Source organism: Rhodovulum marinum (assembly GCF_004343075.1).
GTDB classification, from domain to species: Bacteria; Pseudomonadota; Alphaproteobacteria; order Rhodobacterales; family Rhodobacteraceae; genus Rhodovulum; species Rhodovulum marinum.
The window spans coordinates 1-110,755 of the sequence record NZ_SLXP01000009.1; the positions used below are offsets into that span (position 1 = coordinate 1).

The window sequence follows — 110,755 nt, forward strand, 5'->3', positions numbered from 1 at the left end:
TAGGCTTTACCCGCGGGGGCCGTGCGTGACGCAAGAAGCACCTGACTCTTCCGCGGGGTCCTCGACCTTGCTGCATCTGGGCCGCCCCGGAATCGGGATCGGCCCAGAGCGGTCATCCATGGGGGCCGCACCGCAGCTTCACCGGAACGGCCATGAGCCGCGCGCGCAAGATCCGTTTTCTCATTTTGAGCCGCTGCGCAGGTCTCCTTGATGGATCTGCCCGATCTCTCCAGGGCATTCGTCACGTCGCGGCAAGGATGCCGGAAGGGTCGTGCCGTTTCACGCCGGCTCAAGCCCGTCCCGTTTCGGACTTGCGCCGCTCCGGAAATATGTAAGGCGCGCTCATGAAGCTTGGTCCTATCGCGCCTCCGCGTGCGGGTTGCCGGAGATGCAAGCCTGACAGCCCCAGAGCGGTGCCGTCCTTTTTTCGCCATCGCCGAGATCGTGCAGCAGGAAATCGCTGAGCGGCATGTAGGTCACGCCGTCGACCTCGTAGGTGCGGGTGACGTGGCAGTCCGCGCAGCCATCGGCCTCGAACTTCGTGAGTTCTTCCGGCGTTTCGAATGGCGAGACCGGATCTGGCGACAAGGCCGCGAAGGCTGCTTCGACCTCGGCAATCTGCGCGACGTCGTCAATCCGAATGCCATGCGCCGCGCCCGCGATCAGCGCGAAATCGCGAAACCGCGCGGCGGCAAGGTTCTCGCCCCATTTCGCGATCAGGGGTTGGCCTTCGCCGCTGACATATTGTGCGCGCCCCGCGATCCCGTTGCCGTCCAGGTCGTAGGCGTCCTCGAATAGCAGGGGCCATTCCTCGGGCAGCGCCTGAAGCGCCCGGAACCCCACGATATCGAACTGGCCCTTGTCGTCGATATGACAGGATATGCAGCGCTCGACCAGCGGCGCAACCTCCTGCGATTGCGCCGGGCCAGCGGCCAGCAGGGCCGCGGCGATCAGGATCGTCCGGGTCACCTAGCCCCGGAACAGGTCTGCGGCGCGGTACAGCTCCGCCGCCAGCGCCTCTGTGGAGGACCGCAGCGCGGCGATCTCGGCGCTGTCGGCGGCCAGCACCGGCTTGTTCCGCGTGTTGCGGCGCAGGTCGCGCAGGAGCGTATCGATTGCGGCATTGACGGCATCGTCGACCTCGGCGCTGGTCAGGCCGACATAGGGTTCCACATTGCGCCAGATCGCCAGGGCACCGACGATCCGGGCCGAGACCTCTTCGCCGTCGCGGCCCACGTCGGTGAGGCTCAGGTCACTATACCAGCCCGGCCCGGCAAGGTAATCGGCCATGGCTTCGAGGATACCGATCATCAAATCGCGGTCGCTTTTCGGTTCCTGCGCCCTCGCAGCCTGGGCGGCGGCATCTCCCGTGCGTACGAAGGCGGCCGATGCATTGGCGAAGGCCTCGGCAAGGGCGGCGCGCTCGACCCCGCAACCCTCGCTGGCGCAGTCCGCGGCGGCGGCCTGCACCGCGGCGAGGATCACGGCGCCGTCGATCGGGGCGACGCCGCTATCTGCGGCGAACAGCCAGTTGGCGGAGTTGTAGCGCAGGACCATGGTCTTGAGGGCGAACTGTGCCTGGGTCGTCAGATCGTCGTAGGGCGTGTCGGTTGCCGCCGCAGCGACCACCGTGTCGCTGACGATCTTGCCCGCGCGGATTCCCGAAACGGCGAGGGTCCAGTTGGCAAGCGCCGCCTCCTTGGCGGTCAGTTGGGGGTCATAGCTGCCCGCCTCGGCCGGCGGCGGCATGGGAATGCTGCCCGACTCCTGGGCTGGCGCGGCCGCTGCGACCCCGAGAAGGGCCAGAACTGGAAATGCAATGAATCTGGATGTCATGGTCGGCCTCCGCGCGTCTTCAGAACCCGCCGGATAGCGTCAGAGCGTAACAGAACCGTAACAAACGCGATATCCGACAAAAAAACTCTGCTATTGCGGCGGGGAAGAAGTTGAGTAATTTAGTCTGCGATAAAGCGACGCAACTTCACGCGAACAGGAGCCTTCCCCATGACGTCTTTCACGCTGTCCCTGCGCATAAGCCTCATTGCCGGTTCTCTTGCGGCTGCGGGCGCCGCCCAGGCGCAATCGGCGCGCGAGGTGATCGACGGCTATGCCGATCTGGCACTGGCCAAGTATTCGGACAGCCTGGCCGCCGCCAAGGCGCTGGATGCCGCCATCGACGCCTTCATTGCCGCCCCCAGCGCCGAAACCCACAAGGCCGGCAAGGACGCCTGGCTGGCCGCGCGGGTGCCCTATCAGCAGACCGAGGTCTACCGCTTCGGCAACGCGGTGGTGGACGACTGGGAAGGCAAGGTGAACGCCTGGCCGCTGGACGAAGGGCTGATCGACTATGTCGATACCGGCTATTACGGCGAGATGAGCGAGGAGAACGGGTTCTTCCGCGCGAATGTCATCGCCAACCCGGACCTGACCGTCGGTGGCCAAAGCGTCGATGCGCGCGAGATCACGCCCGCGCTGTTGCAGGAGTTGCACGAGATCGACGGGATCGAGGCGAACGTTGCCACCGGCTATCACGCCATCGAATTCCTGCTTTGGGGGCAGGACACGAACGGCACCGGTCCCGGCGCCGGTTCGCGCTCCTACACCGATTTCGTGCAAGGGGATGGCTGCACCAACGCGCCCTGTGATCGCCGGGCGGATTACCTGGCTGCGGTCTCGGACCTGCTGGTTGCGGACCTGAAGGACATCGTTACAGCCTGGGAGGATGGCGGCGCTGCGCGCACGGACCTCGCCGCGCAGTCGGACGCCGAGGGGCTGGCCACGATCCTGACCGGCATGGGCTCCCTTAGCTATGGCGAACTGGCGGGCGAGCGCATGAAGCTGGGCCTGATCCTGCACGACCCCGAGGAAGAGCATGACTGCTTTGCCGACAACACCCACAATTCGCATTACTATGACGCCAAGGGCATCCAGAACGTCTATCTCGGCCGCTACGAACGCCCCGACGGGACCGTGATGGAGGTGCCTTCGCTCGCGGGCCTTGCTCAGTCGGTCAATTCCGAGGTTGACGCCGTCGTGACAGCCAGGCTTGAGGCGACCATGGCTGCGATGGGGGCGATGAAGGACCGCGCCGACAGCGGCGTAGAGGCCTACGATCAGATGATCGGCTATGGCAATGACACGGGCAACGCCATCGTGCAGGCCGCCATCGACGCGCTCGTCGACCAGACCCGCGCCTTCGAGGATCTGGTCGCCGCGCTGGATGCCTCCGAGATTTCGGTCGAAGGCTCCGACAGCCTGGACAACCCCGGCGCGGTGTTCGAGTGACCGCCGCCCCGTCGCCAAACGCCTGAAACAATGAGGGGCCAGCCTTGGGTGGCCCCTCTGCCATTGAAGAGCCCCGCCTTGAATACCCGCGCCTCCCTTCTGTTGCTTTGCGGCCTGGCCCTTCTGCCGGGGCACCCCCTTGCCGCCGCCGAAACACAAGCCGACCGCAAGGCCCGCCTGCTTGCTCTCACGCAGGACTTCACCAAGCCCGAACCCTATGAAGCGCTGCAAGGCGGCAGCGGCACCAACCGCAGCCGTTTCGATCGGAACACCTTTTCCCTGCCCTCGGCTGCGCTGAGCTTCGAGGAGCGCGGCGACTTCTTCCTGGGCAACGGGGTGTTCGACCGCGCCTGGGTGGTCGCGCCGTCCTCGACTTTGGCCTCGGACGGGCTGGGGCCGCTGTTCAACGCACGTTCCTGCCAGGGCTGCCACGTCAAGGACGGGCGCGGCCACCCGCCGGCGCCGGGTGACGGCAACATGGTGTCGATGCTGTTTTCGCTGAGCGATGCGCACGGCAACCCGGACCCGGTCTACGGGCACCAGTTCCAGGACCAGGCCGTGCCCGGCATGGCAGCCGAGGGCAAGGTCCGCGTCAGGTACCGGCCCGTGCCATTCACCTATCCCGATGGCACAACCGTCATGCTGCGCAAGCCGGTCTACAGCACCGATGCTGCGCTTTCGGACGGCGTTGCCCTGAACCCGAGGATCGCGCCCCCGATGATCGGGCTGGGCCTGTTCGAGGCGATCCCGGAGGCAGCCATCCTGGCCCATGCAGACCCGGGTGATGCCGATGGCGACGGCATCTCGGGGCGCGCCCACTGGCTGGCGGGCGCCGGGGGCCGCGTGCTGGGCCGCTTCGGCTGGAAGGCCACGGAAGCCACGATCCGTGATCAGTCGGCCGTTGCCTTTCACAACGACATGGGCCTGTCGACCAGCCTGTTCCCCGCCCCGCACGGCGATTGCACCGCGGCCCAGACCGCGTGTCGCGGCGCGATCCACGGGGACGAGAATGGCGGGCCGGAAGTGACCGACGATCTGCTGGAACTGGTGACCTTCTATGCTGCCAACCTGGCGGTTCCGGCGCGTCGCGACATCGGCGACAAAGATGTTCTGGCGGGCAAGGAGCTGTTCTACAAGGCCCGCTGCACCGCCTGCCACGTGCCGAAATTCGCCACCGCCGCCGACGCGCCCCGCGAACGGCGCAACCAGTTGATCTGGCCCTACAGCGACTTCCTGCTGCATGACATGGGGCCGGGCCTGGCCGACGCCACCCCGACCGGCGGGGCAGAGGCCGCCGAATGGCGCACGCCGCCGCTCTGGGGAATTGGCTTGACCGAGGTGGTGAACGGTCACAGCTTCTTCCTCCACGACGGTCGCGCACGCTCGCTGGAGGAGGCGATCCTCTGGCACGGGGGCGAGGCCCAAGCCGCCCGCGACACCTATGCCGCCTTCACAGCCGAAGAGCGCGCGAAAATCCTGCGTTTCCTGGAGAGCTTATGAGCCCAAGACATTTCATCATCGCCGTATCCATGGCGACCCTTGCCGCCGCGCCGCTGGCCGCCGAATCCAGGTTCGACACCGAGGACGCGGCCCTGCTGCAACAGGGGCTGATCACGACCGCGGACGCGTTCATCCTGCCCGGTTATCGCGACTATGCCGAAGCGGCGACGGAGATGACCGAGGCGCTCGACGCCTATTGCAGCGGCACCGGACCGATTGCCCCGGTCCACGCGGCATTCGAGGACAGCTTCCTGGCCTGGCAGCGGATCAGCATCATCCAGGTCGGCCCGGCCATGGCCGAAGACGGGCCGATGCGGGTTCAGCTCTGGCCCGACCCCAAAGGCTTTGCCCGCCGCGCCGTACGGATGGCGGTACGCGCGCAAGACCCGGATCTTCTGGCCGAGGGCGCGCTTGATGGCCGCTCGATCGCGCTTGTGAACCTGACCGCGCTCGAGGACCTGCTGTACCACGACCTCTCGCCCGGCACCTACGAATGCGATCTCGCTGGGGCCATCGGCGCGTATCAGGCCGATCTGGCCGCTGGCTTCGTCGCGGCATGGTCCCCCGGCGCCGGGTTCCGCACCGCCTTTGACACGGCAATCGAGGGAAATGCCCGCTACGCCTCGGTCGACGATCTGATCCGAGAGCTTCTTGCCGGGGTCGTCGTCTATGCCGACCGGCTGCGCAAGTTCAAGATCCAGCGCGGCCTTGGGCAAGCGCCCGGCGAGGCCCACCCCGAACGGACCGAGGCCGTGGACAGCGGCTTGGGACTTGCCAGCATCCAAGCGAGTTTCCGAGCGCTGGCCGACCTTTACGAACTGCCCTACGGGTTCTTCGACATGACGCCCGAGCTCAGCGGCACGATGGAGTACTACATGCTAGGCGAGACGGCCGGCAGCATCGCGGATACGCTTGCGCTTGAGACGCGCAGCCTTGCCGAGATCGCCGCCGAAGACGGCGCCATGGCGGAAGAGTTGCGCGGCTTTGGCGAATTGACGCTTTATCACGAAACCTATCTCAAGACCGGTCTGCCGCAATCCATCGGTCTCACAACGGGGTTCACCTCTGCCGATGGCGATTGAGACACGAAGACAGGTTCTACGCGGCCTCGCCATGGGGCTGGGCGTGTCCTGGTGCCGGGGCGCGCTTGGCCAACCGGCCGAGCGGGCGGCCTATGTTGGCGTCGAGACCTCGGCCGAAACGGGCCTGAGCCGCGCCAGCTTCTTTTCCACAAGCGGCGCGCGGCTGGGGCAGGCGCCGCTCGATTTCCGGGCACACGGCATGGCCGAGCATGGGCGCCGACTCGCGGTCTTCCCGCGCCAGCCGGGCGATCGTTTCGCACTGGTCGATACCGAAACGCTGGAGATCCGGTCGGTCGTGACGGCGCCGGCCGACCGGCATTTCTTCGGCCACGGAGCGTTTACCCGCGACGGCCAGCACCTGCTGGTGACGGAAAACGACCTGGAAACCCTGCAAGGCGGGATCGGGGTCTATGACACCGCCGGCCCGATGCGGCGGATCGGGCAGATCGCCCTGCCGGGGCCGGGCCCGCACGAGATCGCCCGCCAGCCGGACCGGGATATCTTTCACATCGCGCTAGGCGGACTGGAGACCCATCCCGCCTATGGCCGCACGCCGCTGAACCTGCACGCGTTCCGCAGCCAGATCGTGACGCTGGATTTCGACCGGGGCGCGTTGAACCAACTGGGCCATTGGGCCGGGACCGAAGGCATCTCACTGCGCCACCTCGCGATGGATCACCGCGGCCGCCTCTATATCGGCGGCCAGATCAAGAGCGCGGAGCGCGCCGCGGGCGAGGCGGTTCTGTGGCTGGTCGAGAACGACCGGGTGGAGCGGCTCGAACCCGACGCCTCTCTCGGCGGCTACGTGTCCTCCGTCTCTGCCCATGGGGCGCAGGCCCTCGTGTCGTCCAAGGAAACCGGCCTGGCCCTTCGCCTTGACGGGCCGCGCACCGTCGAGGTGCAGCGACTGGACGGGGCCGGCGCGGTGGCGCTCGGCCCCGGGCTGTGTGCCGCGTCCGGCTTCCGCCTGCTCGATCTCAATGGCGCGCGTGTCGAGGCCCTGCCGCGGCACGAGTTCGACAATCACGGGCTGGCGATGGGCTAGAGCATGCTGTGCACAGGCGCGCCCAGCCTGCGTTGCGGACGCGGTGGGCGCTGCAAGCGCAGCCTCGCGAAACGTGCAGCGCTGTTGCCTCCGACTGGTCGCACCACGCGCTAGTCCAACAAATGCTCGTACCTGGCGTCGGTCAGCGTTTTCAGGAAGGCCACAAGCGCGTCGATGCGCTGATCGTCCAGCGCGGGTCCGATCTCCAGCTCTTCCAGCGACACAGTCTCGGGCACCGGCGGCGGGCCGAAGGTTTCACCGGTTTCGGGGTTGATCTTCCGCGCCTCGACCTGCGTGTTGTAGGTGTTGTAGAACAGCACGACGGTGCGCAGGTCCTGAAACACCCCGTTATGCATGTAAGGCGCGGTCACCGCGACATTGCGCAGCGTCGGCGTGCGGAACTTGCCACGCTGGGCCGGGTCATCGACGCCCGGGTTGTCCAGCAGCGCGGGGTCGATCGTGCCGAGGGGGACGCCATTCATCTTGCGCAAGGCGCGGTTCTCGGGCGTTCCGATATTGTGATAGCTGTGATCGGTAAAGGTCTCGGCCGGGTCCATCTCGGTTTCGGACAGCTTGTGGCACTCGGCGCAATTGGTGAATTGCTGCGAGAAGAACAGCAGGCGGCCCAGATCCTCTTGCTGGGTCAACTCCACCTCGCCGCGCAACCATCGGTCGTATCTCGAATCGAACGGCGCGAAGGTTTCAGACCGCTCGAAGGCGGCGATGGCGCGGGTCATGGCGGCATAGCCGGCCTCGGCATCCTCCAGCACGCCTGCGCCGTAAAGCGCGGAGAAGGCCGCAACATAGGCCGGATCCTCGCGCAGGCGGGCCACCACAGAGGCCTTGTCCGGCATGCCCATCTCGATCGGATTGAGCGGCGGGCCGCCGGCCTGGTCCTCCAGTGTGGCCGCGCGACCGTCCAGGAATTGCCCACCGATCCACCCGCCATCTTCGCCGCGGTGGAAGGTCGGGATCAGCGCCGCGTAGCTGGCCGTGGGCGCGTTGCGGTCGCCCAGCGACACCCCGTCATCGCCGGGCGAGGCCATGCCGCGCGGATCGGCAAACCCGTAATCGGGATTGTGACAGCTTGCGCAGGCCTGGGTCCGGTTGGCCGACAGGTTGGTATCGAAGAACAACCGCTCGCCCAGGGCCTCGGGCGTTCGGGGCACCTGTTCAGGCATGTTACCTGCCGATGGCCCGCCAAGAACCAGCGCGACAGGAAGGGCCGCGAGAACAGACCTGTTGGGGATCGACATGGGCAGAGTCCTTTTCCGACAGGGATGGTCAGGTATATGCCCGCGCGCATGATTCGAAGCAAGGCAAGCTGATTACAGGGATGCCATGTATCGCCTAATGGCGCGCATGCGCTTCGCCGGCCATGATCAAGCAGGTTTCGCCAGCTGCCACGTACGGTACCTGCTGCATGCATGGCACGCACGCGTCAAATCGGACACGGATGCTGCACCCTGCAGGCCGGATATCGGGCTTCCTTGAGGTGAAGCCGCCACACTCGTGAGGCGTAATAGGCGGGAGCGAATGCTACCTGCGAATGGCTGCTCTCATGATCGCAAACGGAAACGGTGCGGTCGCGGCGAACGGCCGCTTCCCTGAAGAACTGTCCCGAAACAGGACTGCGCCCGGTTCGTGGTTTCCAAGGTCCGCTTTCGCGGTAGTTGAAAATCCTCGCTGCGGAGCAGCGAACTCACGCTTTCCGCCCTTCGGCCCGAAGAATTCCACATCGTCAATCTTGCGCCCACGCTATGGACGACGATAGACCCACGTGTATTCCCGATCTGGACTGCCTCCCGGCCTCCGTTCGGCCCTGTAGATGATCCATCACGCCGGGGCTCGGACGCCGCCCATCCCGTTGCCCCCTATTCACATGGAGAAGCCGGTTCCGGTCAATGATAGACTGGCCGGTTTTCCAACACCTCCGCCCTGTCCAGCATGCGCGTGACCATCCGCAGGTTGGGCTCGAGGCCCGAACGGTGAACCCGATCCAGGGTTTCGGCGATGGCATCGATCGCGGGCGCCGTCAGCCCGCGCCGCGCGCCCTCACGCCGAGCGAAGGCCTGCAGGTCCGCGATCCCCATGCCTGGCAGGGTCATTGGCGGGCACCGGCTGAGCAGGGGTGCGGGCAAGCCGGACAGGCTGTTCGCCGTCATTACCCAGCTGATCCACGACATGTCGAACCGCAGCTGGAAATACGGGCAGTCCCAGGCCCGTGCGGTCAGCGGCTCCAGCAAGGGCAGCAGCGCGTTGCCCATGTCGTAGGACCGGCCCCTGTCCGAGGTCACGGCCCCGGCCTTCTCGACTTCGTCCAGCACGATCACCGGGTTGCCGACAAGCTGTGCGAGGATCGTGGTCAGGGGCCTGCCGGGCGCGGCCGAGGACCAACCACGCTGCATCCCGATCAGGGCAAAGCTGGCCGGTTCGCCGGTCGCGTCGATCGTGGTGGCGGGCAGCCCCACGACCTGGGCCAGGCGCCGGGCCCAATGGCTCTTGCCGATGCCGGGCGGGCCCACCAGCAGAAGGGGCGGCATGCGAAAGCCGGCCGCGCCCTGGCGCACGGACCGGCGCATCGCGTGCCAGGCGGCCTCGGTCGCGGGCGCCATCCAGGGCATTTCCGCCTGCAGGGTGGCGGCCAGCTCGTCGGCGCGCGCCTCGCTGCCGATCTCCACCAGCGTGACCCCGTCGCGCAGCGGGGCGAGGCGCTCGCGATCCTCCTGCCGAAGGTGCCCCAGCTTGGTCGCGGCCGTCAGCCTTTCGACATAGCGCGCGGCCCGGCGGTCGATGCGTGCCTCGTCCTTGGCTGGCAGTTGGGAGGCAAGGAATGTGTCCTGCTCTTTCGGGTCATCGACCCAACCCCGGGCCCTGCCCCGGTAGCCCAGCAGGAAGCGGCGCAGGCGGCCACGCACCTCGCGGGCGGTTGGAATCTCTCTGCCCGGGCGGGCGTCTACGAAGGGAATTCGGGCCATGGGATGTCCTTTCCAGCAGGGCGGTGCCGCCGCCAGCGCGACGGCACCGCGCGACCGCCCTGGGGGCGGCCGGTGGTTTCGTGAAAGGACCCGGGTCTTGGGCAGAGAGGAAGCAGGAGCGGGGCGGCCCGTCAATGCCCCGACCCGGCCGAAGGGCGCCCGAAGGCGCCCCGAAGCCATGATTCGGCAAAGCCTTGTTTTTAAATCATATTCTCGGAATCGCGCGCGCCGGTGGCAAGCAATCGCGTGTCAAAATGGCAGATAACCCCCGAAATGGCAGATTTTCGGTGGGTGGGACAACAACCTTCTTCCAGCGCCCGGCTCAACTGCACTTGGAATGCCCGCAACTCATGCAGGTCATGCAGCCTTCGACCATGCGCATCTCGTAGGCGCCGCAGGCCGGGCAGGCCGGACCGCGCGGCGCCTCGCCCACCGCCATCGCCTCGTGCTGGGGGTCGGATTTCAATCCCATGCCCTCGGCCTCGATGAACCCGATCGAGACAAGGTGCCGCTCGATCACGCCGCCGATCGCGGCCAGGATCGAGGGAATGTATTTCCCCTGCATCCACGCCCCGCCACGCGGGTCGAACACCGCCTTCAGTTCCTCGACCACGAAACTGACGTCCCCACCCCGCCGGAACACCGCCGAGATCATGCGGGTCAGCGCCACGGTCCAGGCGAAATGTTCCATGTTCTTGGAGTTGATGAACACCTCGAACGGGCGCCGGCGCCCGCCCATCACGATGTCGTTGATCGTGATATAGATCGCGTGCTCGCTGTCGGGCCATTTCAGCTTGTAGGTGTTGCCTTCCAGCGCCTGCGGCCGGTCCAGCGGGTCGGACAGGTAGACGACGTCGGCCCCGGTTTCGGCCTCGGGCGTCTTCTCCGAGCTTTCGGAAACCGCCAGCACGCTGCCCGTCACTTCGTTCGGCCGGTAGGTGGTGCACCCTTTGCAGCCGGTTTCATAGGCCTGCATGTAGACATCCTTGAACGCGTCGAAGGAAATGTCCTCGGGGCAGTTGATCGTCTTGGAAATGGACGAATCCACCCATTTCTGCGCGGCGGCCTGCATACGGACATGCTCGGCAGGCGCAAGCGTCTGGGCGTTCACAAAAAAGTCGGGTAGATCGGCGTCGCCGAACTTCTCGCGCCACAGCCGCACGGCGTAATCCACGACCTCTTCCTCGGTGCGCGAACCGTCGCGCTGCAGCACCTTGCGGGTATAGGCATAGGCGAAGACGGGTTCGATTCCCGAGGACACGTTGCCGGCATACAGGCTGATCGTGCCGGTCGGCGCGATCGAGGTCAGCAGGGCATTGCGAATGCCGTGTTCGGCGATGGCCGCGCGCACGTCCTCGTCCATATGCGCCAAGGCCCCGCTGGCGAGGTATTTCTCGGCATCGAACAGGGGAAACGCTCCCTTCTCCTTCGCCAATTGCACCGAGGCCAGGTAGGCGGCGCGGGCGATCCGGTGCAACCAGCGCTCGGTCTGACGCGCCGCCTCGTCCGAACCGTAGCGCAGGCCGACCATCAACAACGCGTCGGCAAGGCCCGTCACACCCAGCCCGATCCGGCGCTTGGCCTTGGCTTCGTGCTCCTGCTGGGGCAGCGCAAAGCGCGACACGTCCACCACGTTGTCCATCATCCGCACGGCGGTCGCGACCAGATCGTCCAGGTCGGCCTCGTCCAGTTCGGCGATGCTTTCGAACGGGTCACGCACCAGCCGGGCAAGGTTGATCGAGCCCAGCAGGCACGCGCCATAGGGCGGCAGGGGCTGCTCGCCGCACGGGTTGGTGGCCGCGATCGTTTCGCAATAGGCCAGGTTGTTCATCTGGTTGATGCGGTCGATGAAGATCACGCCCGGTTCGGCAAAATCATAGGTCGCGCGCATGATCCGGTTCCACAGGTCGCGCGCCTCGACCGTGTGATAGACCTTGTCGCCGAATTTAAGCTGCCACGGACCGTCCGCCTTGACCGCCTCCATGAAGGCATCGGTGACCAGCACGGACAGGTTGAAATTGCGCAACCGCGCCGGATCCTGCTTGGCGGTGATGAAATCCTCGATATCGGGGTGGTCACAGCGCATCGTCGCCATCATCGCGCCGCGGCGTGACCCCGCGGACATGATCGTGCGGCACATCGCGTCCCAGACATCCATGAACGACAGCGGCCCCGAGGCGTCGGCGGCCACGCCCAGAACATCCGCGCCGCGCGGCCGGATCGTCGAGAAATCATAGCCGATCCCGCCGCCCTGCTGCATGGTCAGCGCGGCCTCTTTCAGCATGTCGAAGATGCCGGCCATCGAATCGGGGATCGTGCCCATGACGAAGCAGTTGAACAGCGTCACCGCCCGCCCTGTGCCCGCGCCCGCGGTGATCCGGCCCGCGGGCAGAAAGCGGAAATCCTCGAGCGCGGTATAGAATTTCTCCTCCCAGGCGGCCTTGTCCTGTTCGGCTTCGGCCAAGGCCCGCGCGATGCGCCGCCAGGTGTCCTCGACCGTCAGATCGACGGGCGCACCGTCGGCCTTTTTCAGGCGGTATTTCATATCCCAGATCTGTTCGGCGATGGGGGCGGAGAAACGGCTCATCTCGGGTATCCTCGGGCGCGCGGGAAAGGCCCTCTAGGATAGGGCTTCGGCTTGAACTCCGCAACAACTAGACTAGGGTTGCGGCTCATCAACAGAATCTGGGGGGCAGGATGGCGGGGGGCCATGTGAATCTGGTCAAGCTCTGCGTTGGCGCAGAGCGGGTCGAGGACCTGCTGCACTGGCAGCGCCAGCCGCGCGCCAAGGGACCCGACGGGCTGCCGCGCCATGTCACCCGGATGTGGCCCAAGCGCGAGGCCGAATTGCTGGCCGGCGGCTCGCTTTACTGGGTGTTCAAGGGCGTGATTCTGGCCCGCCAGCGCATCCTGCGGCTGGACGAGGTGACGGGCGCGGACGGAATCGCCCGGTGCGGGATCGTGCTGGAGCCGCGGGTGATCCGCACCGAGGCGATGCCGAAACGCCCGTTCCAGGGCTGGCGCTACCTGGGCGCGGACGACGCGCCCCGCGACCTGCCCGAGGGGCGGGCGGGGGAGGAGGATTTGCCGCCCCGCCTGATGGCGGCACTGGCCGAAATCGGGGTGCGCTAGGCGGCTAAGCGCGCCGCTCAGCTATCCAGCCCAAGGCGGCGCGACAGCGCGCGAAAGCTGGCGCGCGCGGCGTCGTCCCAGTCGGCCGTGCGCGACTTGAACAGGGTCGCCTGGCTGCGGTGGATCAACCCGTCGGACAGGATCTTCAGGTGGTTGGCGCGCAGCGTGTCGCCGGTCGAGGTGATGTCCGCGATCGCCTCGGCGGTCAGGTTCTTCACCGTGCCCTCGGTCGCGCCCTGGCTGTCGACCAGCTGGTAATCGGCCACGCCCGCCTCGCGCAGGAACTCGCGCACCAGGCGGTGATACTTGGTCGCGATCCGCAGCCGATGCCCATGTGCCGCCCGGAACGCCGCCGCCGCCGCATCCAGGTCGTCCAGCGTGTCGACATCGACCCAGCACCGCGGCACCGCGATCACCAGGTCCGCCTCGCCGAACCCCATCGGTTCCAGTGCCGCGACGCGGTTTTCCCAATCGGCGATCCGTTCCTGCACCAGGTCGGACCCCGTCACGCCCAGGTGAATCCGCCCCGCCACCAGTTCGCGCGGGATCTCTCCCGCCGACAACAGCACAAGGTCGACCCCCTCGATCCCGTCGACCGCGCCGGCATATTCCCGGTCGGACCCGGTGCGGCGGATGTTCACGCCGTGCCCCGCGAACCAGTCGAAGGTCTTTTCCATCAGCCGCCCCTTGGACGGCACGCCCAGTTTCAGCGTCATCGCGCGGCCTCCGCGGTCAGCGTCAGCACCAGTTCGGGTCGGACCACGCCGCCCACCGCGGGCACCGCGCGGCCCTGGCCCAGGATCCGCGTCAGCGCGTCATAGCGCCCGCCGGTGGCAACCGGGGGCAGGTCGGGCCGCCCCTCGGCATAGAAACCGAAGACGAAACCGTCGTAATATTCCATCGTCGTGCGGCCATAACTGGCCTCGAAATCCAGCAGGTCGACGTCGATTCCCTGCCCGGCCAGGGCATCCATCCGCGCCTCCATCCGGTCCAGCGCCGGGGTGATGGCGGGCAGGTCGACCGCGACATCGCGCAGATGGGCCAGCGCGTTCGCGCAGGTTTCGCGGATCAGCAGGATATCGTCCAGCAACTCGGCCTCGGTGGCCGAAAGCGGCGGCTCGGCGGCATCCTCGGCCAGGGTCCGCAGCCGCGCGGCTACATCGGCGCGGCTGCGCAGACCGATCTCGGGACCGCCCGCCTCCAGCAACGCCTCGGCGCCCTGCCCCTTCAGCGCGGCCAGCAGGCGTTTGCGCGCCTCGGGCAGCGGCGTGCGCCCGGCGAACCGGTCCAGCAGGGCGCGGAACCGGCGCGGGCGCCACACATGGCGGCGCAGCGCCGCCTTGCGCTTTTCGGTGGTCGACAGCCCGCCGATCGCGGCCAGCAACAGCCCGATATCGCCGGTCGCGGCCCTCAGGCCCAGCGGCGACAGCATCTCGGAAAACAGCGCGAAGACCTCGGCATCGGCCTCGACCGGGCTGTCGCCGCCGAACAGTTCATAGCCCACCTGGATGTATTCGCTGGGGCGCCCGGGGTCGCGTTCCTGGCGGCGGAACACCTCGCCCAGATAGGTATAGCGTGCCGGGTCGGCGCCGCTTTCCATGTGCATCTGGACGACCGGCACAGTGAAATCGGGGCGCAGCATCTGTTCGCCCCGGATCGCGTCCGACGTCACATAGGCGCGCGCGCGGATGTCCTCGCCATACAGGTCAAGCAGCGTTTCGGCCGGCTGCAGCACCGCGGCCTGCACCGGCTGGGCGCCCGCGTTGCGGAAAAAGGCGTGCAAACGCTCGGCCTGCGCCAGAACCTCGGCCTTGGATGCCACCGCCCTACTCCCCGCCCTGCGCCAGCAGCCGCCGGACCTCGGCCACCAGGTCGGTGCGCGCCGCCTCGAACTGGGCGGGCTGGGATTTCCATTCCTCCAGGCTGGCGCTTTGGGCGATCTTGGCCCCCAGCACCAGGTCCTTGATCTGCACCACGCCGCGCGCGGCCTCGTCCGAACCCTGGATGATGGCGACGGGCGATTGCCGCTTGTCGGCGTATTTCAACTGGTTGCCGAAATTCTTGGGGTTGCCCAGGTAGACCTCGGCGCGGATGCCCGCCGCGCGCAACTCGCCCACCATCGCCTGGTAATCGGCCATCCGGTCGCGGTCCATCACGGTGACGATCACGGGGCCCTGCACGGTTCCGCCCGCCCGCCCCTTCTCGCGCAGCGCGGCAAGCAGGCGGTCGACGCCGATGGAAACCCCCGTCGCTGGCACCTTCTGCCCGGTGAAGCGTTGCACCAGGTCGTCATAGCGCCCGCCGCCGGCGACCGAGCCGAACTGCCGCGGGCGGCCCTTTTCGTCGGTGATCTCGAAGGTCAGTTCCGCCTCGTAGACCGGACCGGTGTAATAGCCGAGACCGCGCACGACCGAGGGGTCCAGAACGATGCGGTCGGGGCCATAGCCCTGGGCGGCCAGCAGGTCCGAGATGGTCTCCAGCTCGGCCACGCCCTCGGCCCCCATGGCCGATCCGCCAACCAGTTCGGACAGCCGTGCGCAAGTTTCGGCCTTGGTGGCGCGCCGGGCTGCCATGAAGCCCATCACCACGTCGGCCTGCGCCTTCGTCAGCTTGGCGCCTTCGGTGAAATCGCCCGACTCGTCCTCGCGTCCCTCGCCCAAAAGTGCACGCACGCCCGTTTCGCCCAGCCGGTCCAGCTTGTCGATGGCGCGCAGGACGATGCCGCGCTCGTGCTCGAATTTCGACGGGTCGTTCGGGTCCAGAACGCCCGCGACCTCCATCACGCCGTTCAGAACCTTTCGGTTGTTCACCCGCACGATGTAGTCGCCGCGCGGGATGCCCACCGCCTCCAGCGCATCGGCCAGCATGGCGCAGATCTCGGCGTCGGCAGCCACCGAGGCCGCCCCCACCGTGTCGGCATCGCATTGATAGAACTGGCGGAACCGGCCCGGCCCCGGTTTCTCGTTGCGCCAGACCGGCCCCATGGCATAGCGGCGGTACGGCGTCGGCAGGTCGTTACGATACTGCGCCGCCACCCGTGCCAGCGGCGCGGTCAGGTCATAGCGCAGCGCCACCCAGTCGCCGTCCTCCTCCTCGGTCCAGGCAAAGACGCCGGCATGCGGGCGATCGACATCGGGCAGGTATTTGCCCAGCGCCTCCAGCGTTTCGACCGCGGATGTCTCAAGGGGATCGAAACCATAGCGGTGATAGACCTCGGCGATGGTGTCGAGCATCGCCTTGCGTTCGGTGACGTCCGCGCCGAAATAGTCACGAAAGCCCCGGGGCGTCTCGGCCCTGGGGCGCCGGGGTTTCTTGTCCTTGGCCATGCGCCTCGCCGCCTGTCTCTCGCGTTCCGCGCGGGGTCTAGCGGAAGGGGGGCGGCGGGGCAAGGTGGCGTGGGAGTGCGGGATGGCGATGAAAGACGAGTTGACGGCGCTGGAAGAGCGGATCGCGCGCCTGATGAAGGAAACCGACGAGCTCTCGGACGAGATCGCCCGCCAGGGGCGCGAAATCGACCGGCTGCGCCGCCAGGTCGACCTGCTGCTGGGCCGCGAGGCCGAACGGGAATATGACGGCGGCGGGTCGGTGCCGCTGGTCGACCAGAAACCGCCGCACTGGTAACGCCGTTTCAGCGCGCGGCGGAGTCCTCTTCTTTCACGATGCCATGGGGCGTGTAGGCCTCGCCCGACTTGCGCGCGGCGCGGATCATCGCCTTGTGGCGCCGCATCCGCTCGGGGTCGGCATAGCCGCGCGGGTGGTCCAGGTGTACCAGCGGCGCCGAAAACCGCAGGTGCCGCCCGCGCACGCCGGCATTGTTCAGCCGGATGCCCAGATGCTTGTCCCCGCCGCCATACTTGATCGTCTCGTCATAACCGTTGATCGCCAGCAGGTCGCTGCGCCAGACCGAGGCATTCGCCCCGCACAGCGCGCGCCGCACCGGCGACAGGATCTCGAACAGCGCCATCACCGGCACCGGGAAGGGCCGCGTCTTGAGCCAGGTCGACAGCTTGCCCAGCGCCCGGTTCCGCCTCAGCCAGCCACGGTCGAAGACCTGCCCGCTGCGCACCATCTCGGGGGTGACGCTGGCGGTCGCATCGGCATCCAGCCGGATCAGGCTGCCGGTGGAAAACCGGCCCGGCCGCGTCAGGGCCAGGTGGCGGGCCACGAAATCGGGATGGATCATCACGTCGCCGTCGATGAACACCAGCACCTGGGCCGTGGAACTGGCGATCGCCTTGTTCAGGATCGCGTTTTTCTCGAATCCCCGATCCTCGTGCCAGACATGGCGCACTGGCCGCCCGTGCGCGGCCATCCGCGCGGCGAAGGCATCGACCACGGCCCTGGTCTCGGGGCCCGACCCGTCATCGGCGATGCAGATGCCATCGGGCATGACCCGCTGCGCCGCCACCGATTCCAGGCACAACCCCAGCGCCGCGGGGCTGTTATAGGTCGAGATGATCAGTTCCGAATGCATCGGTTCAGGGTCCAGAATGGTCGCGCGCCGTCATAGCCCACCCGCCCGGACAAGACCACCGCGCAACGCGGGCGCCCCGCTCAGAAATCCGCGACCATCGCCACGCCGGGCAACGATTTCAGCGCTCCCTTGACCTCCGGCGTCACAAGGTAGGTTTCGCGCAGTCCCAGGTAACAGTCACGCCGCTGCCGTGCCCCGTCGATTTCCAGGTCCAGGTTCAGCACCCGCAGCCGGATCGGCCCGCCCTTGCGGCCCCGGCCCGCGCGGCCAACCTGTTCCAGCAGCTTCTGCACGCTTTCGGCGGCCTCGGCGGTCTCGATGGTGATCTCGACCCCGGCCGGCCCCGCATCGGCGATGGATGCATCCATCGGCATCACGCCGCGGATCGTCGGGTCGAACTGGCCCTCGTTGAACCGGCCCTCCAGCGTCGCCACCACCTTGTCGGTCGTCTCGAACACATTCCGCGCGGCGGTCAGGTCGGCCTCTTCGCGGGGAAACATCGCCACGCCCGACAGTTGCAGGGTCGGGTCCGATACGTCCATGCGGAAATACCGCGTGCCCCGCGCGCTTTTCATCTCGCGCAACCCCGACACCAGGACGCCCACCTTCATCACCGCCGCGCCGCTGCGTTCGGCGCTTTCGCGCGCCGCGGCCAGGCTGAGCACGCCCTTGCGTTTCAGCGCGCCCATGTAATCGTCCAGCGGGTGGCCCGACAGGTAGAACCCGATCGCCTTGTGTTCTTCGGCCAGACGCTCGCCCGGCAGCCAGTCGCCGACCGGTGACAGCCGCGGTTCCGGCAGGTCGTCGCCCGCCTCGCCGAACAGCGACACCTGCGCCGAGCCGCGCTGGTCGTGCACCGCCGCCGAATAGGCCGCCAGCGCGTCCAGGCTGTCGAAGACCCGCCGCCGGTTCGGGTCCAGCTGGTCGAACGCCCCGGCGCGCGCCAGCATTTCCAGGGGCCGCTTGCCGATCCGCTTCAGGTCGACGCGCCGGGCGAAATCGAACAGCGTGGCGAAAGGTTTCTCTGCCCGCCCCTCGACGATCAGCTTCATCGCCTCGACGCCCACGTTCTTGAGCGCGCCGAGACCGTAGACCAGCTTGCCGTCCTTCACGTCGAACGTCGCCTGCGAACGGTTCACGCAAGGCGGCACGATCTCGATCTTCAGCCCGCGCCGCACCTCCTCGGCATAGATCGACAGCTTGTCGGTCAGGTGCAGGTCGCAGTTCATCACGCCGGCCATGAACTCGACCGGATGGTTCGCCTTCAGCCAGGCGGTCTGGTAGCTGACCACCGCATAGGCCGCCGCGTGCGACTTGTTGAAGCCGTAATTGGCGAACTTCTCCAGCAGGTTCCAGACTTCCAGCGCCTTGTCGTCGTCGACGCCGCTCTTCTTGGCCCCGGCGATGAACTTGGGCCGCTCCTCGTCCATCGCCTCCTTGATCTTCTTGCCCATGGCGCGGCGCAACAGGTCGGCGCCGCCAAGGCTGTAGCCCGCCATTTCCTGCGCGATCTGCATCACCTGTTCCTGGTAGACGATGATGCCCTGGGTTTCGTCCAGGATATGGTCGATCGAGGGGTGCAGCCGGTCGCGTTCGGAAATCCCGTTCTTCACCTCGCAATATTTCGGGATATTCTCCATCGGGCCGGGCCGATACAGCGCCACCAGCGCCACGATATCCTCGATGCAGGTCGGCTTCATGCGCCTGAGCGCATCCATCATCCCCGAACTTTCCACCTGGAACACCGCCACGGTCCTGGCGCTGGCATAAAGCTCGTAGGTCTTTTCGTCATCCAGCGGGATCTGCCCGATATCGTTCTCGGTGCCCTCGGTCGGTTCGTACAGCCGCGTGCCGTCCGCGCCCACATGCAGGGGCCGCCCGCCCTTGCGGATCAGGTCGATGGCGTTCTGGATCACGGTCAGCGTCTTCAGACCGAGAAAGTCGAATTTCACCAGCCCCGCCTGTTCCACCCATTTCATGTTGAACTGGGTCGCGGGCATGTCCGACCGCGGATCCTGATACAACGGCACAAGCTCGTCCAGCGGCCGGTCGCCGATCACCACCCCCGCGGCGTGGGTAGAGGCGTTCCGCAAAAGCCCCTCGACCTGCTGCCCATAGGTCAACAGCCGGTCGACGACCTCCTCGGCGCGGGCGGCTTCGCGCAGGCGTTCCTCCTCCTTCAGCGCCTTTTCGATGGAAACGGGCTTGACCCCCTCGACCGGGATCAGTTTCGACAGCTTGTCGACCTGGCCATAGGGCATCTGCAACACGCGCCCCACGTCGCGCACTGCCGCCTTGGACAGAAGCGCACCAAAGGTGATGATCTGCGCCACCTTCTCGCGGCCATACTTGCGCTGGACGTATTCGATCACCTCTTCGCGGCGATCCATGCAGAAGTCGATGTCGAAGTCGGGCATCGACACCCGCTCGGGGTTCAGGAACCGTTCGAACAGCAGCGAATAGCGCAGCGGGTCGAGATCGGTGATCGTCAGCGCATAGGCCACCAGGCTGCCCGCCCCAGACCCCCGCCCCGGCCCCACCGGGATGTCATGCTCCTTGGCCCACTTGATGAAATCGGCAACGATCAGGAAATAGCCGGGGAAGCCCATCCCCTCGATGATCCCCAGCTCGAAATCCAGCCGCTTTTCATACTCTTCCACCGGCGCGGCGTGCGGGATCACCGCAAGGCGCGCGGCCAGTCCCTCCTTGGCCTGGCGGCGCAGCTCCTCCACCTCGTCCTCGGCGAATCGCGGCAGGATCGGCTTGCGCTTCTCGGATTTGACCGCGCAGCGCCGGGCGATCTCGACGGTGTTCTCGATCGCCTCGGGCAGGTCGGCGAACAGCGCGGCCATTTCCTCCGCGCTCTTGAAATAATGCTGCGGTGTCAGGCGGCGGCGCGGGGCGGTCTGGTCGACATAGGCGCCCTCGGCAATGCAGATCAGCGCATCATGCGCCTCGTACATCTCGGGCCTGGGGAAATAGACGTCGTTGGTGGCCACCAGCGGCAGGTCCATCGCATAGGCCATCTCGACATGGCCGCGCTCGGTCGTCGCTTCGGCCGCGGTCAGCTGCCCCCCCTCGCCCGGGTGGCGCTGCAACTCGACATAAAGCCGGGTCGGAAAGGCCGCCGCCAGCCGCGCGACCAACGCCTCGGCCTTGGCGTGCTGCCCCGCCTGCAACAGCCGCCCCACCGCCCCCTCGGGCCCGCCGGTCAAACAGATCAGCCCCGCGGCATGCGCCTCCAGCTGCTCCGGCGTCACCTGCGGAAGCTCGCCCTGCTTGCCCAGGTACAGGCAGGAATTCAGCTTCATCAGGTTGCCGTAACCGGTCTCGTCCTGCGCCAGCAGAACCACCGGCGCGGGCGGCCGCGGCCGCTCGCCCGGGGCGGGCGGATCATACGCCAGGTCGACCTGGCAGCCGATGATCGGCTGGATGCCCGCGCCGCTGGCCAGAACCGAAAACTCCAGCGCGCAGAACATGTTGTTGGCGTCGGTCACCGCCACCGCGGGCATTCCGGCGGCCTGGCACAGGTCGGCCAGCTTCTTCACCCGCACCGCCCCTTCCAGCAGCGAGTATTCGGTATGCAGGCGAAGGTGAATGAATCGCGGCGCGGCCATGACGCGACTCTAGCCAGAGCCGCCGCCGGCGAAAAGCCCGCGTCCCGGTCTTTTCCTTTTGATGTCTTTTCCTTGTGAAAGTACTCCCGCCGGAGGCGCGCCCGGCACAGCCGGGCGCCCGGCCCAACGCCGGGCAAACGGGGCGCAGCCCCGTGCGGCCCGGGGGCGGGAGCCCCCCGGCTTCGGGACATCTCTGCCCGATTTCGCGGCATCTGCCCGGGGCCTGTGCGAAATGCCCGCCCGATCCGCCCCGAGACCGTTGCAGCGCCCTGCGCGTGCGGGCTAGTAAGCGACAGAACACGCAAGGGCCGCGGGGGACACCGCCGGGTGACATCGCTTCTGACAGTCGAGGGCCTGACCAAGGCCTATCCCGGGGTCGTCGCAAACGATCGCGTCAGCTTCGATATCGCCGAGGGCGAGGTTCACGCGCTTCTGGGCGAGAACGGCGCGGGCAAGTCCACCCTCGTCAAGATGATCTACGGCTTGGTTCAACCCGACGCCGGCCGCATGACGCTGCGCGGCGCGCCCTATGCGCCGCCCGAACCCAGCGCGGCGCGCGCCGCGGGCGTGGCCATGGTGTTCCAGCATTTCTCGCTGTTCGACGCGCTCGACGTGGCCGAGAACATCGCCCTGGGCATGGAAACCCCGCCGCCCATGCGCCGTCTGGCCGCCCGCATCCGCGAGGTCAGTGAAACCTACGGCCTGCCGCTGAACCCCGACCGGCTGGTGGGCGACCTGTCGGCCGGCGAGCGCCAGCGGGTCGAGATCATCCGCTGCCTGTTGCAGGATCCGCGCCTTCTGATCATGGACGAGCCGACCAGCGTCCTGACCCCGCAAGAGGTGGACATCCTCTTTGCCACGCTGCGCAAGCTCGCCGCCGAAGGCACGGCGATCCTCTATATCTCGCACAAGCTGGAAGAAATCCGCACGCTTTGCGACCGCGCCACGATCCTGCGGCTTGGAAAGGTCGTCGACAGCTGCAACCCGCGCGAAAAGACCGCCGCGGAACTGGCCGAGATGATGGTCGGCGCCAAGCTGACCGCCCCCGCGCGCGGGGGTGGCACCCCCGGCGACGTGGTGCTGGAGGTTTCTGGGCTGTCGCTGCCGTCTTCCACCCCCTTCGGTACGTCCCTACGCGACATCTCGTTTACCGTGCGGGCGGGCGAGATTCTCGGGATCGGCGGCGTGGCCGGCAACGGCCAGGACGAGCTTTTGGCCGCTCTCTCGGGCGAGGCGCAGGTCGCGCCCGATGCGGTGAACCTCAAGGGCCAGCCCATCGGCGCGCTCGGCCCCAGCCCGCGCCGCCGGATCGCCGTTCTCGCCGCGCCCGAGGAACGGCTGGGCCATGCCGCGGCCCCCGACATGAGCCTGACCGAAAACGCCCTTCTGACGGCGGCGATACGCGAGGGGCTGGCCGCGCGCGGCTTCCTGAAATGGCCCGCCGCCCGCGCCTTCGCCGAGAAGGTGATCGAGGCCTTCGACGTGCGCACGCCCGGCCCCGGCAATGCCGCGCGGTCGCTCTCAGGCGGCAACCTGCAGAAATTCGTGATCGGTCGCGAGGTGCTTCAGCGCCCAGAGGTTCTGGTCGTCAACCAGCCCACCTGGGGCGTCGATGCCTCGGCCGCCGCGTCGATCCGGCAGGCATTGCTCGACCTTGCGCAGTCGGGCACCGCGGTCATCGTCATCAGCCAGGATCTCGACGAGCTGATGGAAATCTCGGACCGCTTCGCGGCCCTGAACGAGGGCCGCCTGTCGCCGCCAAGGCCCGCGCAGGGCCTGACGCTGGAAGAGATCGGCCTGATGATGGGCGGCGCCCATGACATGGAGGTGGCCCATGTCGCCGAATAGGGGGCACGCATGATCCGGCTTGAAAAACGCCCGCAGCCCTCGCGTGCCTGGACGGTGGCAACCCCCATCCTCGCCGTGGCGCTGACCATGGTGGCGGGCGGTCTGATGTTCGCCGCCCTCGGCAAGGACCCGGTCGAGGCAATCCGCACGATCTTCTGGGACCCGCTCTTCAACGAACAGTTCGCCAGCTATTCCCGCCCGCAATTGCTGGTCAAGGCGGGGCCGCTGGTCCTGATCGCGATCGGCCTGAGCCTCGGCTTTCGCGCGGGCATCTGGAATATCGGCGCCGAGGGACAATACATCATGGGTGCGCTCGCGGGCGCGGGCGTGGCGCTGGCGCTCTATCCGCTGGAGGCTTGGTTCCTGTTTCCGCTGATGGTGATCGCGGGGGCGCTTGGCGGCTGGGCCTGGGCGATGATCCCGGCGCTGCTCAAGACACGGTTCCGAACGAACGAGATCCTCGTATCCCTGCTGCTGGTCTACGTAGCCGAGCAGATCCTCGCCTCGATGTCGCTGGGGTTGATGCGCAACCCCGAGGGCGGCGGCTTCCCGGGGAGCCGCAACCTTCAGCAATACCCCGCCGCGGCGAACCCCGAACTGATCGCGGGCACCGGCATGCATTGGGGCGTGGTCGCGGGCTTCATCGCGGTGATCACGGCCTATATCCTGCTCAACCGCCACATGCTGGGCTTCCAGATCCGGCTGACCGGGCAAAGCCCCCGCGCGGCCCGGTTCGCGGGCGTGAATCCGAACGCGCTGGTGCTGTTCTGCCTCGGAACTTCGGGGGCGCTGGCAGGGTTGGCGGGGCTGTTCGAGGTGGCGGGGCCGGCGGGCCAGATCAGCATCGACTTCAACCAGGGTTATGGCTTCACCGCGATCATCGTGGCCTTCCTCGGGCGGCTGCACCCGGTCGGAATCCTGCTGGCGGGGCTGTTGATGGCGCTGACCTATATCGGCGGCGAACTTGCACAATTCATGCTTGGGATCCCGGCCGCCGCGATCCAGGCCTTTCAGGGCATGCTGCTTTTCTTCCTGCTGGGGGTCGACGTCTTGTCCAATTACAACATTCGGCTGGGCCGGCGGGAGGTCGCCTGATGGATTTCGGCGCGATCAACCCGGTCGTTCTCATCGCCTCGCTGATGGTGGCCTCCACACCGATCCTCCTGGCCGCGATCGGCGAGCTGGTGGTCGAGAAATCGGGCGTTCTGAACCTCGGTGTCGAGGGGATGATGATCACCGGCGCGATCTGCGGTTTCGCCATCGCGGTGGAAACCGGCAGCCCGGCGCTGGGCTTTCTGGCCGCCATGCTGGGCGGCGCGGTGCTGTCGCTGGTGTTCGGGGTGCTGACCCAGGTGCTGATGTCGAACCAGGTGGCAACAGGGCTCGCTCTCACGCTCTTCGGGCTGGGCCTGTCGGCGCTGATCGGCCAGGGCTATGTCGGGATCAAGCCACCCGCGACCGACCGGCTCGACCTCGGGCCGCTGTCCGAGATCCCGGTGCTGGGACGCATCCTGTTTTCCCATGACCTGATCGTCTATCTCAGCCTCGCGCTGGTGGCCGGGGTATGGGCTTTCCTGCGCTATACCCGCGCGGGCCTGATCCTGCGGGCGGTGGGTGAAAACCACGACGCGGCGCATGCGCTGGGCTATCATGTCGTGCGCATCCGGCTGGCGGCCATCGCCTTTGGCGGGGCCTGCGCCGGGCTGGGGGGCGCTTATCTCAGCCTGGTGCGCGTGCCGCAATGGACGGAAGGCATGACCGCGGGGGCGGGCTGGATCGCGCTGGCCATCGTGGTTTTCGCCAGCTGGCGCGCGGGCCGGGTTCTGCTGGGCGCCTATCTGTTCGGCGGGGTGGCGGTGCTGCAGCTGAACCTGCAGGCCGCGGGGCTGGCCGTGCCGGTCGAACTCTTGTCGGCCTCGCCCTATCTGGTAACGATCCTGGTGCTCGTCATCATGTCGGCCGACCGGGGCCGCGCGGCGGTGGCCGCGCCCGCCTCTCTCGGCCGGGTGTTTCATGCCTCGACCTGAGGCGCTGCCAACCGGGGGCCTTCGGGCCTGCCATCAACAGGGGATAGAACCATGAACCGCAGAACGCTTCTTGCCTCCGCCGCGCTGGCGCTGGGCCTTGCCGGGACCGCGCTGGCCCAGGACAAGACCAAGGTGGGCTTCGTCTTCGTCGGCCCGATCGGCGATGGCGGCTGGACCTATGAGCACAACGAGGGGCGCCTCGCTGTCGAGGAGCATTTCGGCGACGCGGTCGAAACCGTCTACCAGGAAAGCGTGCCCGAAGGCGCAGATGCCGAACGCGTGCTGACCCAGATGGCCCTTTCCGGCGCCGACCTGATCTTCACCACGTCCTTCGGCTACATGGATCCGACGATCAACGTCGCGGCCAAGTTTCCGGACGTGAAATTCGAACACGCCACCGGCTACAAGCGCGCGGACAACGTGGGCACCTATTCCGCCCGCTTCTACGAGGGCCGCGCGGTGCAGGGCCACATCGCCGGCAAGATGACGGAATCGAACATCATCGGCTATATCGCGTCCTTCCCGATCCCCGAGGTCATCCGCGGCATCAACTCGGCCTATATCCATGCGAAAAAGGTGAACCCTGACGTCCAGTTCAAGGTGATCTGGGCCTATACCTGGTTCGACCCGGCGAAAGAGGCCGACGCGGCAACAGCACTTATCGAACAAGGCGCCGACGTCATCCTGCAGCATACCGATTCCACCGCACCGCAGGCCGCCGCCGAAAAGGCCGGTAATGTCTATACCTTCGGGCAGGCCTCCGACATGGCGGAATACGCGCCCAAGCCTCGGATTTCGTCCATCATCGACAACTGGTCGCCCTATTACATCGACCGCGTACAGGCGGTGATCGACGGCACCTGGGAAAGCGACGACACCTGGGACGGGATCGGCGCGGGCATGGTCAAGATCGGCGAGATTTCCGACGCGGTGCCGGCGGACGTCAAGGCCGAGGCCGAGGCGATGATCGAGGCCATCGCCAGCGGCGCGTATCACCCCTTCACCGGCCCGCTGAACAAGCAGGACGGCACGCCCTGGCTGGCCGAGGGCGAGGTGGCCGATGACGGCACGCTTCTGGGCATGAATTTCTATGTCGAGGGACTGACCGGCGAGATCCCGCAGTAACGCGGGCCGCTGAACCCAGCGGGCGCGCAGCCGGGGTTGTCCCGGGCCGCGCGCCCTGATCAGGTCGGACACATGGAAACGGATTTCATCGTCATCGGCGGCGGGATCGGCGGGGTGTCGGTTGGGGCGCGGCTGTCGCATCTGGGCCGCGTAACGCTGCTCGAGGGCGAGCGCGGGCTGGGCTATCATGCCTCGGGACGGTCGGCGGCGCTGTTCGACGAATGCCTTGGTGCGGCGCCCGTCGTGGAACTCAACCGGGCAAGCCATGCCTACCACGCCACGGCGAACGGCGGCGTTCTGTCGGACCGGGGGCTGATGGTGGTGGGCCGCGCCGAGGACGCCGAGTTATTCGAGGCAGACGTCGCCCATATGCACCTGCACCGGCTGAGCGTGGACGAGGCCCGCGCCCGGATGCCGATCCTGAACCCCGACCGCGTCGCCTTTGCCGGGCTGCACGAGGGGGCCTGGGATCTGGACACCGACCGGCTGATCCAGAACTTCGCCCGCGAGATCCGCGCCAACGGGGGCACCGTGACCACCGGCGCACGGGTCACGACGATAGCGCGCACCGCGACGGGCTGGCGAGTCGAGGCGGGACAGGATGTCCACGCGGCCCGCGTGCTGGTCAATGCCGCCGGCGCCTGGGTCGACGAAGTGGCCCGGATGGCCGGTGTGGCGCCGCTGGGCTTTACCCCGATGCGCCGGTCCATGGCACGACTGCCCGCGCCGGGCGACCACGATTTGCGAAACTGGCCGATGGTGGTCGGCGCGGGCGAGCGATGGTATTGCAAGCCCGATGCCGGCAAGCTTCTGGTCTCGCCGGCCGAGGAACACCCGATGGACCCGCACGATGCCTTTGCCGACGACATGGTGCTGGCCGAGGGGCTGGCCCGGTATGAAGAGATGGTGACAGAACCGGTGACACGGGTCGAAACGAACTGGGCGGGGTTGCGCACCTTTTCGCCCGACCGGCTGCTGGTCATCGGCTTCGACCCGGGCGAACCGGCCTTCTTCTGGCATGCGGGCCAGGGCGGCGTGGGCTTTCAGACCGCGCCCGCGGCCAGTCAGTTGGCCGCCGATATCGTCGCCGGCCGCCCGCCCGAAATCGGCGCGGGCCTCGCCGCGGCCTTCAGCCCCGCACGGTTCGCACCATGTCCCGCCGCCTGACCCTGCCCGACAGCGCGTCCGTGGCGACCCCGGGGACCGACGGGCGGATGCATGCCCCCTCGGCGGCCCGCAACGCCGAAGCGATCTGCGCGGTCATCGCCGCGCGCGGCCCGGCAACCGGCCGGGCGCTGGAAATCGCCAGCGGCACGGGCGAGCACGCGGTTCGGATCGCCGCCTGCCAACCGCAGCTGGCCTGGCAGCCTTCGGATATCGACCCGGAGCGCCGCGCCAGCATCGATGCCTGGGCGTCGCATTCGGGGCTGGCCAATATCCGCCCCGTGATCGCGCTGGATGCCTGCACCCCCGGCTGGGCCACGGCGCATTCGGGCTTTGACCTGATCTTTGCCAGCAACATCCTGCACCTGATCGGCCGGGCCGAGGCCGAAACGCTGATCCGCGAGGCTGCGGCCGCGCTGACCCCGGGGGGCGTTCTGATGATCTATGGCCCCTTTCGCCGCGCCGACGGGTTCGCCAGCGAGGGCGACGCGGCTTTCCACGCCAGCCTGACCGCGCAGGATCCCGCGATCGGCTACAAGTCGTCCGACGAGGTGGCAGAATGGATGCGAACTGCCGGGCTTGCGGTCGAACCGCCCGCGGAAATGCCCGCGAACAACTTGACACAGATCGCCAGAAAGCCCCGCTGACTTGACGCGGGTCAAGGCAGATGGCAGCCGAAGCTGATGTGAGCGACTCGAACTCGGACTTCTAGGAGACCACGATGGACTGGACCACCAAACGCGACGCCACCAAGGATCAGCTGCGGCGTCTGAACAAGGCGATCCCCGACGCGAGCCGCGCGTTCAGCGGGCTGGGCAAGGCGGTCAAGGAGGGCGGCGAGCTCGACTTCAAGACCAAGGAACTGATCGCCATGGGCATGGCCATCACCCTGCGCTGCGAGGCCTGCATCGTGCTGCACATGGAGGCGCTGGTGCGTATCGGCGCGACCCGCGAAGAGGTCGGCGACGTTCTGGCGATGGCGATCCAGATGGGTGGCGGCCCCGCCATGATGTATGCCGCCGCCGCGATGGAATGCTATGACCAGCTGACCGAGGAAAAGGCGCAGGCGGCGCAATAGGTCAGGGCGAGGTCACGCGCAGGTCGACACCCGTCACGGACCGGTACTCGGTCGGCGGATAGGCGGTCGGGTCGCGGGTCAACTGCGGAAAGCGGCGCAACAGCGCCTCTCGCTCGGCCAGTGCCAACGTTGCGATGACCCCGGCATCGGGGCTCAGGCTTTCGACCGGCAGACCGTTCGCGTTCAGCACCTGCGGGCTGTCGAACACGAACTGGTACAAGGTGAGGTCGTCGCGGGCGCGGTCGACATAGGCCGCGTCCGAACGGCCCGCGATCTCGGCCGCGGGGACCAGAAGCTGTGCCTCGTCCGGCCAGCCCGCCACGCGCCAGCCGGGGATCAGCACCCGGTGATCGGGCGCCACGACAAGGTCGTTCCGGGGCATCATCGGGCCCAGCGCGCGCGGCTTCAGCCGGATCGGGGCCAGCGCGGGGTTCGCCCGCAACGCCTCGGCCGACAGGCGGCGGCGCCAGACCAGCCGCACGGCCTGCAAGCCGTTCGTGCGCGTCACGATCATGTCGCCCGGGCGCACGTTCTCGACCCGGCGGGGGCCGCAGGGGGTGCGCAGGTTCGCCCCCTCTGCCAGCCCCCCGGGAAAGGCCGACGCCCCCGCGATCATCGGTTCGATCTGCTCGACGAAACTCATTTCGCGGTTCCTTCTGCCGTCCCCACAAGGCTGGCCCGGCTTTGTGGCGGGAATGGGGAATGCCCGTGAAATTCCCGGACAATTCGACCGTTCACGGGCGACTGTTGCCGCACCTTCGCCGTGCGACGATCCGCCACGCCCAGTTGCGCCCCCCCCCCTTTGCGGCCTAACTGATTCCCAAAGCCGCCCCGTCAAAGGAGCCCCCATGCCCCGCCTGCCTGCCATTGCCTTCGTGCTTGCCGCTATCGCCGGCCCGGCCTCTGCCCAGGACACGGCCGGTGCGTTCTTCATGCAGGTCTGGGACCTGGACCATGACGGTACCGTGACCCTGGCCGAACTGGAACGCATGCGCGGCAACGTCTTCGGGCGGTTTGACGTGAACGAGGACGGCGCCCTGGATGCCGCGGAATACGCCCCCTTCGACGCGGCGCGGATCGACGAGGCCGAGGGGTTCGAAAGCGCCGAAATCGCTCGCATGACCCGGATCGCCGACGGGCTGTCGCTGGCGCGCAACGACGCCGATGGCGACGGCCGCGTCACGGCCGAGGAATTCCGCGCAGGCGCCGCCGACTGGCTGGCCGCGCTGGATGCCGATGGCAGCGGCGATATCGGCCCCGCCGATTTCGCCACCGACTAGCCGCCCGCCCGCGCAGTTGCCTGAACGCCCCGCGCGGCCTATTCCTTGTGGGACAGACGCCCAGCAAGGAGCCGTTGCCATGCCCCGCCTCGTTCCCACCGCGCTTGCCCTTGCGCTGCTTGCGACCGCTGCCCAGGCCGGCGGCTATTCCGGCGCGACAGGCGGCGCTTTCCAGGATCGCTTCGTCGCCGAATGGGACCGCAACGGCGATGGCGCCGTCACCATGGCCGAGATCCAGCGTTTTCCGCCGCGGGTCTTCGCCCGCTTCGACAGCGATGGCGACGGCCTGCTGGACCCACGCGAAACCGCGCGCTTCGACGCCCAGCGCCAGGGCGACCTGCGCGCGGTCGGGGGCCGCTACCGGGCCGAGGTCGCGCGCATGGCCGGTGGCGTCACGCTGAAACGCAACGATATCGACGGCAACGGCCGGATCAGCCCGTCCGAGTTCCGCTTGGGCGGCGCCGACTGGCTGGCGCTGCTGGACCGCGACGGGAACGGCGAAATCACCGCGGTGGATTTCGCCGCCCGCTGACGCGTCAGCCGTCCGCCCGGATGCGGGCGTTCGTGGGGTCGTGGGGGCTGTCCTCGACGATTTCGCAGGGCCACAGCTTGTCCAGCATCCGAACCATCAGCCGGGTCCCCGGCACCGCAAGGTCGGGGCAGACATATCCCATGCCGATCGATTTGCCGAAGGCCACCGAATACCCGCCCGAGGTCAGCCGGCCGACCCGCGTTTCGCCGTAATACAGCGCCTCGCGGCCCCAGGGGTCGGCATCCGCGGGCCCGTCGATCAGGAAGGTCACGCATTTCGACCGGACCCCGGTCTTTTCCATCGCCGCGCGCCCGTGAAACTCCTTCGACAGGTCCACGAACCGGTCCAGCCCCGCCTCCAACGGCGTCGCGTCGCGCCCCAGTTCCGTGCCGAAGGCGCGATAGCTTTTCTCCTGGCGCAGCCAGTTCTGCGCCCGCGCGCCGACCAGCGCCATGTCGTGCCTGGCGCCCGCCTCGATCAGCAGGTCCCACAGGTAATTCTGCATCTCTACGGGGTGGTGCAACTCCCATCCCAACTCGCCCGTATAGGCCACCCGCAGCGCCCGCACCGGGCACATGCCCAGCTCGATATTCCGCGCCGAAAGCCACGGGAACCGCTTGTTCGACAGCACCGTGGCGGGGTCGGCATCCTTGACCACCTCGTTCAGGATCGCCCGCGCGTTCGGCCCGGCCAGCGCGAACACCCCCCATTGCGTGGACACGTCGTGGATGTCGATCCAGCCGAGTTCCCCGCGCTTGTCCTCGGCGGCCTTGACCAGGAAATCATGGTCGTAGGCGGCCCAGGCCCCGGCCGAGACAAGGTAGTATTCATGCTCGGCCAGCCGGACGATCGTGTATTCCGTGCGCACCGTTCCCGCCGAGCTCAGAGCATAGGTCAGGTTCACCCGGCCCACCTTGGGCAGCGCGTTGCAGGTGAACCAGTCAAGGAAGGCCGTCGCCCCGGGGCCGCGCACCAGGTGTTTCGTAAAGGCGGTGGCGTCGATCAGCCCGGCGCGTTCGCGGATCGCGCGGGCCTCGGCCTCGGCGTATTGCCACCAGCCGCCCCGGCGAAAGCTGCGCGCGTCGTGGTCGAAACTGTCGGGCGCATCGACCGGGCCGTAATAGTTCGGCCGCTCCCAGCCATTCACCTGCCCGAACTGCGCGCCCCTGGCCTTCTGCCGGTCATAGGCGGGCGAGGTGCGCAATGGGCGGCAGGCCGGGCGTTCCTCGTCGGGGTGGTGCAGGATGTAGACGTGTTCATACGCCTCTTCGTTCTTGCGCGCGGCATATTCGGTGGTCATCCAGTCGCCGTAGCGCTTGGGGTCGAGGCTCCCCATGTCGATCTCGGCCTCGCCGTCCACCATCAGCTGGGCAAGGTAATGCCCCGCACCACCGGCGGCGGTGATGCCGAAGCTGAAGCCTTCGGCCAGCCACATGTTGCGCAAACCCGGCGCGGGGCCGAGCAGCGGGTTGCCGTCCGGTGTATAACAGATCGGGCCGTTGTAATCGTCCTTCAGCCCCACCTCTTCCGAGGAGGGGATCCGGTGGATCATGCTCATGTATTCCTCTTCGATCCGCTCCAGGTCCAGCGGGAAGAGGTCGGCGCGGAAGCTGTCGGGGCAGCCATATTCGAACCGCGCGGGCGCATTGCGTTCATAAGGCCCGAGAATCCAGCCGCCGCGTTCCTCGCGCACATACCACTTGGCGTCCGCATCGCGCAGGACCGGGTGTTCGGGGTTGCCATTCTTGCGCCATTCGACAAGCGCAGGGTCGGGTTCGGTGACGATATACTGATGCTCGACCGGGATCGCGGGCATCTTGATCCCCAGCATCCGCGCGGTGCGCTGGGCGTGGTTGCCGGTGGCGGTCACGACATGTTCGGCGGTGATGACCACGGTCTCGTCGGTCGGCACCAGGTTGCCGCCCTTCTCGGCCATCTTGGTGACCGTGACCTTCCACTCGGATCCGGTCCACTCATAGCCATCCACCTGCCACTTGCGTTCGATCGCCGCGCCGAACTGGCGCGCGCCCTTGGCCATGGCCTGCGTAACGTCTGCGGGGTTTATATAGCCATCGGTCGGGTGATAGATCGCGCCCTTCAGATCGTCGGTGCGCACCAGCGGCCAGCGCTCCTTGATCTGGGCCGGGCTTAGCCATTCGAAGGGCACGCCAACGGTTTCCGCGGTGGTGGCGTAAAGCCGGTATTCGTCCATCCGCGCGTCGGTCTGCGCCATGCGCAGATTGCCGACCACGTAGAAACCGGGGTTTAGCCCCGTCTCCTCCTCCAGCGTCTTGTAGAACTTGATCGAGTAGTCGTGGATATGCGTCGTGGCATAGGACATGTTGAAATAGGGCAAAAGGCCCGCCGCATGCCACGTGCTGCCGCTGGTCAACTCGTCGCGTTCCAGCAGCATCGTGTCCCAGCCGCGCTTGGCCAGGTGATAGGCGATCGAGGTGCCGACGGCGCCGCCACCGACCACCAGGGCTTTGACATGGGTCTTCATGGGCCTTCACTCCCGCATTCGGTTTCTTGCCCCCACTTATGCAGGAAAACCGGGGCGCGGCGGAGGCCATCCGACTCCCCATCGTGCGAAACCGACGCCGGGCGGATCAGCCCGGGGGCCGGCCGAAATCGAACAGCAGAAAACCGACCGCGCGGGTTTCGTCATCGGTGAACCGGTAGGGCAGCACCGCCTCGCCCGTCAGCACGGGCGCGGGCAGCGCATCGCCGGGAAAGCCGTGTTCCTGCAACTGGCGCAGCAACACCCCCGGTCCGCGGCCATCGTCGATCAGCAGAACGCGGCCCGAAGGCGGGTCCAGCCGCCGGGTCGGAAAGGGCGGGAACGCCTCCCAGCCGGGCCGGTGCAACAACAGGTTGCCGGTGAAGTAATGCGGACCCAGCAGGGGCGGCGTATCAGGCACCGCGGCCTCGATCGCTTCGGCCAGCACATCCACCCGAAGCGAATCGCTGCCCGCCCCGCGCAAACGGGTGTCTGCGATCGCGGCCAGCAGCAACAGCGCCAACCCCACCATCCCGCGCAGGAAATTGCGATAGCTGCGGGCGCTGGCGGCGCGGAAGATGACGATCATCAGCGGCGGCAGGCCCAGCATGAACAGCGGCAGCAGCCAGCGCGCCCGCACGAAGGCGATATTGCCCGCCACCACGCCCAGCGCGACCAGAACCAGCCCGATCAGCGCCGCGCGCATCAGCAGCGTTTCGGCCGGGGCCGGGCGCGACAGGCGCCAGGCCGCGCGCCCGCCGAGGCCAAGGGCCAGCAGGATCGCGATGCCGGCGGACAGCATCTCGACCAGCGCGCCCTGCACCAGGTGGCGTAGCCCGGCGCCCCAAACGGCCGCGGCCTCTGCATCCCCGCCGCGCCGGAATTCCCAGACATCCGAGAAGGTCGCGCGCGGATCGCCCAGCATCAACCCATAGGGCACCGCCACCACCAGCAACGCGGCAAGCGCGGACAGCCACAGCCTCCGGTCACGCAATACGGGTCGATAGGCCGCCATGCTGGCCGCCGCCAGCAGCAGCGCGGGCGGCACCAGCCAGTAGTTCGGCTTGGCCAGCCCCCCCAGCCCCACGACCAGCCCGAACAGCAGGAACGCCCCCGTCCCCGGACGCCGCAGCAGGTAAAGAAAGGCCGCGACCGTCGCCGAGGTCATCGCGGCGAGCGCAATGCTGTGCGACCCTGTGCGCTGCGCCCACCATGCCAGGTTCGGGATCAACGCCAGCGCCAGCGCTCCGACGACCGCCAGCCGCGCGCCCGAAACGGCCCTGAGCGCGGCAAACATAAGCGCATAGGCGACGAACAGCATCAGGTTCTTCGCCAGGATCAGGCCCAGCGTGTTGACCCCGAACAGATCGAAGAACGCGCTTTGGTACCAGTTGTAAAGCGGCGGCTGCGACCCGAAGGCAAGGTGCCAGTCGCGCGACAGGACCACCATCTCGGCCTCATCGGCCTCGAAACTGCCGCCAAGCGCAAGCCGCAGCGCCACCTGTGCCACGAAATAGACAGCGAGCGCCAACAGGAACGGCGCCGCGACCGGGCGCGCATGGGCCGGGGCGGTCCGGGACGCGCCGTTCATTCGACCGCCGGCATCTCGGCCAGCACGTAGCGCAGCGCAAGCCGCGCGTCCGAGTGGCCGTGCGGCAGTTCCAGCGCACCCTCGGCCAGCACCGCAAGCGGTGCGGCATTGCCCCAGCCCGCCTGGGCGATCCCGGCCCCGAGATTGGGCGGTACCTCTTCGCGCAGCACGAACAGCACCGGCCCGCCCCCGAAGGCGCGCGCGGCAAAGGGCAGATACGGGGCGATCCGCCAGTCCGGCCGCAGCCGCGCGATGTTCCCGGCGGTATAGAACTCGGCCACGACCGGCGTGTCCGGCATCGGCGCCACGGCCTGCAGCGCCGCAGGCAGCGTCGCGAAATCGACGTCGCGCCGGGCCCCGGGCTTGTAGCGGTCATAGGTCAGCCCGGCCATGACCAGCACGGCCAGCAGCGCCACACCGATCACAATGCCCCGCCCCGCCCGCGCACCCAGCCGCGGTGCCAGCCAGACGAACAGCCCCGGCACCAGCAGGAACGCGATGGGCAACAGCCAGCGTTGCGTCATCTGCCCCATGCCCGAAAGCCACACTCCGGCCGCCACCGCCAGCACCAGCAGCAACGCCCCCCGCAGCAAGAGCGCCGCGCCCCCCGGGGCGGGCAGGTCCCGCGGCCCGCGCGCCCGGCCGACCAGCCAGAGCAGCGCCCAGACCAGAAGGGGCAGCGCCACCAGCGCCAGCCCCGCCTCGGCGCTGCGCGCCAAGCCTTCCGCGGATGCACCGGCCGCGGGCCCCGCGGCGGTACCCAGGTCGAGCTTGCCCACCGACGCGAAGGCCAGGTCGCGGTTGCCGATCATCCAGGCATAGGGCCCCGCCACGATGGCCAGCGCCAAGAGCGGCGCGACCAGCGCCCGCGCCGACAGCAGGCGGCGGCGCATCGGCGCGATCGTCAGCCCGGCCAGCAGCAGGGCCACCGGCACCAGCCAGAAATTGTATTTCGCCAGCCCGCCCAGCCCGACCGCCAGGCCCAGCGCGATCCAGGCCGCCCAGGCCCCGCCCCGCACCGCCCACAGGAACGCCGCCAGTGTCGCCGCCGAGGTGGCGAACAACATGTTGGAATGCGTTGTCGCCCGCTGCGCCTCCCAGGCGATGTCGGGCACCAGGAACAGCGACAGCGCCCCCAGCGCCGCCACCCCCGCCGGCAACCACAGCCGGAGGCCGAGGAAAACGCAAAGATAGCTGAGCCACAACAGCCCGTTCTTCAGCAGCGACAGGGCCAGCAGCGAACGGCCGAAAACCTCGAAGGCCCCGAGTTGCAGCCAATTGTACAGCGGCAATTGCGGCCCATAGCCCCACCGCAGGCCCGGCGTCATGACCATCATCTCGGCCTCGTCGGTTTCCAGCGCGCCGCCAAGCCCCAGGCGCAGCACGGCCTGCGCCGCGAAGTAGGCGGTGATGGCCAGCAGGAAGATCAGCGCCACGCGCCGGTCGCCGCGGGCGGGCATGTCGTTACCGGTCATCGTGCTAAAGCATGCTCGGCACGACAAGGTCCGGCGGGCGGTGCCCGTCGGCAAAGGTCTTGATATTGATGATGACCTTTTCGCCCATCTCGATCCGCCCCTCGACGGTCGCGGATCCCATATGCGGCAACAGCACCACGTTCGGCAATTCGCGCAGGCGCGGGTTGATCTCGTGACCATGCTCGAACACGTCCAGCCCCGCGCCCCCCAGTTCACCGGCCCGCAGCATCCGGGTCAGGGCGTTCTCGTCGATCACCTCGCCGCGCGAGGTGTTCACGATCACCGCGTCGGGCTTCATCAGTTTCAGCCGCCGCGCGTTCATCAAATGGAAGGTGGACGGCGTGTGCGGGCAGTTGATCGACAGCACGTCCATCCGGCTGACCATCTGGTCGAGGCTGTCCCAATAGGTCGCTTCCAGCTCGTCCTCGATCTCGGGGCGCAGCCGCTTGCGGTTGTGATAATGGACCTGCATCCCGAAGACGCGCGCACGCCGTGCCACCGCCTGCCCGATCCGGCCCATCCCCAGGATACCCAGCCGCCGCCCGCCGATGCGCCCGCCCATGAAAGCGGTGGGCGCCCAGCCATGCCAGGCCCCCGACTGCATCACGTGCAGGCCCTCGGGAATGCGGCGCGTGACCGCCAGCATCAGCGCAATGGTCATGTCCGCGGTGTCCTCGGTCACCACGCCCGGCGTGTTCGACACGAGAATCCCGCGCTGCCGCGCGGTCTGAACGTCCAGGTGGTCGATTCCCGCGCCGTAATTGGCGATCAGCTTCAGCCGGTCGCCCGCCGCGGCCAGCATCGCCTGGTCGATCTGGTCGGTCACGCAGGGCACCAGAACATCGGCCCGCCGCATCGCCTCGACCAGGTCCTCGCGGCTCATCTTGCGGTCGGGGGCGTTCAACTCGACGTCGAACAGCTCCTTCATCCGGGTCTCGACCGGCTCCGGCAGGCGTCGCGTCACGACAACACTCAGGCGTTGAGCGGGCATCCCGGGGTCTCCTCCAGCTTTCCAATCGCGGGTGTCAGTGGCAAACTGTCCGAGATCGGGGCGCGGCACAAGACCCCGGGCAGGAACGGGCAGAACACGAATGGCAAATCGGGTCGCCGGACGGGCCGCAGGCGCGGTGCTGGCATGGCTTATCATCCTGTCGGGCCTGGCGGCGCCGGGGCTTGCGGCCGAACGCGGGCAGGTCACCAACCTGCCGCTGCCGCGCTATGTCTCGCTCAAGGCGGCCGAGGGCAACGTGCGCCGCGGCCCCAGCCTCAGCCACCGCATCGACTGGGTCTACAAGCGCCGCGGCGTGCCGCTGCAGATCACCGCCGAATACGGCCACTGGCGCCGCGTCCGTGACAAGGACGGCGCGGGCGGCTGGATGCATTACTCACTGCTCTCGGGCGTGCGTACGGTGATCGTCGAGGACGACATGCTGCCGCTGCTGCGCCTGCCGCAACCCGACGCGCAGGTGCTGGCCCGGGCCGAACTGGGCGTGATCGCGCGGCTGGGCGAATGCCGGCCCGCCTGGTGCCGGATCACCGCGGACGGGCGGTCGGGCTGGGTGCCGAAATCCGCGCTTTGGGGCGTTGGGCCCGACGAGATCCGCGAGTAGGCTTGCGGCCTCGGCGCCTCGCTTGCTACTCCGGGGTCACCTTCGCGCCCAAAGGCCCCGCCCATGCCCCATGCCACCCGCCTGAACCTGTCCGCCGGGATCGCCTCGGTCATCACCGCGCTGGCGCTGGTGGGGCTCAAACTGTGGGCACTCGGCGAAACGCAATCGCTGTCGGTCGCGGCCTCGCTGGCCGACAGCGCGCTCGACCTGATGATGTCGCTGGGTGCGCTGGCGGCGATCTTCTACGCCGCGCGGCCGCCCGACGACGATCACGCCTTCGGCCATTCCTCGGCCGAGGATCTCGCCGCGCTGGGACAGGCGGTGTTCATCCTCGCCTCGGCCGGCGTGATCGCGTTCGCCGCGATCGGGCGGCTGACCGCGGACGCCCCGGTTCCGCTGACCGCCGAGGGGCGCGGGATCGTGGCCATGACACTGTCGATCCTGCTGACACTCGCGCTGGTCCTGTGGCAGCGCCGCGTCGCGGCACGCACCGGCAACCGGGTGGTGCGTGCCGATTCGCTGCACTATCTCGGCGATCTTCTGCCCAATCTCGGCGCGATCCTCGCGCTCTGGGCCTCGGCGCAGTTCGGCCTGGTGCGGCTGGACGCGGCCATCGCGCTGGCCGCGGCGGCCATGCTGGCGGTGGGCGCGCTGGGCATCGGCAAGGGCGCCTGGGACGCGCTGATGGACCGCGCCGCCGACCCCGACGTGATCGCCCGGATCGAGTCGCTCGCCCGCAGCCAGCCGGGCGTCCACGGCTTTCACGACCTCAAGACCCGGCGCGCGGGCAGCCGGCTGTTCGTGAACCTGCACGTGGAACTGGACGGGCAGCAAAGCCTGAACGCCGCGCACGCCATCGGCGCCGCCCTGAAACACGCGATTCTCGCCGAATTCCCGGGCACCGACGTGATCATCCATTTCGATCCGGTCCGGGACGGTGACTGACGGCGTCTTTTTCTTGGTGGAAATACTCCCTGCGCGGCGCGCATCCGCCGTCAGGCGGATTTGACGCCATCACAGACCGGGCAGTCCGCCCGCCGTTTCAGCGCGATCCCCCGCGTCTCGCCATACAGCGCGTCATAGATCAGCATCCGGCCACCCAGCCCCGCGCCCGCCCCGGTCAGCGCCTTGACCGCCTCGACCGCCATCATCGCCCCCATCACGCCGGGCAGCGGGCCGACAACGCCCGCCTCGGCGCAGGACGGCGCCAGCCCCGGCGCCGGGGCCTGCGGAAAGACGCAGGCGTAACACGGCGTGCCGCGAGCAGGGTCATACAGGCTGATCTGGCCTTCCCACTGGCTGATCGCGGCGGCGATCAGCGGCTTGCCCAAGGCGACCGCCACCCGGTTGGCCAACTCGCGCGTCTCGAAATTGTCCGAGCCGTCCAGGATCAGGTCGTATTCCGCGAACAGCGCCCGCGCGGTTTCCTCGTCCAGCCGCCGGTTATAGGGCCGGACCTCGACAAAGGGGTTCTGCGCCTCGACCGCCGCCTTGGCCGAGAACACCTTGGGCATCCCGATCCGCCCGTCGATGTGGATCACCTGCCGCTGCAGGTTGGAATTCGCCACGTTGTCGTCGTCGATCACCCCCAACGTGCCGACCCCGGCCGCGCCCAGGTACAACAGCGCGGGCGAACCAAGCCCCCCCGCCCCGATCACCAGGACCTTGGCCTGTTTCAGCGCCTTCTGCCCCGGCCCGCCGATCTCGCGCAGGACGATATGGCGGGCGTAGCGGTCCAGTTCCGCCGGCCGGAAGGTGCCGGGCTGGGGGGCCGAGGCGGCCTCGGGTTTCTGCGCCCGGCGCTTCAGGGCGCGCAACCCCGCGCGATAGGCCAGCACCGCCGCCACCGCCAGCCCCAGCGCGAACCACCCCTCGGGCGTGCCGCCAAGGGCGCGTTTCAGCGGGTGGGTCGCGGGCATCAGCACCTGCACTCCCAACACGCCCAGGTACAGCGCACCGATCATCGCCCAGCGCGCGCGCCGGGAAACCTTCATCAGCGCGCACAGCCCCCAAAGCGCCAGCGCCAACCCCAGCACAAGCCCCATCAGCCGCGCCCCGTCGACCCGAAGCCGCCCTCGCCGCGTGCCGTCGCCTCCAGCGCGTCGACCACCGCGAACTCGGCCTGCACCACGGGGGCCACGATCATCTGCGCAATCCTGTCACCATGGTGAATGGTGTAGGGCGCCCCCCCGAGGTTGACCAGCAGCACGCCCAAGGGTCCGCGATAATCGCTGTCGATGGTGCCGGGCGTATTGGGCAACGTGATCCCGTGTTTCAGCGCCAATCCCGACCGTGGCCGGACCTGCACCTCGAACCCGGGCGGAAAGGCCATGCGGAACCCGGTCGGCACGATTCGGCGCTCCATCGGGGCCAGGGTGAAGCCCGCCGCGCGGATATCGGCGGGCAGGTTGGCGCGGATATCCGCCCCCGCCGCCCCCGCGGTCTGATAGGACGGCAGCGGCAGGTCGCGATCGGCCCAGTCCTCCCACACGATCCTCAGCGTGGGTCTCATGCCAACGCCTCGGCGATCCGCTGGGCCAGGCGCCCCGCGACCTCGTCCTTGCTCAGGCGCGGCCAGGTCTCGGCGCCCTCGGCGGTGATCAGCGTCACCTCGTTCTCGGCGCCGCCCATGATGCCGGTCGCGGGCGACACGTCATTCGCCACGATCCAGTCACAGGCCTTGCGGTCGCGCTTGGCGCGGGCATGGGCCTCGACGTCATGGGTTTCGGCGGCAAAGCCCACCACAAGGCGGGGCCGCCCCTCGGACATGCCGGCCACGGTCGCCAGGATGTCCGGGTTTTCCGCGAATTCCAGCGCGGGCGCGAGGCCGGTTCCATCCTTCTTCATCTTCTGGCCAGCCGCGTTTGCCACGCGCCAGTCCGCCACGGCGGCGGCGAACACGGCGGCATCGGCGGGAAGTGCTGCCTGAACCGCCTCCAGCATCTCGCGCGCGGTTTCCACGCGCACCACCTCGACGCCTGCGGGCGGCGGTACGGTCGCGGGGCCCGTCACGAACACGACCTCGGCCCCCAGCCCCGCCAAGGCCCGCGCGATCGACGTGCCCTGCGCCCCCGACGAGCGGTTGGCGATATAGCGCACCGGGTCGATGGGCTCATGCGTGGGCCCCGACGTCACCACGACCCGCCGCCCCCGCAAGGGACCGCCCGCCAGCGCCGCCTCGATCGCGGCCAGGATCTCGGGCACCTCGGCCATGCGCCCCGGCCCGTATTCGCCGCAGGCCATGTCCCCCTCGTTCGGGCCGACGAAGGCCACGCCGTCACCACGCAAGGTCGCCACGTTCCGCTGCGTCGCCGGGTGCTGCCACATGCGCACGTTCATCGCGGGGGCGACCAGAACCGCCTTGTCAGTCGCCAAAAGCAGGGTCGAGGCCAGGTCGTCGGCCTGCCCCCCGGCCATCTTCGCCAGCAGGTTGGCCGTGGCCGGTGCCACCACCACCAGGTCGGCCGCGCGCGACAGCTGGATATGGCCCATCTCGGCCTCGTCGGTCAGATCGAACAGGTCGCGATAGACCTTTTCGCCCGCCAAGGCCGACAGCGACAGCGGCGTGACGAACTGTTCGGCCGCGCGCGTCATCACCGGGATCACCCCCGCGCCGCGTTCGCGCAACCGGCGGATCAGGTCCAGCACCTTGTAGGCGGCGATCCCGCCCGAGACGATCAGCAGAATGCGTTTGCCCGCCAGCATGGGTCCGCCCCCCTGGAAACCGCAATGGCCCTGTCTAGGCCGCGCCCCGGGCCGAGACAAGTTCAGTTGGCCCGGAATGCCTCGCACGGGTCGGGGCGTTCGGCCGGATCGGTCACCAGCCACAGGTCGAAGGGCGGCGCCGCGTCGGGGCTGGACTCGAGCTGGCCGATGGCGATCACCCGGGCCTCGGGCGCCACCCGGGCCAGCGGCCGGGCCAGCCCCCAATCGGTGCGCGCATGCCCGTTGCCGGTGATCACCGCCACCGGGCCGCCGGTCTCGTCCAGCGCCACGCGCACCGCGCGGGCAAGGGCCGCATCGCGCAGCCGCTGCGCCTCGACCATGCCGCCCATCATCTCGGCGGGCATGGCGTTGCAATGGGCCTCCATCTGGCCGGCTTCGCGGGCGGCCTGTTCATCCGCGGGCAGATCTTCGGTCAGCCCATAGGCCGCGGCCTCGTCGCCGAAGACCGCCGCCGCCCCCTCGCCCACCGACCGGCGCACGTCGCCGCGGGGCAGGGCCGCGCCATAGATGGCCGCCCCGGGGGCGGCGGTGAAGATCGGGTGATACATCGCGAAATCGGGCCAGCCCGACTCGGCCCAGCCCAGCGCCGCACCCAGCGCGCCGGCATCGCCGCGCAAGTCCGGCGTTACCCGCGCGGCCTGCTCGGGTGTCAGCATCTCGAACACCAGCGCCCGGGGGGTCAGCGCAGCCACCGCGGCGGCCTGGTGGTCGTGATGGATCGGGTTGTCGTGGATTTCGCCCAGGATCACCACATCGGCATCGGGCAGATTGGACATGGCCGCCGGGGCGATCTGCTCGGCCCCGGCGGCGGTCGCAACATTCAGCGCGGCAAGCGCGCCCAGAACGAACAGGTGTCTCACGAGAGGAAGTGATGCACCTCACTCGACGTCGCTTCAAGGCTCTTGCGCATCTTTCCGAATGCCGCAGCTTCCAGCTGGCGCACGCGCTCCTTGGACAGGCCCAGCTCGTTGCCCAGGCTTTCAAGGGTTCGCGGCTCGTCGCGCAGCTTGCGTTCGCGCACGATGAAACGTTCGCGTTCGTTCAATTCGGACAGCGCGCCCACCAGCCACTCGCGCAGCTGGGCCCGGTCGCGGCCGGTTTCGACGATATCGGCGGCCTGCTCGGCGTCGTCCTCGATGGTTTCGATCCACTCGCGGCCTTCCTCGTCGGTGGACTGCGTCGCGTTCAGCGAGAAATCGGACCCGGCCAGTCGGCCCTCCATCATCTCGACATCGGCCAGCGGCACGCCCACCTCGGTCGCGATCATCTGGCGCAACTGGTGCCGGTCGAGGATCTCGCCCCGCGCTGTCGCCTCGCGCTCCAGTCGGGCCTGCACGCGGCGCATGTTGAAGAACAGCGATTTCTGGCTGGAGGTGGACCCGGTGCGCACCATCGACCAGTTGCGCATCACGTAATCCTGGATGCTGGCCTTGATCCACCACACCGCGTAGGTCGAAAACCGAACGCCCCGGTCGGGGTCGAACTTGTCCGCCGCCTTCATCAGGCCAAGCGACGCCTCCTGGATCAGGTCGCTCATCGGCGCGCCATAGCGTTTGAACTTGGCCGCCATCGAGATAGCCAGGCGCATGTAGGCGGTGATCAGCCGGTGCAGCGCCGCCTCGTCACGCTCGTCCCGCCAGGCATAGGCAAGCCGCAGTTCCGTTTCGGCATCCAACAATTCGGCCTTCATGGCCGTGCGCGACAAGGTGTTCGCGTCGTAGTCGAGAGCCATCCTAACCCCCCGGTTATGTTTCGCGGTTCTTCCGGTTCCCAGTGTTTGCCTGTGTCTACGTGCGCCGGATGGAAACGGATCACTCTTGCCGCGAATATTTGCATCGAATGCTTCGCACGGAAGCTGTGCGTAAATGCGCGGATAACCTTCGGCCCGCATGCCCGGCCAATTCGCTGCATCACGCGCACGGCGCCGCCTGCTGCAGCCGGCCCGGCGCATCGCGCATGCAGGGGACGTCGGAGCGCCATCTCTTCGGCATGTGCGACCCCCGCTGCCGCGACAAAACGGCAAAAGACCCAGAAGCCTTGCCCACCGTCATGGAAATTTACCATTCGGTAACCAAGCCGGCGTAGCCGTTAACCATTCCTGACGCGGGAGCGAAGAATGGTGGCGCGGGCCTACACGGTGGCCTTCGAAGGGGTCGAGGCCAAGCTGGTCGAGGTGCAATGTTCGGTCTCGGCCGGGTTGCCGGCCTTTTCCATCGTGGGCCTGCCCGACAAGGCGGTCAGCGAGGCGCGTGACCGGCTGCGCGCGGCGCTGGTGGCGATGGGCGTGGCGCTGCCGTCCAAGCGGATCACGGTGAACCTGTCGCCTGCCGACCTGCCCAAGGAAGGCTCGCATTTCGATCTGCCGATCGCGGTGGCGCTGCTCGCCGCGCTCGACGTGATCCCACGCGACGCGGCCGAGGGCTGCGTCGCGCTGGGGGAACTCTCGCTCGACGGGCGGCTGGTGCCGGTGGTGGGGGCGCTGCCCGCCGCGATGGCCGCCGCCGAGGAGGACCGCGCGCTTTTGTGCCCGCGCGCCTGCGGCGCCGAGGCCGCCTGGGTCGGCGGCACCCAGGTGCTGGCCGCCCCCGACCTGACATCGGTGGTGCGCCACTTCACCGGCCAGGCGCCGCTGGCCCCCGCCGAACCGGGCGAGATGACGACCGGCCCCACACTGCGCGACCTGTCCGACGTCAAGGGCCAGGAACGCGCCAAGCGCGCGCTGGAAATCGCCGCAGCCGGGCGGCATCACATGCTGATGGTGGGCGCGCCCGGGTCGGGCAAGTCGATGCTGGCCGCGCGCATGCCCGGCATCCTGCCGCCGCTTTCGCCGGTCGAGGCGCTGGAAACCTCGATGATCCATTCGCTTGCGGGACTTCTGGACGAGGGCGGCATCTCGCGCCACCGCCCGTTTCGCGAACCGCACCACACCGCGTCCATGGCCGCCATCGTCGGCGGCGGGCGCGGCGCGAAACCGGGCGAGATCAGCCTGGCCCATAACGGCGTGCTGTTCATGGACGAATTCCCCGAATTCCCCCGCGCCGTGCTGGAAACACTCCGCCAACCCATCGAAACGGGCGAGGTCGTGGTGGCCCGCGCCAATGCCCACATGCGCTACCCCTGCCGCTTCCTGCTGGTCGCCGCCGCGAACCCCTGCAAATGCGGCTACCTCGCCGACCCCGCCCGCGCCTGCGCCCGCGTGCCCCAATGCGGCGAGGATTACCTTGGCCGCATCTCGGGGCCCCTGATGGACAGGTTCGACCTGCGGGTCGAGGTGCCGCCCGTGGCCTATGCCGATCTCGACCTGCCCGCGACAGGCGAGCCCTCGGCCGCGGTCGCCGAACGCGTGGCCACCGCCCGCGCCCGGCAGACCGCGCGCTTTGACGGGCACGACGGCGTGCGCGTCAACGCCGAGGCCGAGGGCGCGCTGCTGGAACAGATCGCCACCCCCGACGCCGAGGGCAAGGCCCTGCTGGCGAAGGTTGCCGAACGCTTCGGGCTGTCGGCGCGGGGCTATCACCGGGTGCTGCGCGTGGCCCGCACCATCGCCGATCTCGACGGCGCCGATACCGTCGCCCGCCCGCACGTCGCCGAGGCGGTCAGCTTCCGGCTGTCGGTGGGCGAGCATTGAGCCCGCGGGCCAGCTTCAGCCCCGCCTGGTCTCGATCCGTTCCCAAAGATGGGCGGCCAGGTTCTTCTCGTCGAAGCGTTCCAGTTCCTGCAAGCCGGTAGGCGAGGTGACGTTGATCTCGGTCAGGTAGTCGCCGATCACGTCGATGCCGACGAACATCTGGCCATGGTCGCGCAACGTCGGGCCGATGGCCTTGCAGATCTCGATATCGCGCGCCGTCAGCGCCGCGCGCTCGGCCCGCCCGCCCACATGCAGGTTCGACCGCGTCTCGCCCTTGGCGGGCACGCGATTGATCGCACCGATCGGTTCGCCATCGACCAGGATCACCCGCTTGTCGCCCCTCTCGACCGCGGGCAGGAATTTCTGCGCGATCAGCGGCTCGCGGCTGATCCCGAGGAACAGCTCGTGCAGCGAGGCGAGGTTTCGGTCGCCATGTTCCAGCCGGAACACCCCCGCGCCCCCGTTGCCGTAAAGCGGCTTCAGGATGATATCGCCATGTTCGGCCTTGAAGGCGCGCAACGTGGCCAGGTCGCGGGCGATGATCGTGGGCGGGATCAGCTCGGGGAACTTCAGCACCAACAGCTTTTCGGGAAAGTTCCGCACCCAGAACGGATCGTTCAGCACCAGCGTGCCGGGCGCCAGGTGCTCCAGCAGGTGCGTGGTGGTGATATAGCCCATGTCGAAGGGCGGGTCCTGGCGCAGCCAGACGACGTCATACGCGCCCAGGTCCACGTCCTGTTCCGCGCCCAGCGTGTAATGGTCACCGACGACCCGGCGCAGCTCCAGCGGCCAGCCCCGCGCCATCACCCGCCCGTCGTTCCAGTACAGCCGGTCGGGCGTGTAATAGAAAAGACTGTGACCCCGCGCCTGCGCCTCTTCGCCAATGCGGAACGTGGTATCGGCGGTGATGTCGATGGGCCCGATCGGGTCCATCTGGATGGCGACCTTCAGCGGCATGGGCAACCTCCCCTGTTCGGCCCCTACATGGCCGAGGGCGGGGGGCTTTGCAACGGCGCTCAGCCCGCGAAGGCGTTTTCGACGATCTCGACCCGCCCCACCCCGTCGACCAGCGCCACGTCGAAGCGGATATCGGTCAGCTGCCCCCCGGGTTCGCCCTCCAGGAATTCCTGCGCGGCGGTCATGATGCGCGCGGCCTGGCGGGGCGTGATCCGTTCCGCCGCGCGGGCAAAGCTGCGGCTGGCCTTGACCTCGACGAAGATCACCGTTTCGCCCGCGCGCAGGATAAGGTCGATCTCGCCGCCCTGCCCGCGCCAGCGCCGCGCGATCACCGCCGCGCCCCGGCTTTCATAGTCGCGCGCAACGCTGTCCTCGGCCGCCGCGCCCGCGTGATACCGCGTACTGCCGGTCATTCGTCGGCCTCCAGCTTCAGCGCCGCCTGGTAGACCTGGCGCCGCGGCAGACCCAGCGCCGAGGCAACCTCGGCCACCGCATCCTTGACCGAGGCCCGCGCCAGCGCGGCGCGCAGCGCGGCCTCCATCTCGTCGGCACCGGCGGCCTCGGCCATGCCGCGGCCCACCAGCACCACGATCTCGCCCTTGACCTCGCGCCCCTCGAACGCCGCGGCCAATTCGCCCAGCGTCCCGCGCGTGACCTCTTCGAAGCGCTTGGTCAACTCGCGGCAGACGGCGGCCGGGCGGTCGGGGCCCAATGCACCCGCGAGATCGGCAAGGAATCGCGCCACTCGCTTGGGCGATTCGTAGATTACCAGCGTCGCGGCCAGCCCGCCCACCTCGTCGAACATCGCCTTGCGCGCCGCACCCTGCTGCGGCGGAAACCCCGCGAACAGCACCCGGTCGCTGGGCAGCCCGGCAACCGTCAGCGCGGCCAGCATCGCCGACGGCCCCGGCGCGGCGTGAACCGGCACCCCCGCCGCGATCGCATCGCGGGCCAGCGGAAAGCCGGGATCGGCGACCATCGGCGTGCCCGCCTCGCTGACGCAGGCGACCGACTTTCCACCGGTGGCCATGGCAATCAGCTTGTCGCGCACGCCCGGCCCGGAATGGTCGTGATAGGCGATCAGCGGCCGATCGCCCAGCGCGATGCCGTGGATCTGCATCAGGTGGCGCGCGGTGCGGGTATCCTCGGCCGCGATCACGTCGGCCGACGCCAGGATATCCAGCGCCCGCAGCGTGATGTCGCGTGCCGCCCCGATGGGCGTGGCGACGAAATGGATGCCGGGCGAAAGCGGGGTGTGCAGGATATCCAGGGCAGGCCTCTCGGGGATTGTCTGACGTTTACTTGGGCGGCCGATCCGCATAGGCTCGCCCCGACGAAAGAGACGTCGCGAGGGAGAGTCCATGATCGCCGTTTTCCGCGCCGCCCGCAAGCGCTTGGCCCTTGTCGTGGCCGCCCTCGCCCTTGTCGCCGCCTGCCAGCCCGTGAACCTGGGCGGCGGGCCCAGCATCAATGCCGGGCGGCCGGTGCCGGTGGCACTTCTGGTGCCCGGCGGTTCGGCCGAGGCGGGCGACCAGGTGGTCGCGCGCAGCCTGGAAAACGCCGCACGTCTGGCGATCTCGGACCTGCAGGGCGTGCAGATCGACCTGCGGGTCTACAACACCGCGGGCCGCCCCGACCAGGCGGCGGCGGTCGCCAAACAGGCCGCCGCAGACGGGGCCAAGATCATCCTCGGCCCGCTTTACGCGCAGAACGCCAATGCCGCGGGCGTGGCGGTGGCCTCGCGCGGGATCAACGTTCTCAGCTTTTCCAACAACACCCAGATCGCGGGCGGCAATGTCTTCGTGCTGGGCCCCACCTTCGACAATACCGCGAACCGGCTGGCCAGCTATGCCGTGGCACAGGGCCGGCGCGATTTCATGGTGATCCACGATCCCGACCTGGCCGGCCAGGCGGGACGGTCCGCCATCGAGCGCGCGGTCGCCCGCTCGGGGGGGCGGGTCGCGGCCACCGGCACCTATGAACTGTCGCAGAACGGCGTCGTGCAGGCCATTCCCGAACTGGCCGCCAAGGCGCGCAGCTCGGGCAGCAGCGCGGTGTTCCTGACCGCCGCCCCGGCCGGCGCGCTGCCGCTTCTGGCACAGCTTCTGCCCGAAAACCGCGTCGATCCCGAAACCGTGCAGTTCCTCGGCCTGACCCGCTGGGATATCCCCCCCTCGACGCTGGCGCTGCCGGGGCTGCAGGGCGGCTGGTTCGCGCTGCCCGACCCGAACCTGACGGCCCAGTTCGAGTCGCGCTACTTCGCCGCTTATGGCGAACCCGCGCACCCGGCGGCCGGGCTGGCCTATGACGGCATCGCCGCGATCGGCGCGCTTGCCGGCCAGGGCAAGTCCGACGCGCTGACCGTGGGGGCGTTGACCCAGCCTTCGGGCTTTGCCGGCGTGAATGGCGTGTTCCGGCTGCGTGCCGACGGCACCAACGAACGCGCGCTGGCCGTCGCTGAAATCCAGAACAACCAAGTGATCGTAATTGACCCTGCCCCAAGAAGTTTCGGTGCCGCGGGCTTCTAGCCCGTCCGCTCACCCCGACGATGACCCGGCGCCGGACAGCCTGATCTGTCCGGCGTCCCATATTTTCGACCGCGACGCCTTCGCCGCCGAACTCGCGCGCCACATGGCCGCGGGCGACGAACCGCGGGCGCTGCGCGATGCCATGGTGGGTTATCTGCGCGATGCGCGCACGCGCGGGCGCGCGGCCATCGCCGCGGCCTTCGCCGAACGCCCGTTCGACGCGGGCGCCACGGTGCGCGCCTATACCTGGCTGACCGATTGCCTGGTGCGCGGCCCGCTGGAGATCGCGGCGCAGCACCTTCACCCCAGGCCCAACCCGACCGAGGGCGAACGCCTGGCCGTCTTCGCGGTGGGCGGCTATGGCCGGGGCGAGATGGCGGCCCATTCCGATGTCGACCTGTTGTTCCTGACGCCCTGGAAGATCACCCCCTGGGCCGAAAGCGTCATCGAATCGATGCTCTACATGCTGTGGGACCTGCGGCTGAAGGTCGGCCATTCCTCGCGCACGGTAAAGGACTGCATCCGCCTGGGCCGCGAGGATTACACGATCCGCACGGCACTTCTGGAAAACCGTTTCCTCGCCGGCCACGCGCCGCTGGACCCGGAACTGAACGACGCGCTGTGGAACGACCTGTTCGACGGCACCGAGGCCGATTTCATCGAGGCCAAGCTGGCCGAACGGTCGGAACGCCACCGCAAGCAGGGCGGCCAGCGCTACGTGCTGGAACCCAACGTCAAGGAGGGCAAGGGCGGCCTGCGGGACATGCAGTCGCTCTACTGGATCTCGAAATACATCTACCGCGTCGACCGCGCCTCGCAGCTGGTCAAGCTGGGGCTGTTCACCGAGGAGGAGTTCAAGGGCTTCCTGAATGCCGAACGCTTCCTCTGGGCGGTGCGCTGTCACCTGCACATCATCACCGACCGGGCGATGGACCAGTTGACCTTCGATCTGCAGGTCGAGGTGGCGGCGGCCATGGGCTATGCCGACCATGGCGGGCGCCGCGCGGTGGAACATTTCATGCAGGACTATTTCCGGCATGCGACCACCGTGGGCGATCTGACGCGCATCTTCCTGACCAAGCTGGAGGCGGCCCACGTCAAGAAGGAGCCGATGCTGCTGGGCCTGTTCCGACGCAAGCGCAAGATGCCCGAGGGCTACGAGATCGCGCAGAACCGGATGACCGTGGCCGATCCCGACGCGTTCCTCGCCGACAAGGTCAACCTGCTGCGCATCTTCGAAGAGGCGCTCAAGGCCGGCACGCTCTTGCACCCCGACGCGATGCGGCTGATCGCCAGCAACCTGCGGCTTTTCGACGACGAATTGCGCAACGACCCCGAGGCGCAGCGCATCTTCCTGGACCTGATGCTGAAACACGGCAACCCGGAACGGGCGCTGAGGCGGATGAACGAGCTGGGCGCGCTGGCGGCCTTCATCCCCGAATTCGAACCGGTCGTCGCGATGATGCAGTTCAACGTCTACCACCACTACACGGTGGACGAACACACCATCCAGTGCATCTCGACGCTGGCGCAGATCGAACGCGGCGAACTGGTCGAGGAATTGCCCATCGCCTCGCGCATCCTCAAGGAAGGCGTGAACCGGCGCGTCCTTTACGTCGCGCTGCTGCTCCATGACATCGGCAAGGGCCGGCCCGAGGACCACTCGGTCCTCGGCGCCCAGATCGCCCGCAAGGTGGCGCCCCGGCTTGGCCTGAAACCGGACGAGTGCGAAACCGTGGAATGGCTGGTGCGCTATCACCTCCTGATGTCCGACATGGCGCAGAAACGCGACCTGTCCGACCCGCGCACCGTGCGCGATTTTGCCAAGGCGGTGCAGACCAGGAAACGGCTGGACCTGCTGACCGTGCTGACGGTCTGCGACATCATCGGGGTGGGGCCCGGCACCTGGAACAACTGGAAGGCCCAGCTGATCCGCCAGCTGTATCGCGAAACCGCGACCGCGCTGGAACAGGGGCTGGAGGCCGTGAACCGGCCCAACCGCGAGGCCGCCGCCAAGCGCGCGCTGCGCGAGGCACTGGCCGACTGGGACAAGAAGGACCTGCGCACCGAAACCGCGCGCCACTACCCGCCCTATTGGGCCGGCCTGCCTACCGATACCCAGGTCGTGTTCGCCAACCTGCTGCGCGGGATCGCCGATGACGAGATCCGCATCGACCTGGACGAGGATATCGACCACGACGCCACCCGCGCCTGTTTCGCGCTGGCCGACCATCCCGGCATCTTCTCCCGGCTGGCGGGCGCGCTGGCGCTGGTCGGCGCCAACGTGGTGGACGCGCGGACCTATACCACCAAGGACGGCTATGCGACCGCGGTGTTCTGGATCCAGGATTCCGACGGCACGCCCTATGAACGCGCCCGCCTGACGCGGCTCAGCCAGATGATCGAAAAGACCCTGATGGGCGAGGTGCGCCCGCGCGAAAGACTGGCCGACCGCGACAAGCTGAAAAAGCGCGAGCGCAGCTTCCGCTTCCCCACCTCGATCACTTTCGACAACGACGGGTCCGAGATCTACACGATCATCGAGGTCGACACCCGCGACCGGCCGGGCCTGCTGTATGACCTGACGCGCGTGCTGGCCGACAGCAACGTCTATATCGCGTCCGCCGTGATCGCGACCTACGGCGCGCAGGTGGTCGACAGCTTCTATGTCAAGGACAGCTTCGGGCTGAAACTGCATTCCCGCTCGCGCCAGGACTCGCTGGAACGAAAGCTGCGCGCCGCGATCGAGCAGGGCGCCGAAAGGGCCAACGCGTGACGCAACCCATCCGGCTGGTCTCGGGCTTTCTGACGGTGGGCGTCTGGACGCTGGCCAGCCGCATCCTGGGCTTTGCGCGCGACATCCTGATCGCGGCCTACCTGGGCGCAGGACCCGTGGCCGAGGCGTTCCTGATCGCCTTTTCCCTGCCCAACATGTTCCGCCGCTTCTTCGCCGAGGGCGCGTTCAACATGGCCTTCGTGCCGATGTTCTCGAAAAAGGTCGAGGGCGGCGACGATGCGCTGGGCTTCGCGCGCGATGCCTTCACCGGACTGGCGTCGATCCTGATCGCCTTCACCGTGGTCGCGCAGGTGGCGATGCCGTTCCTGGTTCTGGCCATGGCCAGCGGGTTCGCCGCGGACGAGCGTTTCGACATGGCGGTGATCTATGGGCGGATCGCGTTCCCCTATATCCTGTTCATCTCGCTCGCCGCGCTTTTGTCCGGCGTGCTTAATTCCACGGGCCGTTTCGTGGCCGCCGCCGCCGCGCCGGTGGTTCTGAACGTGCTGTTCGTTGCCACGATGGTGCTGGCCGATACGCTGGGCTGGCCCATCGGCGACACGCTGGCCTGGACGGTGCCCGTGGCGGGCATCGCGCAACTGGCGCTGGTCTGGACGGCGGCCGCGCGCGCCGGGTTTCGCCTGACCCTGCGCCGTCCGCGGATGACCCCTGAACTGAAGCGGCTGGCGATCATCGCCGGCCCCGCCGCGCTGGCGGGCGGCGTGGTGCAGGTGAACCTGCTGATCGGCCGCCAGGTGGCCAGTTTCTTCGACGGCGCGGTGGCGTGGCTGTCTTACGCCGACCGGCTTTACCAGCTGCCGCTTGGCGTCGTCGGCATCGCCATCGGCGTGGTGCTCTTGCCGGATCTCTCGCGCCGGCTGCGCGCCGAGGACACCAATGGCGGGCGCGACGCGTTCAACCGCGCGGGCGAGTTCGCGCTTGCCCTGACCGTGCCGGCCGCCGTGGCGCTGGCCGTCATCCCCGGCCCCATCGTGAACGTCCTGTTCCAGCGCGGCGCCTTCGACGCGGCCGATGCGGCCGCCACCGCGCTGGCCGTGGCGGTCTATGGCGCGGGACTGCCCGCCTTCGTGATGCAAAAGGTGCTGCAACCCCTGTTCTTCGCGCGCGAGGACACGCGGCGCCCGTTCTACTACGCGCTCGGCGCGCTGGCGGTGAATGCGGGGCTGGCCATCGGGCTGGCGCCGGTCATCGGCTATATCGCGGCGGCCTGGGGCACGACGCTGGCGGGCTGGGCCATGGTCCTTCTGCTCTGGCGCGGCTCGCGCCGCTATGGCACGGCGGCGGAACTGGACGCGCGGTTCACCCGGCGGCTGGGCCGGATCGTGCTGGCCTCGGGGTTGATGGGGGTCATCCTGTGGGCCGTCGCCTGGGCGCTGGCGCCATGGCTGTCGGGCGGGGCTCTGCGCTATGCGGCCCTCGCCGCGCTGATCGCCCTCGGGATCGTCGCTTATTTCGGCCTCGGTCACCTTCTGGGCGCGTTCCGCCTGTCGGAATTCCGGCGCGCGATGCGCCGTCAGCGGTGACGCAGCTTCGCACGCACCCGGCCCCAGCCGCCCGGGCTGACCACGAAGGACAACCCGAACCCGGTGGCGAACCCCGCCACGTCGGCCACCCAATCGTTGCTGCCCCCGAACAGCAGGCCAAAGACCAGCTGGATGCCCAGCAGGAACCCGATCAGCGTGAAGGCGCGGTACTGGTTCGCGCCGGTCCCCGCCAGCCGCACCCAAAGCAGGAAGGTGAACGCCCCGATCAGCCCGTAGACCGCAGGATAGCCGCCGACCAGCGGCATCGGGTCGTCCAGCAACAGCCCATAGGCAGCCGCCCCCACGATGGCCGAGCCGAAGAACACCACCAGCACCGCCCAGGCGCGGAAGATCTCGCCCACCATCTTGCCCAGCGCCAGGATGAACACCACCACGAACACCGCGTGCGTCACGCCGCCATGGACGAACGGGTAGGTGACGAACCGCATCATCTGCGACGGCGGAAACCTGCCGTTCGACAGCATCCAGTCGAAGACCTGCCCCGAAAACGCATAGTCCTGGAATGCCGCCAGCCGCCAGCCCACCGCCTCGGGGCCGCCGATGATGCCCCGCGCGCCCAGGTTCAGCACCACCTCCATCGCGATCACCGGCAGCACCAGCAGCCAGACCACCGGGGGCAACGGGTTGATCGGGTGGGCATCGGGATCGGGGGACATGCGGCACGGGCCTTTGGTTGACGGTGTTCCCCCGCATGGGTAAGCGAGCGGAGCAACGAATTCCAGACGGAGATGATCCCATGGCCGAGGTGGTCCACACACCGCGCGTCTTTTCCGGCATCCAGCCCTCGGGCGGGCTGACGCTGGGCAACTATCTCGGCGCGCTCAAGCGTTTCGTCGAGACGCAGGATCAGGGCGGGCTCGAAACGGTCTATTGCATCGTCGACCTGCACGCGATCACCGTCTGGCAGGACCCCGCCAAGCTGACCCATGCGACGCGCGAACTGGCGGCGGGTTTCATCGCCTCTGGCATCGACCCGGCGAAATCCATCCTGTTCAACCAAAGCGCCGTGCCCGCGCACGCGCAACTGGGCTGGATCTTCAACTGCGTGGCGCGCCTTGGCTGGATGCAGCGGATGACCCAGTTCAAGGACAAGGCCGGCAAGAATTCCGAGAACGTTTCGCTGGGCCTGTTCGCCTATCCCGCGCTGATGGCCGCCGACATCCTGGTCTATCATGCGACCCACGTCCCCGTGGGCGAGGACCAGAAACAGCACGTGGAACTGACCCGCGACATCGCGGCCAAGTTCAACAACGATTTCGGCGTCGATTTCTTCCCGCTGGCCGAACCGGTGATCGAGGGTGCGGCGACCCGCGTTATGTCCTTGCGCGACGGGTCCAAGAAGATGTCGAAATCCGATCCCTCCGACATGAGCCGGATCAACCTGACCGATGACGCGGACACCATCGCCAAGAAGATCCGCAAGGCCAAGACCGACCCCGAACCGCTGCCCGAAACGCTGGACGGGCTGGAGGGCCGGCCCGAGGCCCGCAACCTGGTGAACATCTACGCCGCGCTGGCCGAGATGACCCCCGAACAGGTGATCGCCGAACATGGCGGCCAGCAATTCGGCACGTTCAAGCCCTCGCTCGCCGATCTCGCGGTGGCCCGGCTGGAACCGATCACCACCGAGATGGGCCGGCTGATGCAGGACCCCGCCGAGATCGACCGCATCCTCGCGGGCGGGGCCGAACGCGCCAACGCGATCGCCGCACCGATCCTGAAACGCACCTATGAAATCGTCGGCATGGTCGGCGCGTAACCCAAGGACCCCGACAATGCCCGATAGCCTGCCCCCCTGCCCCGACTGCGGCTCCGCCTTCACCTACCAGGTCGACGCGCTGCTGATGTGCCCCGAATGCGGCCATGAATGGTCGCCAGATGCCGCTGCCGACACGGACGCGGACGCGGACGCGCAGGTACGCGATGCCGTGGGCAACATCCTCAAGGACGGCGACACCGTGACGGTCATCAAGAGCCTCAAGGTCAAGGGGGCGTCCTCGATGCTGAAGGTCGGCACCAAGGTGCAGAATATCCGGCTGGTCGACGGCGATCACGACATCGACTGCAAGATCCCCGGCTTCGGGCAGATGGGCCTGAAGTCGGAATTCGTGAAAAAGGTCTCGGACTAGCCGCGGGCGCAGGTTCCACGCGACAGGTGACGCCGTCCATGGCAGGCTTTCCCGACCAAATGGGAAGAAGGCTTGCCATGAAGTTCCGCTATACCATCCTTTACGTCGACGACGTGCCCGCCACGCTGGACTTCTATACGCGCGCCTTCGGGCTGGAACCGGGATTCCTGCATGAGTCGAACGCCTATGGCGAGCTGGCGACCGGCAACACGAGACTGGCCTTCTCGTCCAGGGACCTGATGACACAGCTGGGCAAGACGCCGGGGCGGCCCGATCCGAACGGCCCGGTTTTCGAGATCGCGCTTGAAACCGACGACGTGGCCGCGGCGGTGGACCGGGCGCAGGCGGCCGGCGCCACGATCATCCAGGCCCCACGCGCCGAACCCTGGGGCCAGACCACCGCCTATGTGACCGATCCGAACGGCTACCTCGTGGAACTTTGCAGCCCGGTCGGGGGGTAGGCCTGCGCGAACCGGCCGCGCGATGCGCATGTTTCACAAAATCGATTCCCGCGTGACACGATTCCGAATCCGGTTGCGCACAGGATGACGCCACCCGGCCCTGTCCGGCCGGCCCCGGGGCACGCGCCGAATCCCCAAGTCCGGCGCGCGGATGTCCGCCCGCGCCTGTCCCCGGGTCCCGGGCGTGCGGCCCTGCCCCGGTCCGCTCTGCCCAGGCGCCCCCGGCCGCCCCGCCGGGGGCGCCCCCATTGGCGTCTGGACGCCCCCCGCGCCCGGGTCTAGGGTGCGCGGGTTTTCACGAGAGGGGGTGACTCATGGCCACCGGCAACAACATCCGAACCTATTTCGAGGGCACCTGGCACCGCAGCGACATCCCCGTGATGCGGGCCGCCGACCATGGCAGCTGGCTGGGCACCACGGTGTTCGACGGCGCGCGTTATTTCGAGGGAATCGCCCCCGACCTGATGGCCCATTGCGAACGGGTGAACCGGTCCGCCGAGGCGCTGATGATCACGCCCACGCTCGGCGCGCAGGAGATGCACGACATCGTCTGGGACGGGCTGCGGACCTATCCCGAGGACACCGCGGTCTATATCCGGCCGATGTACTGGGCGCTCGAGGGCGATTTCCTGGGCGTGGTGCCGAAGCTGGGGGCGACGGGCTTTGCGATCAGCCTGGAGGAAATCCCGATGGCCGCGCCCGGCAGTGCGACGACCCTGACGACGACCCGGTTCCGCCGGCCCACGCTGGATTGCGCGGTGGTCAACGCCAAGGCGGGCTGCCTGTACCCCAACAACGCGCGGATGCTGGCCGAGGCGCGCGCCAAGGGATTCGGCAACGCGCTAGTGGCCGACGCCATGGGCAACGTGGCCGAAACCGCCACCGCCAACGTGTTCATGGTCAAGGATGGCGAGATATTCACACCCATCGCCAACGGCACCTTCCTGGCCGGCATCACCCGCGCGCGCCATATCGCGAACCTGAAGGCCGAGGGGATCGCGGTGCATGAAACCGTGCTGTCCTTCGACGATTTTCGCGGTGCCGACGAGGTGTTCCTGTCGGGCAACATGATGAAGGTCACGCCGGTCAAGGCCTTCGACGACGTGCAATACCAGCCCGGCCCGGTGACGCAAAAGGTGCGCGAGCTGTACTGGGACTGGGCGCATTCGGCCGGCTGAGGGGGCGCTCCCGCCCCCGGGCCGCGCGGGGCTGCGCCCCGCTTGCCCGGCGTTGGGCGTGGCGCGGCCCGTTCCGGGCCGCGGGCGTTCCGCGCGCGGGTATTTCGGCCAGGAAGAAAGCGACGGGCGTCGGCACAGCGGGGAGTTGCCAGCGCAAGGCGCCTGCGCCATGCTGACCCGCGGTTTCCAGGGAGGGCACGCATGCGCAAGTTCCTCGTGATCCTCGACGACAGCCGGGAATGTCTGAACGCCATGCGCTTTGCGGCGATGCGGGCGGCCAAGACCGGCGGCGGGGTGCAGATCCTGTCGGTGATTCCCCCCGACGAGTTCAACCACTGGATCGGCGTAGGCGAGATCATGCGCGAAGAGGCGCGCGAGCGGATCGAGGCGCATTTCGAGGTATTCGCCAAGTGGATGCGCGACCGCCAGGGGATCGATCCCGAACTGGTGATCCGCGAGGGCGAACCCGTGCCCGAGATCCTGGCCCAGATCCGCGACGATCCGCAGATCGGGGTTCTGGTGCTGGGCGCCGGCGTCGACAAGAAGGGGCCGGGGCCGCTGGTCAGCCAGCTGACCAAGAGTGCCGGCAGCCTGCCCGTGCCGATGACGATCGTGCCCGGCGGGCTGTCCAAGGAAGGTCTGGAGGCCGTGTGCTGAGCGGTGCGGAAACCTGCGAAACATTGACATTTCCCACGGCCCGGCGCATATCCGAGTGGAAAGCTAAGGAATAGACTCATGTTCATCCAGACCGAATCCACCCCGAACCCCGCGACGCTGAAATTCCTGCCCGGCCAGGCGGTGCTGGAGGCGGGCACCGCGGATTTCCCCAGCGCCGAGGGGGCGGATCGCTCGCCGCTGGCGACCCGCATCTTCGCGGTGGAGGGCGTGCGGGCGGTGTTTTTCGGCACGGATTTCGTCACCGTCACCAAGGCCGACGGGGTCGAGTGGGATCACGTCAAGCCCGCGATCCTTGGCGCGATCATGGAACATTACCAGTCGGGTCAGCCCGCGATCATCGGCGAGGCTGCGGCGGCGCATGCCGACCATGACGGCCCCGATTCCGATATCGTCAACCAGATCAAGCAGTTGCTGGACACCCGCGTGCGCCCTGCCGTGGCCCAGGATGGCGGCGACATCACCTTTCACGGTTTCGACCGCGGCGTGGTCTACCTGCACATGCAGGGCGCCTGCGCGGGCTGCCCGTCCTCGACACTGACGCTGAAGATGGGGATCGAGAACCTGCTGCGCCACTACATCCCCGAGGTCACCGAGGTCCGCCCGGTCGCCGAAGAGGTGTGATGCGCCCGGCCCCCATCGTTCTGGCTTTCGACACGTCGGCCGCGCATTGCGCGGCCGCGCTGTTGTCGGGCGGCGCGATCGTGGCCGCGCGCCGCGAAGAGATGGGGCGCGGCCAGGCCGAGCGGCTGATGCCGTTGCTGGGCGAAATGCTGGACGCGGCCGGGATCGGCTGGCGCGATCTCGACGGGATCGGCGTCGGCGTGGGCCCCGGCAATTTCACCGGCATCCGCATCGCGGTGTCGGCGGCGCGGGGTCTGGCGCTGGGCCTGGACGTGTCGGCGGTGGGCGTGACCGGGTTCGAGGCGCTCGCGCTGGGGCTGGAGGGGCCGGTGCTGGCCATCCTGCCCGCCCCGCGCGACACGCTCTATGTGCAAACCGTGATCGACGGGCAGGCGCAGGGCACGCCGCAACAGCTGGCCCCGGCCGAGCTGCCCCATGCGTTCGACCTGCCGCCGGGCACCCGCCTGGTCGGCCCCGGCGCCGAGGCGCTGGCGGCCACGCTGGGCCTGCCCGTGGCGCCGCCCCTGGCCGCGGGCATCGGCCCCGCCATCGCGCGCATCGCGGCCACGCGCCTGGGCCAGTCCCTGCCCCGCCCCGCGCCGCTTTACCTGCGCCCGGCCGATGCCGCCCCGCCTTCGGACCCGCCCCCGGTGATCCTGCCGTGAGCGCGCCGCCCCCCTCGCCCGCCGACCTGGCGACGCTGCACGCGGTGTGTTTCACCCATCCGTGCCCCTGGAGCGCGGCCGAATTCGCCGCGCTTCTGGCCGGTTCCGGGGTCTTTCTGGCCGGCGACGCGACAGCCTTTGCGCTGGGCCGCGCCGTCGCGGACGAAGCCGAGCTGCTGACTCTGGCCGTCGCGCCGGCCGCGCGCCGCCATGGCCTCGGCCGGGCACGGCTCGCCGCCTTCGAGGCCGCGGCCCGCAGCCGGGGCGCCGCGCGCGCCTTTCTCGAGGTGGCTGCCGACAACACCCCCGCGCGCGCACTTTACGCGGCGGCGGGCTATGCCCCGGCGGGGCTGCGGCCGGGCTATTGCACCGCCCCCGACGGCGGCGCGGTCGACGCGCTGATCCTCGCCAAGGCGCTTGCCCCCTGACGCTGCGACAGCACCCAGAATTCGGTTGACGCTTTCCCGGGGCTGCGGCCTTAATCGGTCGGTACCAAGGCCGAAACGGCCCGTGCGCACGACCTGCGCCCTGTCCGACAACCAACCGGGAGAGAGTTCGATGACGCTGATGCAGAAACTTCTGGGCGCGGGTGCCGCGCTGGCCGTGAGCGCGGGGGGTGCACTGGCCGAACCGGCGATGGTCTATGACCTGGGCGGCAAGTTCGACAAGTCGTTCAACGAGGCGGCCTTCGGCGGGGCCGAGAAATGGAAGGCCGAAACCGGCGAAAGCTATCGCGAGATCGAGCTGCAGTCCGAGGCCCAGCGCGAACAAGCGCTGCGCCGCTTCGCCGAGGCCGGGCTGAACCCCATCGTGATGGCGGGCTTCGCCTTCGGGTCGGTGCTGGAAGAGGTCGCCGCCGACTACCCGGACACGAAATTCCAGATCATCGACATGGTGGTGGACGCGCCCAACGTGCGCTCGATTGTCTTTTCCGAACATGAAGGCAGCTATCTGGTCGGGATGATGGCCGCGATGGCGTCGGAATCGAACACCGTGGGCTTTATCGGGGGGATGGACATCCCGCTGATCCGCAAGTTCGCCTGCGGCTATGCGCAGGGCGTCAAGGCGGTGAACCCGGACGCCACCGTGATCCAGAACATGACCGGCACGACGCCCGCGGCCTGGAACGACCCCGTCAAGGGCGGTGAACTGACCCGGGCGCAGATTTCCCAGGGCGCCGACGTGATCTATGCCGCCGCCGGGGGCACCGGGGTGGGCGTGCTGCAGACCGCCGCCGACGAGGGGATCCTGTCGATCGGCGTGGACAGCAACCAGAACTACCTGCACCCGGGCCAGGTGCTGACCTCGATGGTCAAACGCGTGGACGTCGCGGTCTACAACGCCTTCAAGGCGGGCGCGGACCTGGAAACCGGCATCTTCGTTCTGGGCCTGGCCGAGGATGGCGTGGGCTATGCGGTGGACGAACACAACGCCGATCTCGTGACGGAAGAGATGCAGGCCGCGGTCGAGGACGCCAAGGCCAAGATCATCGCGGGCGAGATCGCGGTGCATGACTACATGTCCGACAACACCTGCCCGGTGAAGTGACACGGCATGGGGGGGGACGGGCAGACCGGGGGGCGGGCCGCCGCCCCGGCCATCGAACTGAAAGGGATATCCAAGGCGTTCGGGCCGGTTCAGGCGAACCGCGATATCTCGCTCAGGGTCATGCCCGGCACCATCCACGGCATCGTGGGCGAAAACGGCGCGGGCAAGTCCACGCTGATGTCGATCCTCTACGGTTTCTACAAGGCCGATGCGGGCGAGATCCTGATCGGCGGCCAGCGCACCCAGATCCCCGACAGCCAGGCCGCGATCCGCGCCGGCATCGGCATGGTGTTCCAGCATTTCAAGCTGGTCGAGAATTTCACCGTGCTGGAAAACGTGATCCTCGGCGTCGAGGAGGGGCGGCTTCTGAAACCGTCGCTGGCCAAGGCGCGCGGCGTGCTGAAATCGCTGGCCGAGGATTACGAGTTGAACGTCGACCCCGACGCGCTGATCGAGGAACTGGGCGTCGGCATGAAACAGCGCGTTGAAATCCTCAAGGCGCTTTATCGGCAGGCCGATATCCTGATCCTGGATGAACCCACCGGCGTGCTGACCCCCGCCGAGGCCGACCACCTGTTCCGGATATTGAAAAACCTCAAGTCCGAGGGCAAGACGATCATCCTGATCACCCACAAGCTGCGCGAGATCATGGCGATCACCGACACGGTTTCCGTCATGCGCCGCGGGCAGATGACGGCCACTCTTGAGACGGCGCAGACCAGCCCCGAGGAACTGGCCGAGTTGATGGTCGGCCGCAAGGTCTTGTTGAGAATAGACAAGAAACCCGCCACCCCCGGCCGCACCGTTCTGGAGGTCGAGAACCTGCGCGTGACCGACGAGGACGGGGTCGAACGGCTGAAGGGCGTGTCGCTGAACGTGCGCGCGGGCGAAATCCTGGGAATCGCGGGCGTCGCCGGAAACGGCCAGTCGCAATTACTGGAGGTGCTGGGCGGCATGATCCCCGGCACCGGCACCGTGCGCATCAACGGCGACGCGATCGACCTGACCGGGCGCCATTCCGACGGCCAGTCGCGCCGCGCCCGCGGCATCGCCCATGTCCCCGAGGACCGCCAGCGCGAAGGGCTGATCATGCCGTTCATGGCGTGGGAGAACGTGGTTTTCGGCTATCACCACGACCCTGCCTACCAGAAGAACCGCGCGCTGATGGACAATGCGGGCATCCGGCGGCTGGCCGAGGAAAAGATGGAACGCTTCGACGTGCGCCCGCCGAACCCCGGCCTTGCCGCGCGGAACTTCTCGGGCGGCAACCAGCAAAAGATCGTGCTGGCGCGCGAAATCGAGCGCAACCCCGACCTGCTGCTTGTCGGCCAGCCCACCCGCGGCGTCGATATCGGCGCGATCGAGTTCATCCACCAGCGCATCCTGGACCTGCGCGATGCCGGCAAGGCCGTGCTGCTGGTCAGCGTCGAGCTAGAGGAAATCCTGTCGATGTCCGACCGCATCGCGGTGATGTTCGACGGCCGCATCATGGGCGAACGCCTGCCCGGCGAAACCGACGAGATGGAACTGGGCCTGATGATGGCGGGCATGAACGGAAAGGCGGCCTGATGCGCGACGTGATGCCGAAATGGGCCGACGTGGTGCTGATCCCGCTGATCAGCCTGGTGCTGGCCTTCCTGCTGTCGGCCGTCGTGATCATCGCCATCGGCGAAGACCCGGTCGCCGCCGTCAAGATGATGGTCACCGGCGCGCTGGGGTCGACCTATGCCTGGGGCTATACCCTTTATTACGCGACGAATTTCATCTTCACCGGGCTCGCGGTCGCGGTGGCCTTTCACGCCAAGCTGTTCAACATCGGCGGCGAGGGGCAGGCGACGCTGGGGGGGCTGGGCGTCGCGCTTGTGTGCCTGGCGCTGCCCTGGCCGCACTGGACGCTGGCTCTGCCCGCCGCCGTGATCGGCGCGGCACTGTTCGGCGCGGCCTGGGCGGCGATCCCGGCCTGGCTTCAGGCCAAGCGCGGCAGCCATATCGTCATCACCACGATCATGTTCAACTTCATCGGCGCGGCGGTGCTGAACTACCTGCTGGTCAATGTCATGCGGCCCGTCGGCTCGATGGACCCGGCCACCGCGAAATTCCCCAACGGCACCCACCTGCCCACGCTGCATGACCTGCTGGCGCCCTTCGGCATCGCGTTTTCCCGTGCCGCGCCCGCCAATATCAGCTTCCTGATCGCGGTGGCGGCCTGCATCCTCGTCTACCTGCTGATCTGGCGCACGCGGCTGGGCTATGAAATCCGCGCGCAGGGCCATTCCGAACCCGCGGCGATCTATGCCGGCATCCGGCCCGTGCGCATCGTCATGGCGGCGATGCTGATCTCGGGTGCGCTGGCGGGGCTGATGGCGGTGAACAACGTGATGGGCGAGGCCGAACGGCTGGTGCTGAACTCGGTCGAGGGGGCGGGCTTCATCGGCATCGCGGTCGCGCTGATGGGGCGCAGCCACCCGTTCGGCGTATTCCTCGCCGCGATCCTGTTCGGGTTTCTCTACCAGGGCGGCGCGGAACTGGCGCTGTGGACGGACATTCCGCGTGAACTCATCGTGGTGATCCAGGCGCTTGTCATCCTGTTCACCGGGGCGCTGGACAACATGGTGCGGATGCCGCTGGAACGGCTGTTCCTGGGCCTGCGAAAGGGGCGCGCCTGATGGATTTCGCCACGATCCTGCAGGTGCTCGACTCCACCGTGCGGCTGGCCACGCCGCTTTTGCTGGCCTGCCTTGCGGGGCTGTTTTCCGAACGCGCCGGCATCTTCGACATCGGGCTCGAGGGCAAGATGCTGTTCGCGGCCTTCTTTTCCGCCGCCACCGCCGCCGTCACCGGGTCGGTCTGGCTGGGGCTGCTGGCGGGGATAGTGTCGTCGATGGTGCTGGCGGGCATCCATGGCCTTGCCTCGATCACCTTCCGCGGCAACCAGTTGATCTCGGGCGTGGCGATCAACTTTCTGGCCGCGGGCCTGACCGTCGTCATCGCGCAGGACTGGTTTTCCCAGGGCGGACGCACGCCGTCCCTTCTGGGAGGTGCACGGTTCAACCCGATCACCCTGCCCTTCGCCGAAACCCTGCAACCGGTGCCGATCCTCGGCCCCGTCTACCACGACCTGATCTCGGGCCACACGATCCCCGTCTATTTCGCCTTCGCGATGGTACCCTTCACCTGGTGGCTGCTGTTCCGCACCCGCTTTGGCCTGCGCCTGCGCGCGGTCGGCGACAGCCCCGAGGCGCTGGACACCGCCGGTGTCTCGGTCGTCGCCACGCGCTATGCCGCCGTCGCCATCTGCGGCGTGCTGTGCGGCATCGCGGGGGCTTATCTCGCCACCGCGCTGCAGGCGGGCTTCGTCAAGGACATGACCGCGGGGCGGGGTTACATCGCGCTGGCCGCGCTGATCTTCGCGAAATGGCGGCCCTGGTATGCGCTTTCGGCCACGCTTCTGTTCGGGCTGTTGCAGGCGGTCGCGCTGCGCTACCAGAATATCGACCTCGGCGGCATCGTGGTTCCGGTGCAGGTGATGGACGCGCTGCCCTATATCCTGACCGTGGTGATCCTGGCAGGGTTCGTCGGCCGGGCGATCCCTCCCCGCGCCGGCGGCGAGCCCTACGTGAAGGAACGCTAGGGCGCGCAGCCACCTTGCCAGAACCGGGCCCAAGGCATTAGGGACCATACATGCAGATTTACCTGCCCATCGCCGAGGTTTCCGTAAACGCCTTTCTGCTTTTGGGGCTGGGCGGGCTGGTGGGCATTCTCTCGGGCATGTTCGGGGTGGGCGGCGGGTTCCTCATCACGCCGCTTCTGTTCTTCGTGGGCATCCCGCCCGCCGTCGCGGTCGCCACCTCGGCCAGCCAGACGGTGGCCTCGTCCTTTTCCGGCGTGCTCGCCCATCTCCGGCGCAAGACGGTCGATTTCCGAATGGGCACGGTGCTGCTGATCGGCGGGCTTGCGGGTGCGGCGGCCGGTATCGCGATCTTCAACATCCTGCGCCAGCAGGGCCAGGTCGATCTTCTGGTCAAGCTGTGCTACGTCGTGTTCCTCGGCGTGATCGGCCTTCTGATGCTGGTCGAAAGCCTGCGCACCATCCGCCGGATGCGCGGCGGCAAGACCACGCCCAAGCGGCGCCAGCGCACCTGGGTCCACGCGCTGCCCTTCAAGATGCGGTTCCGCACCTCGGGGCTTTACATCTCGGTGATCCCGCCGCTGGTCGTGGGGGCGGCGGTGGGCGTGCTGGCGGCGATCATGGGGGTGGGCGGCGGTTTCATCATGGTGCCGGCGATGATCTACATCCTCGGCATGCCGACCAAGGTGGTGGTCGGCACCTCGCTGTTCCAGATCATCTTCGTCACCGGCTTCAGCACGCTGTTGCACGCCACCACGAACTATACCGTCGACCTCGGCCTGGCGCTGCTGTTGCTGGTGGGCGGCGTGATCGGGGCGCAGATCGGCACGCAGATCGGCCTGCGGATGAAGGCCGAACAGCTGCGCATCCTGCTTGCGGTGCTGGTGCTGGCGGTCTGCGGCATGCTGGCCCGCGACCTGCTGGTGCGCCCCGACGAGCTGTATTCCATCGCGATGGGGCCGCGCTGATGCTGTGGCGGGTGCTTTTGCTGTGCCTTTTCGCGGCGCTTCCGGCGCGGGGAGAAACGGTCGTCGCCGGGCTCAGCCAGACCCGCGTCGCGATCACCACCAATTTCGCCGGATCCGAGATCCTGATCTTCGGCGCGGTCCGCCGCGAGGCCCCCCTGCCCGCGGGCCCGCTGCATGTCGTCGTCACCGTGGCGGGCCCCTCGACCCCCGTCACCGTCCGGCGCAAGGACCGCCGCGCCGGCATCTGGGTCAACACCGACGCGGTCGAGATCGACGCCGCCCCCAGCTTTTACGCCGTTGCCGCCACCGCGCCGCTGGCCGAGACGCTGTCCGATACCGAGGACCTGCGCCGCAAGGTCTCGATCCAGCGGGCGATCCGCGCCGTCGGCAGCGCGACCGAATCCGCCGATGCCCAGACCTTCACCGAGGCGCTGATCCGCATCCGCAAGGACAAGGGGCTGTACCAGGAATTGCCCGGCGCCGTGACGCTCAGCGAGGACACGCTGTTCCGCACCTCGATCGCGCTGCCGGCAAACCTGACCGAGGGCGATTACACGACGCGCATCTTCCTGACCCGCGAGGGCACCGTGATCGACGCCTATGACACGACGATCGGCGTGCGCAAGGTGGGGCTGGAACGCTGGACCTACACGTTGGCGCACGAACGGCCGCTGGTCTACGGCATCCTGTCGCTGGCCATCGCCATCGGCGCGGGCTGGGGCGCTTCGGCGCTGTTCCGGCTGGTCCGGGGCTGACCCGGCCTCAGCCCTCCTCGCCCCCCGGCGTCAGGGTCAGCGGCGCGGCCGGCGCCACCAGGTCGTCGGTGCCCAGCGGCCGGGCGGGCCGCCCCAGGCGATAGCGCGTGACCCAGATCAGCCGCTTTTCGGCCCGCGTGATCGCCACATAGGCCAACCGTTTCCACAGCGGTTGCCCGGCCTCGCTGCGGCCCGCCCGCGCCGCCGCCCACAGGTCGGGCGCGAACACCTGCACCGCTTCCCATTGCGATCCTTGCGCCTTGTGGATCGTCACCGCCGCCCCGTGCAGGAAGGCCGCGCCCATGTTGGCGGCAAATGGGATGAACGGCTCTTCTTCCTCGGGCAGCTCGATCTTGACGATCGAGGCGGCCGAGATCTGCGGATCTTCGGCCCCGATGACGTGCAGCCGCGAGAAGCCGGGCTTGCGGCCGGGGCCCAGATAGATCACCTGCGCCCCCTTGATCAGCCCCCGCGCCTCCAGGTCCAGCCGCTTGCGCCGGTGCTTCAGCGGCAGTTCGATGCCGTCGCAGATCAACGGCTCGCCCGACAACAGCGCGTCCTCGGGGGCGCCATGGGCCCGGCGAAAGGCATGGATCAGCCGGATGCGCGTGGCGTTGCGCCAGACCAGCACGGGCGACCGCGCCATCAGGTCGGAATCGACGCGCGGCGCGACCACCACCCGGTCGTCGCGTGCGGCGGCCTGTTCGACCATCCGCTCGAACGCCTCGAACCCCAGGTCGGGGTCGGACAGCGCGTGCGCCAGGTCCAGGATCGGGTTGTCGTCGGCCTGCCGGTGCACCCGGTGCAGGGTCAGCTTCTGCGCCTCGGGCAGCCCGTCGAACACCATCGCGCCCGACTGGTTCACCGGGGCCAGCTGCGCGGGATCGCCGAACAGCACCAGCGCCGGGAACAGCTCCTTGAGGTCGTCGAATTGCCGCGCGTCCAGCATCGAGGCCTCGTCGACGAAGCCGATATCCAGCGGCTCGTCGCGCCGCTTCCAGCCCTTGATGAAATCGCTGCCCCGCAGCCCCGCGGCGGCCAGCGCGCCGGGCACCGACTTGACGCTTTGGTAAAACGCGTGCGCGCGATCCAGCGCCGCCTCGGTCAGCCCCTCGATCTGGGGCCGCTCGCCCTCGCCGGTCAGCCACTCGGCGATCTTCTCGTATTCGGGGTCGTAGACCGGGGTATAGATGATGCGGTGAATCGTCGTGGCGGGCACCCCGCGGGTGCGCAGCACGCTCGCCGCCTTGTTGGTCGGCGCCAGGATCGCCAGCGTGCGCCGGTCGCGGCGCCGCCGCCCCTCGTAATCGCCCGAAACGGTTTCGACGCCCGCCTCCTCCAGCGCCCCGACCAGCCGGGACAGCAACATCGTCTTGCCGGACCCGGCCTTGCCGGTGATCGCCAAAAGCGCCTCTTTCCCCTCCGCCCGGGGGGTCAGCGCGCCCGCGTCTATATCCACGCCGACACCGCGCAGCATCTCTGCCACGCGGTCATGGGCCTCGGCCTGGTCATCGGAAAAAACAAGGGCAGGAACGCTCATGGGCGGAGCCTACAGGCACCGCCCATGGGGGGCCAGCGCGATCAGGCCGCTTCCAGGATGCTCTTTTTCTCGGGCGCGGCGGCCGAGAACGCGGCGTTGAACCATTCCAGCGAGGTCTCGCGCGAAATACCCAGGCGGCGCAGCGTGCGCGGCCAGGCCTCGGGCTTCATTTCCCACAGACCCACGGCGATCTTGTCGCGGCCTTCACCGGCGGTGCCGATCACGTCGGGTTCCACGCCCAGCAGGCGATAGATGCGTTCCATCCGCGGATCGAACACGGCCACGAAATGCTCGATCGCGAATTGCGCCATCACTTCTCCCGCGCCCAGCACCAGCGCCGCCGACACCTCGCGCCCCGCGTCGGGCGCCAGGCAGAAGCGGGTGCATTCCCAGATCAGCGGGCTTTCGATGCGCACGCCGTCGGTCAGGTGCAGGAAATGTTCGTTCACCATGGTCCGCCCGGTCGTCGGCAGGAACCGCATCGACCCGCCATGGGTGCCGTCGGCGCGTTCCCAGATCACGTAAAGCGGGTTCAGCGCGTCGTATTGGTCACGCTCCTCGCCCTTGTCGTTCACGCTGACCTCCCAGCCCAGGCGGTCGTGGAACTGGATCGCGCGATCGCGGAACATCGTATCGCGCAGACGCGGGAACTTGTGGAGATCGACGCCGTAGATGTAACGAAGCATTTCGGTAAGCCCTTTCCCAGTCGCTGACGGGAAGGAAATTACGAAGGGCTTGGTTACCGCTGCCCTAACGCTGCGCGCCGTTTCTGCAACGCAGCGCAACAGAACGCATCGTGAACACGAACTGTTGCCGTTACAGCACGATCAGCCCCGCGCTCAGCGCGCGCGCGACCGCATGGGTGGTGTTCAGCGCCCCCAGCTTGTGGCGCGCGGCCTCGATATAGACCCGAAGCGTGTGTTCCGAGATCTGCAACTCGTCGGCCGCCTGCGCGCGACTCAGCCCCTTGGCCAGCAACGTCATCGCCGACAGCTCGCGCGGCGACAGCGCGGCGGTGGGCGCGGGGTCCGCGCCACGTTCGAATTCCAGGGCTTTCCGGTTGAAATCATGCGCGATCAGGATCAGGTCGCGCTTGTTCGCCTCGATGAAGCGTTCCCACTCGGTATCGGTACAGCTGTTGTTCACCGTGAACAGGGCGAACTGTCCCTTGGGGCCATGTATCGGCACCGAGAATCCCTGATTCCCGACCCCGTGGGCCACCGCATCGGCAAAGAAGGCCCGCGCCGACTTGGATGACCAATCCAGCTGCTTCCAGTCGATCGGGTGGAATCGCTGAAAGCAGCCAAGGATGACCGGGTCCATCCGCAGGTAATCGCATTCCAGGTATCGGTCGACCCAATCGGTGCTGTATGTGCCCGCCCCGTAGCGCTCTCCGACGCTATTCACCCAGTGATAGACGACATGGCTTACGCCGTAATGGTCGCGCAGTTCCTCGGTCGCAAGCTGAAGATGCTCAAGCGTCGTTGCCCGTTGCAAGCGGTCGAGGAACGATTCTAAGACGTCTTTCATTACCCGTCGTTATTCCCACCGGGGCCCGGCAGGCCCCGTTTCCCCCAGCTTCCGCGCACGCGGGCGCAGCCTCAAGCGAAGAGATCTCCACCGCGGCCAGGGCCTGGCAGGTGGACAACTCTTCCGAGAGCGCGACCAACCCGTTCTTGCGGGCATAATTCCTGAGATCCCCGAGAATGTCGATCAGCCACTCGTGTTTCATGGTTTTCTTCCCCAAGTGGTTAATGAAGCGTTAACACAAGCCTAGCACGAGTTAACTTTCCGAGATATTCACCGATTTTCACTCCCCAGAAATGGTGAGGTGAGGGATTCCAAGGCCTTGATTTCCCCGGTGTGGCCGTCCGGCAACGCCCAACGGCCCCTCGGACAGGAAACGGCCCGGGCCGGCAATGCCGGTCCGGGCCGTGCCCGCAACGCGAAACCTTTACCTTTCGGGCCGCCTCAGGCGCCCGTCCGGGCCTCCAGCACGTCCTCGAAGGTGCGCAACCCAGTGCGCGGCGCCTGCACCAGCACCGCCATGTTGCCGGGCTTGTGCTCGTTGTGCAGCATCTTGAGATGCGCGGCCGGGATTTCCGCCCAGGGGAACACCTCCGACATGCAGGGGTCCAGGCGGCGCTGGCACATCAGCCGGTTGGCGGCGGCGGCCTGTTTCAGGTGGGCGAAGTGGCTGCCCTGGATGCGCTTCTGGTGCATCCAGACATAGCGCGCGTCCATCGTCAGGTTGAACCCGGAGGTCCCGGCGCAGATCACCACCATGCCGCCGCGTTTCACCACGAAGGTGGACACCGGGAAGGTCGCCTCGCCCGGGTGCTCGAACACCATGTCGACATTGTTGCCCTTGCCGGTGATGTCCCAGATCGCCTTGCCGAACTTGCGCGCCTCGCCGAACCACTCCTTGTATTCCGGCGTGTTGACCTTGGGCAGTTGCCCCCAGCACTTGAAATCCTTGCGGTTGATGACCCCCTTGGCGCCCAGGTCCATCACGAAATCCCGCTTGGATTCGTCCGAGATCACCCCGATCGCGTTGGCGCCCGCCGTGTTGATCAGCTGGATCGCGAAGGACCCCAGCCCGCCCGAGGCCCCCCAGACCAGCACGTTCTGGCCGGGCTTCAGCTCATGCGGATGATGGCCGAACAGCATCCGGTAGGCGGTGGCCAGCGTCAGCGTGTAGCAGGCCGATTCTTCCCAGGTCAGGTGCTTGGGCCGGGGCAGCAATTGCTGCGCCTGCACGCGGGTGAACTGCGCGAACGACCCGTCCGGGGTTTCATAGCCCCAGATCCGCTGGCTGGGGCTGAACATCGGGTCGCCGCCGTTGCACTCTTCGTCGTCGCCGTCGTCCTGGTTGCAGTGGATCACGACCTCGTCGCCCACCTTCCAGTTCTTCACCGCCGACCCCACGGCCCAGATGATCCCCGAGGCGTCCGACCCCGCGATGTGATAGGGCGCGCCATGCCCGTCAAAGGGCGACACGGGCACGCCCAGACCGGCCCAGATACCGTTATAGTTCACGCCCGCGGCCATCACGAGAACCAGAACCTCGTGGCTGTCGATCTCGGGGGTGTCCACCACCTCGACCTGGAAACTCTTGTCGGGGTCGCCGTGGCGTTCGCGGCGAATCGCCCAGGCATACATCTTGGGCGGCACGTAGCCGAGCGGCGGCATCTCGCCGATCTCGTACAGCTCTTTCTCGGGCGCCTCGTAGGGGACGACGGACGGGTTGGTGTCGAGTGCCATCGGGGCCTCCATGTCGCTCATGTTGTCGCCGCAGCGCAGAATCGCCCGGCAGGTTCAGGTGAAATAGAATTCGCTGCGCAATTTTGCAATAGACAAAGGCAGTGAATGAGTAATTTTATGTCCCCGCCGCTGCGCCCCACGCCGCAACGCAGCGAATTGACATCGCCAGATTCTTTCCCGTATCACCGCGAGAGCGAAATTTTATTGCCACCTGTTCCCGCGAGGCGCGCCATGACCGAAACGACCAAAGACCGCCCCTGGCTGATCCGCACCTATGCGGGCCATTCCACGGCCCAGGCGTCGAACGCGCTCTATCGCAAGAACCTCGCCAAGGGCCAGACCGGCCTGTCTGTCGCCTTCGACCTGCCCACCCAGACGGGCTATGACAGCGACCATGAACTCGCCCGCGGCGAGGTCGGCAAGGTCGGCGTGCCGGTGGCGCATCTGGGCGACATGCGCACGCTGTTCGACGGCATCCCGCTGGAACAGATGAACACCTCGATGACGATCAACGCGCCCGCGCCCTGGCTGCTCGCGCTCTATATCGCCGTGGCCGAGGAACAGGGCGCCGGCATCTCGAAACTGCAGGGCACCGTCCAGAACGACATCATCAAGGAATATCTCTCGCGCGGCACCTATATCTGCCCGCCGAAACCGTCCTTGCGGATGATCACCGACGTCGCTGCCTATACCCGCGCGCACCTGCCGAAATGGAACCCGATGAACGTGTGTTCCTACCACCTGCAAGAGGCCGGCGCGACGCCCGAACAGGAACTGGCCTACGCGCTGGCCACCGCCACGGCCGTGCTGGACGACCTGCAGACCAAGGTCGACCCGGCCGATTTCCCCGAAATGGTCGGCCGCATCTCGTTCTTCGTGAACGCGGGCATCCGCTTCGTCACCGAGATGTGCAAGATGCGCGCCTTCGTCGAGCTGTGGGACGAGATCTGCCGCGACCGCTACGGCGTCGAGGATGCGAAATACCGCCGCTTCCGCTACGGCGTGCAGGTCAACTCCCTCGGCCTGACGGAACAGCAGCCGGAAAACAACGTCTACCGCATCCTGATCGAGATGCTGGCCGTGACGCTGTCGAAAAACGCCCGCGCCCGCGCCGTGCAGCTGCCCGCCTGGAACGAGGCCCTGGGCCTGCCGCGCCCCTGGGACCAGCAATGGTCGATGCGCATGCAGCAGGTCATGGCCTATGAAACCGACCTCCTGGAATATGGCGACCTGTTCGACGGCAACCCCGTGGTCGCCGCCAAGGTCGAGGAACTGAAGGACGGCGCGCGCGCCGAACTGGCCCAGATCGACGGGATGGGCGGCGCCGTCGCGGCCATCGAGCACATGAAATCGCGCCTTGTCGAATCGAACGCCGAACGCATCGCCCGGGTCGAAACCGGCGACACCGTCGTGGTCGGCGTGAACCGCTGGACCGAGGGCGAACCCTCGCCGCTGACCGCGGGCGACGACGCCATCATGACCGTCGACCCCAAGGTCGAGGCCGACCAGATCGCCCGCCTGAACGCCTGGCGCGACGCCCGCGACGACGATGCCGTGCAGCACGCGCTCAAGGCGCTGCGCGAGGCCGCCGCCACCGGGGCCAACATCATGCCGCCGTCCATCGCCGCGGCCAAGGCGGGGGCCACCACGGGCGAATGGGGCGACGTGATGCGCGCCACCTTCGGACAGTACCGCGGCCCGACCGGCGTGTCGGCCAGCCCGTCGAACCGTACCGAGGGGCTGGACGAAATCCGCGCCGCGGTCGACACGCTGACCGGACAGCTTGGCCGCCGGCCCAAGCTTCTGGTGGGCAAGCCGGGGCTGGACGGCCATTCGAACGGCGCCGAACAGATCGCCGCCCGCGCCCGCGACTGCGGCATGGACATCACCTATGAAGGCATCCGCCTGACCCCCGCCGAAATCGTCGCCACGGCCAAGGACGGCGGCGTGGACGTGGTCGGGCTGTCGATCCTGTCGGGCAGCCACATCCCGCTGATGGAATCGCTGATGCGGCTGATGAAGGAAAACGACCTGATGCACATCCCCGTTGTGGTCGGCGGCATCATCCCTGACGAGGACGCGCGCCGGCTGCTGGCGATGGGCGTGGCCAAGGTCTATACGCCCAAGGATTTCGAACTGAACCGGATCATGTTCGACATCGTCGGGCTGATCGGCCCTGCCCCCGTCGCCGCCGAATAGGCGGCGCCGGCCGGCAGTTGAGCGGCGGCCCCCCGCGGGCTAGGAAGGGGTGACCCTTGCCGCCGGTGCCGCCGATGTCCCAGCCCCCTTCGTTCCGCATCGTCGACGCGCTGATCGCGCTTGCGGCACGCGACGGGCTGGGCGAAACCGTCGACTGGCACGAGGTCGAGGCCGCGATCGCCGCGCTGGTGCTGGACCCGGTCGGCCCCAGCAACCTGCGCCGCCGCATGGCCAAGCTGAACGACCCCGAGGTGGCGCGCACCCTGAACGACTGGTTCCTGCGCGCTGCGGCCGACCGCGGCGCCGATGCGCGCGAGGCCGCGCGCCCCGCCGATACCCTGCTCGCGCCGATCCAGAACGTGGGCCTCGGCGCGGCGGCCACTGCCGCGGTGCTGACCGCCGCGGGCACGCTGGGGCTGGGGGCCGGGGTGCTGATCGGGCTGGGGGCGCTGCTTGCGGCGGGCTCGGCCAGCCTGGGGCGCTATCTGCTGGCCGACCGGGCCAACCGGGCACAGGCCGACGCCGACGCGATCCGCCGCTGCATTGAAAGCGTGAAGAAAGACCCCAGATCATAGGGCGGCGGGCAAGACACCCGCGACGGTGGCATCACGCCCCGAGATGGGCTATCCTGCACCGGAAGGAGACCAGGCATGACCGATCTCGAACTCGTCGTAAGCTGCGCCTCGCTGGCCGCCGGCGTGCTCAGCTCGTTCTACGTGGCCTACCTGGTGCGCACCAGCGGCCGCGACCGGCCCGATTCGCCGGACCTGGTGTGGCACATGGTCGAAACCGCCCCCTACGAGCGCTTGCACAACGTCATCCGCAAGTGACCCCCGGGGCGCGCGCGACCTAGTCGCCGCCGTCGCCCCCGTCGTCGCAATCGCCGAACCAGCCGCCACCGCCACCATCGCCGTTGCGCGGCCCCGACGACACCAGCGACCACAGCAGATAGGCCACGAACGCCCCTATCGCCAGGCTCCACACCTCGCCCGAGGCAAACCCCTCGCCGAGGGTAAGCCAGCCTTGATCCGTTGCGCCCTGCGGCTCAGACGTCTGCATCGCGATTCCCCTTTTCGATCACCCTGCCCGGCGAAAAAGGCCCGAACGTGACATCGACCGGACACGTCGGGAACCTTGGCCTTGGCGCGCCGGCCCGATACCGTTCCGCCGACCTCAACGCGGAGCCTGCCATGACTATCCATATCGGCGCGAAACCCGGCGAGATCGCCGAAACGGTTCTCTTGCCCGGCGACCCGATGCGCGCGAAATGGGCCGCCGAGACCTTCCTGACCGATGCTGTCTGCGTGAACCGCGTGCGCGGCATGCTGGGCTATACCGGCACCTGGAAGGGGCACCGCGTCACCATACACGGCAGCGGCATGGGCATGCCGTCACTGTCGATCTACGTGAACGAACTGATCCGCGATTACGGCGCGAAAACGCTGATCCGCATCGGTTCGACCGGCGCGATGCAGCCCAGCATCGCCCTGCGCGACATCGTCCTGGCGATGACCGCCTCGACCCTCTCCACGCCGTCGCGCGGCATCTTCCGCGAGCTGAACTTCGCCCCCTGTGCCGATTTCGGCCTGCTGGCCGCGGCGCATGCGGCCGCCAGGACCCGCGGCGTGCCGACCCATGTGGGCGGCATCTATTCCTCGGACGTTTTCTATGACGAACGCCCCGACCTGAACGAGCAGATGACCCGCCACGGGGTTCTGGCCGTCGAGATGGAGGCGGCCGAGCTGTACATTCTTGCCGCCCGCCACGGCGCCCGCGCGCTGGCCGTTCTGACCGTATCCGACCATCTAATGACCGGCGCGGCGATGGCGCCCGACGACCGCGAGCAAAGCTTTGGCGACATGGTGGAAATCGCCCTGGAAGCCGCCTTCGCCTGACCGGCGGCAGGCCCGGTGGCGGGCGTCGGGCCGTGAGTATTTTTCCCAAGAAAAAGAGGGCAGGTCACGCGCCGTGACTGCGGTCATAGCTGTTGGGGGTCGGCGGCTTCCATCCGTTCAGTACACCCGGCGCGGGCGCGAAGACCTCGATCCGCAGCGGGAAACAGGCCGCCGTGTCCGAGGAATGTTCCGCCCCGCAATCGCCCCCCGGACAGGCCGACAGCGCCCCCAGAAGGTCGATCTCGGCGAAGAATTCCAGGTGGTCGCCGGGCCGCACGGGGCTGGCCTTCATGAAATACTGATGCGTGTCGCGGGTGAAGCCCGTGCACATGAACACGTTCAGCACGTCATGCACGTGGCGCTCGACCTCGGCCGGCGGCAGGCCGGTTTCGGCGGCCAACGCGCGGGTAAGGTTCGAGTGGCAGCACTGGTGATAGGGCGCGCCGCCCAGCAGCGCGTTGGTATAGGGATCGCAGCGCGTGCCGATCACGTCATGCACCCCTGCCCCGTCCGCGTCGATCCCGTACCAGGACAGGCTGTCGGCGGTGATCGTCGCCATCGGGCGCAGATGCGGAAAACAGGACCACATCCGGTGCCCCGTGGTCAGGTGCGTGCCATGCAGCGCCCGCGTCTTGCCGGAATAGAACCGTTCCGACAGGTCGGCGGCGTTCCACAGGTTCAGATCGCCCACCTGCGGCCCGTCCACGCAGGAGATGCGGAAAAATCCGCCCGCCGGCACATGGAAGCACCGCGCCGCGCGCGGCGGGACCAGCACCTCGCCGGTCTTTTCCGCCTCCGCCCGCGCCCGGGCGTACAGCCCCAGGTCGGGTGCGGGCAGCGTCTCGGTCGGATAGCAGATCACCGGGCGGGCGGCACGGCGGGCGGCGGCGTCCGGGGGCGGGGTGGTCATGGCGCTACTCCTTGGGATCACCGCGCGCGCAGCGGCGCGGCGGCTGGCCGGGGCCGGTGAACATGACCGCCCCGCAGGCGGCGCACACGAATTTCCGCCGATCTTCGGCATGGCCCGTCCGGTCCTCGCGCCAGCGGCACATGCGCATATCGGGACGCGCATGGATCGCCAGCAGGACGACCGCGACGACAAGGCCCAGCGCAACAAGCATCGTTCAGCCCGCCGCCCTCATCCCCGGGATCGGAACATCGCCCCGCGCCGCGCGGCCGTCAGATCGCCCGCTCGACCATCATCTTCTTGATCGACGCGATCGCCTTGGCCGGGTTCAGACCCTTGGGGCAGGTCTTGGTGCAGTTCATGATCGTGTGGCAGCGATAGAGCTTGAACGGGTCTTCCAGCTGGTCCAGCCGCTCGCCCGTCGCCTCGTCGCGGCTATCGATGATCCAGCGATAGGCATGCAACAGGGCGGCCGGGCCCAGGTACTTGTCGCCGTTCCACCAGTAGGACGGGCACGAGGTCGAGCAGCTGGCGCACATGATGCATTCGTAAAGCCCGTCGAGCTTTTTCCGGTCCTCGGGGGACTGGCGCCATTCCTTGGCCGGTTCGTTGGTGGACGTCTCCAGCCAGGGCATGACGCTGGCGTGCTGGGCATAGAAATGCGTCAGGTCCGGCACCAGGTCCTTGACCACCGGCATGTGCGGCAGGGGATAGATCTTCACCGGCCCCTTGATCTCGTCCATGCCATAGGTGCAGGCTAGCGTGTTGATCCCGTCGATGTTCATCGCGCAAGACCCGCAGATGCCCTCGCGGCAGGACCGGCGGAAGGTCAGCGTCGGATCGATCTCGTTCTTGATCTTGATCAGCGCGTCCAGGACCATCGGCCCGCAGGTATCGAGATCGACGAAATAGGTGTCCACCCGCGGATTTTCCCCGGTGTCGGGGTCCCAGCGGTAGATGCGGAACTCGCGCACATTGGTCGCGCCCTGGGGTTGCGGCCAGGTCTTGCCGGTGCGGATGACCGAGTTCTTGGGCAGCGTCAGTTCAACCATGTCCGTGTCCTCAATAGACACGCGCCTTGGGCGCGATCTTCTTCAGGTCGATGCCGCCCTCTTCGGGCGTGGTCAGCGGGTCCAGATGCACCGGGCGGTAATCCAGCCGCACCTGCGCGCCCTCGACCCAGGACAGCGTGTGCTTGCGCCAGTTGGCATCGTCGCGGTCGGGGTAATCCTCGTGGGCATGGGCGCCGCGGCTTTCCTTGCGCGCCTCGGCGCTGACCACGGTGGCCAGCGCGTTGGGCATCAGGTTGGTCAGCTCCAGCGTTTCCATCAGGTCCGAGTTCCAGATCAGCGACCGGTCGGTGACCTTGATGTCGTCCATCTTGCCCGCCACGGCTGCCATCTTCTGACAGCCTTCGGCCAACGTCTTGTCGGTGCGGAAGACGGCCGCGTCGGCCTGCATCGTCTTCTGCATCTCAAGGCGCAGTTCGGCGGTGGACACATTGCCCTTGGCGTGGCGCAGCCCGTCGAACCGCGCGAGCGCCGCGTCGATCGACGCCGTGTTGGGTGCCGGCACGTTGGTCGAGGGGTCGACCACGTCCTTGGCCCGGATCGCCGCCGCCCGGCCGAACACCACCAGGTCGATCAGCGAGTTCGAGCCCAGCCGGTTCGCGCCATGCACGCTGGCACAGCCCGCCTCGCCCACGGCCATCAGGCCGGGCGCGACATTGTCGGGATTGCCGATCTTGGGGTTCAGCACCTCGCCCCAATAGTTCGTCGGAATACCGCCCATGTTGTAATGCACCGTCGGCAGCACCGGGATCGGTTCCTTGGTGACATCGACACCGGCGAAGATCTTGGCGCTTTCGGAAATACCCGGCAGGCGTTCGGCCAGCGTTTCGGGCGGCAGGTGCGACAGGTTCAGGTGGATGTGGTCCTTGTGCTCGCCCACGCCGCGGCCTTCGCGGATTTCCATGGTCATGCAGCGGCTGACCACGTCGCGCGACGCCAGGTCCTTGTAGGTCGGCGCATAGCGTTCCATGAACCGCTCGCCTTCCGAGTTGGTCAGATAGCCGCCTTCGCCGCGCGCGCCCTCGGTGATCAGGCAGCCCGCGCCGTAGATGCCCGTGGGGTGGAACTGCACGAATTCCATGTCCTGCAGCGGCAGGCCCGCGCGCGCCACCATCCCGCCGCCGTCACCGGTGCAGGTATGGGCAGACGTGGCGCTGAAATAGGCGCGGCCATACCCGCCCGTCGCCAGAACCACCATCTTGGACGCAAAGACATGGATCGTGCCATCGTCCAGCTTCCACGCCACGACGCCCTGGCACACGCCATCGTCCGACATGATCAGGTCGATGGCGAAATACTCGATGAAGAACTCGGCCTTCTGTTTCAGCGACTGGCCGTAAAGCGTGTGCAGGATCGCGTGCCCGGTGCGGTCCGCCGCGGCACAGGTGCGCTGCACCGGCGGGCCTTCGCCGAATTCCGTGGTATGCCCGCCGAACGGGCGCTGGTAGATGCGGCCCTTTTCGGTGCGCGAGAACGGCACGCCGTAATGTTCCAGCTCGTAAACCGCCTTGGGCGCCTCGCGGGCGAGGTATTCCATCGCGTCCGTGTCGCCCAGCCAGTCCGACCCCTTGACGGTATCGTACATGTGCCATTGCCAGTGATCGGGGCCCATGTTGCCAAGGGACGCGGCGATGCCGCCCTGGGCCGCCACCGTGTGCGACCGCGTCGGGAACACCTTGGTGATGCAGGCGGTGCGCAGGCCCTGTTCGGCCATGCCCAGCGTGGCCCGCAGGCCCGCGCCGCCGGCGCCCACCACCACCACGTCGTATTCATGCGTCTCGTATTCGTAAGCGGCCATGTGCCCGTGTTCTCCGTAACTCAGATCGCGATCCGCAGGACCGCGTAAAGACCGGCCGCCATGACCGTGTAGCTGATGCAGATATTGACGATCAGCAGGATTTTCTGGGTGACGCCGCGCGAGTAATCCTCGATCGCGGTCTGCGCGCCCTTGCGGAAATGCAGCATGCCGACCCAGATCGTCAGCAGCGCCACCAGCGCCGGGAAGGGCCGCGAGAAGGTGGCGACCACCTCGTCATGCGAGGCCCCCAGCGCCCGGCCGAAGATCAGCACGAAGGCCAGCACCAGCCCCACCAGGGCTACGCCGCTGACGATCATGAACCAGTGATGCTCGGTCCCGGACTTGGCCGCGCCCAGCCCGAGGGCCCGCTTGCGGTCGGTGATGTAACGCATGTCCCGGCCCTCCTCAGACAACGATCACGGTCAGCAGGGTCAGAACGGCCGACCCGCCGATGATGCCCCAGCCCATCGCCTGGGCGATGCCCAGTTCCAGCCCGCGGCCCGCATCCCAGATCACGTGCCGGATACCGGCCAACGTGTGATACCACAGCCCCCAGACCGACAGCGTCATCACGATGTCGCCGACCCACGAGGTCAGCACCCAGTTCGCCCGGTCGAACGCCTCGGGGCCGGTGGCCGCGGCCAGGAACCACCACACGATCAGCACCGCCGCCACGATCAGCGCGTTGCCGGTGACCCGGGTCAGGATCGAACTGACCGAGGTGATCTGCGGGCGATAGACCTGAAGATGCGGGGAAAGCGGCCGGTTTCCGCGGTTGAAGTCAGCCATGGGATCCCTCTCGTCCTGGGGCGCAGCTTTGACCGATGTGATAACGGTTTTCACGCCGGTGTCACGGCTTGCACCGGGTTTCGGGCCGAATTTTATGCCGCAGACGCGAAATTTCGCAGCTATGTGATCACGCCCGGCCCGCACGTGATCACAAAATCGTCGCCCGCCCGTCAGACCGGGATCAGCGCCCAGTAATCTAGGTCCAGCAGGACATGCGGCAGGTACTTGCCGTCCTCGCCCTTCAACTGGCCCGGCACGCCGCCCGGCTTGACCGCCACCAGTCGCAGCCGCAGCGCGCCCACGCCCGGCGCGTCCGTCTCGGCCTTGTCCAGCACCTCGGACCAGGCCGCGACCGTGTCGCCGGCAAAGCACGGGTTCGCATGCGCGCCGCCGTTCAGCCCGACGATCATCTGCGCATTGGCCAGCCCGTTGAAGGACAGCGCGCGCGCCAGGCTGATGACATGGCCGCCATAGATCAGCCGCCGCCCGTCCTCGCGCAGGGTGGCATCGAAATGCACCTTGGACGTGTTCTGCCACAGCCGGGTGGCCATCATGTGCTCGGCCTCTTCGACGGTCACCCGGTCGACATGGTCGATCACCTCGCCCACCGCGTAATCGCCCCAGCGATGCGGTTCGCCCGCCAGGGTGAAATCGTAGCCGGTGAAATTCAGCACCGAGGGCACCACCAGCCGATCCGCCGGAACCGACGCGGCCAGCTCCGGGATCACCGTCTCGGGTGCGGGCGCCTGCGGGTCGCGTTTGCGCACCATCACCCAGCGGACATAATCCAGAACGACCTCGTCCTTCTGGTTCAGCCCGCGCGTGCGCACCCACACCACGCCCGACTTGCCGTTCGAGTTCTGTTTCAGCCCGATCACCTCGGATTCGGACCGCAGCGTATCGCCCGCCCAGACCGGCCGGTGCCAGCGCCCCTCGGCATAGCCCAGGTTCGCCACCGCGTTCAGCGAGATGTCGGGCACCGTCTTGCCGAACACCGTGTGGAACGCGATCAGGTCATCCAGCGGCGCGTTCGGCAGTCCGCAGGATTGCGCGAACGCATCCGAGGAATACAGCGCGTGCCGCGCCGGATACAGCGCGTGATACAGCGCCCGTTCGCCGCCAGAAACGGTGCGCGGCACGGCATGTGCGATCACCTGGCCGACACGGTAATCCTCGAAGAAACGGCCCGGGTTGGTCTTTACCATGAACTCACAACTCTCCCAGATTCAGATGGGGCGCATAATCCCCGGGCACGTCCTTGATGACCGCCTGCGCACAGCGCATCTTGCCGGTCTTGGGGTCGTAGGCATAGGCGGGGTTGCCGAACAACTCCCACCCCCCGTCAAGGGCGGCACTCACCTTGTGGCAAAAGGCCGAGGTATCCTCTTCGGTCAACAGCCGATAGGCACGCATCACGCGGCCCCCGGCACCGGAAGCGGCCAGACACCCAGCCAGTTATGGACATAGATGATCACCAGGTAGATCACGATGGCGATCACCGCCAGGCGGATATCCCCGGCCAGGCTGCCGCCGCGCCAGCGCGTGACCGCGTCCTGCGAATTGATGATCACGATTTCGGCCAGCGCCCAGATCAGCAGCCCGCCGAACAGCACGATCGACGCGAGATCCCCGTTCACCAGCAAATGCGCCACAGCCCAGGTCGAGAACCCGTAAAGCTGCGGGTGGCGGAACAGCTGCCGCGCCCGGCTTTTCGAATTGCCCACGCCATAGAACGCCACCGCCAGCAGCATCAGCGTGTTGTTCAGATGCACCGTCCAGGCCGGCGTTCCATAGATGATCGGCGCGGTGTTGCCGCGATAGCCCATCACCATCAACACGACCGACGCGACCAGGACCACCGCGAACAGGATCTTGGACCCGGCCACGCCCAGCGCGCCTTCCAGCGCCGCGCGCGGCCCCGGGAACAGCCGCTTGAACAGGTGGGCGAAACTCCACAGCAGAACGCCAAGAATAATCAGGGTCATGTCACAGCCTCCAGTTGCGCGATCGCCGCCGCCTTGGCGAGCGTTTCCCGAGCCGTAACGATATGCAGATTCTCGACAATGCGGCCATCCACCACGGCGATGCCGAGGCCCGATTTCGTCGCCTGCTCGAACGCGTCGATCTGGCGGCGCGACAGGTCGATCTCGTCGTCGGACGGCGCAAAGGCGGCATTGGCCGGCGCGACCTGCGCGGGATGGATCAGCGACTTGCCGTCAAAGCCCAGGTCGCGGCCCTGTTCGCATTCGGCGGCCAGGCCGGCCTCGTCCTTGAACGCGTTATAGACCCCGTCGACCGCCACGATGCCATGGGCGCGCGCGGCCAGCAGGGCGTGGCTCAGGCTGGACATCAGCGCCATCCGGTCGGCCCGCACCCGGCAGCCCAGTTCCATCGCCAAGTCATTGGTGCCCATCACGAAGCCTTCCAGGCGGGGATGCGCGGCCAGCGTATCCGCATTCAGCACACCCCGCGGCGTCTCGATCATCGCCCAAAGCGGCACCCCCGGCAGCGCCTCGGCCAGCGCGTCCAGCTGCGCCGTGGTCTCGACCTTGGGCAGCAGCACCGCATCCATCGCGGCCCCGCGAATCGCGTTCAGGTCATCGGCGCCCCATTCGGTATCCAGCCCGTTGATGCGCACGATCCTGTAGCGCGCGCCATAGCCGCCCTCGGCCAGCGCTTCGGCCAGCGTGCTGCGCGCGGCGCGCTTTTCCTCGGCGGCGACGGCATCTTCCAGGTCGAAGATGATCGCATCGACGGGCAGCGTCTTGGCCTTCTCCAGCGCACGGGCCTTCGAGGCCGGGATGTAGAGAACGGAACGGAACGGGCGGGCGCGCGTGCTCATTGATTCTCCCTTCGGGTCATTTTGTTGCGCCAAACACCACAGCAGGGACATATTGCGCAACCCCTTTTATGCCGCATCGCAGAAAAACAGCGTGCGCAGGGGTAGGCTTTTGTTGGCACCTCTCGCGCAGGGTTGATCGCGACAGCCGCCGATCCCCCCTGCCCCGCACGGAGCCCCAGGATGACCCGCCCCCTCGCGCTTGCCGCCCTTTGCCTTGCCCTGCCCGCCCTCGCCCAGGCCCAGACCGCCCGGCAATGCGCCCCGCGCGACGATGTCGTGGCACTTCTGGCCGACCAGTACGGCGAGGCGCGCCAGGCGATGGGGCTGGCTGCGAACAACGTGGTGGTCGAACTTTTCGCCAATGCCGACTCGGGCAGCTGGACGATCACCGGCACCACCGCCACGGGGCTGACCTGCCTGATCGCCAGCGGCGAGGCCTACCAGGCGCTGGCCGAAAAACTGTTGCCCGGCCAGGGCACCTGACCACGGCGCAGCCCGGACCGCCCCGACCGGCACCTGCGCCGCGCGGCCGATCCCCTCGCACAGCCGTTCCAGGCCCGCGTGATCCGCCCGCATCGGCGAAACCGGTGGCCCCGCCGCCACCGCCACACCCAGAATCAGCGCCCGCCCCACCGGCGACGCAACGGCCCCGTCCGACCTGAACCCGCCGGTGGAAATCCCCGCGACCAGCCCCGCGGGCACCGTCACGGCAAAGCCCCCCTGGCCAGGGAAAACCGTCGCTCACCCCCCACCGAACGCCTTGCTGCACAGGCACTTTGGCCGATCGCGCCGCGCCGCGCCGCCTCTGGCCCGGCTTTCGCTGCGACGCGGCGGCCTTGCGCGAGGGGCGGCAAAGCCTTACCCATCGCGCCGAAACGAACAAGTCAGGGAATGAACACCATGGCCAGACCCAAGATCGCTCTTATCGGCGCGGGGCAGATCGGTGGCACGCTCGCCCATCTCGCCGCGATCAAGGAACTGGGCGATGTCGTGCTTTTCGACATCGCCGATGGGGTGCCGCAGGGCAAGGCGCTCGACATCGCCGAATCCGGCCCCTCCGAAGGCTTCGACGCGGCCCTGAAGGGCACGACCGATTATGCCGATATCGCCGGGGCCGATGTCTGCATCGTCACCGCCGGCGTCCCGCGCAAGCCGGGGATGAGCCGCGACGACCTTCTGGGCATCAACCTCAAGGTCATGAAATCCGTGGGCGAAGGCATCCGCGACAACGCCCCCGACGCCTTCGTGATCTGCATCACCAACCCGCTGGACGCGATGGTCTGGGCGCTGCAGCAATATTCCGGCCTGCCCGCCGAAAAGGTGGTCGGCATGGCCGGCGTGCTGGATTCGGCTCGCTTCCGCCACTTCCTCAGCCTGGAATTCGACGTCAGCATGAAGGACGTCACCGCCTTCGTGCTGGGCGGGCATGGCGACACGATGGTGCCGCTGACCCGCTATTCCACCGTCGGCGGCATCCCCCTGCCCGACCTCGTCGACATGGGCTGGACCACCCAGGACAAGCTGGACGCCATCGTCCAGCGCACCCGTGACGGCGGCGCCGAGATCGTGGGCCTCTTGAAAACCGGGTCGGCCTATTACGCCCCCGCGACCAGCGCCATCGAGATGGCCGAAGCCTACCTGAAGGACCAGAAGCGGCTTCTGCCCTGCGCGGCCTGGGTCGACGGGGCGCTGGGGCTCAAGGGCATGTATGTCGGCGTGCCGACGATCATCGGCGCCGGCGGCATCGAGCGGGTCGTCGACATCAAGCTGGACCGTGCCGAACAGGAAATGTTCGACAAATCCGTCGAGGCGGTGCGCGGCCTGGTCGAGGCCTGCAAGGGAATCGACGAGACTCTGGCCTGAGGCCGGACGAAAACGGGTTTGTGATCACACCCGTGAAAGGTGTGATCACAAACACCAAAAACATCGCATAATCGCGTGAAGTCCGGGCGAAAACCGTTTCGCGATTGCCTGTTCCATGCTTAGACGCGAAAACCGCACCAGCATGGGACAGCTTGATGAACATCCACGAATACCAGGCCAAGGCGCTGTTGCGCAGCTACGGCGCGCCGGTGTCCGACGGCCATGTCGTCACCCGCGCCGAAGAGGCCAAGACCATCGCCGGCGAACTTGACGGCCCGCTTTGGGTGGTCAAGGCGCAGATCCATGCGGGCGGGCGCGGCAAGGGCCATTTCATGGAACCCGAGGCCGGCGAAAAGGGCGGCGTCCGGCTGGCCAAATCCGTGGGCGAGGCCGCCGAGGAAACCAAGAAGATGCTGGGCCGCACGCTGGTCACGCACCAGACCGGCCCCGCGGGCAAACAGGTCGGCCGCGTCTATATCGAGGACGGCTCGGGCATCTCGCGCGAGCTTTACCTCGCCCTTCTGGTGGACCGTCAGACGTCCCGCATCGCCTTCGTCTGCTCGACCGAGGGCGGCATGGACATCGAAGAGGTCGCCGCCTCCACCCCCGACAAGATCCTGTCCTTCTCCATCGACCCGGTGACCGGCTACCAGGGCTATCACGGCCGCCGCATCGCCTTTGCGCTGGGTCTGGAAGGCAAGCAGATCAAGCAATGCGTCACCCTGATGGGCCAGCTCTACAAATGCTTCACCGAGAAGGATTGCGAGATGCTGGAGATCAACCCGCTGATCGTGACCGACGCGGGCGATCTGAAATGCCTGGATGCCAAGATGGGCTTCGATTCCAACGCGCTGTATCGCCATGACGACATCCTGGCGCTGCGCGACGAAACCGAGGAAGACCCCAAGGAACTGGCCGCCTCCAAGTATGACCTGAACTACATCGCCCTCGACGGCGAGATCGGCTGCATGGTCAACGGCGCGGGCCTGGCGATGGCCACGATGGACATCATCAAGCTGTACGGCGCGGAACCGGCCAACTTCCTCGACGTGGGCGGCGGCGCGACCAAGGAAAAGGTGACCGAGGCGTTCAAGATCATCACCTCGGACGAGAACGTCAAAGGCATCCTGGTCAACATCTTCGGCGGCATCATGCGCTGCGACGTGATCGCCGAGGGCGTGGTGGCCGCCGTGAAAGAGGTGGGCCTAAAGGTGCCGCTGGTGGTCCGGCTCGAAGGCACCAATGTCGAGAAGGGCAAGGAGATCATCAACGGCTCCGGCCTCGACGTGATCGCGGCGGACGATCTTTCGGATGCCGCCGAAAAGATCGTGAAGGCGGTGAAGGGCTGATGCGCTTCGCCGTCGCCCTTGCCTGCGCGGCGCTTGCGCTTGCCGCCCCCGCGAAGGCCCAGACCTTCGAGGAGGCGGTGCGCGCGAATATGGGGCTCGGCCTGCGGCTGTGCCTTGCGGGCGGGGGCGACATGGCGGCCTGGGTCGCAAGCTTCCGCGCGGCGGGCTTTGCCGAGCGGGTCGAGTGGCAGGGCAACGGCGACACCACGCATCACTTCACGGCGCCCGCCGACACGGCCACGGTCGAACTCTATTACGGCCAGATGCCCGAGGAATGCACCGTCACGACCGCCCATATGGGCGTGACCCGTGCGGCGCAGGTGCTGGACGAGGTCGTCCCGCAGGTGTTTCCCACCTTCGTGCGGGTCATCGAACAGGGGGCCGTCGATCCGGCCACCGGCCGCCCTGCGCTCTGCGTGCGCTACGAAGACCCCGCCAACCCGATAGGACTGGTGATTGGCGCCTGGCCCGGCAACGAGGCCGACGCCTGCGTCGAGAACGGCACCAGCATCCTCTATCAATCATATCGCGTTTGAAGGAATAGGACCAAGAATGGCAGTCCTCGTCGACGAAAACACCAAGGTCATCTGCCAGGGCTTCACCGGCTCTCAGGGCACCTTCCACTCCGAACAGGCCATCGCCTATGGCACGAAAATGGTCGGCGGCGTGACGCCGGGCAAGGGCGGGCAGACCCACCTGGACCTGCCGGTGTTCAACTCCTGCCACGAGGCGGTTGCCGCGACCGGCGCGAACGCCTCCGTGATCTACGTGCCCCCGCCCTTCGCCGCCGACTCGATCCTCGAGGCGATCGACGCGGAAATCCCGCTGATCGTCTGCATCACCGAGGGCATCCCGGTGCTCGACATGATGACCGTGAAACGCGCGCTCAGCGATTCCGCCTCCGTCCTGATCGGCCCCAACTGCCCCGGCGTCATCACCCCCGACGCCTGCAAGATCGGCATCATGCCCGGCCACATCCACAAGCGCGGGTCCGTCGGCGTGGTCTCGCGGTCCGGCACGCTCACCTACGAGGCGGTGAAACAGACGACCGACGTGGGCCTTGGCCAGTCCACCTGCGTCGGCATCGGCGGCGACCCGATCAAGGGCACCGAACATATCGACGTGCTGGAATGGTTCCTCGCCGACGATGAAACCGAATCCATCATCATGATCGGCGAGATCGGCGGATCGGCCGAGGAGGAAGCCGCCCAGTTCCTCAAGGACGAGGCCAAGCGCGGCCGCAAGAAACCCGTCGCGGGCTTCATCGCGGGGCGCACCGCGCCCCCGGGCCGCCGCATGGGCCACGCGGGCGCCATCGTCGCCGGCGGCAAGGGCGGCGCCGAGGACAAGATCGAGGCGATGAAATCCGCCGGTGTCGTGGTCGCCGACAGCCCCGCCAAGCTGGGCGAGGCGGTTCTGAAAGCCATCGAGGCATAACGCACGGGCAGGCGCGGCCGCCGGGACACGGCCGCGCCCCCGACACCCGAGGGAGGACACCCATGACCGACCAAAGCGCGAACGACATCTTCCGCAACTCGTCCTTCCTGCAAGGGCACAACGCGGAATACGTGGAACAGCTTTACGCCCGCTACGCCAACGACCCCAACGCCGTCGACGAGGCCTGGCAACGCTTCTTCGCCGAGATGGGCGATGACGAGGTTTCCGTCAAACGCGAGGCCGCCGGGCCCAGCTGGGCGCGCCGCGACTGGCCGCCCGCCCCCAATGACGACCTGACCGCCGCGCTTGACGGGCAATGGCCTGGCCTGCCCGTGGCCGAAGAGGCCAAGGCCACCGAGGAGAAAATCCGCGACAAGGCCGAAGCGTCGGGCGTCGCGCTGACCGATGACGACGTCAAGCGCGCGGTGCTGGATTCCATCCGCGCGCTGATGCTGATCCGCGCATATCGCATCCGCGGCCACCTGGTCGCCGATCTCGACCCGCTGGGCCTCAGGAACCCCACGCCGCACCCCGAGCTCGACCCGGCCTCCTACGGCTTCACCGAGGCCGACATGGAACGGCCCATCTTCATCGACAACGTGCTGGGCCTTCAGATCGCCTCGATGCGCGAGATCCTGGCCATCGTCCAGCGCACCTATTGCGGCACCTTCGCGCTGCAATACATGCACATTTCCGACCCGGAACAATCCGCCTGGCTCAAGGAACGGATCGAAGGCTTCGGCAAGGAGATCAAGTTCACCCGCGAAGGCCGGCGCGCCATCCTGAACAAGCTGGTCGAGGCCGAGGGCTTCGAAAAGTTCCTGCATGTGAAATACATGGGCACCAAGCGGTTCGGCCTTGACGGCGGCGAGGCGCTGATCCCCGCGATGGAACAGATCATCAAGCGCGGCGGCGCGCTGGGGGTCAGGGAAATCGCCATCGGCATGCCGCACCGGGGCCGCCTGTCGGTGCTGGCCAACGTGATGGGCAAACCCTACCGCGCGATCTTCCACGAATTCCAGGGCGGCAGCTTCAAGCCCGAGGATGTCGACGGCTCGGGCGACGTGAAATACCACCTGGGCGCATCAAGCGACCGCGAATTCGACGGCAACACCGTCCACCTGTCGCTGACCGCCAACCCCTCCCACCTCGAGGCGGTGAACCCCGTGGTGCTGGGCAAGACGCGGGCCAAGCAGGAACAGGCGGGCGACCGCGACCGGCGCACCGTCCTGCCGGTGCTGCTGCATGGCGACGCGGCCTTCGCGGGCCAGGGCGTGGTGGCCGAATGTTTCGGCATGTCGGGGCTGGTGGGCCACCGCACCGGCGGCACCATGCATATCGTGGTGAACAACCAGATCGGGTTTACCACTGCGCCGCATTTCTCGCGCAGCTCGCCCTATCCCACCGACATCGCCCTGATGGTCGAGGCGCCGATCTTCCACGTCAACGGCGACGACCCCGAGGCGGTGGTGCATGCCGCCAAGGTCGCCACCGAGTTCCGCCAGAAATTCGGCAAGGACGTGGTCATCGACATCTTCTGCTATCGCCGCTTCGGCCATAACGAGGGGGACGAACCGATGTTCACCAACCCCCTGATGTACCAGAAGATCAAGAAGCATAAGACCACGCTGCAACTCTATACCGAACGGCTGGTCCAGGATGGCTTGATCCCCGAGGGCGAGATCGAGGACATGAAGGCCGCGTTCCAGTCGCACCTGAACGAGGAGTTCGAGGCGGGCAAGGAATACAAGCCGAACAAGGCCGACTGGCTGGACGGCCGCTGGTCGCATATCCAGCGCGGCGGCGGCGACGAGTATCAGCGCGGCGACACCGCCATTTCCGAAGAGACGATGCAGGAAATCGGCGCCGCCCTGACCACCCCGCCCGAGGGCTTTGCGCTCCACCGCACGGTGGGCCGCCTGCTGGACGCCAAGAAGGAAATGTTCAGCTCGGGCAAGGGCTTTGACTGGGCCACCGCCGAGGCGCTGGCCTTCGGCAGCCTGCTGACCGAAGGCTACCCGGTGCGGCTGGCGGGCCAGGATTCCACCCGCGGCACGTTCAGCCAACGCCACTCGGCGCTGGTCAACCAGGACAGCGAGGAACGCTATTATCCCCTGAACCACATCCGCAAGGGCCAGGCCCGCTACGAGGTCATCGACTCGATGCTCTCGGAATACGCGGTGCTGGGCTTCGAATACGGCTACAGCCTCGCCGAACCCAACGCCCTGGTGATGTGGGAGGCCCAGTTCGGCGATTTCGCCAACGGCGCCCAGATCATGTTCGACCAGTTCATTTCCTCAGGCGAACGCAAATGGCTGCGCATGTCGGGCCTCGTCGTGCTGCTGCCCCACGGCTACGAGGGCCAGGGCCCGGAACACTCCTCCGCCCGGCTGGAACGCTTCCTGCAGCTTTCGGCCGAGGACAACTGGATCGTCGCCAACTGCTCGACGCCGGCGAACTACTTCCACATCCTGCGCCGCCAGTTGCACCGCAGCTTCCGCAAGCCGCTGATCCTGATGACGCCGAAATCGCTTCTGCGTCACCGGCTCGCCGTGTCCGAGGCGCGTGAATTCGTCACCGGATCATCCTTCCACCGCGTCCTCTGGGACGACGCCGAATCCGGCCAGTCCGAGACCAAGCTGAAACCCGACGACCAGATCCGCCGCGTCGTCCTCTGCTCCGGCAAGGTCTATTACGACCTGCTGGAAGAACGCGACGCCCGCGGGCTGGATGACGTCTACATCCTGCGCATCGAACAGTTCTACCCCTTCCCGGCGCTCAGCCTGGTCAAGGAACTGGAACGCTTCCGCGAGGCCGACATCGTCTGGTGCCAGGAAGAGCCCAAGAACCAGGGCGCCTGGACCTTCATCGAGCCGAACCTCGAATGGGTGCTGACCCGCATCAACGCCCGCCACCGCCGCCCGCATTACGCCGGCCGCCCCGCCGCCGCCTCGCCCGCCACCGGGCTTGCCAGCCAGCACAAGGCCCAGCAGACCGCGCTCGTCAACGACGCGCTGACAATCGAAGGGTAACCGTAAATGTCCACCGAAGTCCGAGTCCCCACCCTGGGCGAAAGCGTCACCGAGGCCACCGTCGCCACCTGGTTCAAGAAACCCGGCGATGCCGTCGCCGCCGACGAGATGCTGTGCGAGCTGGAAACCGACAAGGTCACCGTCGAGGTCCCCGCCCCGGCCGCCGGCACGCTTGCGGAAATCGTCGCGGGCGAGGGCGAAACCGTCTCGGTCGACGCCCTGCTCGCCACCATTTCCGAAGGCGCCGCCAAACACGCCGAGGTCCAGCCCGACACCGCCAGGTCCGTCCCCGAAGAGGCCGCCGCCCAGGGGTCGGGCGAAACCGTCGACATCATGGTGCCGACCTTGGGCGAAAGCGTGACCGAGGCCACCGTCTCCGCCTGGTTCAAGCAGCCCGGCGATACCGTCACCCGCGACGAGATGCTGTGCGAACTGGAAACCGACAAGGTCTCGGTCGAGGTCCCGGCGCCGGCCTCCGGCACCCTGTCCGAAATCCTCGCCCCCGAGGGCGCCACGGTCGAGGCCGGCGGCAAGCTGGCCCTGATGACCGCCGGCGAAGGCGCCCCCGCCGCGGAAAAACCCGCCGCCCAACCCGCCCCCGCCAAATCCGGCAAGGATGTCGAACACGCCCCCTCGGCCAAGAAACTGATGGCCGAAAAGGGCCTGTCCCCGGATGACGTCAAGGGCACCGGCCGCGACGGCCGCATCATGAAGGAAGACGTGCAAAAGGCCGCCGAGGCCCCGAAACCGGCCCCCAAACCGGCCGAGGCGGCGAAACCCGCGCCCGCCCCCGACGCCGCCCGCGCCCCCATTCCCGCCGAGGATGCCGCGCGCGAGGAACGCGTGCGCATGACCCGCCTGCGCCAGACCATCGCCCGCCGCCTCAAGGACGCGCAGAACACCGCCGCCATGCTGACCACCTATAACGAGGTCGACATGTCCGGCGTCATGGCACTGCGCAAGGAATACAAGGACCTCTTCGAAAAGAAGCACGGCGTGAAACTGGGCTTCATGTCCTTCTTCACCAAGGCCTGCTGCCACGCCCTGACCGAGGTGCCCGAGGTCAACGCCGAGATCGACGGCACCGACATCGTCTACAAGAAATTCGTCCACATGGGCATCGCGGTCGGCACCCCCACGGGCCTCGTCGTGCCGGTGCTGCGCAACGCCGATTCCATGGGCTTCGCCGAGATCGAGAAGCGCATCGCCGAACTCGGCATCCGCGCCCGCGACGGCAAACTGTCGATGGCCGAGATGCAGGGCGGCACCTTCACCATCTCGAACGGCGGCGTCTACGGCTCGCTCATGTCCTCGCCGATCCTCAACCCGCCGCAATCGGGCATCCTGGGCATGCACAAGATCCAGGACCGCCCCGTCGTCGTCGGCGGCCAGATCGTCATCCGCCCGATGATGTACCTCGCCCTCAGCTACGACCACCGCATCGTCGACGGCAAGGGCGCGGTGACCTTCCTCGTCCGCGTGAAAGAGGCGCTCGAGGACCCGCGGCGGCTGTTGATGGATTTGTAGTCGTTTTCCAGACTTTGGATGCGTGCAATCAGATAGCGAAAAAGATCGCAGGTTCAGCCAATGGACATACTTTCGGGTCTCACCGCCGCCACAAAGGCTTTAGAAGTCTTAAAGGGCATCCGCGAACTCGACGAGTCGATCGGTCAAGCGGAGTTCAAACTAAAGCTAGCCGATCTAACTTCATTGCTTGCTGACACTAAGGTCGCACTCGCAGACGCGAAAACGGATTTAAACGCAAAGGCTGCCGAAATTGCCAATTTAAGCGCTGAGATCGAGCGGCTCAAGAAGGGGGATTTTTGCCCAAGGTGTCATAGTGGAAGACTGCAGCTTATCTCAACTGAAGAATACCCATACCAAGGTCTCCACATCTATGGCGTCGAAGAATGGCATTATGGGTGTGACAATCCCGAATGCGGTTTCGAACAGAACCGCCTTCACGATCCTCATAATGTAATACCAGGTACATCGAAAAGATGACCCCCGAACTCTATGCCCTCGCCCTCGCCATCCTGCTCCAGGCCGCGCAACTCGCGATCTTCGCCATCCCCGCGAATTTCGAACTGGGCAGCCGCTACACCACCTCCCCCCGTGACGAGCCGCCCGAAAACGCGCTCTCCACCCCCACCGCCCGGATGCAGCGCGCCTTCCAGAACCATTTCGAGGCGCTGATCCTCTTCACCGCCGCCGTGGTCCTCGTCACCGTCTCGAACCAGTCCACCTGGGTCACCATAACCTGCGCCTTCACCTACCTCGCCGCCCGCGTCCTCTACATCCCCGCCTACGTGCTGGGCTGGACGCCGGGCCGCTCCCTCGTCTGGGCCGTGGGCTTCCTCGCCACGATCCTGATGACCCTCGCGGCGCTGGTATGACCTTCTTCTGGCCCGAAATATCCTCGGGGGGAGTCGCGCCGAAGGCGCGGCGGGGGGCGGACAGCCCCCCTCCCCGGTCCGACGAAAACTCATATGGAATTCATATGCGATTCATATGGAATTCATATCGCCCAATCCGGCAAAGGAGACCCCATGACAAGCTATGATGTGATCGTGATCGGCTCCGGCCCCGGCGGCTATGTCTGCGCCATCCGCTGCGCCCAGCTGGGCCTGAAAACCGCCTGCGTCGAGGGCCGCGAGACACTGGGCGGCACCTGCCTCAACGTCGGCTGCATCCCCTCCAAGGCGCTCCTGCACGCCTCCCACCAACTCCATGAATCGCAACACAATTTCGAAAAGATGGGCCTCAAGGGCGCGCCCCCCAAGGTCGACTGGAAACAGATGCAGGCCTACAAGGACGACGTGATCGGCCAGAACACCAAGGGCATCGAATTCCTGTTCAAGAAGAACAAGATCGACTGGATCAAGGGCTGGGCCTCGATCCCCGAACCCGGTCTGGTCAAGGTCGGCGAAGACACCCACAAGGCGAAAAACATAATCATCGCAACGGGTTCCGAACCCTCCACCCTGCCCGGCGTCGAGATCGACGAAAAGGTGATCGTCTCCTCCACCGGCGCCCTGTCGCTGCCGAAGATGCCGAAAAAGCTGGTCGTCATCGGTGCGGGTGTCATCGGCCTGGAACTGGGCTCCGTCTATGCCCGCCTCGGCGCCGAGGTGACGGTGCTGGAATATCTCGACCAGGTCACCCCCGGCATCGACACGGAAATTGCCCGCAGCTTCCGATCCTTGCTGAAAAAACAGGGGCTTGAGATCATCACCGGCGCCGCCGTGCAATCCGCCGAGGCGCTCAAGACCAAGGCCAAGGTGACCTACAAACTGCGCAAGGATGACAGCGAACACCAGGTCGACGCCGACGTGGTGCTGGTCGCCACCGGCCGCAAACCCTACACCCAGGGCCTCGGCCTCGATGCGCTGGGCGTCGAGATGACCAAGCGCGGCCAGATCGCCACCGACGCCCATTACAAGACCAATATCGCCGGCCTCTACGCCATCGGCGACGCCATCGAGGGGCCGATGCTGGCCCACAAGGCCGAGGACGAGGGCATGGCCGTGGCCGAGATCCTGGCCGGCCAGGCAGGCCACGTGAACTATGACGTGATCCCCGGGGTGATCTACACCCACCCCGAGGTCGCCGCCGTCGGCCAGACCGAAGACCAGTTGAAAGAGGCCGGCCGCGCCTACAAGGTCGGCAAGTTCTCGTTCATGGGCAACGGCCGCGCCAAGGCGAATTTCGCCGCCGACGGCTTCGTCAAGATCCTGGCCGATGCCGAAACCGACCGCATCCTGGGCGCCCATATCATCGGCCCGGCGGCGGGCGACCTGATCCACGAGATCTGCGTCGCGATGGAATTCGGCGCGGCCGCCGAGGACCTGGCCCGCACCTGCCACGCCCACCCCACCTATTCCGAGGCGGTGCGCGAGGCGGCGCTGGCTTGCGGCGACGGGCCAATCCACAGCTGAGATGCCCGAACCCGCGGGAATGGTCGGGGCGGCCGCCGAAATTGACGCCGCCCCTGCCCATGCCGAAAGGCCGGACGTTCGCACCGGCGCCCGGGGGAAAAGGCGCCCGCGTCGGTCGACCATAGAACAACCGCTCTGGCCGGTCCGTCATCCGGCGCACATTTCGCGATCTCGGCCGGCAATTGACGTCAACGGGCCGCCTCAGGTGGCCAGCATCCGCAACCCCTGGGTCACGTCGGTCCGTACCGCCAGCCGCAGCGCCGGTTCGTCACCCGCCCTCAGCGCGGCAAGGATCATGCGGTGATGCTGGGGCGGCTCGGTCCGGCCAAGCCGACCGTAAAGCGCGCGCATCGTTGGCCCCAGTTGCAGCCAGACGGTTTCCGCCATCGCCAGCATCGCGGGGGCCTGGGCGCGCAGGTACAGCGCGCGATGGAATTCCAGGTTCGTGCGGATGAACCCCACCGCGTCGCCCCGCGCCACGGTCTCGCCGATGTCGGAATTGATCTTCTGCATCCGCTCGATCAACGCCATATGCGCGCGCGGCAACGCGCGGCTGGCCAGTTCGGGTTCCAGCAGCGCGCGGAGTGCGGCCAGTTCCTCGATCCGCTCGTTCGTCAACTCGGGCGTCGAAACCCGCCCCGACGAGGACAGCGTCAGCGCCCCCTCGGCCACCAGCCGCCGCACCGCCTCGCGTGCGGGCGTCATCGACACGCCGAACTGGCGGCCGATTCCGCGCAAGGTCAGCGCGGCACCCGGCGTCAACTCGCCGTGCATGATCTGGGTTCGAAGCGTGCGGTACAGCCGGTCATGGGCCGCGGTGCCCGTTTCGCCCGGCCGGGTCTGGATCAGCATGGACGAACTGTGATCACCAAGCGCCCCGCCGTCAATCGCCGAAGCGCACCCGGTGCAGCGCCGCCCCATTCGCGCGCAGCCAGGACCGCGGCGCGGCGTAGTCGGGCATCAGCCGCTCGACCACCGCCCAGAAGGCGGGCGAGTGGTTCATCTCGGCCAGGTGCGCGACCTCGTGGGCGGCCACGTAATCCAGCACCTGCGGCGGCGCCATGATCAGCCGCCAGGAAAACATCAGGTCGCCGCGCGACGAGCACGACCCCCAGCGCGACCGCGTATCGCGCAAGGTCAGCCGGCCATAGCCCCGACCCAGCGCGGCGGCGTGGCGGTCGGCGGCCTCGGCCAGGGCGGCGCGCGCCTCGGTCCGCAGGAACCCCTGGACACGGGCGGCAACGCCGGTCGCGGGCCCCGGTACCGCAAGGGCCTGCTCGGCCAGTCTCGGCGCGCGCCCGCTACCCGCCACGATGGCCAGCGCGCGGCCGCGGAACGGCACGGTGCCGCCCAACGCCACCGTGTGCGTATCGGGGCGCGCGGCCAGGTGGCCGCGGATCCAGCCCTCCTTGTCACGCAGGAAGGCCAGCCCCTCGGCCAGCGGCGCGCGTTTTGGCAATGTCAGCGTCACCCGCCCGTCCAGCTGGGAAATCCGCAGCGAATAACGCCGCGCCCGCGCCGAGCGGCGCAGGCTGATCTCGAGCGGGGGGTCTCCGGGAAGGTGGGTGGTGCCCATGTCTGCCTCGTGGTTTTCGCTCTGTTCTAGCAGCCCAAAAGGGCTTTGACACGTCGGGGGACTTGTGGCAGGTGGCTGCAACCGCAAAGACGACACCCGTGAGAGGACATCCATGCCCAAGGAAGAATGGGGCGTAAAGCGCGTTTGCCCGAACTGCACGACACGCTTCTACGACCTTCAGCGCAACCCGATGACCTGCCCGTCCTGCGGCCACGGCTTCACGCTGGAAAGCCTGACCGCGGGCAAAAGCCGGACGCTGATCTCCGAAAAGGCGACGCCGGTCAAGGCCGCGACCGATGATGACCTGGAAACCGATGACGACGTGATCGACGACGAGGACGACGCGACCGATGTCGACCTCGGCGATGACGTGCTGGACGACGACGATGACGACAGCGTCTCGCTGGACGACATCGCCGACATGTCGTCCGACGACGACGAGGAATCCTGACCTGCCGCGGGGCGTTTTTTTCGCTTGATCTCGCCCCGCCGCTTTCATAGATACACCGAGCGATCCGAACGGATCGCACCCGGTCGGGGCCATAGCTCAGTTGGGAGAGCGCTTGCATGGCATGCAAGAGGTCAGGGGTTCGACTCCCCTTGGCTCCACCATCTTACCTTTAGACGTTGAAATTTCCGCTAACGCCTTGAAAGGTAACGCAATTTCAGCGGTTCGATAACCCGAATCTCGTAAGTACCGCAGAGGCTCTGCAAAGGCCAGTCTGAGCACTGTCCTCTTGAAGGCCAAGGTGCCATTTTCGTAAAGATTCCAAGGGCTTGCCAAAAAATCGAGCGCCGGTTAGAAAAACTCCTCTAGCCTGCCTTTTGGCGGCACGATTCTGTCAACTTTTTCGGCCAAAAGCAGCTTCTCGCGCTCCAGCTTCGCGATCTTGCTCTCATAGGCCTTGATGACACTTGCGTGCTCAGCATCGATGATGCGCTCCAAGAGCAACTCGATCTGCTTCTCGACATCACGAAGCTGCCGCACGACTTCATCCTTGTCGCGCTGCGCTTCGGATAGCTCCTTGGCTTGGCGGTAGGTCATCCAGAACGGGGAGTTATAGCCCTGCTCCATCGAAGCCGCCCAAAGCATCAGGACATTAATCCCGCCATAGGCCACGCCGTTATGGCGCAGGGGCTTCGGGGCCGGCGCTGTTCGTCGAGATGTTTCCAGAACGCGACCGTCTCTCGGGGTATTCCGTGGCCTTCAATATCGGTGTCGGGGTTTTCGGCGGCCTTTCGCCAATGATCGCGACCAGCCTGATCGCCGCAACGGGTTCGGCGACCGCACCGGCGCTCTGTACCGCATTCGCGGGACTGACGGCGGTCGTTGCTCTGGCACTCACCCCAGGCCGGAACCGCGCGCCATTGCGTTGAGCGCGGAGAAAGGGCGTAGGCCTCGATTTCTTGAGGGAAAGCCAGAAAAATTGACGTCAGTCAATGCCCGAGGCCCCAAAGTGCAACACCCTGTACGATGCGGAATAAGGGCGTAGCATGGGAATACGATCCGACCGGGAACAGTGTACGCGCCGAGGCAAAAGCACGCCAACCAAGTCGACCGGAGAGATCTGCGCAATTTCCGGCTCCGTCGTCGATGTGCGCTTTCCAAACGGGAACCTGCCGGCCATCAATACGGCCCTCACGGTGCTCTGGGATGGTCCACATGACCTGACCCTCGAAGTCCAGCACCACCTTGACCCGCAAACCGCCCGCTGCGTGGCGATCCAGGAAACCGCCGGACTGGCCTGCGGCACGGGGGTAGAGGATTGCGCAACCCCGATCACCGTACCCGTGGGCGATGCGGTTCTCGGGCGCCTTCTGGACGTGGAGGGCCGCCCGATCGACAAGGGGGCCCCGTTGCCGCCGGATACACCGCGCCGCCCGATCCACTATCGCGCCCCGCCGCTGGCCGAGCAGGCTGCGGGCAACGAGTTGTTCTTGAGCGGAATCAAGGTGATCGACCTGCTGGCGCCGCTGGCCCATGGCGGCAAGGCCGCGATGTTCGGCGGTGCGGGCGTGGGCAAGACCGTTCTGATCATGGAACTGATCCGTTCCATCGCCGACCGCTACAAGGGGATTTCGGTCTTTGGCGGTGTCGGCGAACGCTCGCGCGAGGGACACGAGTTGTGGCTCGACCTGAAGAAATCGGGCGTGATCGACCGGACCTGCCTGGTGTTCGGCCAGATGAACGAACCGCCCGGCGCCCGCTGGCGCGTGGCGCTGAGCGCGCTGTCGATTGCCGAACATTTCCGCGACGAGATGGGGCGCGACGTACTGCTTCTGATCGACAACGTGTTCCGCTTTATCCAGGCGGGGTCCGAGGTTTCGGGGCTGCTGGGCCGTCTGCCGTCGCGGGTGGGATATCAGCCGACACTGGCGACAGAGATTGCCGAATTCGAGGAACGCATCGCATCCGTGAAGGGGGCGGCGGTGACCTCTATCCAGGCGGTCTATGTGCCCGCGGACGATTTCACCGACCCCGCCGTGGCCGAGACCTTTACCCATCTCGACAGCGCCATCGTTCTCAGCCGCGACATGGCCGCCGAGGGCCTGTACCCGGCGGTCGATCCGCTGGCCTCAAGTTCCACCCTGCAGGATCCGGCCATCGTCGGGCAGCGGCATTACGACATCGCCGAAGAGGTGCGCCGGCTGATCGAGCAATATCGCGAGTTGCAGGAGATCATTTCCCTGCTGGGAATCGAGGAATTGTGCGCCGCCGACCGCAAGGCCGTGGGCCGGGCGCGCAGGCTGATCCGGTTCCTGACCCAGCCCTTCGCCGTGACCGCGCAATTCACCGGGCGCAAGGGCGTCTCGGTCAGCATCGAGGACACGCTGAAAGGCTGTGAGGCGATCATCGCGGGCGAGGCCGACGGGTGGGAGGAAGGCTCGCTTTACATGGTCGGCACGCTGGAGGACGCGCGGGAAAAGGAAAACGCGCGGGGGGCGGCATGAGGCTGGTCGTCACCACACCCACCGCGCTGGTCGAGGAGGTGGCCGGCGTACGCCATATCCGCGCCGAGGACGAGACCGGCGCCTTCGGCATCCTGCCGGGACATGCGGATTTCGTCACGGTGCTGCCGGTCTCGGTGGTGACGTGGCGGGGCGAAGACGGGGGAGAGGGTTTCGTGCTGGTGCGCGGCGGCGTGCTGACCGTGCGAGGGGGAGATCTGGTGGAAATCGCCGCGCGCGGGGCCTATCGCGCCGACGATCTGGCCGATCTGGGCGACGACGCACTCGCGGCACTGGAACGGCTGGATGTCTCCGAGGACGAGGCGCGCACCTCCGAAACCCGGCTGCACCTGGCCACGATGCGCCAGATCGAGCGGGTGCTTCAGTCCGGGCGGCAGGGCAAATCGGCCCCGCCGAGCCTGGACCAGCGGCGCGCGGACGGGAGCGCGGCCAATGGCTGAACCCGACCACGACGGACGCCGCGATATGCAAGAGGCCGTGCGCCGCCGCGCAGAACGCCGCGCCACCTGGGAGAAAGAGGGCGAGCGGCCCCTTTGGAAGAACATGTCGATGATCGGCGCGCTGGGCTGGTTGATCGTGATGCCGACGCTCTTGGGCGTCTTCGCTGGGCGCTGGCTTGACGGAATGCTGGGAACCGGCGTCACATTCAGCGGGGCGCTGACCTTCGTGGGCGCGGGTCTGGGATTTTACCTGGCATGGAAGAGGATGAACCAGGAATGAGCATGGCCCTCCTTGTTCAGGCCGTCGCGGGGCTTGCCGGGGGCCTGGCCCTGGGCGCGGTCTATTTCGCGCTGCTGGGGCGCAGTGTGGCGCTGGCCGCGCCCACCGGCACGCGCGGCCGGGCGCTGATCTTCTTCGGTTTGCGCCTGTCGCTGGCCGCGGGGGCGCTGTGGTTGACGGCGCAGGCCAGCGGCCTGGCGCTGATCGCGATGCTGGCGGGATTCCTGTTGGCGCGCGGCGTGGTCCTTCGCCGGGTCAGGGAAGGCTGAGACATGGACGCCAGCCCGCTTGCCCCGGACGTTTTGTTCATGCTCGGCCCGGTGCCGATCAGCCGGGCGGTGGCGACCACCTGGGCCATCATGGTGCTGCTCTGGGGTGTGCTTGCCCTGGCCTTCCGCACGGGCGCGCCCAGGGGCGGCGCGCTGCAATCGGCGCTGGAGATCGTGGTGACGACCATCGCCGCGCAACTGCGCGAGATCTTCGACCGCGACCCCTGGCCGTTCCTGCCTCTGCTGGGCTCGCTCTTCATCTTCCTCGTGCTGGCCAATCTGGCGGCTGTGGTGCCCGGGGTGACACCGCCCACGGGCCATATCGAAACGCCGATGGCGCTGGGGTTGATCGTGTTCCTGTCGGTCCATGCCTACGGGCTGCGGGCACGGGGCACGCGGCGCTACCTGCATCACTATCTTGAGCCCACCCCGTTCCTGTTGCCACTGAACCTGCTGTCCGAGTTGACGCGCATCTTCTCGCTGATGATCCGGCTGTTCGGCAACATGATGAGCCATGAATTCGTCATCGCGATCCTCGCACTTCTGGCCGGGCTCTTGGTGCCGGTGCCGTTCCTGCTGCTTGGTATCCTGATCGGGCTGATCCAGGCCTATATCTTCACCGTGCTTGCAACCGTCTATATCGCCGCCGCCGTCGGCGCGGTGGAGGCGTGAGAAAGGACAGGACCACATGGAAAACGCCGTCGAAATCATCAGTGTCCTGGGCGCGGCGCTCGCCGTTTCCGTGGGCGCCATCGGCCCGGCGCTGGGAGAAGGGCGCGCCGTTGCCGCCGCGATGGAGGCCATCGCCCGCCAGCCCGAGGCCGCCGGGACGCTGTCGCGCACGCTGTTCGTGGGGCTCGCGATGATCGAGACCATGGCGATCTACTGCCTGGTGATCGCGCTGCTTCTGCTCTACGCCAACCCGTTCACCGGCTAGGCCATGCAGATCGACTGGTGGACGCTTGCGCTGCAGACGATCAATTTCCTGGTCGTCGTCTGGCTGCTCAGCCGCTTCCTGTACCGCCCGGTCCGGCGCATGATCGAAGAGCGCGAGGCGGCCGACCGCAAGGCCGCCGAGGCGGCAGAGGAAAAGGCCCGCAAGGCCGAGGAGGCGCGCGCGGACTACGAGACAAGGCGCGCCGAACTGGACGAAACCTATCGCAAGCGCGAGGCAGAGCTGCACGCCGCAGCCGCAAAGGAACGCAACGCCATGCTGGAGGCTGCGCAGAACGAGGCGGATGCCCTGATCGCCGAGGCACGCGACAGGATCGCGCGCGAGCGCCGCGAGGCGCTGGAGGCCCTGCAGGCGCGTATTGCCGGGTTGGCCGCGGACCTGGCGAAAACCGCCCTGAAGGGCCAAGCGCCCTCTGCCACGGCCGAGGTCGAGCGGGTCGCCGCCTTTCTGGACGGCCTGTCCGGGGCCGAGCGCGAGGAGTTGCGCCGCGACCTTTCGGCGGACCGGGGCGCCGTGACGGTCACGACCGCTGCGGCCCCGCCCGAAGACCTTCGCACGGCCTGGCGCGCGGCGCTGTCCCAACGGCTGGGTGACGATCTGCGCGTGGAGTTTATCGAGGATCCCGCGATCCTGGGCGGGGTGGAATTGCACCTGCCCCACGGCGCGCTGCGGTTTTCCGTGGCGGACCGCCTGAACCGGGCCGCCGCTGCGATGAAGGACTAGGCAATGGGACTGGAGCGCGAGGCAGGCGACTGGATCGAGGGGGCACGCGCCCGCCTGGAGGGCGCCGACATCTCCCCGAGGCTGGACCATGTCGGCCGGGTAGAGGAAATCGGCGACGGGGTCGCCCATGTCTCGGGCCTGCCGCATACGCGCCTGGACGAGCTTTTGCGCTTCGAGGACGGCACGCTGGGTCTTGCCATGACGGCAAGCGAGCGGGTCACGGGCTGCGTCCTGCTTTCCTCCGGGGACGGGGTCAGGGCTGGCAGCAAGGTCTATGGCACGGGACAGATCGCCCGCGTGCCCGTGGGCGAGGCCCTGCTGGGCCGGGTCGTGTCGCCGATCGGCCTGCCGCTGGACGATGGACCGCCGCTTGCCGCCGATCGCCGGGACCCGGTCGAACGCCCCGCGCCGGGCATCGTGGACCGCGACCTGGTGACCGAACCGCTGCTGACCGGGCTGACCGTCATCGACGCGATGATCCCGCTGGGCCGCGGCCAGCGGCAGTTGATCGTGGGCGACCGCAAGACCGGCAAGACCACCATCGCCATCGACACGATCATCAACCAGCGCGCCTCGGACGTGGTCTGCGTCTATGCCGCCATCGGGCAGAAGGCGTCGACCGTTGTGCGCGTGATCGACGCGGTAAAAAGCCATGGCGCGGCGGAGCGGACGATCTTCGTCGTGGGTGCTGCCGATGCCGCGCCGGGCGCGCAATGGATTACGCCCTATGCTGCCTGCACCATCGCGGAGTATTTCCGCGACCGCGGCCAGCATGCCCTGCTGATCCTCGACGACCTGACCAAGCACGCGATCATCTACCGCCAGCTTTCGCTGCTGCTGCGCAAGCCGCCGGGGCGCGAGGCCTATCCGGGCGACGTGTTCTACCTGCATGCGCGCCTGTTGGAGCGCGCGGCGAAGCTGTCGGCGGACCGGGGCGGCGGCTCGATGACGGCCTTTCCGATTGCCGAAACCCAGGCGGGCAACCTGACCGCCTATATCCCCACCAACCTGATCTCGATCACCGACGGGCAGGTCTACCTGGAGCCGAAGCTGTTCTACGAGGGGCAGAAACCGGCGGTGAATGTCGGCATGAGCGTCAGCCGGGTCGGCGGCGCGACACAGGCCAAGGCGATCAAGTCGCTCGCGGATTCGCTCAAGCTCGATTACGCGCAGTTCCTGGAACTGGAGATCTTCACCCGCTTCGGCGCGATGGCCGACGAGCGCACCGCAAGGAAAATCGCGCATGGCCGACGCCTGCGCGCGATCCTGGCGCAGACCGAATACGCGCCGCTGCCGCTGTCGTTGCAGGTCGCGCTGCTGATTGCCGTGGCGACGGGCAAGCTGGACGACCTGCCCCTGGAAAAACTGCCCCGCCTGCGCGCCATGCTGAGCGAACGCCTGCCCCAGGACCGGCCCCGCGCGGCATCCGAGATCGACACGACGGGCGAATTGTCCGACGCGGCACGCGCGACCCTTGTAGACCTGATCGACGCCTGCCTGCGTGATCTGTCCGGCGCTGATGCCCCGGGGGAGTAGGTGGAGGATCTCGCGCGCATAGAGGCCCGCCTCGAAAGCCTGGACGAGTTGGGCGAACTGGTTGGCGCCCTGCGCTCGATGGCGGCAGCGCGGGCGCGCGAGGCCCAAGACGCGCTGGTAGGCACCCGCGCCTATAGCAGCATCATCGAGCGAGCGATTGCCAGTGTTGCCCCCGCTGCCTCTCTTGAGGCGGCGACTGGATCGGGTGGACGGCCCGTGCTGCTGCTGATCGCCTCGGAAAACGGATTTGTCGGCGGCTTCAATGCCCGCATGAGCGCCGTGGCGCGACAAGCCCGCTCCCCGGACGAGCGGTTGATGATCGTCGGGCGAAGGGGGGAAATCGCGGCCATGGAAGACGGGCTTTCGGCCGAGCGCAGCTTTGCGATGACCTCGCGCGTGGGGGGGATCGGCGCGCTGGCGCGCCGCGTTACCGCCTGCCTGTCGGACGTGCACAGCGCCCGTATCGCCTTTGCCCGGCACCAGAGCGGGGCCAGATACGCCCCCGTCGTCAGGCAGGTGCTGCCGCTTGTCCCGATATCAGAGCCCGCCAGCGGCCCAGCGCCGACGCCGCTCTTCCACCTGTCCCCGGACGCTCTGATCGCGGCGCTGGCCCGGGAATACCTGTTTGCCGAGATCGCCCACGCGCTGATGGAAAGCCTTGCCAGCGAGAACGCCGCACGGATGCAGGCGATGGACGCGGCGTCGCGCAATATCGACGACCGGCTGGAGATGCTGAAAGCCCACGAACGCGCCGCGCGTCAGGAAAAGACGACATCCGACATGCTGGATGTCGTCACCGGGGCCGAGGCCGTGAACCAGCGCCCCGAGCCGTCAGCCGGCATGGAACAGAAAGGCCGCAACCAGGCCGAACAGGGCGGCAACCATCAGTGCAAGTAGCCCATCCCCCAGCCCTGTCGTGTCGGGCTCCAAGCCGGGAGAGTCGATCCTGCGCCTGATCCGCCGCATGCGCAGGAAAGCCAGCGCAATCACGATGCCGCCGACGAGCATCAAGGACAGTTCGCTCCAGGCCGCCGGCGTCTCGGGACGCATGCGGGCAGCTACCAGGCCAAAGCCCTCTATCGCGACCACGGTTCTGACCCATGCCAGAAAGGTTCGTTCGTTCGCGGCATGGGAGTCATGGTTCCGGATCAATGCCGAAATCCCTTTTTATCGCGGCCCTTGGTTATACCGCTGGGTCAACCATCGATGACCGGCGCCCGGCCACAGATCATGCGCACAGCCAGTCCCAGGCGGTTTCCAGTTCCGCACCGGTGAAGATCCGCACCTCGCCCTTGAACAGAAAGGCGCTGAGCCGCACGCACCAGACGACCCAATCCGGGGCGCCCACGAGGGCCAGCCGGTCGAAATCCGCCATATGCCCGAAGCCGAGCGAGGCATCGGCCCAGGCGGCCTGCAAGTCCCAGCCTTCGAAACCGGCATCGGCATAGAACAGAACGCGCAGCTTGCCATGCCGCCGGAACAGCTCTTCCAGTTTCGGCAGCAGCGCATCGTAGTCCGCCTGGTGCAAGCGCCCGGTGACATGGATGGCCACACGGTTGCCCTCGCTTCGATCCATCATCTCGATCATCTCGTCCTCCCGCGGTCTCCCTTCTCAAAGCTGATGAACGCTGTGCAGGGCGGGCACGACGACCTGCTTGTCCTTCAGCGCATCTTGCAATGCGGTCATGGCCTTGTGCTCGCCATGAACCAGAAAGGTCCGCTTGGCCGGCCCGACCTTGCCATGCCAGTCGATCAGGTCACGCCGCCCGGCATGGGCGGAAAAGCCGTTGATCGTATGAACCTTGGCGCGCACCGGGATATGGTCGCCGAACAGTTTTACCGATTTCGCGCCCTCGACGATGATCCGCGCCAGCGTGCCCTCGGCGGCAAAGCCCACGAAGATCACGGAACAATCGCTATGCGCGAGGTTGTGGCGCAAGTGGTGGCGCACCCGCCCACCCGTGCACATGCCCGAGCCGGCCATGATGACGGCACCGGACCGGATGCGGTTCAGCGCCATCGACTCGGATGCGTCACGGGTGAAATGCAACTCGGGCAGGTGGAATGGATCGCCGCCGTGGCGCAGCATCTCGGCGACCTCGGGTTTCATCGCCTCCGGGTGGCGCTGAAAGATGCGGGTCGCGGAAATCGCCATCGGGGAATCGAGAAAGACCTGCAAGGAGTCGCGCAGCGCACCCGCCTCCATTGCCTCGCGCATGAAGAACAGCAATTCCTGCGCGCGTTCCAGCGCGAAGGTCGGGATGATCACGTTGCCGCCGCGCGCCTCGGCATCGGCGATCGCGTCCTGCAACTCGGCCACGGAGGCGGCCAGCCGCCGGTGATCGCGGTCGCCATAAGTCGTTTCCATGACCACGGCATCCACGTCGCTTGGCGGGGCCGGCGCGTTCAGCAGCGGCCGTTCGCTGGGCCCGATATCGCCGGAAAACAGAATGCGTTTGCGGCGGTCGTCCTCGGTCAGCTCCAGCAGGATGCTGGCCGAGCCCAGGATATGGCCCGCATCGTGAACGGTGGCCGTCACGCCCTCGGCCAGGCGTATCGGCTTGCCATAGGCGGCGACACGGCCAAAACGGTCCAGGCTGTCGACCGCATCCATCGTATCGTAAAGCGGCTCGCGCGGTTCGCCGTGGCGGTGATGGTGCCTTGCCTCTTCCTCGTGCAGGTGGGCTGAATCCAGCAGAACCAGCCGGGTCAGGTCGCGGGTGGCCGCAGTGCAGATCACCTCGCCGCGAAAGCCGCGCTTGACCAGCAGCGGGATACGCCCGCAATGGTCCAGATGGGCATGGGTCAGCAGCAAAAAATCGACCTCGGCGGGGTCGAATCCGAAGGGCGCGGCATTGTCCGCATGCAATTCGTGCGAACCCTGGAACATGCCGCAATCCACCAGGATCACCTTGCCCGCCGCGCGCAACAGGTGGCAGGATCCGGTAACACCGCCGGCGGCGCCGTGAAATTCAACCTGCATCCTCTTCCCTCCCTGTCGTTCCACCCGTCAGTGGTTTGCCCGCCCGGTCGTACCAGCGCCGGATATCGTCCCAGATTTCCTCGGCCGTCTCGGCGTACCAGAAAAGCTCTCGGTCCTCGGGATCGATCACGCCCTCTTCGACCAGGAAATCCGGATCGAAGGCGCGCGACCAATACGCCCGGCCCACCAGGATGACGGGCACGGGGGCGATCTTGCGGGTCTGGATCAGGGTCAGCGTCTCGAACAGTTCGTCCAGTGTGCCATAGCCCCCCGGGAACACCACGAGCGCCCGTGCCCGCAGCAGGAAATGCAGCTTTCGCACCGCGAAATAATGGAACCGAAAGCAAAGCCCGGGCGTCAGGTAGGGGTTCGGGTATTGCTCATGCGGCAGGCTGATGTTGAGCCCGACCGTCCGGGCGCCGACATCCCGGGCACCGCGGTTCGCCGCCTCCATCATGCCTGGACCGCCGCCGGTGGCAACGACAAGGCAATTGCCCTCAGATCCCTCGGCGTGCCCGACCGTGCGGCCGAAGTCGCGCGCGACATCGTAGTAATGGCTTTTCGCAACGATCCGCTGCGCGATACGCAGGCTCTTCTTCAGCCCCTCATCATCCGGTTTGGCATTCAGTGCGGCCTCTATCTCCTCAGCCCTTTTCAAGGCCGCTTTGGGTTCCGGTATACGGGTGCCGCCGAAAACGACGATCGTGTGCGCAATCCCCGCCGCCTCCAGCAGCTTCTCGGCCTTCATGTAATCCAGGTGCAGCCGTAGTCCCCGCGTACCATCGTGGGACAGGAACTCGACATCCTGATCCGCGAGGCGATATTCGGGACTGTCGAGGATCGCCGCCACCAGCCCGGGGGCCGAGGGGTCCTCGTGACCCGGTTTCGGCGTTTTCCAAGGCAGATCGGAGCGCCGCCGTTCCGGGTGCGCCGGCCCGGGTTTCGCCTGCATTGCTTTCGGCTCGTCTGGCAAGAACGCGCCCCTCCCAAATGTTCATCAAAGCACGGATGCCGCTGCGTCGCCCTTGATTTGCCTCAAGAGGGACCGGCGGAACGGACGCGAACGTGCCAATCGGCATTGAGCCGTGACCTCGTATGGGTGCCCGATATTGGCCCACTTGGGCCTGAACTGGCCCGGCGCTGCGTCGACCCCATGTAACGCAGCGGCGACGGGCCTGCGGGGGGTCCGCTTGCGCCAAGATCTGTTCTTGAAGCGCCTGCTTTCGTTGCCGGTCCGGACGATCTCAAAGTGATGCGTCTGGCGATCGAGGAGCGCGGTGGTCATCTTGGCATCAACGAGCGGACCAGCGTTATCATCACAACCAATCTCAGCGCAGCGAATGGGCGACACTCTTCGGCGATGCAAAGATGACCACCGCGCTCCTCGATCTCCTCACCCACCGCTGCCACATCCGAGAATCCAAGTGATTCGACGAACACCGGCGTGAACCGGCGCGGCCGCAAACCCGACGCTGTTCCAAGATCAGTGCCCGTACCTACTGCGTGCTATCATGGCGCGAAGTTTCCAGACCCGCCGACGAAAGCCATTCCAGCGTTCGACCTGGATATACTTGGCCACCTCGGCGGGGGGCACGAAGCGCGTTCGGGCGGCATGAACCTGCCCGTCGTCAATGGCACGCATCGCGTCGACGACGCGGGACAGGATCACGTCGCGACGCGCGCTGCGCGCATCCGAGGTCTTGCCGAATGTCGGGAAGGTCGGGTTCGGGTTCACCTCGAATATCACGGGCTTTCCGTCGCATAGGCCATAGTCGATCCGGCCGAATTGCAGACCTGCCAGGTCGGTCGCCGCCAGAAGCGCCTCGCGATGCGGGTTGTCGCGCACGAAGTCCAGCTCTTCGGCGGCGAAATCCGCGGTCTTCCGGCTGATCGAGGATTTCACCACCCAATGCGGACTGCGCAGGATGTGTTGCGGGATGATCGCGTCTCCGATCCTGAAGGCGCCGTATTTGCGAAACAGGCCATCGCTGTCCGGGCGGGTTTCGAAACTGACCGCGATGTGCCGTTTCAACGGCCGCCCGGCATCGCGCATCGCCCGAAGTTCTGCATCCAGTTCGTCCGCAGAGTGGATCAGACCTGATTCCGCGCCCAGGCAGCCATCCTCGAGCCGCAGGAACACCGGAAAGCGGGAGGGGCGGTCGCCAGCCTCGAGCCGGGTCACCTCGACCGGGTTCAACCCGGCCGCATGCAACTTGCGCAACAGGGCATACCGCTCGCATGCGGTGCACGGATGGTTGAGGATGCGTGTTCGCGGGTTTTCATGGCGCGCCGCTTGGGCAATGGCGGCTGCCGCGGCAAGTTGGAACCCGTCCAGGAACTCGAAATCGGAAAAGATCAGTGTCCCGGTCGGAAAGGACAACCGCCGAAACGCGTCCTGGTAGGTGACGACCCTGAGAAAAGGCAGATGCCGCCCCGCGCTTGCCAGCAGCTTTCGCGACGGGTTCAGGTTCAACTCGTGAACGAAGAAGGTGATCATGCCGTGTGAACGCCCTTTGGGCACGAGCCGGATGCCGTCACGTTGCGGGCGTTGCGCGAAGAGTGCAAGCCCGCCACCGCAGGCGCACATGCGGCAAATCGGGAATTGGACTTCGCCGCCGACTGGGATTTGATGAGGCGGAAAAACGATTAGGACTCAAGGATGAACGCCGCCGCCACCGTCGAACCGAACCGGCCCCTCGAGCCGAACGGGCTGGCCATCCGAGTGATCGGCCCCGTCGGCGGCCGAGCCGAAGAAAATCGGCCAAGGGCATGCGTGGGCCCCGGTGCTCTGGAACGCAATATCGGCTGGCAGGTCTTGTGGGAGGGAAAGACGGGTGACTGCCGCATCCGTGCATCTGGCGGCTTTCTTCCAAAACGGCAGATCGGTTGCGTCTGTGCTGAAGGATAACGCGAGCCTCGCAATGCACCCGACCGAACCGCTAGACGACTTGGCGCGGTTCTCTTTCGAACATGCGGGCAATCTGTGTGAAAAGGAACATGGCTGCCTGGCCTATCACCGCGCCTGGAGCGTGATCCGCCTGTTGCTGAGGAACGGGGCGGTGCCGGCGGGGACGGATTTCTTTGCCGAGGGGCTGGCGCGGGCGGCCGTCGATGGTCGGTGCCGGGTGCTTTTGTCGGGGGCCGCCGACAGCGGGCTTGCGGCCATGGTGCTGGGTGCGCTTGCGCGGTGCGGGCTGAGCGGCGAACTGGTGCTGGCGGAACGCTGCGCCACCCCGATCGAACAGAACCGGCGTCTCGCGGCGCATCTGGGGCGCGGGATCGAACTTCATCACGGCAACATCCTGGACCTGGATTGTGCCGCAGTCGATGCGGTTGTCGCCCACAGTTTTCTGAATTTCCTTCCGGCGGAATTGCGCCCGGACCTCGTTGCCACCTGGGCCAGGGTCCTGCGTCCCGGCGGTCTTCTCCTGCTCCATCAGAAGCTGGGCGATCTGGTCTGGCATCTCGATGCGGCGGCGCTCCAGGCGAACCGTCAGCGACTGGAGGCCGCGGCGCTGGCGCGCGGGTACAGGCCCGAGACGGTGCAGGCAATCGGCACGGCCGGACACGCGTTCTGGACGCGCCCGCGCGTAACGCCATCGACGCGCGACTCCGAGCTGCGCGAGATGTTGGCCCGTTCGGGCCTTGAATGCCTGTCGGTGAACGGGCTTGACCGGCTTTCGGTGCAATCGCCGTCCTATGTGCCGGGGATCTCGCCCGAAATCCGGCAAAGCCTGATCGTGGCGCGCCGTCCGTTGTGACGCTTCCCTTCCTTACGTTCAGGCCGGCAAGACAGGCACGATCGGCGCCGGCAGGTCGAGAACCGCGACGCGGTCGAGATAAAGCGTGACAACAACCACGGTCACAAGCGCGGCGGCCACGACCAAAGCCAGCCGGCGCAAGGCGTTGCCCTGCCGCAATGACGGCAGCATCCAGAACAGAACCAGCCCGCCGCACGCGAGCGGAAGGCCGAAAAGCAGCGTCAGCCCAGGTGCGATTGCCACAAGCAGGAGCGGCAGCCGATGCGATGCCGGCAGGAACGGCCTTTCCTTGCCCGATCCGCCCGCGAGAGAAGGCGCAAAAGCCTGCGCAAGGGCCAGCGCGGCGAAGGTGCCCAGCGTCACGAAGCACACCCCCAAGGCATAGCCCGAATAGGCCCGCCCACCGGTCAACGCGATCCCGGCGAAAAGCGCGACACCGCATCCCAGAAGGATCGTCACGCCCCGATCCGCGATGCTGGCGCGCTGGACCTCCGAGGCTCCGTGTCGTGGCCGCGTCACCATCCAGACCACCGAAAGGAGCGTCAGCGCGATGATGACCCAGGCGAGGGGACGCGAGCCTAAGTCAAGCCGGTCCACCGCATGAAGCTGGCATACCAGGGCAAGATTGCTTTCCAGGCTGGGCCCAAGCACGAAGGCGATGACGAACGGCACGCGCGGCCAGTCGAGACGGCGGAACGCATAGCCCAGGGCGGCAAAGCCCACGGCGACGAACAGATCGGAGACGAGGCCGTCAATCTGCACCACCGTCACCAAACCGACCACGATGACCGGCAACGCGATGCGGTCGATCGGCAACCGCGTAAGACGGGACAGTCCGGGCACAAGCGCCAACCCCAGCGCAGAGGTCAACAGGTTCGAGGCGAGCAAGGCGAAAATCAACGTGAAGGTGAAAGGCAGATCCGCGCCCAGCATGGCGCTTCCGGGAACGAAACCGTGGATCGCCAGCACGGTAAGCAGGAAGACCCCGCCCTCGCTGCCCGGCACGCCCAGCGCCAGCACCGGCAGGAGCGAGCCGCCATCCTTTGCATCGACGGCGGCCTCGGGGCCGATCACGCCGCGGATGTCGCCCTTGCCGAAACCGGAGCGGTCGCCGCGCGCTGTCTGTACCGTCTGGCCATAGGCGACGAACCCCGCCACCGTTCCACCCACGCCGGGAATGATGCCGACGAGCAGGCCGATCAGCGAGGCACGCAGCACCAGCGCGCGTTCCTTGAGCACCCCAAGCACGCCCCCGCGCGTCGTGTCGTCGGGCGCGGCGTGCCGTGGAACTGCCTTCAGGTCGTGGCATTTGCGCCAGGACAACACCTCGGACAACGTGAAGAAGCCAAGCAGCATCGCCCCTTGCGCAAGCCCGTCGCTGATCTCGAACCGGCCGAAGGTCCAGCGCGGCTGGCTGGTTGTCGGATCGCTTCCGACCATGGCCAGAAGCAGGCCAAGACCGGTCGCCGCAAAGGCCTTGAGCGGCCTGCCATTGAGCACGGCGATGATCGTGGCAAGCCCCCAGACCGCCAGTGCCGCGCGTTCCAGGGGGCCGATCTGCAGCAACAAGGGCCGGATCGCAGGCAGAAGCAGGATCAGAACCACCACGCCGAAGACCGAGCCCAACGCCGAGGCCGTGGCCGCTGCGGCCAGGGCGGTGCGGGGCCGGCCGGCATGGGCCATCGGGTGCCCATCCAGCAAGGTGACGGAACTTGCGGCATTTCCGGGGATCCCGAAGAGGATCGCCGTGACCGACCCCATGAACGTCGCACCGCCCGTCAACGCGCCGAACAAAAGCAGAACCTGCACCGGTTCCCAATGCAGCGTCAGTACCACCATCACCGCCGCCAGGCTTGCCGCGCCGATCCCGGGCAGGAACGAAACGGTCATCGCCAGAACGGTGCCCAGAACCGGTATCAGGACATTCGGCCAGCTGAAGACGTTCTGCAGGCCGATCCCAAGCGCAGTGATCGTGTCAGGCATGGCAGCGGCGTGCAGCGTCGCTCAGGGGCGCAGCTGCGTCGCCACCTCGTCGAGAAGCGGGGCCGCCCGCGAATAAGCCTCCAGCTTGTTTTCGAAGATTCTTTCAGCCTCCTGCGCGCCGATCGGCGTCACATCCCGGCCTTGTGCCTGTGCGGCATCGCGGAAATCAGGCGAGACCAGCGCCGCGTCGAAGATCGCATTC

Annotated in this window: 109 protein-coding genes, 1 tRNA gene and 2 pseudogenes (1 of these 112 cut by a window edge); 62 read left to right on the top strand and 50 right to left on the bottom strand. The window is 67.4% G+C overall.

Features of this window, described 5'->3' with window-relative positions; genetic code table 11:
* Positions 1-357 precede the first annotated feature (357 nt).
* Entirely contained in the window at positions 358-969 is a 612-nt protein-coding gene (locus EV662_RS13555) for a cytochrome c family protein (protein ID WP_132463483.1), read from the bottom strand.
* Positions 970-1,836 (bottom strand): hypothetical protein, encoded by an 867-nt coding sequence (locus EV662_RS13560; protein WP_132463486.1) that lies wholly within the window; start codon positions 1,834-1,836, stop codon positions 970-972. It abuts the gene before it with no gap.
* Positions 1,837-2,004: 168 nt separating this feature from the next.
* Between EV662_RS13560 and EV662_RS13565 the strand changes: the two genes are divergently transcribed.
* The 4 genes from EV662_RS13565 (at position 2,005) to EV662_RS13580 (ending at position 6,912) form a co-directional block, all read left to right on the top strand.
* Positions 2,005-3,285, top strand: coding sequence for an imelysin family protein (locus tag EV662_RS13565; protein WP_132463489.1), 1,281 nt, complete (start codon positions 2,005-2,007; stop codon positions 3,283-3,285).
* 78 nt (positions 3,286-3,363) lie between these two features.
* The gene (locus tag EV662_RS13570) at positions 3,364-4,785 is read left to right on the top strand and encodes a di-heme oxidoreductase family protein (RefSeq protein WP_243695857.1); all 1,422 of its coding nucleotides are present in this window, start codon (positions 3,364-3,366) and stop codon (positions 4,783-4,785) included.
* A complete protein-coding gene (locus tag EV662_RS13575) occupies positions 4,782-5,867 on the top strand; it encodes an imelysin family protein (RefSeq protein ID WP_132463495.1) in 1,086 nt (361 codons plus the stop codon). Before EV662_RS13570 ends, EV662_RS13575 begins: the two co-directional genes overlap by 4 nt.
* Positions 5,857-6,912: a DUF1513 domain-containing protein gene (locus EV662_RS13580; RefSeq protein WP_132463498.1), complete on the top strand. Its 1,056-nt coding sequence runs from the start codon at positions 5,857-5,859 to the stop codon at positions 6,910-6,912. Before EV662_RS13575 ends, EV662_RS13580 begins: the two co-directional genes overlap by 11 nt.
* A 110-nt stretch (positions 6,913-7,022) precedes the next feature.
* On the opposite strand, the gene EV662_RS13585 is transcribed toward EV662_RS13580, so the two are convergent.
* From EV662_RS13585 to EV662_RS13595, 3 genes are all read right to left on the bottom strand, one after another.
* Positions 7,023-8,093 carry a cytochrome-c peroxidase gene (locus EV662_RS13585; protein WP_243695858.1) on the bottom strand — a complete coding sequence of 357 codons (1,071 nt, stop codon included), beginning with the start codon at positions 8,091-8,093 and terminating at the stop codon, positions 7,023-7,025.
* A 720-nt stretch (positions 8,094-8,813) separates the two neighbouring features.
* On the bottom strand, positions 8,814-9,890 hold the full coding sequence (locus EV662_RS13590) for an AAA family ATPase (RefSeq protein ID WP_132463503.1): 1,077 nt from the start codon (positions 9,888-9,890) through the stop codon (positions 8,814-8,816).
* Between the two features lie 322 nt (positions 9,891-10,212).
* A complete protein-coding gene (locus EV662_RS13595; RefSeq protein ID WP_132463506.1) occupies positions 10,213-12,477 on the bottom strand; it encodes an adenosylcobalamin-dependent ribonucleoside-diphosphate reductase in 2,265 nt (754 codons plus the stop codon).
* A gap of 110 nt (positions 12,478-12,587) precedes the next feature.
* On the opposite strand from EV662_RS13595, the gene EV662_RS13600 reads away from it, so the two are divergent.
* Positions 12,588-13,022: a DUF1489 family protein gene (locus EV662_RS13600; protein WP_132463509.1), complete on the top strand. Its 435-nt coding sequence runs from the start codon at positions 12,588-12,590 to the stop codon at positions 13,020-13,022.
* A gap of 17 nt (positions 13,023-13,039) precedes the next feature.
* Here EV662_RS13600 and hisG read toward each other — a convergent pair whose 3' ends face one another.
* The 3 genes from hisG to hisS are packed head-to-tail and all read right to left on the bottom strand — an operon-like array spanning position 13,040 to position 16,348.
* Positions 13,040-13,738 (bottom strand): ATP phosphoribosyltransferase, encoded by a 699-nt coding sequence (gene hisG / locus EV662_RS13605; protein WP_132463512.1) that lies wholly within the window; start codon positions 13,736-13,738, stop codon positions 13,040-13,042.
* A complete protein-coding gene (locus tag EV662_RS13610) occupies positions 13,735-14,844 on the bottom strand; it encodes an ATP phosphoribosyltransferase regulatory subunit (protein ID WP_132463515.1) in 1,110 nt (369 codons plus the stop codon). Before EV662_RS13610 ends, hisG begins: the two co-directional genes overlap by 4 nt.
* 4 nt (positions 14,845-14,848) lie before the next feature.
* On the bottom strand, positions 14,849-16,348 hold the full coding sequence (gene hisS, locus EV662_RS13615; protein ID WP_132463518.1) for a histidine--tRNA ligase: 1,500 nt from the start codon (positions 16,346-16,348) through the stop codon (positions 14,849-14,851).
* A gap of 82 nt (positions 16,349-16,430) precedes the next feature.
* Here hisS and EV662_RS13620 point away from each other — a divergent pair, with 82 nt between their 5' ends.
* Positions 16,431-16,643, top strand: coding sequence for a SlyX family protein (locus EV662_RS13620; RefSeq protein WP_132463521.1), 213 nt, complete (start codon positions 16,431-16,433; stop codon positions 16,641-16,643).
* A gap of 7 nt (positions 16,644-16,650) precedes the next feature.
* On the opposite strand, the gene EV662_RS13625 is transcribed toward EV662_RS13620, so the two are convergent.
* Both EV662_RS13625 and dnaE read right to left on the bottom strand, forming a co-directional pair.
* Positions 16,651-17,496, bottom strand: coding sequence for a glycosyltransferase (locus EV662_RS13625; protein ID WP_132463524.1), 846 nt, complete (start codon positions 17,494-17,496; stop codon positions 16,651-16,653).
* A gap of 80 nt (positions 17,497-17,576) precedes the next feature.
* Positions 17,577-21,113, bottom strand: coding sequence for a DNA polymerase III subunit alpha (gene dnaE, locus EV662_RS13630; protein ID WP_132463527.1), 3,537 nt, complete (start codon positions 21,111-21,113; stop codon positions 17,577-17,579).
* A gap of 327 nt (positions 21,114-21,440) precedes the next feature.
* Between dnaE and EV662_RS13635 the strand changes: the two genes are divergently transcribed.
* The 7 genes from EV662_RS13635 (at position 21,441) to EV662_RS13665 (ending at position 28,355) form a co-directional block, all read left to right on the top strand.
* Complete coding sequence (locus EV662_RS13635; protein WP_132463530.1) at positions 21,441-22,961, top strand: ABC transporter ATP-binding protein; 1,521 nt, start codon at positions 21,441-21,443, stop codon at positions 22,959-22,961.
* A gap of 9 nt (positions 22,962-22,970) precedes the next feature.
* Complete coding sequence (locus EV662_RS13640) at positions 22,971-24,056, top strand: ABC transporter permease (protein WP_132463533.1); 1,086 nt, start codon at positions 22,971-22,973, stop codon at positions 24,054-24,056.
* Positions 24,056-24,988 (top strand): ABC transporter permease, encoded by a 933-nt coding sequence (locus EV662_RS13645; RefSeq protein ID WP_132463536.1) that lies wholly within the window; start codon positions 24,056-24,058, stop codon positions 24,986-24,988. The genes EV662_RS13640 and EV662_RS13645 overlap by 1 nt, the downstream gene beginning before the upstream one ends.
* 51 nt (positions 24,989-25,039) lie before the next feature.
* Positions 25,040-26,113: a BMP family ABC transporter substrate-binding protein gene (locus tag EV662_RS13650; RefSeq protein ID WP_132463539.1), complete on the top strand. Its 1,074-nt coding sequence runs from the start codon at positions 25,040-25,042 to the stop codon at positions 26,111-26,113.
* Between the two features lie 72 nt (positions 26,114-26,185).
* Entirely contained in the window at positions 26,186-27,280 is a 1,095-nt protein-coding gene (locus EV662_RS13655; protein ID WP_132463542.1) for an NAD(P)/FAD-dependent oxidoreductase, read from the top strand.
* Complete coding sequence (locus tag EV662_RS13660) at positions 27,265-27,924, top strand: DUF938 domain-containing protein (RefSeq protein ID WP_132463545.1); 660 nt, start codon at positions 27,265-27,267, stop codon at positions 27,922-27,924. Before EV662_RS13655 ends, EV662_RS13660 begins: the two co-directional genes overlap by 16 nt.
* A gap of 74 nt (positions 27,925-27,998) precedes the next feature.
* Entirely contained in the window at positions 27,999-28,355 is a 357-nt protein-coding gene (locus tag EV662_RS13665; RefSeq protein ID WP_132463548.1) for a carboxymuconolactone decarboxylase family protein, read from the top strand.
* Between the two features lies 1 nt (position 28,356).
* On the opposite strand, the gene EV662_RS19580 is transcribed toward EV662_RS13665, so the two are convergent.
* Positions 28,357-28,998: a Hint domain-containing protein gene (locus EV662_RS19580; protein WP_165915595.1), complete on the bottom strand. Its 642-nt coding sequence runs from the start codon at positions 28,996-28,998 to the stop codon at positions 28,357-28,359.
* 205 nt (positions 28,999-29,203) lie between these two features.
* Here EV662_RS19580 and EV662_RS13675 point away from each other — a divergent pair, with 205 nt between their 5' ends.
* Both EV662_RS13675 and EV662_RS13680 read left to right on the top strand, forming a co-directional pair.
* Positions 29,204-29,635, top strand: coding sequence for an EF-hand domain-containing protein (locus EV662_RS13675; protein WP_165915596.1), 432 nt, complete (start codon positions 29,204-29,206; stop codon positions 29,633-29,635).
* Positions 29,636-29,714: 79 nt separating this feature from the next.
* On the top strand, positions 29,715-30,167 hold the full coding sequence (locus tag EV662_RS13680; RefSeq protein WP_165915597.1) for an EF-hand domain-containing protein: 453 nt from the start codon (positions 29,715-29,717) through the stop codon (positions 30,165-30,167).
* A 4-nt stretch (positions 30,168-30,171) separates the two neighbouring features.
* On the opposite strand, the gene EV662_RS13685 is transcribed toward EV662_RS13680, so the two are convergent.
* From EV662_RS13685 to EV662_RS13700, 4 genes are all read right to left on the bottom strand, one after another.
* Entirely contained in the window at positions 30,172-32,670 is a 2,499-nt protein-coding gene (locus EV662_RS13685; RefSeq protein ID WP_132463557.1) for a GcvT family protein, read from the bottom strand.
* Between the two features lie 106 nt (positions 32,671-32,776).
* On the bottom strand, positions 32,777-34,258 hold the full coding sequence (locus EV662_RS13690) for a glycosyltransferase family 39 protein (protein ID WP_132463559.1): 1,482 nt from the start codon (positions 34,256-34,258) through the stop codon (positions 32,777-32,779).
* Positions 34,255-35,733 carry a glycosyltransferase family 39 protein gene (locus EV662_RS13695; protein WP_132463562.1) on the bottom strand — a complete coding sequence of 493 codons (1,479 nt, stop codon included), beginning with the start codon at positions 35,731-35,733 and terminating at the stop codon, positions 34,255-34,257. The genes EV662_RS13690 and EV662_RS13695 overlap by 4 nt, the downstream gene beginning before the upstream one ends.
* A 4-nt stretch (positions 35,734-35,737) precedes the next feature.
* Complete coding sequence (locus EV662_RS13700) at positions 35,738-36,724, bottom strand: 2-hydroxyacid dehydrogenase (RefSeq protein WP_132463565.1); 987 nt, start codon at positions 36,722-36,724, stop codon at positions 35,738-35,740.
* 100 nt (positions 36,725-36,824) lie between these two features.
* Here EV662_RS13700 and EV662_RS13705 point away from each other — a divergent pair, with 100 nt between their 5' ends.
* The gene (locus EV662_RS13705; RefSeq protein WP_132463568.1) at positions 36,825-37,343 is read left to right on the top strand and encodes an SH3 domain-containing protein; all 519 of its coding nucleotides are present in this window, start codon (positions 36,825-36,827) and stop codon (positions 37,341-37,343) included.
* A 63-nt stretch (positions 37,344-37,406) separates the two neighbouring features.
* Positions 37,407-38,288, top strand: a complete 882-nt coding sequence (locus EV662_RS13710; protein ID WP_132463571.1) for a cation diffusion facilitator family transporter — start codon at positions 37,407-37,409, stop codon at positions 38,286-38,288.
* 50 nt (positions 38,289-38,338) lie between these two features.
* Here EV662_RS13710 and EV662_RS13715 read toward each other — a convergent pair whose 3' ends face one another.
* The 5 genes from EV662_RS13715 to EV662_RS13735 all read right to left on the bottom strand — a co-directional run bounded on the left by EV662_RS13715 (position 38,339) and on the right by EV662_RS13735 (position 42,801).
* Positions 38,339-39,388 (bottom strand): HesA/MoeB/ThiF family protein, encoded by a 1,050-nt coding sequence (locus EV662_RS13715; RefSeq protein WP_132463574.1) that lies wholly within the window; start codon positions 39,386-39,388, stop codon positions 38,339-38,341.
* Positions 39,388-39,855 (bottom strand): dUTP diphosphatase, encoded by a 468-nt coding sequence (gene dut, locus EV662_RS13720; protein ID WP_132463577.1) that lies wholly within the window; start codon positions 39,853-39,855, stop codon positions 39,388-39,390. The genes EV662_RS13715 and dut overlap by 1 nt, the downstream gene beginning before the upstream one ends.
* On the bottom strand, positions 39,852-41,048 hold the full coding sequence (coaBC, locus tag EV662_RS13725; protein WP_132463580.1) for a bifunctional phosphopantothenoylcysteine decarboxylase/phosphopantothenate--cysteine ligase CoaBC: 1,197 nt from the start codon (positions 41,046-41,048) through the stop codon (positions 39,852-39,854). Before coaBC ends, dut begins: the two co-directional genes overlap by 4 nt.
* Positions 41,049-41,110: 62 nt before the next feature.
* Positions 41,111-41,929, bottom strand: a complete 819-nt coding sequence (locus tag EV662_RS13730; RefSeq protein ID WP_165915598.1) for a ChaN family lipoprotein — start codon at positions 41,927-41,929, stop codon at positions 41,111-41,113.
* The gene (locus tag EV662_RS13735; RefSeq protein WP_132463583.1) at positions 41,926-42,801 is read right to left on the bottom strand and encodes an RNA polymerase factor sigma-32; all 876 of its coding nucleotides are present in this window, start codon (positions 42,799-42,801) and stop codon (positions 41,926-41,928) included. The genes EV662_RS13730 and EV662_RS13735 overlap by 4 nt, the downstream gene beginning before the upstream one ends.
* Before the next feature lie 384 nt (positions 42,802-43,185).
* On the opposite strand from EV662_RS13735, the gene EV662_RS13740 reads away from it, so the two are divergent.
* A complete protein-coding gene (locus EV662_RS13740; protein ID WP_132463586.1) occupies positions 43,186-44,697 on the top strand; it encodes a YifB family Mg chelatase-like AAA ATPase in 1,512 nt (503 codons plus the stop codon).
* Positions 44,698-44,712: 15 nt separating this feature from the next.
* Here EV662_RS13740 and gshB read toward each other — a convergent pair whose 3' ends face one another.
* From gshB to rsmI, 3 genes are read right to left on the bottom strand one after another with little or no spacing between them, the layout of a single operon-like run.
* Complete coding sequence (gene gshB / locus EV662_RS13745; protein ID WP_132463589.1) at positions 44,713-45,654, bottom strand: glutathione synthase; 942 nt, start codon at positions 45,652-45,654, stop codon at positions 44,713-44,715.
* Between the two features lie 59 nt (positions 45,655-45,713).
* On the bottom strand, positions 45,714-46,067 hold the full coding sequence (locus EV662_RS13750; protein WP_132463592.1) for a YraN family protein: 354 nt from the start codon (positions 46,065-46,067) through the stop codon (positions 45,714-45,716).
* Positions 46,064-46,975, bottom strand: coding sequence for a 16S rRNA (cytidine(1402)-2'-O)-methyltransferase (gene rsmI, locus EV662_RS13755; RefSeq protein WP_132463595.1), 912 nt, complete (start codon positions 46,973-46,975; stop codon positions 46,064-46,066). The genes EV662_RS13750 and rsmI overlap by 4 nt, the downstream gene beginning before the upstream one ends.
* Positions 46,976-47,015: 40 nt before the next feature.
* Between rsmI and EV662_RS13760 the strand changes: the two genes are divergently transcribed.
* From EV662_RS13760 to murJ, 3 genes are read left to right on the top strand one after another with little or no spacing between them, the layout of a single operon-like run.
* Positions 47,016-48,182, top strand: coding sequence for a penicillin-binding protein activator (locus EV662_RS13760; protein WP_132463598.1), 1,167 nt, complete (start codon positions 47,016-47,018; stop codon positions 48,180-48,182).
* Positions 48,142-50,958 carry a [protein-PII] uridylyltransferase gene (locus EV662_RS13765; protein WP_132463601.1) on the top strand — a complete coding sequence of 939 codons (2,817 nt, stop codon included), beginning with the start codon at positions 48,142-48,144 and terminating at the stop codon, positions 50,956-50,958. The genes EV662_RS13760 and EV662_RS13765 overlap by 41 nt, the downstream gene beginning before the upstream one ends.
* Complete coding sequence (gene murJ / locus EV662_RS13770) at positions 50,955-52,502, top strand: murein biosynthesis integral membrane protein MurJ (RefSeq protein ID WP_132463604.1); 1,548 nt, start codon at positions 50,955-50,957, stop codon at positions 52,500-52,502. The genes EV662_RS13765 and murJ overlap by 4 nt, the downstream gene beginning before the upstream one ends.
* Here the strand turns inward: murJ and EV662_RS13775 are convergent.
* Complete coding sequence (locus EV662_RS13775; protein WP_132463607.1) at positions 52,493-53,179, bottom strand: rhomboid family intramembrane serine protease; 687 nt, start codon at positions 53,177-53,179, stop codon at positions 52,493-52,495. The two genes, murJ and EV662_RS13775, sit on opposite strands and share 10 nt — an antisense overlap.
* An 80-nt stretch (positions 53,180-53,259) precedes the next feature.
* On the opposite strand from EV662_RS13775, the gene trpS reads away from it, so the two are divergent.
* The 14 genes from trpS to EV662_RS13845 all read left to right on the top strand — a co-directional run bounded on the left by trpS (position 53,260) and on the right by EV662_RS13845 (position 65,154).
* Positions 53,260-54,282, top strand: coding sequence for a tryptophan--tRNA ligase (gene trpS, locus EV662_RS13780; protein ID WP_132463610.1), 1,023 nt, complete (start codon positions 53,260-53,262; stop codon positions 54,280-54,282).
* Between the two features lie 16 nt (positions 54,283-54,298).
* Positions 54,299-54,652: a zinc ribbon domain-containing protein YjdM gene (locus EV662_RS13785; RefSeq protein WP_132463613.1), complete on the top strand. Its 354-nt coding sequence runs from the start codon at positions 54,299-54,301 to the stop codon at positions 54,650-54,652.
* 77 nt (positions 54,653-54,729) lie between these two features.
* Positions 54,730-55,113, top strand: a complete 384-nt coding sequence (locus tag EV662_RS13790) for a VOC family protein (protein WP_132463616.1) — start codon at positions 54,730-54,732, stop codon at positions 55,111-55,113.
* A gap of 314 nt (positions 55,114-55,427) precedes the next feature.
* The gene (locus EV662_RS13795) at positions 55,428-56,291 is read left to right on the top strand and encodes a branched-chain amino acid aminotransferase (protein WP_132463619.1); all 864 of its coding nucleotides are present in this window, start codon (positions 55,428-55,430) and stop codon (positions 56,289-56,291) included.
* A gap of 201 nt (positions 56,292-56,492) precedes the next feature.
* The gene (locus tag EV662_RS13800; protein WP_132463623.1) at positions 56,493-56,948 is read left to right on the top strand and encodes a universal stress protein; all 456 of its coding nucleotides are present in this window, start codon (positions 56,493-56,495) and stop codon (positions 56,946-56,948) included.
* Between the two features lie 78 nt (positions 56,949-57,026).
* The gene (locus EV662_RS13805; protein WP_132463626.1) at positions 57,027-57,590 is read left to right on the top strand and encodes a NifU family protein; all 564 of its coding nucleotides are present in this window, start codon (positions 57,027-57,029) and stop codon (positions 57,588-57,590) included.
* The gene (tsaB, locus tag EV662_RS13810; RefSeq protein WP_132463629.1) at positions 57,590-58,255 is read left to right on the top strand and encodes a tRNA (adenosine(37)-N6)-threonylcarbamoyltransferase complex dimerization subunit type 1 TsaB; all 666 of its coding nucleotides are present in this window, start codon (positions 57,590-57,592) and stop codon (positions 58,253-58,255) included. Before EV662_RS13805 ends, tsaB begins: the two co-directional genes overlap by 1 nt.
* Positions 58,252-58,683 (top strand): GNAT family N-acetyltransferase, encoded by a 432-nt coding sequence (locus EV662_RS13815; protein ID WP_132463632.1) that lies wholly within the window; start codon positions 58,252-58,254, stop codon positions 58,681-58,683. The genes tsaB and EV662_RS13815 overlap by 4 nt, the downstream gene beginning before the upstream one ends.
* A 130-nt stretch (positions 58,684-58,813) precedes the next feature.
* Complete coding sequence (locus EV662_RS13820) at positions 58,814-59,803, top strand: BMP family lipoprotein (RefSeq protein ID WP_132463635.1); 990 nt, start codon at positions 58,814-58,816, stop codon at positions 59,801-59,803.
* 6 nt (positions 59,804-59,809) lie between these two features.
* Positions 59,810-61,372 carry an ABC transporter ATP-binding protein gene (locus EV662_RS13825; RefSeq protein ID WP_132463638.1) on the top strand — a complete coding sequence of 521 codons (1,563 nt, stop codon included), beginning with the start codon at positions 59,810-59,812 and terminating at the stop codon, positions 61,370-61,372.
* Positions 61,372-62,469 carry an ABC transporter permease gene (locus EV662_RS13830; protein WP_132463641.1) on the top strand — a complete coding sequence of 366 codons (1,098 nt, stop codon included), beginning with the start codon at positions 61,372-61,374 and terminating at the stop codon, positions 62,467-62,469. The genes EV662_RS13825 and EV662_RS13830 overlap by 1 nt, the downstream gene beginning before the upstream one ends.
* Positions 62,469-63,434 (top strand): ABC transporter permease, encoded by a 966-nt coding sequence (locus EV662_RS13835; protein ID WP_132463644.1) that lies wholly within the window; start codon positions 62,469-62,471, stop codon positions 63,432-63,434. Before EV662_RS13830 ends, EV662_RS13835 begins: the two co-directional genes overlap by 1 nt.
* Positions 63,435-63,484: 50 nt before the next feature.
* Positions 63,485-64,399, top strand: coding sequence for a sulfite exporter TauE/SafE family protein (locus EV662_RS13840; protein WP_132463647.1), 915 nt, complete (start codon positions 63,485-63,487; stop codon positions 64,397-64,399).
* Positions 64,399-65,154, top strand: a complete 756-nt coding sequence (locus tag EV662_RS13845; protein ID WP_132463650.1) for a TIGR02186 family protein — start codon at positions 64,399-64,401, stop codon at positions 65,152-65,154. The genes EV662_RS13840 and EV662_RS13845 overlap by 1 nt, the downstream gene beginning before the upstream one ends.
* Before the next feature lie 7 nt (positions 65,155-65,161).
* Here the strand turns inward: EV662_RS13845 and EV662_RS13850 are convergent, their stop codons facing one another.
* From EV662_RS13850 to ccrA, 4 genes are all read right to left on the bottom strand, one after another.
* The gene (locus EV662_RS13850; RefSeq protein ID WP_132463653.1) at positions 65,162-66,694 is read right to left on the bottom strand and encodes an ATP-dependent DNA helicase; all 1,533 of its coding nucleotides are present in this window, start codon (positions 66,692-66,694) and stop codon (positions 65,162-65,164) included.
* A 41-nt stretch (positions 66,695-66,735) separates the two neighbouring features.
* The gene (locus tag EV662_RS13855; protein WP_132463656.1) at positions 66,736-67,380 is read right to left on the bottom strand and encodes an acyl-homoserine-lactone synthase; all 645 of its coding nucleotides are present in this window, start codon (positions 67,378-67,380) and stop codon (positions 66,736-66,738) included.
* Between the two features lie 130 nt (positions 67,381-67,510).
* Positions 67,511-68,224, bottom strand: a complete 714-nt coding sequence (locus tag EV662_RS13860) for a helix-turn-helix transcriptional regulator (protein WP_132463659.1) — start codon at positions 68,222-68,224, stop codon at positions 67,511-67,513.
* A gap of 441 nt (positions 68,225-68,665) precedes the next feature.
* Entirely contained in the window at positions 68,666-69,958 is a 1,293-nt protein-coding gene (gene ccrA, locus EV662_RS13865) for a crotonyl-CoA carboxylase/reductase (RefSeq protein WP_132463918.1), read from the bottom strand.
* 231 nt (positions 69,959-70,189) lie between these two features.
* Here ccrA and EV662_RS13870 point away from each other — a divergent pair, with 231 nt between their 5' ends.
* The 3 genes from EV662_RS13870 (at position 70,190) to EV662_RS13880 (ending at position 72,987) form a co-directional block, all read left to right on the top strand.
* Positions 70,190-72,157, top strand: a complete 1,968-nt coding sequence (locus EV662_RS13870; protein WP_481883019.1) for a methylmalonyl-CoA mutase family protein — start codon at positions 70,190-70,192, stop codon at positions 72,155-72,157.
* A 74-nt stretch (positions 72,158-72,231) separates the two neighbouring features.
* Positions 72,232-72,732 carry a hypothetical protein gene (locus tag EV662_RS13875; RefSeq protein WP_132463665.1) on the top strand — a complete coding sequence of 167 codons (501 nt, stop codon included), beginning with the start codon at positions 72,232-72,234 and terminating at the stop codon, positions 72,730-72,732.
* Between the two features lie 75 nt (positions 72,733-72,807).
* Positions 72,808-72,987 carry a hypothetical protein gene (locus tag EV662_RS13880; protein WP_132463668.1) on the top strand — a complete coding sequence of 60 codons (180 nt, stop codon included), beginning with the start codon at positions 72,808-72,810 and terminating at the stop codon, positions 72,985-72,987.
* A gap of 19 nt (positions 72,988-73,006) precedes the next feature.
* On the opposite strand, the gene EV662_RS13885 is transcribed toward EV662_RS13880, so the two are convergent.
* On the bottom strand, positions 73,007-73,216 hold the full coding sequence (locus tag EV662_RS13885) for a hypothetical protein (protein ID WP_132463671.1): 210 nt from the start codon (positions 73,214-73,216) through the stop codon (positions 73,007-73,009).
* Positions 73,217-73,347: 131 nt separating this feature from the next.
* Between EV662_RS13885 and deoD the strand changes: the two genes are divergently transcribed.
* Entirely contained in the window at positions 73,348-74,052 is a 705-nt protein-coding gene (gene deoD / locus EV662_RS13890; protein ID WP_132463674.1) for a purine-nucleoside phosphorylase, read from the top strand.
* A 64-nt stretch (positions 74,053-74,116) separates the two neighbouring features.
* Here deoD and EV662_RS13895 read toward each other — a convergent pair whose 3' ends face one another.
* The 10 genes from EV662_RS13895 to EV662_RS13940 form a co-directional block, all read right to left on the bottom strand.
* On the bottom strand, positions 74,117-74,962 hold the full coding sequence (locus EV662_RS13895; protein WP_132463677.1) for an urea carboxylase-associated family protein: 846 nt from the start codon (positions 74,960-74,962) through the stop codon (positions 74,117-74,119).
* Positions 74,963-74,966: 4 nt separating this feature from the next.
* Positions 74,967-75,173, bottom strand: a complete 207-nt coding sequence (locus tag EV662_RS13900) for a hypothetical protein (protein ID WP_132463680.1) — start codon at positions 75,171-75,173, stop codon at positions 74,967-74,969.
* Positions 75,174-75,231: 58 nt separating this feature from the next.
* Positions 75,232-76,011, bottom strand: a complete 780-nt coding sequence (locus EV662_RS13905; protein ID WP_132463683.1) for a succinate dehydrogenase iron-sulfur subunit — start codon at positions 76,009-76,011, stop codon at positions 75,232-75,234.
* 10 nt (positions 76,012-76,021) lie between these two features.
* Positions 76,022-77,827, bottom strand: a complete 1,806-nt coding sequence (sdhA, locus tag EV662_RS13910; RefSeq protein ID WP_132463686.1) for a succinate dehydrogenase flavoprotein subunit — start codon at positions 77,825-77,827, stop codon at positions 76,022-76,024.
* Between the two features lie 20 nt (positions 77,828-77,847).
* Positions 77,848-78,219, bottom strand: a complete 372-nt coding sequence (sdhD, locus tag EV662_RS13915; protein WP_132463689.1) for a succinate dehydrogenase, hydrophobic membrane anchor protein — start codon at positions 78,217-78,219, stop codon at positions 77,848-77,850.
* A gap of 13 nt (positions 78,220-78,232) precedes the next feature.
* Positions 78,233-78,616, bottom strand: coding sequence for a succinate dehydrogenase, cytochrome b556 subunit (gene sdhC / locus EV662_RS13920; protein WP_132463691.1), 384 nt, complete (start codon positions 78,614-78,616; stop codon positions 78,233-78,235).
* 170 nt (positions 78,617-78,786) lie between these two features.
* Positions 78,787-79,821 (bottom strand): MaoC family dehydratase, encoded by a 1,035-nt coding sequence (locus EV662_RS13925; protein ID WP_132463694.1) that lies wholly within the window; start codon positions 79,819-79,821, stop codon positions 78,787-78,789.
* A 4-nt stretch (positions 79,822-79,825) separates the two neighbouring features.
* Positions 79,826-80,029 carry a DUF1737 domain-containing protein gene (locus tag EV662_RS13930; RefSeq protein ID WP_132463697.1) on the bottom strand — a complete coding sequence of 68 codons (204 nt, stop codon included), beginning with the start codon at positions 80,027-80,029 and terminating at the stop codon, positions 79,826-79,828.
* Complete coding sequence (locus tag EV662_RS13935; protein ID WP_132463700.1) at positions 80,029-80,601, bottom strand: NnrU family protein; 573 nt, start codon at positions 80,599-80,601, stop codon at positions 80,029-80,031. The genes EV662_RS13930 and EV662_RS13935 overlap by 1 nt, the downstream gene beginning before the upstream one ends.
* Positions 80,598-81,458 carry an HpcH/HpaI aldolase/citrate lyase family protein gene (locus EV662_RS13940; RefSeq protein ID WP_132463703.1) on the bottom strand — a complete coding sequence of 287 codons (861 nt, stop codon included), beginning with the start codon at positions 81,456-81,458 and terminating at the stop codon, positions 80,598-80,600. The genes EV662_RS13935 and EV662_RS13940 overlap by 4 nt, the downstream gene beginning before the upstream one ends.
* Before the next feature lie 180 nt (positions 81,459-81,638).
* Here EV662_RS13940 and EV662_RS13945 point away from each other — a divergent pair, with 180 nt between their 5' ends.
* The 10 genes from EV662_RS13945 to lpdA all read left to right on the top strand — a co-directional run bounded on the left by EV662_RS13945 (position 81,639) and on the right by lpdA (position 93,077).
* A complete protein-coding gene (locus tag EV662_RS13945) occupies positions 81,639-81,941 on the top strand; it encodes a hypothetical protein (protein WP_132463706.1) in 303 nt (100 codons plus the stop codon).
* A gap of 417 nt (positions 81,942-82,358) precedes the next feature.
* On the top strand, positions 82,359-83,321 hold the full coding sequence (mdh, locus tag EV662_RS13950; RefSeq protein ID WP_132463709.1) for a malate dehydrogenase: 963 nt from the start codon (positions 82,359-82,361) through the stop codon (positions 83,319-83,321).
* 155 nt (positions 83,322-83,476) lie between these two features.
* Positions 83,477-84,670 carry an ADP-forming succinate--CoA ligase subunit beta gene (gene sucC / locus EV662_RS13955; RefSeq protein WP_132463712.1) on the top strand — a complete coding sequence of 398 codons (1,194 nt, stop codon included), beginning with the start codon at positions 83,477-83,479 and terminating at the stop codon, positions 84,668-84,670.
* A complete protein-coding gene (locus EV662_RS13960; protein WP_132463715.1) occupies positions 84,670-85,206 on the top strand; it encodes a hypothetical protein in 537 nt (178 codons plus the stop codon). The genes sucC and EV662_RS13960 overlap by 1 nt, the downstream gene beginning before the upstream one ends.
* Before the next feature lie 16 nt (positions 85,207-85,222).
* A complete protein-coding gene (sucD, locus tag EV662_RS13965) occupies positions 85,223-86,107 on the top strand; it encodes a succinate--CoA ligase subunit alpha (protein WP_132463718.1) in 885 nt (294 codons plus the stop codon).
* A gap of 62 nt (positions 86,108-86,169) precedes the next feature.
* Entirely contained in the window at positions 86,170-89,139 is a 2,970-nt protein-coding gene (locus EV662_RS13970; protein WP_132463721.1) for a 2-oxoglutarate dehydrogenase E1 component, read from the top strand.
* Positions 89,140-89,145: 6 nt separating this feature from the next.
* Positions 89,146-90,666: a 2-oxoglutarate dehydrogenase complex dihydrolipoyllysine-residue succinyltransferase gene (gene odhB / locus EV662_RS13975; RefSeq protein WP_132463724.1), complete on the top strand. Its 1,521-nt coding sequence runs from the start codon at positions 89,146-89,148 to the stop codon at positions 90,664-90,666.
* Between the two features lie 60 nt (positions 90,667-90,726).
* Positions 90,727-91,143, top strand: a complete 417-nt coding sequence (locus EV662_RS13980; protein ID WP_132463727.1) for a hypothetical protein — start codon at positions 90,727-90,729, stop codon at positions 91,141-91,143.
* On the top strand, positions 91,140-91,535 hold the full coding sequence (locus EV662_RS13985; protein WP_132463730.1) for an MAPEG family protein: 396 nt from the start codon (positions 91,140-91,142) through the stop codon (positions 91,533-91,535). Before EV662_RS13980 ends, EV662_RS13985 begins: the two co-directional genes overlap by 4 nt.
* Positions 91,536-91,688: 153 nt before the next feature.
* Positions 91,689-93,077 (top strand): dihydrolipoyl dehydrogenase, encoded by a 1,389-nt coding sequence (lpdA, locus tag EV662_RS13990; RefSeq protein WP_132463733.1) that lies wholly within the window; start codon positions 91,689-91,691, stop codon positions 93,075-93,077.
* 201 nt (positions 93,078-93,278) lie between these two features.
* Here the strand turns inward: lpdA and EV662_RS13995 are convergent, their stop codons facing one another.
* Both EV662_RS13995 and EV662_RS14000 read right to left on the bottom strand, forming a co-directional pair.
* The gene (locus EV662_RS13995; RefSeq protein WP_132463736.1) at positions 93,279-93,929 is read right to left on the bottom strand and encodes a GntR family transcriptional regulator; all 651 of its coding nucleotides are present in this window, start codon (positions 93,927-93,929) and stop codon (positions 93,279-93,281) included.
* Positions 93,930-93,960: 31 nt separating this feature from the next.
* Complete coding sequence (locus tag EV662_RS14000; RefSeq protein WP_132463738.1) at positions 93,961-94,653, bottom strand: M48 family metallopeptidase; 693 nt, start codon at positions 94,651-94,653, stop codon at positions 93,961-93,963.
* Between the two features lie 112 nt (positions 94,654-94,765).
* On the opposite strand from EV662_RS14000, the gene EV662_RS14005 reads away from it, so the two are divergent.
* Together EV662_RS14005 and EV662_RS14010 are read left to right on the top strand one after the other, a co-directional pair.
* On the top strand, positions 94,766-95,104 hold the full coding sequence (locus EV662_RS14005) for a TIGR02300 family protein (RefSeq protein ID WP_132463741.1): 339 nt from the start codon (positions 94,766-94,768) through the stop codon (positions 95,102-95,104).
* A gap of 85 nt (positions 95,105-95,189) precedes the next feature.
* Positions 95,190-95,265, top strand: a tRNA-Ala gene (locus tag EV662_RS14010).
* A 187-nt stretch (positions 95,266-95,452) separates the two neighbouring features.
* Here EV662_RS14010 and EV662_RS20075 read toward each other — a convergent pair.
* A complete protein-coding gene (locus EV662_RS20075; protein WP_132463744.1) occupies positions 95,453-95,827 on the bottom strand; it encodes an ArdC-like ssDNA-binding domain-containing protein in 375 nt (124 codons plus the stop codon).
* A 320-nt stretch (positions 95,828-96,147) separates the two neighbouring features.
* Here EV662_RS20075 and atpD point away from each other — a divergent pair, with 320 nt between their 5' ends.
* Genes atpD through EV662_RS14065 form a run of 9 tightly spaced genes read left to right on the top strand, consistent with a single transcriptional unit; the run spans position 96,148 to position 102,723 of the window.
* Positions 96,148-97,605, top strand: coding sequence for a F0F1 ATP synthase subunit beta (atpD, locus tag EV662_RS14025; protein ID WP_132463747.1), 1,458 nt, complete (start codon positions 96,148-96,150; stop codon positions 97,603-97,605).
* Positions 97,602-98,063: a F0F1 ATP synthase subunit epsilon gene (locus tag EV662_RS14030; protein WP_132463750.1), complete on the top strand. Its 462-nt coding sequence runs from the start codon at positions 97,602-97,604 to the stop codon at positions 98,061-98,063. The genes atpD and EV662_RS14030 overlap by 4 nt, the downstream gene beginning before the upstream one ends.
* Positions 98,056-98,343 (top strand): AtpZ/AtpI family protein, encoded by a 288-nt coding sequence (locus EV662_RS14035; RefSeq protein ID WP_132463753.1) that lies wholly within the window; start codon positions 98,056-98,058, stop codon positions 98,341-98,343. Before EV662_RS14030 ends, EV662_RS14035 begins: the two co-directional genes overlap by 8 nt.
* Complete coding sequence (locus tag EV662_RS14040) at positions 98,340-98,612, top strand: N-ATPase subunit AtpR (protein ID WP_165915599.1); 273 nt, start codon at positions 98,340-98,342, stop codon at positions 98,610-98,612. The genes EV662_RS14035 and EV662_RS14040 overlap by 4 nt, the downstream gene beginning before the upstream one ends.
* Positions 98,613-98,615: 3 nt before the next feature.
* Complete coding sequence (atpB, locus tag EV662_RS14045) at positions 98,616-99,284, top strand: F0F1 ATP synthase subunit A (RefSeq protein WP_132463759.1); 669 nt, start codon at positions 98,616-98,618, stop codon at positions 99,282-99,284.
* Positions 99,285-99,300: 16 nt separating this feature from the next.
* Positions 99,301-99,549: a F0F1 ATP synthase subunit C gene (locus EV662_RS14050; protein WP_132463762.1), complete on the top strand. Its 249-nt coding sequence runs from the start codon at positions 99,301-99,303 to the stop codon at positions 99,547-99,549.
* A 3-nt stretch (positions 99,550-99,552) separates the two neighbouring features.
* Positions 99,553-100,290, top strand: a complete 738-nt coding sequence (locus EV662_RS14055; protein WP_132463765.1) for a F0F1 ATP synthase subunit delta — start codon at positions 99,553-99,555, stop codon at positions 100,288-100,290.
* 3 nt (positions 100,291-100,293) lie between these two features.
* Positions 100,294-101,826 carry a F0F1 ATP synthase subunit alpha gene (locus EV662_RS14060; protein ID WP_132463768.1) on the top strand — a complete coding sequence of 511 codons (1,533 nt, stop codon included), beginning with the start codon at positions 100,294-100,296 and terminating at the stop codon, positions 101,824-101,826.
* Entirely contained in the window at positions 101,827-102,723 is an 897-nt protein-coding gene (locus EV662_RS14065; RefSeq protein ID WP_132463771.1) for a F0F1 ATP synthase subunit gamma, read from the top strand.
* Here EV662_RS14065 and EV662_RS14070 read toward each other — a convergent pair.
* The 5 genes and pseudogenes from EV662_RS14070 to EV662_RS19585 form a co-directional block, all read right to left on the bottom strand.
* Positions 102,658-102,978 carry a DUF202 domain-containing protein gene (locus EV662_RS14070; RefSeq protein ID WP_132463774.1) on the bottom strand — a complete coding sequence of 107 codons (321 nt, stop codon included), beginning with the start codon at positions 102,976-102,978 and terminating at the stop codon, positions 102,658-102,660. The genes EV662_RS14065 and EV662_RS14070 overlap by 66 nt on opposite strands.
* Positions 102,979-103,054: 76 nt before the next feature.
* Positions 103,055-103,414, bottom strand: coding sequence for a SpoIIAA family protein (locus EV662_RS14075; RefSeq protein WP_132463777.1), 360 nt, complete (start codon positions 103,412-103,414; stop codon positions 103,055-103,057).
* Between the two features lie 24 nt (positions 103,415-103,438).
* Entirely contained in the window at positions 103,439-104,809 is a 1,371-nt protein-coding gene (locus EV662_RS14080) for an MBL fold metallo-hydrolase RNA specificity domain-containing protein (protein ID WP_132463780.1), read from the bottom strand.
* On the bottom strand, positions 104,799-105,761 hold the full coding sequence (locus EV662_RS14085) for an LOG family protein (RefSeq protein WP_132463783.1): 963 nt from the start codon (positions 105,759-105,761) through the stop codon (positions 104,799-104,801). The genes EV662_RS14080 and EV662_RS14085 overlap by 11 nt, the downstream gene beginning before the upstream one ends.
* Before the next feature lie 246 nt (positions 105,762-106,007).
* Positions 106,008-106,103, bottom strand: a pseudogene (locus EV662_RS19585) (ATP-binding protein); the annotation flags it as partial.
* A gap of 3 nt (positions 106,104-106,106) precedes the next feature.
* Here EV662_RS19585 and EV662_RS14090 point away from each other — a divergent pair.
* Positions 106,107-106,237, top strand: a pseudogene (locus EV662_RS14090) (ATP-binding protein); the annotation flags it as partial.
* Positions 106,238-106,292: 55 nt separating this feature from the next.
* Here the strand turns inward: EV662_RS14090 and EV662_RS14095 are convergent.
* Complete coding sequence (locus tag EV662_RS14095; protein WP_132463786.1) at positions 106,293-107,306, bottom strand: ATP-grasp domain-containing protein; 1,014 nt, start codon at positions 107,304-107,306, stop codon at positions 106,293-106,295.
* A 424-nt stretch (positions 107,307-107,730) separates the two neighbouring features.
* Here EV662_RS14095 and EV662_RS14100 point away from each other — a divergent pair, with 424 nt between their 5' ends.
* Positions 107,731-108,570 carry a class I SAM-dependent methyltransferase gene (locus EV662_RS14100; RefSeq protein WP_132463789.1) on the top strand — a complete coding sequence of 280 codons (840 nt, stop codon included), beginning with the start codon at positions 107,731-107,733 and terminating at the stop codon, positions 108,568-108,570.
* A gap of 18 nt (positions 108,571-108,588) precedes the next feature.
* On the opposite strand, the gene EV662_RS14105 is transcribed toward EV662_RS14100, so the two are convergent.
* A complete protein-coding gene (locus tag EV662_RS14105) occupies positions 108,589-110,553 on the bottom strand; it encodes a tripartite tricarboxylate transporter permease (protein WP_132463792.1) in 1,965 nt (654 codons plus the stop codon).
* Between the two features lie 21 nt (positions 110,554-110,574).
* Positions 110,575-110,755 carry the 3' end of a type 2 periplasmic-binding domain-containing protein gene (locus EV662_RS14110; RefSeq protein ID WP_132463795.1) on the bottom strand. Its footprint extends 1,001 nt past the window's final position, so the window shows 181 of its 1,182 coding nt (coding positions 1,002-1,182); the start codon falls outside the window, past its right edge; its stop codon occupies positions 110,575-110,577.

Excerpts from the sequence above, each read along its gene's own strand:
- EV662_RS13905 (WP_132463683.1), bottom strand. The coding sequence starts at position 76,011 with ATGGTTGAACTGACGCTGCCCAAGAACTCGGTCATCCGCACCGGCAAG.
- EV662_RS14055 (WP_132463765.1), top strand. The coding sequence starts at position 99,553 with ATGCAGATCGACTGGTGGACGCTTGCGCTGCAGACGATCAATTTCCTG.
- sdhA (WP_132463686.1), bottom strand. The coding sequence starts at position 77,827 with ATGGCCGCTTACGAATACGAGACGCATGAATACGACGTGGTGGTGGTG.
- EV662_RS13925 (WP_132463694.1), bottom strand. The coding sequence starts at position 79,821 with ATGGTAAAGACCAACCCGGGCCGTTTCTTCGAGGATTACCGTGTCGGC.
- EV662_RS13625 (WP_132463524.1), bottom strand. The coding sequence starts at position 17,496 with ATGCATTCGGAACTGATCATCTCGACCTATAACAGCCCCGCGGCGCTG.
- EV662_RS13690 (WP_132463559.1), bottom strand. The coding sequence starts at position 34,258 with ATGAACGGCGCGTCCCGGACCGCCCCGGCCCATGCGCGCCCGGTCGCG.
- dnaE (WP_132463527.1), bottom strand. The coding sequence starts at position 21,113 with ATGGCCGCGCCGCGATTCATTCACCTTCGCCTGCATACCGAATACTCG.
- EV662_RS13590 (WP_132463503.1), bottom strand. The coding sequence starts at position 9,890 with ATGGCCCGAATTCCCTTCGTAGACGCCCGCCCGGGCAGAGAGATTCCA.
- EV662_RS13750 (WP_132463592.1), bottom strand. The coding sequence starts at position 46,067 with ATGACCGGCAGTACGCGGTATCACGCGGGCGCGGCGGCCGAGGACAGC.
- EV662_RS13850 (WP_132463653.1), bottom strand. The coding sequence starts at position 66,694 with ATGAGCGTTCCTGCCCTTGTTTTTTCCGATGACCAGGCCGAGGCCCAT.
- hisS (WP_132463518.1), bottom strand. The coding sequence starts at position 16,348 with ATGGCCAAGGACAAGAAACCCCGGCGCCCCAGGGCCGAGACGCCCCGG.
- EV662_RS13980 (WP_132463727.1), top strand. The coding sequence starts at position 90,727 with ATGGACATACTTTCGGGTCTCACCGCCGCCACAAAGGCTTTAGAAGTC.
- EV662_RS13595 (WP_132463506.1), bottom strand. The coding sequence starts at position 12,477 with ATGAGCCGTTTCTCCGCCCCCATCGCCGAACAGATCTGGGATATGAAA.
- hisG (WP_132463512.1), bottom strand. The coding sequence starts at position 13,738 with ATGACGCTGAAACTGGGCGTGCCGTCCAAGGGGCGGCTGATGGAAAAG.
- EV662_RS13715 (WP_132463574.1), bottom strand. The coding sequence starts at position 39,388 with ATGGGGCTTGTGCTGGGGTTGGCGCTGGCGCTTTGGGGGCTGTGCGCG.
- EV662_RS13760 (WP_132463598.1), top strand. The coding sequence starts at position 47,016 with ATGATCGCCGTTTTCCGCGCCGCCCGCAAGCGCTTGGCCCTTGTCGTG.
- EV662_RS13650 (WP_132463539.1), top strand. The coding sequence starts at position 25,040 with ATGAACCGCAGAACGCTTCTTGCCTCCGCCGCGCTGGCGCTGGGCCTT.
- EV662_RS14060 (WP_132463768.1), top strand. The coding sequence starts at position 100,294 with ATGGGACTGGAGCGCGAGGCAGGCGACTGGATCGAGGGGGCACGCGCC.
- EV662_RS13985 (WP_132463730.1), top strand. The coding sequence starts at position 91,140 with ATGACCCCCGAACTCTATGCCCTCGCCCTCGCCATCCTGCTCCAGGCC.
- EV662_RS13645 (WP_132463536.1), top strand. The coding sequence starts at position 24,056 with ATGGATTTCGGCGCGATCAACCCGGTCGTTCTCATCGCCTCGCTGATG.
- EV662_RS13830 (WP_132463641.1), top strand. The coding sequence starts at position 61,372 with ATGCGCGACGTGATGCCGAAATGGGCCGACGTGGTGCTGATCCCGCTG.
- EV662_RS13930 (WP_132463697.1), bottom strand. The coding sequence starts at position 80,029 with ATGCGTGCCTATCGGCTGTTGACCGAAGAGGATACCTCGGCCTTTTGC.
- EV662_RS13790 (WP_132463616.1), top strand. The coding sequence starts at position 54,730 with ATGAAGTTCCGCTATACCATCCTTTACGTCGACGACGTGCCCGCCACG.
- deoD (WP_132463674.1), top strand. The coding sequence starts at position 73,348 with ATGACTATCCATATCGGCGCGAAACCCGGCGAGATCGCCGAAACGGTT.
- EV662_RS14075 (WP_132463777.1), bottom strand. The coding sequence starts at position 103,414 with ATGATCGAGATGATGGATCGAAGCGAGGGCAACCGTGTGGCCATCCAT.
- EV662_RS13855 (WP_132463656.1), bottom strand. The coding sequence starts at position 67,380 with ATGCTTCGTTACATCTACGGCGTCGATCTCCACAAGTTCCCGCGTCTG.
- gshB (WP_132463589.1), bottom strand. The coding sequence starts at position 45,654 with ATGCCGCTGAAGGTCGCCATCCAGATGGACCCGATCGGGCCCATCGAC.
- EV662_RS13695 (WP_132463562.1), bottom strand. The coding sequence starts at position 35,733 with ATGACCGGTAACGACATGCCCGCCCGCGGCGACCGGCGCGTGGCGCTG.
- EV662_RS13940 (WP_132463703.1), bottom strand. The coding sequence starts at position 81,458 with ATGAGCACGCGCGCCCGCCCGTTCCGTTCCGTTCTCTACATCCCGGCC.
- EV662_RS13895 (WP_132463677.1), bottom strand. The coding sequence starts at position 74,962 with ATGACCACCCCGCCCCCGGACGCCGCCGCCCGCCGTGCCGCCCGCCCG.
- ccrA (WP_132463918.1), bottom strand. The coding sequence starts at position 69,958 with ATGGCACTCGACACCAACCCGTCCGTCGTCCCCTACGAGGCGCCCGAG.
- EV662_RS13960 (WP_132463715.1), top strand. The coding sequence starts at position 84,670 with ATGCGCTTCGCCGTCGCCCTTGCCTGCGCGGCGCTTGCGCTTGCCGCC.
- EV662_RS14000 (WP_132463738.1), bottom strand. The coding sequence starts at position 94,653 with ATGGGCACCACCCACCTTCCCGGAGACCCCCCGCTCGAGATCAGCCTG.
- EV662_RS13580 (WP_132463498.1), top strand. The coding sequence starts at position 5,857 with ATGGCGATTGAGACACGAAGACAGGTTCTACGCGGCCTCGCCATGGGG.
- mdh (WP_132463709.1), top strand. The coding sequence starts at position 82,359 with ATGGCCAGACCCAAGATCGCTCTTATCGGCGCGGGGCAGATCGGTGGC.
- odhB (WP_132463724.1), top strand. The coding sequence starts at position 89,146 with ATGTCCACCGAAGTCCGAGTCCCCACCCTGGGCGAAAGCGTCACCGAG.
- EV662_RS13705 (WP_132463568.1), top strand. The coding sequence starts at position 36,825 with ATGGCAAATCGGGTCGCCGGACGGGCCGCAGGCGCGGTGCTGGCATGG.
- EV662_RS13785 (WP_132463613.1), top strand. The coding sequence starts at position 54,299 with ATGCCCGATAGCCTGCCCCCCTGCCCCGACTGCGGCTCCGCCTTCACC.
- sucC (WP_132463712.1), top strand. The coding sequence starts at position 83,477 with ATGAACATCCACGAATACCAGGCCAAGGCGCTGTTGCGCAGCTACGGC.
- EV662_RS14095 (WP_132463786.1), bottom strand. The coding sequence starts at position 107,306 with ATGATCACCTTCTTCGTTCACGAGTTGAACCTGAACCCGTCGCGAAAG.
- EV662_RS13700 (WP_132463565.1), bottom strand. The coding sequence starts at position 36,724 with ATGCCCGCTCAACGCCTGAGTGTTGTCGTGACGCGACGCCTGCCGGAG.
- EV662_RS13775 (WP_132463607.1), bottom strand. The coding sequence starts at position 53,179 with ATGTCCCCCGATCCCGATGCCCACCCGATCAACCCGTTGCCCCCGGTG.
- dut (WP_132463577.1), bottom strand. The coding sequence starts at position 39,855 with ATGAGACCCACGCTGAGGATCGTGTGGGAGGACTGGGCCGATCGCGAC.
- EV662_RS14030 (WP_132463750.1), top strand. The coding sequence starts at position 97,602 with ATGAGGCTGGTCGTCACCACACCCACCGCGCTGGTCGAGGAGGTGGCC.
- EV662_RS13820 (WP_132463635.1), top strand. The coding sequence starts at position 58,814 with ATGACGCTGATGCAGAAACTTCTGGGCGCGGGTGCCGCGCTGGCCGTG.
- EV662_RS13575 (WP_132463495.1), top strand. The coding sequence starts at position 4,782 with ATGAGCCCAAGACATTTCATCATCGCCGTATCCATGGCGACCCTTGCC.
- EV662_RS13845 (WP_132463650.1), top strand. The coding sequence starts at position 64,399 with ATGCTGTGGCGGGTGCTTTTGCTGTGCCTTTTCGCGGCGCTTCCGGCG.
- EV662_RS14040 (WP_165915599.1), top strand. The coding sequence starts at position 98,340 with ATGAGCATGGCCCTCCTTGTTCAGGCCGTCGCGGGGCTTGCCGGGGGC.
- EV662_RS13945 (WP_132463706.1), top strand. The coding sequence starts at position 81,639 with ATGACCCGCCCCCTCGCGCTTGCCGCCCTTTGCCTTGCCCTGCCCGCC.
- EV662_RS13870 (WP_481883019.1), top strand. The coding sequence starts at position 70,190 with ATGACCGAAACGACCAAAGACCGCCCCTGGCTGATCCGCACCTATGCG.
- EV662_RS13860 (WP_132463659.1), bottom strand. The coding sequence starts at position 68,224 with ATGAAAGACGTCTTAGAATCGTTCCTCGACCGCTTGCAACGGGCAACG.
- EV662_RS13835 (WP_132463644.1), top strand. The coding sequence starts at position 62,469 with ATGGATTTCGCCACGATCCTGCAGGTGCTCGACTCCACCGTGCGGCTG.
- EV662_RS13885 (WP_132463671.1), bottom strand. The coding sequence starts at position 73,216 with ATGCAGACGTCTGAGCCGCAGGGCGCAACGGATCAAGGCTGGCTTACC.
- EV662_RS13800 (WP_132463623.1), top strand. The coding sequence starts at position 56,493 with ATGCGCAAGTTCCTCGTGATCCTCGACGACAGCCGGGAATGTCTGAAC.
- EV662_RS13995 (WP_132463736.1), bottom strand. The coding sequence starts at position 93,929 with ATGCTGATCCAGACCCGGCCGGGCGAAACGGGCACCGCGGCCCATGAC.
- EV662_RS13640 (WP_132463533.1), top strand. The coding sequence starts at position 22,971 with ATGATCCGGCTTGAAAAACGCCCGCAGCCCTCGCGTGCCTGGACGGTG.
- EV662_RS13805 (WP_132463626.1), top strand. The coding sequence starts at position 57,027 with ATGTTCATCCAGACCGAATCCACCCCGAACCCCGCGACGCTGAAATTC.
- EV662_RS13655 (WP_132463542.1), top strand. The coding sequence starts at position 26,186 with ATGGAAACGGATTTCATCGTCATCGGCGGCGGGATCGGCGGGGTGTCG.
- EV662_RS14085 (WP_132463783.1), bottom strand. The coding sequence starts at position 105,761 with ATGCAGGCGAAACCCGGGCCGGCGCACCCGGAACGGCGGCGCTCCGAT.
- EV662_RS14050 (WP_132463762.1), top strand. The coding sequence starts at position 99,301 with ATGGAAAACGCCGTCGAAATCATCAGTGTCCTGGGCGCGGCGCTCGCC.
- EV662_RS13585 (WP_243695858.1), bottom strand. The coding sequence starts at position 8,093 with ATGCCTGAACAGGTGCCCCGAACGCCCGAGGCCCTGGGCGAGCGGTTG.
- EV662_RS13660 (WP_132463545.1), top strand. The coding sequence starts at position 27,265 with ATGTCCCGCCGCCTGACCCTGCCCGACAGCGCGTCCGTGGCGACCCCG.
- EV662_RS13600 (WP_132463509.1), top strand. The coding sequence starts at position 12,588 with ATGGCGGGGGGCCATGTGAATCTGGTCAAGCTCTGCGTTGGCGCAGAG.
- EV662_RS13620 (WP_132463521.1), top strand. The coding sequence starts at position 16,431 with ATGGCGATGAAAGACGAGTTGACGGCGCTGGAAGAGCGGATCGCGCGC.
- EV662_RS13675 (WP_165915596.1), top strand. The coding sequence starts at position 29,204 with ATGCCCCGCCTGCCTGCCATTGCCTTCGTGCTTGCCGCTATCGCCGGC.
- EV662_RS14105 (WP_132463792.1), bottom strand. The coding sequence starts at position 110,553 with ATGCCTGACACGATCACTGCGCTTGGGATCGGCCTGCAGAACGTCTTC.
- EV662_RS13685 (WP_132463557.1), bottom strand. The coding sequence starts at position 32,670 with ATGAAGACCCATGTCAAAGCCCTGGTGGTCGGTGGCGGCGCCGTCGGC.
- EV662_RS13880 (WP_132463668.1), top strand. The coding sequence starts at position 72,808 with ATGACCGATCTCGAACTCGTCGTAAGCTGCGCCTCGCTGGCCGCCGGC.
- EV662_RS13840 (WP_132463647.1), top strand. The coding sequence starts at position 63,485 with ATGCAGATTTACCTGCCCATCGCCGAGGTTTCCGTAAACGCCTTTCTG.
- EV662_RS13560 (WP_132463486.1), bottom strand. The coding sequence starts at position 1,836 with ATGACATCCAGATTCATTGCATTTCCAGTTCTGGCCCTTCTCGGGGTC.
- sdhC (WP_132463691.1), bottom strand. The coding sequence starts at position 78,616 with ATGGCTGACTTCAACCGCGGAAACCGGCCGCTTTCCCCGCATCTTCAG.
- sucD (WP_132463718.1), top strand. The coding sequence starts at position 85,223 with ATGGCAGTCCTCGTCGACGAAAACACCAAGGTCATCTGCCAGGGCTTC.
- trpS (WP_132463610.1), top strand. The coding sequence starts at position 53,260 with ATGGCCGAGGTGGTCCACACACCGCGCGTCTTTTCCGGCATCCAGCCC.
- EV662_RS13735 (WP_132463583.1), bottom strand. The coding sequence starts at position 42,801 with ATGGCTCTCGACTACGACGCGAACACCTTGTCGCGCACGGCCATGAAG.
- EV662_RS13740 (WP_132463586.1), top strand. The coding sequence starts at position 43,186 with ATGGTGGCGCGGGCCTACACGGTGGCCTTCGAAGGGGTCGAGGCCAAG.
- EV662_RS13825 (WP_132463638.1), top strand. The coding sequence starts at position 59,810 with ATGGGGGGGGACGGGCAGACCGGGGGGCGGGCCGCCGCCCCGGCCATC.
- lpdA (WP_132463733.1), top strand. The coding sequence starts at position 91,689 with ATGACAAGCTATGATGTGATCGTGATCGGCTCCGGCCCCGGCGGCTAT.
- tsaB (WP_132463629.1), top strand. The coding sequence starts at position 57,590 with ATGCGCCCGGCCCCCATCGTTCTGGCTTTCGACACGTCGGCCGCGCAT.
- EV662_RS13935 (WP_132463700.1), bottom strand. The coding sequence starts at position 80,601 with ATGACCCTGATTATTCTTGGCGTTCTGCTGTGGAGTTTCGCCCACCTG.
- sdhD (WP_132463689.1), bottom strand. The coding sequence starts at position 78,219 with ATGCGTTACATCACCGACCGCAAGCGGGCCCTCGGGCTGGGCGCGGCC.
- atpB (WP_132463759.1), top strand. The coding sequence starts at position 98,616 with ATGGACGCCAGCCCGCTTGCCCCGGACGTTTTGTTCATGCTCGGCCCG.
- atpD (WP_132463747.1), top strand. The coding sequence starts at position 96,148 with ATGGGAATACGATCCGACCGGGAACAGTGTACGCGCCGAGGCAAAAGC.
- EV662_RS14080 (WP_132463780.1), bottom strand. The coding sequence starts at position 104,809 with ATGCAGGTTGAATTTCACGGCGCCGCCGGCGGTGTTACCGGATCCTGC.
- EV662_RS14035 (WP_132463753.1), top strand. The coding sequence starts at position 98,056 with ATGGCTGAACCCGACCACGACGGACGCCGCGATATGCAAGAGGCCGTG.
- EV662_RS13900 (WP_132463680.1), bottom strand. The coding sequence starts at position 75,173 with ATGCTTGTTGCGCTGGGCCTTGTCGTCGCGGTCGTCCTGCTGGCGATC.
- EV662_RS14100 (WP_132463789.1), top strand. The coding sequence starts at position 107,731 with ATGCACCCGACCGAACCGCTAGACGACTTGGCGCGGTTCTCTTTCGAA.
- EV662_RS13680 (WP_165915597.1), top strand. The coding sequence starts at position 29,715 with ATGCCCCGCCTCGTTCCCACCGCGCTTGCCCTTGCGCTGCTTGCGACC.
- EV662_RS13565 (WP_132463489.1), top strand. The coding sequence starts at position 2,005 with ATGACGTCTTTCACGCTGTCCCTGCGCATAAGCCTCATTGCCGGTTCT.
- EV662_RS13795 (WP_132463619.1), top strand. The coding sequence starts at position 55,428 with ATGGCCACCGGCAACAACATCCGAACCTATTTCGAGGGCACCTGGCAC.
- EV662_RS19580 (WP_165915595.1), bottom strand. The coding sequence starts at position 28,998 with ATGAGTTTCGTCGAGCAGATCGAACCGATGATCGCGGGGGCGTCGGCC.
- EV662_RS14005 (WP_132463741.1), top strand. The coding sequence starts at position 94,766 with ATGCCCAAGGAAGAATGGGGCGTAAAGCGCGTTTGCCCGAACTGCACG.
- coaBC (WP_132463580.1), bottom strand. The coding sequence starts at position 41,048 with ATGCTGGCGGGCAAACGCATTCTGCTGATCGTCTCGGGCGGGATCGCC.
- EV662_RS13875 (WP_132463665.1), top strand. The coding sequence starts at position 72,232 with ATGTCCCAGCCCCCTTCGTTCCGCATCGTCGACGCGCTGATCGCGCTT.
- EV662_RS13665 (WP_132463548.1), top strand. The coding sequence starts at position 27,999 with ATGGACTGGACCACCAAACGCGACGCCACCAAGGATCAGCTGCGGCGT.
- rsmI (WP_132463595.1), bottom strand. The coding sequence starts at position 46,975 with ATGCGGATCGGCCGCCCAAGTAAACGTCAGACAATCCCCGAGAGGCCT.
- EV662_RS13710 (WP_132463571.1), top strand. The coding sequence starts at position 37,407 with ATGCCCCATGCCACCCGCCTGAACCTGTCCGCCGGGATCGCCTCGGTC.
- EV662_RS13970 (WP_132463721.1), top strand. The coding sequence starts at position 86,170 with ATGACCGACCAAAGCGCGAACGACATCTTCCGCAACTCGTCCTTCCTG.